The following is a 115,343-nucleotide window of genomic DNA, read 5'->3' as shown; positions in this document are numbered from 1 at the left end:
TTAAGAAAGCCGCCAAGTTCAACTCTGGTTTTGCCACCACTGAGTACCTGGCCTCTGCGCTGATTGATATGAAGTTCCACACTGCCGATCCTGAGGGTATCGACCCAGATAAGTTTGAGCGTGAAACTCTGGACAAGCTGGGCATGCCGAACGAGCTGGTCATGCGCCACCGCACCCCGCACTTTGGCCATATCTTCTCTGGTGAAGGTTATGCAGCCAGCTACTACGGTTACATGTGGGCCGACGTGCTGACTTCCGACGCCTCTGAGGCCTTCTCCGAGTCTAAAGGTGGCTTCTACGACAAAGAAGTAGCGGCCAAGCTGGTGAAACACCTGTTTGCACCGCGTAATGCTGTAGACCCCGCAGATGCTTACCGTGCTTTCCGTGGTCGTGATGCCAATATCGAAGCGCTGATGCGCGATCGTGGCTTCCCGATCCCGGAGAAGAAAGGGAGCACCGTTGCTTCTAAGAACTGATCGTTTAGTTTAACCATTAGTTCGAAAAGGCCGCATCGACTGATGCGGCCTTTTTTTATCCAGTAATATTTTGAATTAGTATCATTACCTATAGTAAGAGTATTTAATTGTACCTTTACCGGTGTACCGATGGCTTCAGGCTGGGTGGATTGAAGGAGAGTAGGGGGGATAAGGCGGTTTATAAGTGCTGCTGCAGCATTTTTACTAATGACTTAAATTTTTAATTTTTTCATGATCGCTAAAAATATAAGTTAATCCAGTATGGGGGTCTATATATCCCTGCTTAGGTTCTATGTGTTGAAGAAAAGCGCTTGTTTTGGTGAGGCTTAATAGGATATGGCGTGGGTTGTTTGGGTCGCCCTCAAGATGGTAGTTTTCAATTTTGCAGCAGACTCCAAAAGTTTCCTTAAGGTATTCGAATGATAATCGCCACTTGTCAATTGGATATTCATGTGCTGGAAAGTTAAAGGGCACACTGACAAACGCCCGACCTGAAACCTTGAGAATTCGCAATAGTTCGTTAATCACTCTCCAATAATGCTCAGTATGCTCAAGAAGCTCGGCGCAGATAATATAATCAACGGATTCCGCTTCATAAATATCTTTTAGGTTTTCTGCATTGGCGACGATATTGAATCCATAGTCTTCGATATCGACAAGGTCATACCTTGTGTTTATGGCCTGTAAGTGCTTAAAGAGCTTATTGGTAACAGCTACACCCAGTGTTTCGCCTTGCCCTGAGCCCAATAGAACCACGTGAGAGCTTGCTGGTATCTTATTCCACTCCCGATTTAAGAAATAATTTCTAATAGCTGGAACGCCAAAATAATCGTAGTCTACTTCAGTGTCTTCATCGGATTTGATCCAAGGGACAGAGATCTCCTTAAATTGGCCCTTCTCTAAGGAGAAGATGGAATTTTTATTGTCCTGGGATTTTAACTTAAAATGAAACTTTTTAAGTAATTCAAAGATCCTGGTGTTGGTTTTAGTGCGCCTTACTAGAATTTCCACTTCCTTAGAATATTTGAACCACTTTTTTAGCAATTCATTTAGAATCTTTCCTTCAAAATCGCCAAAACTGATCATACTGCAAGAAATGGTGCCATTGTTGACAATGGATGCTGGCCCATTAGTGATTACTGTAAATGCAGCCTGTATCCCAAGGGATTCTCCTCCATCTTTAACAGAAACAGAATAAACCCTCCCTCCAGATTCGACTATTGCTTGTATATAAGCGATTGACTCCTCAATTGAGGATAGTTGTCGTGGGTTAAAGTTTAATCGATTTGTTCTAAAGAACAGCTCAGCAATTCTGGAAAATTCTTCTTCATTGGTTGGGGAGCCAATTTGTATTGAGCGATTTCTTGAGTATAGAAAGTCTTTGTCAGATTTATCAAAGTGAGCTCTGGCATCAAAAAAATTGAGTGCGTGACGATACTTTTTGTATCGGTCTTTGATGCTCCTTTCGGTGGAGATGGGATTTTTAAGGTATGGGTTCTCTTGAAGTAAATGCCATTTTTTGAAATCCAGCACATATAGGTCTGGAAATATAGCCTGCGCATCACTTCTTTCCAGTGGGTTATCATCTATAAAGACTGTATGGGAGGCCTTAAGAGAGAGCTGTTGAAATAGCGCGTGTATATTGTCTGTTTTAAGTTGCCAGTTGGCAATAACGGTCAAAAAAATTTCTTTATTGATATTCAGTCTTTGAAATGCCGCCTGCACATCACTCCTATCGTTTTTACTTATTCCGATGATGACAACACCCTTTCTGTAGAGATCGACAAGATAATGATAGTAATCAGAATTAAGGCGAGGTATTTCTTTTTCTGCAACGGAGCCCTGCCAAAGAGTCCCATCAAAGTCTGTAATTAAATTCTTTATTTCGGCGGATTCGATTTTTTTCATGTGCCAAGCTCTACAAAGAAAAGTAGGCATGTCGACTAATAGGTTAGCGCCATAGGGCAAGTATTGTTTTGGGCGCTGCCTTGTTGCTGATTATGGGGTGGAGTTTCACGATTAAAAGCGATTTCCTCCTTTTTATGTGTAGTTTCGATAAGCAATCAAGCTTAGCATATTTTATATAGATTGCTTTTTATAAGTCTAAAAAGCCGACTGCATAATCAGTTCCAGGTGATCTCGGTTGCTTAGAGGGTAATCTTAAATTGGAAGCTAGTTAATGGAATATGGGTGATCAAATACCATCTTTGAAGCGTTGACCCAGGCCGATATCAACGGTGTTTTGTTAGGCTGTGATCTCCCTATCGAAGTGTTATTTCTTGAAGGTAGCTCCCGATCTAGAAAAAAGATAAGCAGCTTTGCCTCTGGGAATTGACTCTTTTCCTATTGGTAGCTACTGGGCTCTGATTGTTCGCAAGGCGTTAATAGCAGTTGATTATTTATAGGGCCCTTTCCATTTGTTGTCCTGCTTGTAGAGGTGGCCACATGAGAGCAGGTTCTAAAAGCGTGCTTGTAGCAAGTCCTGTCCACTCGCTCGTTTCCCAGTCCCAGCCCCAACCCCAACCCAGCTAGGTCTTTCGCAAGCGGCTGTTGATATTGGGGTGATACTCTAAGTGATTTAAATATTAGATATCAAAATATTACACCCCTAAAAATTTATTTGCTGCCAGTCGTTACCAATTTTCTCCATCGGGGCTTTTTTGGTTAAAAAACATACCAACTTTATATTTCTAAGGGTTTTGTATAGAATTCCGTCCAAAATTTATACTTATGATCCCATTTTCCTCTATCTGGGCCTTCCTGTGATAGTTAGAACAGTGTGAGTCTGTTTATTTCAAAGATCATATTTCCGAAAAAATAATTACAGCACTAAGCAAATGGGTATGGTTGCCAAAGGAGTTGTCAGCCTCTGCTTAGGGCACTGGGTAAGCATAATTCGAAGTCAATTAAGGAGATTTCTGTGTTTGAGAAAAGCAAGCTGCACAGCGCGGTGCTGGCTGCAGGAGCGGCGGTATTGGCCCACCAACCGGTATTTGCTGAGTCCAGGCAAATCGAGGAAGTAACTGTTACGGCGACCAAGCGTGCTGAAAGCGCGCAGGATATCCCGGTAACCGTGCAGGCTCTGGGCGAAGAAAGCTTGAAGGACCTGAATGTCTCTAACTTTGATGACTATATTCGCTTTATGCCCAATGTGACTGCCGGGGGGCGTGGGCCTGGGCAATCTTCTATTTACATTCGCGGTATGGCGACCGAAACCATTGCCACCCAGCTGTCTCAAGCCAACGGAACCGCACCCAATGTTGCGCTCTATCTGGATGAGTCGCCGGTGAGCATTGGTGGCAGGAATTTGGATGTCTATGTCACCGATATTGAGCGTGTTGAAGTTTTGAAAGGCCCGCAGGGCACCCTGTTTGGGGCCAGCTCCCAAGCGGGTACCGTGCGTTTGATCACCAATAAACCGCAGCTGGATGAGTTCGATCTCAGCATAGAAGCGGGGTTGGCGACCACTAAGGATGGGGAGCTGTCCGATAGTTTGGAAACCATGATCAACCTGCCTTTGATTGAGGATAAGCTGGCTGTGCGCGTAGCGGCCTATCAATCCAATGAAGGCGGTTATATCGATAATGTGGCCGGTACTTACACTCCCGATGCCTCAGTTAATCCAGCTTGGGAGGGGCTGCCGGTTGTGAGCGCTTCCAGTGAAGCGCTGGTAGAGGAAGACTTTAACGATTCCAGTTACAAAGGGGTTCGCTTAGGGGTGAACTATGTGATCAGTGATGACTGGTCGCTGCTGGTGCAGCACACTCATCAAGATCTGGAAGCTGATGGGGTGTTTGACCATGACCCGGAAGAAGTTGGCGATCTGGAAGTAAACCGATTCTACGACGATACCCTGGAAGACAGCTTTGATCTGACTAGTTGGACTCTTGAAGGGCGCCTGGCGGCTTTGGATATTGTGTATACCGGTGCCTACCTTGATCGCGAGGTGGAGCAGTCTATGGACTACACCGGCTACAACGATGTGGGTAACTATGCGGCTTACTACACCTGTAATTATGTGGATACTTGCTACGATCCCACAAAAGGCTATGTGGGCTTCATGGAAAATACCCGCACCAGTCACGAGCTGCGTCTGTCTACGCCGCAGGAATACGCTCTGCGCCTTACGGTAGGTGCTTTTTATGAGGATATCGAAATCCTCGACCGGGGCAATTTTGATTATCAGTCCATTTTGGAATTGGGCTTCCCGCAAAACTATCCGCGCGGTTGGTCTCCGGACTCCACTGATCCGGTGAAATCCACTGCGATCGACCCGAACGCTCGCCCGGAAGGTGTAGCTTTCTTTAACGATATTACCCGCAGGGAAGAGCAGCTAGCCTTCTTCGGTGAGCTCACCTATGACATCACCGACCAGCTCAGTGCCACAGTTGGTCTGCGTCACTACGATATCGATGTGGAGCTGCTGGGCTCCGCGAACTCCTCGTTTGGCAATGCAGGCGGTATTGATCTGGATATGTATGGCGATAACCTGGACTCCAAGTGGCAGGAGACCGGTATTGATGTCCCCATGAATGAGAGTGATGTCATTACCAAATTCACCCTCAGCTATAGACCTACAGATAATGTAATGCTCTATGCAACCTACTCGGAGGGTTTCCGCCCGCCCGCTTACAATCGTGGCGGCGGCAATGGCAATGAGACGACAGTAGTACCCTATACCATCAGTACCGATACCGTAGATAACTACGAAGCGGGCTGGAAAACGACTCTCTTGGATCAGAGCCTTCAATTTAACGGTAGCGCTTATTTCGTAGAGTGGAGAGATATTCAAACTGCGGTATTTGATCCCGATGTCTACTTCCTGTTCTATCTCGACAATGCCCTGGATGCGGAAATCCGCGGGCTTGAGATGGATGTGACCTGGCTGCCAACTGATAACCTCCAGCTCATCGGCGCCATGTCTTACAACGATACCGAAATTACCGATGTGCCAGGCAGTGCGGTTAACGTGGCTCCGGAAGGCAGTGAGCTGGCTCTGTCTCCACCTCTGCAGATGAATTTGCGTGCTCGTTACGAGTGGGATCTGGCCAGCTTCGGTGCTTACTGGCAGGCGGGCGTTTCTTATAGCGATGAAGCCTGGAGTTCTATTGTGATCGATCCGAACGACCGCTTTAAACAGGACTCTTACACGACTGTAGATGCGTCATTGGGTCTGCGCGAAGAACATTGGGGTGCAGAGCTCTATGTCGAGAACCTCACCGATGAGCGCGCGGAATTGTTTATCAATACCCTGGATAATTCCAAACGTATCACCACTAATCGCCCGCGTACTGTGGGTTTGCGCGTGTCGTATGACTTCTGAGGGATTGTAAGTCTCTTTAGTGATTAGCCCGATAGCGGGGCGGCTAGATTCCGCTCCGCTGTCGTGGATAAATTATTGGTGAAGTTGCATCAATGCCATTTCATAAATCCTGTTGAGTTCCCCAGCTACGTTGGTGGTCGGAGTAGTGGTAGGCTTTTAGCCTTAGGACTTACGCTGAGTGTAGCGGCTAGTATTTTTACGGCTTAGAGAGAAAAATCTTTTGTCATCGCAGTCTAATTCTTCGCAACCCAAAACTTCTCCGTTACAGAGTGGCCAAACCGAACTCAGTCAAAAAATCCGTAACGCTCTGAAGCAGAAAAGTTTCTCTGCCGCGGCGTCCATGGCAAAAGAGTTGGTGGGGCAATACCCCAACGACATTGAGGGTTACTACCTACTGGCGGTTAGCCTAAGGTATTCGGGTGAGATTGACGGCGCCCTGGCGACCCTTGGGCAATTGTTGGAGCGAGATGGTAGTCATGCTCGAGCGTATCAGGAATGCGGCCATAACTTTTCGGCGCAGGAAAATTTTGCCGAACAGGTACGCGCTTACCGGCGCGCCCTGGAGTTAAACCCGGCACTGTATGCCAGCTGGAAAGGGTTGGCGCTCGGCTTGCGCGCCCAAGGCAAGGAGGCCGATGCCTTACAGGCCTTACAGCAGTTCCAACGATTGCAGAACCTGCCGCCTACACTACTGAGCGCCGCGAGCCTGATGTATGAGAAAAAACTTCATAAGGCCGAACAGCTTTGCCGGAGTTTTTTACAGAAAAACAAGCACCATCCGGAAGCTATGCGCTTGCTGGCGTTGATCGGCGCTGAATTGGGGGTGCTAGATGATGCCGACTTCTTACTTGAAAGCTGCCTGGAGCTGCACCCTGATTTTCACCAGGCGCGCTTCGACTATATCGGTGTGCTGCGCAAGCGGCAGAAGTTTGCTGCGGCGCTGGAACAGGCCCGCCACTTGCGAGCAGGCCAAGGGGGTCGCCAGAGCGATATTCTTTTCGCTACACAAAGCGCCATGGTGGGTGATTATAAGACTGCCTTAGAAATTTATGATCGTGTGGTAGCCGAGGCTCCAGATCTGCACGGGGTGCATTTGCAGCGAGGGCACACTTTAAAAACCGTGGGGGAAGCAGGGCAGGCCATCGAGGCCTATCGGGATGCCTATCGGGCCAAGCCGGACTATGGTGATGCCTATTGGAGTCTGGCCAATATGAAAACCTACCGCTTTACCGATGCCGAAATCGACAGTATGCGGGAGCTGCAGGGCTTGCCAGATATAGCGCGAGACGATCGCTACCACCTCTGTTTTGCATTGGGCAAAGCCCTGGAGGATCGCGCCGATTATTCTGGTTCTTTCTACTGGTATGAACAGGGTAATGCACTCAAGCAACAGGAGTGTCAGTACAGCATCGAACAAAACCGCAGGGATACCGACTTACAAATTGCTCACTGCAACTCCGAGCTTTTTGCCAGGAATGCTTCCTCTGGCTGTGATGCTCCTGACCCCATTTTTATTGTGGGACTGCCCCGAGCAGGATCGACGCTGCTGGAGCAGATTCTCGCCTCGCATCCCCAAGTGGATGGCACTTTTGAATTGCACAATATTATGGCTGCAGTTCAACGCCTAAAGGGGCGTGGTCAAGCTGGCGAGCAGGTACGCTACCCCGCAGTCCTGCATGAATTAAGTGCGGTTCAGCTGAGGCAGATTGGTCAGCGCTATCTGGAAGAGGCCGTTATTCATCGCGGCCAAGCCCCACTGTTTATCGACAAGATGCCGAATAATTTTCGTCATATTGGCTTGATTCAGTTGATTCTGCCGAAAGCAAAAATAATCGATGCCCGTCGCCATCCCATGGCTTGTTGTTTCAGTGGCTTTAAGCAGCTATTTGCGGAAGGGCAGGAGTTCACCTATGGCCTGGAGCAAGTGGGTGAGCACTATCGGGATTATGTGCGCCTGATGGATCACTGGGGCAGGGTGCTACCGGGCAAGGTGCTTCGTGTGCACTATGAATCGGTCGTTGAAGATCTGGAAGGGCAGGTGCGGCGACTCCTGAATTTTTGTGGACTGCCATTTGCCGAAGAGTGCCTGCAGTTTCATCGTACGGATCGCGCCGTTCGTACTCCAAGCGCTGAGCAGGTGCGCCAGCCCATTTACCGCAGTGGCACTGAGCAGTGGAAGCACTTTGAAGCGGACTTGGAACCATTGCGCAAGGTTCTATCTGGCGAGCTGGAACGTTACGGAAAATGGTGAGTGGGAGCTGGGGTTCCCGGTGTACCATCTATTAGCGCCCTTGATGGGTTGACCAGCTTTTCGCTATTTCTTTTTCATATTCCTTCTATCTTACGACAGAATTTGTTGGTGAGCTGATTTCATCAGGTGTGCTTTTTTCGGCCGAGTGGGAAAGTCAAGTGGGGACAGGCCCTTAGGATGGATATCCTAAGGCTCACATAACTTGTCTGCATTTCTGGTTGTGTAATCGTTAAAATCCCCCGAGATTCTGTCGAAATCCTCGTCTCTATTTATAGCCATTATTTCTTTTTAATGGTATTTCTCTCCCAAGGGTTTGGGTTTTCATGTAAACATTTTCCTTGATGGTGCTTGTGAGCATCTGTCAATGCACTTTGAAATAATTTCTTGCAAAAGCAATCTCCGTATTGGCGTTTAGCTTGGCCTTGGAATAGTTAACTGCTTTCGTACCATCTTTTTGGGGTCTAGGTTAATTCCGAATGAATGAGTTCAAGTCAAATTGAATTGTCTGAAATATGGCCCTGTTATTACTGGTTTTGTCTTGCGGGAATGTTTCGTTTCTTGTAAGTGAAATACTCCAGTAATAATCAATTCATAATGAAAAAAAATTCTTCTATTACAGATAATTTTTAAGCCTTCTTTGCTTGATTTTCTATCGACCCAAAAACTTAAAGTCTGTATTCTTGCCGGCGTCGACGTGGTCCATGGAATTTTTTGATTTAGATCAAGTGAGTACGTCGTCTTTCAAAACCTTGAACACCAGATTAGGTTATAAATCCGTAAATTTTCAGAGAAGGAACATGAAAATGAAAAAATTAACCGGTGCAGTGCTGGGGGTTTCCACAAGTTTGGCCTTGATGAGTCAATCGGCCCTGGCTTCAAGTCAGCTAGAGAATCCTAGTATTCCGAGCTTCACTGCAAGTGAATTTGCGCAACTGGAAGAGCAATTCACAGCAAAAAGAATGATGGTCGATGGCAAACTCTATCAGTTAACTGGTGACATGCTGGAGCTGGTTCAACAGGGATCTGAGCAAGTTGGTATCATGTCAGCCTTTGAGCTATCAGCAAATAAATGGCCTGAAGGTATTGTCTACTATGATTTCTATGGGGATGTAACGGCAGAAAACCGCCTACGCTTCCTAGAAGCGACCAAGGTTTGGGAAGAAGTTGCAGACTTAAAGTTTGTGCAACGCACGGATCAAGCTAATTATATCTATGTGCGTAATGGCAGCGAAAACCGCTCTATGGTTGGAATGTCCGGTGGTGGTCAGTTTTTCAGTATGAACAACTGGGATAAGAAGTATATTATTGTTCACGAACTGGGCCACGCAATTGGCATGAGGCATGAACAACAGCGTTCGGATCGGGATCAATATGTGATGATCCTTGAAGAAAATATAAAGCCTGCATATATCTACAACTTTGATATTCGTCAATCACACAATTACAGTGAATATGACTTCCTGTCTGTGATGCACTATCCCTCCAGGGCATATAGCGTTAATGGGGATGCAACGATTGTCCCAAAGAAAGGCTATGAGCAATATGATGGCCTTGTGGGGCAACGTTTCGACCTCGGAGCTGGTGATCAGGTGGGGGCGGCTTCCCACTACGGCGCAGTGAATATCAATATTCCTGATCCGGCATTTAAGTCTTATCTGCTCGCTTATTTTGATAGCGATAAAGACGGTGAAATTAGCAGTTTAGAGGCTGCAAAAGTTGAGAAAATCCAGACTCCTGGGAATGGTGAAATTCAGTCGCTGCAGGGTATCCATCTATTTCGATATCTAAAACATCTAACCGCGGTCAATGAAAACCTGACGGAAATTCCAGGGCTGCCCAAGCGCTTGGAATCCTTAAATTTTTCGGGCAACTATTTGGACGCGGCAAAATTTGAATGGGTATTGGATAAGCCCTTCCTGAAAGATGTGGATGTTACCAATAATCTATTGGATGTTTACTCCTGTGAAATGTTCGCCCTAATTAATGGTGTGATGAAAGGTGGCAATATCCAATACAGTCCGGTTAAAGGTGGTGGCACATTTATTTGTGATGAGGAGGCGGAGCGAACGCTAATTTCGGGTAAACCTAGGGTCGATTTAAGGGCTAAAGGTGAAAAGCTATTCCATATCGATGTCCCTGAAAATGCTCAAAAGTTGACTGTTCAAACAGAAGAGTCGGGAACGGGCGGCGAGATGAATGTTTATGTCGCTTACAACCGTCAGCCCAGTACCACAGATTTTGATTTCAGTTCAGAAAATGCCGGTAACATCGAAAATATACAGATTGCTTCGCCAGAGCAAGGCCGCTGGTATGTACTGTTATCACCGGTCGAGCGTTCTTTTGAAGGTGTCGATTTGACTGCGACTCTGGATTTGGGTGGAGAGCCAGCTAATGAGCTTGTTAATCAACAGCAGATTGCCGGATTGGCTGCGGCTACTGGAGAAGCATTGCATTTTACCCTGACCGTTCCAGAAAATGCTTCTGATCTAAAGTTTGTAATGACTGGCGGCACTGGCGATGCGGATCTTTACGTGCGCTTTGGAGAGAAACCAACAGAATCTGTCTATGATTATCGTCCCTATTTAGGTGGTAATGAAGAGGTCGTCTCAATCGCCAATCCGAAAGCGGGCGTATGGCACGTTATGCTGTTGGGCTATACGGATTTTGAAGATGTTTCTTTAGTGGGCTCTTTCACGGAGTCTACATCTGAGTTCCTATTAACAGGAGAGACAATCGCAGATTTGGATGGTAAGGCGGGTGAGATGCTCACTTTTAAGGTGCAGGTCCCAGAGGGCGCAGCTAAGCTTTCCATTGCGACTGGGCCATCATTTATTGGTTCTCTCGGTGATGCCGACTTGTATATCAAGTATGGCGAACAAGTCTCGGCAACCAATGCGGATTATTACTCTGAAAACTGGAGCAGCCATGAATCTATTGATGTGAATGCGCCTCAAGCAGGTATCTGGCATGTGGCTGTTTATGGTTACACTGACTTTGAAAATCTCTGGTTAAGTGTTGATTACTAACACCTAGCAGGTAGTTAGTTTATGGGTAATGGAGTGCTTCAATTTAAAATAACTCCATTGCCCGTTTTCAATTTTTTTGAATGCTGCTTTACTTTGAGTTCACTTTGAGTTATTAAAAACTTGCCGTGCAAACACTCAAGTCTGACTACACTTAAGTCGGTTAAGCGAGAGAAAGACAAAGCTTATCTCTTACTTCCATAAGGGCAAAACCTAAAAGGTTGAGACCTTTCCAGGTGTTCGGATCTTGTGCTTTAGGACTGTCTTGCGCCAAGCCAATTCCCCAAATTTTATCGACAGGGCTGGCCTCTATTAAGACCCTGTTCTCTGTATTGAGCAGGAATTCCTTTAGTTCAATATTTTGGGAGAACTTGGCAAGGTTGGCATTAACCACTATATCGAATCGCTTTTTCTCCCAGATCTTCTGGTTAAAACCAACAACCTGCCGACCTATGCTCTTCGCCTCGCCCGGATTGGATGAAGCCAAAACTTTCTTACATGCGTTGCTATCCCCAAATAGTTTGGCCTTGTGATACATCATGTAGTGTTCGGCTGTAATAAAATGATTTCCTTCTTCTTCGAATTTGGAATCGTACCATTGGCTAAAGCAGCTCTTAGAGACTTGCTTACCTTTTTCTTGATGCCCCCAAAAGAAGAGGTATTTGACCTTGTTTCCTTTGTTTACGAAGTCGATTAGTTGATCTCTTGACTTAATATTCATTTTATCTTTAGCTTCTGACTTTTGGATTTCACTTACCAGGTTGTAAGTGCAGTGAGTTGGCCAGTTAACTACAGTGACTCACCTTTTACTGGAATATTGTATGCAACCTGGGGTTTGATGGGTCCCAGATTGCATACTTATTAATAGAGCTTTAAAAAAGCACCGAGCGATTTATAAAGAGATAATAGTGGCAAGCCAATTATAAATTTCGCTGATAAACCTTTTCTCCCTCAACCCAAGTCTGCAAAACTTGTACCTGCCAGATCTCTTGTGGATCTATTTCAAAAATATTCTTATCAATCAGGATAAAATCGGCAAATTTACCGGGTTGTAGATTGCCGATTACTTTCTCCTGATGGCTGGCGTAGGCAGCGTCCAGGGTAAATGCGCGCAGAGCCTGTTCTAAAGTCATTGCTTCTTCGGTGCGCCAGCCTTTGCTGGGATTGCCCTGGCGATCGCGACGGGTCACTGCGGCGTGAAGGCCAAACAGGGGATTGGCGGGTTCAACCGGGAAGTCGGAGCCGGCGGCTATTGGTGTGCCCTGGTTGAGAAGTGTTTGCCAGGCGTAGGCGCCGATCAGGCGTTTATCACCAAGGCGGTCACCCGCCATATTTTTGTCGCTAGTGGCGTGGGTGGGCTGCATGGAGGCTATTAGATGGAGTTGGGCAAAGCGAGGGATATCCTTTGCTTCAATGACCTGCGCATGCTCTACGCGGTGACGATATTCTTGCTGGCTTTTCTTTTTATTCAAGGTTTCAAGATGATCGAGCACTATATGGTTGGCTCTATCGCCAATCGCATGTACGTTCACCTGGAAATTATTATCAGTTGCCAGCTTGAGTAGAGATAGCATTTTGCTCTCTGGATAGAGCAGTAGACCATTTTCCTGAGGGCGGTCGTGATAGGGTTCCAGCAACGCCGCGCCACGGCTACCCAGGGCGCCATCGGCAGATAATTTAATGCTGCGCATATAGAGTCGCGCTTCGGGGTTGCCGATATGGCCAGCTTTCAGCAACTTGGCATAGTTGTGGCTATCGACTGACAGCATCGGGTACACCCGCATCGGGATGGCATTTTCCTCGGCCAACTCCCGATAGGCTTTGAGAGTTTGCTCCTTGATACCCGCATCGTGCACACTGGTCAGCCCCAAAGAAAGCGTTGTAGCAAAGGCATTCTGTAGGGATTTTTTCTCTTGGGTCAGAGTGGGAGAGGGGACTGCCTTTTGTAACAGGCTCATGGCATTGTCAATTAAGATTCCTGTAGGCTCGCCCTTGCTATCGCGCAGAATGTCACCGCCCTCGGGGGCCTGGGTACTCTTGTCGATACCGGCAAGAAGTAGAGCCTTCGAGTTGGCCCAGCCTGCGTGGCCGTCAACCCGGCGCAACCAGATGGGGTGATCGATCTCCAGGGCATCCAGTTGCTTCCGGCTGGGGAATTGCTTGCCGGGCCAGGTAACCTGGTTCCAGCCGCGCCCGAGCAGCCATTGGCCTGGTTCCAGCCTCTCAGCATGGCGCTTTATCGCCGCGAGGGAACCTTCCAGAGACTGGTCGCGCAGATCCAGTAACTCATTGAGTTGCCCCAGGCCTAACATATGTCCGTGAGCATCAATCAGGCCGGGTAGCAGAGTCTTGCCTTTGGCATCCACTCTCTCGGCATCGGGATACTTTTTATCCAGTTCGGCAATATTGCCAGTTCCCAGCACCTTGCCCTGGTCGAAGGCCATGGCAGAGAACTGAATAAGCGCTTTATCCGTAGTTTGATAGCCTGAGAAGTTGTGGATGAGTGTTACTGCCTGAGAGCTGATAGAAGTGGCGGTGAGTAGTGTCACCGCCAGAGCTTGGGCTAGACGCATGGTGGAGTGCCTTGTTGTTCTCGTCGTCGACCATTCTATGGTGGCTTCATACCCCCTGAAAAGTAGATTAAAAGATTGCTGGTTTAATGAGTGCAGGAGTAGGGGGCTGTTTACTGATCGGGCTCTATACGAAGTAAATGGCCCTGGGGTCCATCGGTGATGATATAGAGATTGCCATCTGCTCCGATTTCAGCATCGCGAACCCGCTCACCGATAACAATTCTTCTCTCAACATTCAGCGGATCCCCTTGCGGATTGATTACCCGCAGGTCTTGGGTGACCAAGCCAGCGGAAAGGAGGTGTCCACGCCACTGTGGAAATTCTGTGCCGGTATAAACTGTGAGACCGCCGGGGGCATGGGTATCAATCCAGGCAAGGAAAGGAGAGGTAAATTCTGGGCTGGCAATTTTGAAAGAGATGTTGGACCCATCTCGATAATCCCTACCAAAGGTTACTCTGGGCCAGCCGTAGTTAGCCCCTTTTTGGACTTGGTTTAATTCGTCTCCAGCTGCAGGACCATGCTCTGAGGACCAGATAACCTGGCTTTCAGGATCGATAGCAAGCCCCTGAGGATTGCGGTGGCCAAAACTCCAAATCTCTGGGAGAGCGCCTTTGGTATTTACAAAGGGGTTGTCATCAGGTACTGAACCATCAGATTTAATACGGATTATTGAGCCAAAGTGTGTTTGTAGATTTTGACCCTGCTCACGGGCAAAGACGTCGAGAAAATCCTGTGGGGGATTACCGCCGTCCCCAATACTGGCCAGCAGGGTACCGTCAGGGAGAAAGGCAAATCTCGAACCAAAATGCGCGCTATTCTTTTTACCTTGAGCTGCCTTGAATATCTCTTGAAAGTCAACCAGCTGGCCACTTTGCCATTTTCCTCTGCCAATAGTTAGGCGGTTACTTTCGGTATTGCCACTAGCGTAACTGAAATACAGTAGCTGGTCTCTGTTAAAGTTCGGGCTGGCAATTACATCCAGAAGCCCTCCCTGTCCCTCAAAGAAAACCTGCGCTGGAAAATCTATCGCCTCGGAAAGGGTATTGTTGGTTATAGTGCGTAGCTTACCATCTCGTTGAGTGATGATTAGAGAGCCGTCAGGGAGCAAGGTTATACCCCATGGGTATGGAATAGGGCCTGCGACCTTACTAATCTTAATTTTGTCGATTACGGGGATCGCGCCCCGGGATAGAAAAGTATCAGCGAGGCTTGTAGCAGGGATGACTGCGCAAATGAACGCTAATAATATTGTATAAAAAGAGATCCTTCTCACTTTGGGTGATCCTTGAGGTAGGTGGGTGTGCCTAACAGTATAACAGTAGGGTTATTGACAACAACGTCGCTTTTCCAAGTGCAATAGGCACTCTCCACGTTTTATACAGAGTCTCTTTCTTAGTGGTGTCTGAGCCATCTTGATAGGTTTGATAATCAAGTCGGCTAATAAATTAGTTAGGTTTTAAGTAGGCTAATAAGCCCTCACAGCCCGTTAGGGGCATTAATTGCTGAGATAGAAATTACGAGTTGATCGACTCTCTATATTTTAGGTTTCAAGTAAAACTATTTTAATACTCTGGTTTTAGAGGCAGCTATTGAGTTTTGCGGTTGCTTTTATATTCGCCACCTGTCTTACTCCAATTCCGAACCTTTTGGCAACTGCGGATCGAGATTCGCCATTATACAGAGCGCATAAGATCTCACGATTGCGAGCCTGAATATCAATTTGTCGTGAAGTAGGCAGGGTTAGATAGGTGCCGCCATAAGAGTTACTAAGGGTTTGCAGTGATTGGATGGGCAGTATATCAACCAGCTTGCTCCTAGCTGGATATTTAGGGATGTAAACATCCTGCCCCCCAAAAGATGTAACCAGAATATACATATCAGCGTAACCAATCAGCTCGATAAGTTCCTGCATCAGATCCGGTAGTTTCTTATGATCAATCTCAACATTGTGATTGCGATTTTTGTTACCTTGCTGCATATCATCGTCCCTGTAAGATAAAGCATGCAGCGAGAGTACGATTAACGATATCATTTGGCGTAGAGTGAAACGTTTCCCAGTGCGTTAAGCTATGGGTTTGTGATCTTTTTTGTGATGGGGTTAGCGAATTTTTCGCTGTGTGGGGAGGTGTTGACACACTAGAAGGTAACGCTTGGTAGCATACTCCTATAAAAATCCTGAAAAGTTAAGGAGTAAATCCTGCAGATGATTTTTTGATGGCTGGTAGGTGATTGGCTGTGTAATAGTATTTTTTAAGGACTGCCTCCAGTAGGGGTTCGCTAGGGGGTATGGGAAATATTATTCATGTGTGTAACACTGTTTATTAATTTGGTTGATTTTATAGGTTAATCGGTGATGTATGTCGATCAAGATTAATGATTGATACGTTTGAGTCTTTATTAATAGTTTTCTTTCGGGAATTTTAATTGGTGGGAGGTCGTTAGTAAGCACGATCCTGATGAAAGAGCCGCAATGGTAGGTGGCTTAGATGTAATTATTCATCGAATAGAATATGTTCGCCTCTCATGATAATTCTTTTGCAGGCCCAGTTTTTATTTTTTCTTAACTGAGATGCAAGCTGACTTTGGATTAGGGCGTGGTCATGGCGTTCGACATATTCTGCTGGGGCTTGCCCTGATTGCTGTGCTCCTACGCTGTAACAAAGGGCAGCAAATTGTGAGTAAAATAGGCCTGGATTTCTCCCATTCTAGGAAAAGTTGTAGCAATTCTATCATCGATGGTGGAGGTGGTAGGAGAGTCTCTGTTAGGGTTGAGTGCAGATTTAACTGCCGCGATTAAATCATACTTCAATGCGTTTCTTTATTCATTTTTAGCTTCAAGTTTTGTTTCGAATATAGTATTGGCAAAGCTGACTGCATGGTTGATAACGTCTTCATTTTTGCACTTAAACACTATTTAATCAGCGTTTTTTCATAGGTGATAATGAGATTCCCTCACCAATGGCTTCAATTGGATAGCCCTCATCATCAATGCAAATGGCAGCATGTTCCTATTCTCAGTCAACAATTTTTGTATCGGACCAAAATTTTACACTGGCCGTAATGGCTTGGCCTATTTGGATTATATTTCCAATTTCCAGTTTGGATGCGCAGTTTTTAAAAACCATGTCGCCTCTTTCGAGTTCCGCTATATCGTTGTTTGAGTTAGAGATAAGGATCGGTATTTTTTTATTCCTTGGTAGGTAGTTGAGGTTGTATTTTTCATTTGATATCTGTTTGTATATATAGAGAAAATCTTCCTGGGTGAATTTTTAAGTGGTTAACTTGTGGTTATTTGGTTTGGTGTAGATGTTTGCCTTCTAAGGGAGGGGGTGGTGACTGTGTGTTAAAAAAATGGGTGGTCATTTCCCCTTGGGATTTGGTGACTGCATTTTTTAAGGGTGAGAGTTAAAATTTTTATTAAAAATAAAAGCCTCTTTTTATGTGTGTTATTGGTGGGAGGCGTGGTTTATATGTGGGTTGAGAAAAATTTGCGCTAAATTTATTTGATTAATTAATATGTGGGAAGGTTGCCACCTCTTGTAGTAAAATTTTACAGGACTTCGTCGCTTCGATGTATAGAGTGAAAATATAGTCTTTATGAACTGGTTAGAACGCTACTTGCGAGATTGGTAGATTGAGATGGGGGGTATGGAGTTATATTTTGAGACTCATGTCGTAAAACGGTTATTAGTTGATTGAGGGGGTGCGATGCGTAGACGCACCCGTATATTGCTATTGAATTTTCTAAATGCAGTGTTTTCAACACAATTAGGTTTTTGAAAGGGAAATTTTTGATCTGGATATTCCAGAAGTGCAAGCATGGACAGAGAAATTTTACAGCACGGACCCAGTGACTACCGGGTAAGTAAAGCAGCGCTCAACGAACAATGATTCGAGAATGTATCAATCATCAAGTAGTTGAAGATCCTCGTTAGGAGAAGATACATCTGAGAGTGTGTGTAACAGCCCCTCTGGGAACTTCCAACATACCACCCGCTATGCGGGTGATATGTTGATTGCTGACCTTTAGTCGCCGGTAGGGCAATACTTACTCTATTGTACATCGGGTCGTCTATATAAGGTATCCTCTGGCTCCAGCAGTTTATCTTTATCTGAGCGTTTAGCTGCATTGGGAGCAAAAAACAGCTCTGCACAAACCCATATTGCCCCAATGCCTGGCAGGGCAACGATCAACATACGGCGGGGTAATCCAGAGCTTCGGAGACGTTTACTGCATACGGTCACAGAAGCCCAAATTAAGCTTAACTGTACAGGCACACTGATGACCGCCATAAATATTTCTGCAGTTTTCCAAATGCCATCGCTGAAATTAAAGTTGCTATACTCTAGAATTAGACCGGTAATAAACTGGACACAAAGCACTGGTATTACAAAAAGCAGCCAGAACTGTCGTCGTGTAACGATCCCATCCAAATCAAAATAAAAATCCAGGTAGTTTTGTTTCCTCATGAGCCTTTCCTCATCAGATTGTCAGAGTTTATATGGTGTATCTGAGAATTGTTCATGCCCATCAGGAATTAATTCCTTATTTTTCAAAAGGTCCTTAAGCTGAGATCGATAACTGGCTTCCTGTTGAAATATCTTTCGCACATACTGACGGGTTTCTGTGCCACGGCAATAACCATATTTAGCCATTGGACTGTTGTAGTACTCCGCTTTTTGTAGAAGAACAATATAATCTTCAACGCCTTTACTGATGGAGGTTGAAAACCATTGGTCGGGATTCGCTCCATCTTGTAGTGCTAACCGGCGGGCGTCCAGTACATGTCCGGCACCAGCGTTATAGGAGGCAAAGGTAAAAGCCATGGCCTCTCGTTTGGGTAAATTTTTCCAGCGTCGATATTGCTTCTGGTTGTATTTGGAGCCACCCCGGATATTTTGTGTTGGGTTAAAGCTATCCTTTACTCCCACTTCCTTGGCGGTTTCCGGCATTAATTGCATTAGACCTTGCGCTCCCGCAAGGGATACGGCATTGGGTCTAAAGTTAGATTCTGTCGAGGTTTGCGCGGCAAGCCAGACCCAATCGAACGGTTCGCTAGCATAGCGCTTGAAGAGCCTGTCCCAGGGGCTCAGTGTACCTTTGGGGAGGGCATAGCCTCGTACGTTATCTACCCCCTGTGTTTTTAACAGGCTCAGGTATGCTCTGACTATCGTTTGGGCTTCTTCACTTTCCAGCCATTGATTGAGATTGTTAACAAGGGAGGTATCGTGATCCTTGGTTAGTGCAAAGGCTACCCAGCGGTTTTCCCCAAACACTAGCGAGGTATCTAGGTTATCGTTGTAACCATTACTTCCATTAACAATATGTTCGTCGGCGATAGTAAAATCTATTTCCCCCATGCTCACAGAATCAATCAACTCAAGAACCGATACTTTATTATCTGCGGCATCAATGCTTATGGCTGCCGTATTCTCTGGGTGGCTGGGGAATCTCAAGGGGATTTTTTGTAATAAAGCTTTGTCTTTAACTTCTTCAATATAGGCGCTATCTAGGTGGATGGTTAGAGTTTTTCCTTTTAGTTCCTTGAACTGTGTTAAAGCATTTTCTTTTCGTTGTACCAATACTTCCCTTGTTTCAAACAGTGCATGGCTAAAAGTGACTTGTTCCCATCGTCTGTTAGTATATGTTAGGTCTGAAGCTGCTATATCTGCCTTTTTCTCTCTTGCCATAGTCAGACTTTCGTTGATAGAAGCCGCTCTCTTGAACTCTACATCTACCCCCAAATTTTCCGCATAGGCTTGCAGTAAATCGCATTCTAATCCTGCCAGTTGATCGCGGTGATAGAAGCATCCCACTCCATCCATTCGTGTGGCTACAGTTAATATCCCCACTTCCTTAATGCTTTTGAGTCGATTTTTGGGAACCTTGCATGCATAAATAATGGTTCCAATAAGGGCTATTACTGAGAGAGTGAAAAACCAGCTATTGCTCGATCGGTTCATGATTGCTCCTTGACTGAATGTTAATCATGAAGCCTATTGATGTCTCTCTAAGTCAAAATGAGGAAATAATTCCTGATTAACTGGTTTTAAATCGCTGTTTAGAGTGATCGGGCTACATACCTAGCAACACTCTAAGAGAAGGAAAAAACATGTCTGATGAAACTGATAGCAACTTGGAAGGAATTGATCCCTCGCCTTACCGGGATCGCCTTGACCCCAAAGTATCTGATGAAACCACTTCAAGTACTGCAAAAAGCCTAAATCTAGATGGATTGCGCGATCTGTCCGCACTTTCCAAATTACAGGTACGTGAATTTACTCATACCAGTTCTACTCAGATGCAGGCCACATCCAATGCCATGACACAAATGGCTGCGGCTGGGGCTACTGCGGTAAATGCTATTTTGGGTAATGGTAGTAAAGGGGAGGGGCAGAAAGATACTGCACAGCTATCTAATCGCTGATGGAGAGAAATTTCCCGATTATTAGTGATTCGGATTCTCCATACAGTGATAGAGCCCAATAACTGGGTGACTTAATAAACTGATTGAAAGGAAAAAATTATGTCTGATGAAACCAATACTGTAGACGGTATTCAACCTTCTCCTTACCGCGACCGTGTTGATCCCAAAGTGTCTGACCAGACTACCAGTTCTTCAGCGCAAAGTCTGAATTTGGATGGTCTGCGCGACTTGTCTGCGCTTTCCAAGCTGCAGGTTCGTGAGTTCACTCACACCGGTGCAACACAAATGCAAGCAACTTCCAATGCCATGACTCAAATGGCGGCGGCAGGTGCTAAGGCTGTCAATTACATCATGGATGGCGGTAAGTAAGGTCTTAGACCTTAAAGGGGTAGCGATTTATCGCTACCCCTTAATATAAAGGAGCAAGTTATGAAAGATACTTTCCGAGATCGCCTGGACACTAAAGTGGCTGATCAGGTGGCAACTTCTTCTGCACTAAGCCTTCATTTGGATGGCCTACGTGACTTGTCTGCGCTATCTAAACTTCAGGTGCGTGAATTTACCCATACCGGCGCAACTCAAATGCAGGCAACAGCCAATTCCATCTTGCAAATGTCGGCGGTTGGGGCGCGCACATTTAGAGATACCTTCTAATTTACTGTCTGAGAGGATGAACAGATGGCGAAGGATGATGATACACCAACTCTCAGGGAGCTTTCCGCAGGAAAGGGGAGGCTGATTGATGTGATGTCTAGTGCCTACTTGCAGCGTTCTATTAATAGTGCTGTGGAAACGACACTACAAGATCAAGTCAATGCACGAAATCAGCGTATGTTGTTGATGACGAAGCAGCTAAACAAAATAGTTGATTTGTAATTTTATGAAAGACGAGGGGGGGGCGGCAAAAGAAGGGAAGCGTATGTCTTCCTCTTTTTTGGTTCAAAATGCAGCCGATCATGTAAGGGATACAGCCTTGCAAACCTCTACAGTTGTTGGAAAAGCTTTTCAGAAATGGTTGACCCAACCATTTAACCTCATCTTTCTACTTATAATTATCGTTGCACATATTCAGTTGATTGTGGCCGTTATTCAAAGTTTCTTGATGCTGTTGCTTTCAATGTTTATGCGTTAAGGATTTCAACTTATGTCTAACAGTAAACCTACAAGTAAAAGTTACCTCCCTCCAGATTTTGAAGACCAGCTGGATAAGCTGATTAGCAGCCAAGGGACTGATGTTGACCTGGGTAAAGAACTGCAGCAGTCAATCATAGCTATCTGCCAGGAGGTTAATAATGCATTGACAAAATCCTTCTCGGATATATCAACTACTGGTTTTGAACTGGATGACGAAACAAAGGGGCAAGGTGAGGATAATGAGCAACCAGACTAAAAATACTTTTCAGCCGGATGTTAGTAATATTTCCAAGCAAATTGTTAGAAATGCGGTGGAGCTTCAAGGAATCCATATTTTACAGGGAAAATCTGACTCCTTAAGGGATGAAAGGCTTAGCAACATCATGTTAAAGAATAGTGTGATGATGAAGTGGCTACAGAATCCATCCAATACTAGCTACAAGGAAGTATTGAGTGGTATCGGTGTTAATTCACTTAAGGACGATGTCAAAGAAGCCTATCAGTATGCTCTTGAGATGGTTAATCAGAAAGGTGAAAAAAAATAACATAAAGCTCAGGCTGACCTCTAGTGACTAAAGGTCAATAATTTCATGGGCTTTCCTGGGTAGACCGGGGAGAAAAAAATACAGCAAGGAGTTTGCTGCAATGCAAAGAGATTACGCTTTTGCCGTTTTTATCGGCCGTTTCCAGCCATTTCATTCTGGCCATTTGACGGTGATTTAAGGTCGCTCACAAGAAACCAAATTTTTATGTATTGAGATAATTCTAGTTCTCTAGAAAAAATCTTCAGAAATTTAGATGGGCGACGATTGGTTGGATAGAGGGCTTGGTTAATCTGTTTTTCTACACCGCTCTTTAGCGGCTTCTCCAATGCTTGATCTATTCACCATGAAATAAATGTATATGTAATCAAGCTAGGGATTAAGATACAAAGTAAATGCCATGAGTATACAAAAAGGAGGAACATAAAAACAAAAAACCTTTCTAGTTAGCCCTAGAATTCTGCTAGCTATGTCAATGTAGCTTATTGAACACTCTATAATTTTTTAAGATAGGAATTAATGATGCCAGTAACACAACTTAGCCAATTACCCCATGCTCGCGCAATTTGGAGTGCAATAGATCAGTACAATATTTATGTGGTCGCCACAATGAGCGATTCGTTCGCACAAATAGAGGACACTGGAGCCGACTTTCAAATGCCACCTCCGATACTTATGTATCATGAAGGAGACATGTGTGCACTTCTTATAATGGGAGAAAGGCATGGCGCACAATCTCAGGATATAAGAACAGCTGCAAAAAATACTGCAACTGCAATTTTAAATATTCCCGATATGATGGTAGCTGTTGAAGAACCTATTGAAGTTAATGATAGACTCTATTCCAATGCTGGAGCTCAGAAACAATTATCATTAATTGGTGATCAAAACCTACTTACATACGACCCCTCTTTGAGAGGTGCAATTAGCGCCGAGCTTGCTGATCAAGGCTATCGTCTAAATACTGATGCTCAGCCCTACCGTTTTTCTGCAGAACAAGGAAGGCGTTATGATCCTAGATATGGACAAAATGGAAATGCGCCAAAGATAAACACCCAAATGGCCACTTCTTTAAGCACCTATGCTAACACGGGAGCACTCATAGTTTATCCTGTTGGACCCGACCATCTAAGGTTTGGGCCCGATGCCTACGTCAGAAATGAGAATGAAACTTTACAAGGTCAACTCCTAAAACAAAATTGGACGGTACTTGAAATTTCAGAACCTCCTCGTGGCGGTAACGGTAACGGTAACGGTAACGGTAACGCTCAAAATTGACAGATAAATAAACATATCAAATCACCATACCACCCGCATAGCGGGTGGTATGGTGAAATGTATTAGTTCAGACCAAATCTGACACATCCTCTTGAAAGAGAGGGGTTTACCGGTTTAGATGAAGATGCTCTGTCAGGTCAAATTCAGTTTACGAGCCTCTCCTTCCAGATACTTTTACCCTCTTCAAGGGTTGCTATCGGTGTGCGACCCCAACACTTTTTACCCTGAGGAGTTCGATCATTATTGTAATATACGAGCCATTCGTCCAGATCCTTTTGTAGCTCTTTTATTGATCCATAGATCTTTCGTCGCAACGATGGTTGTTAGAACTCTTGTAATATAGTTTTATGGAAGTGCTCACGATGGCCAGTACCAAACGATCCGCGAACAGCAATTAGGGGAATGTGTGAATCAACTTTGCCCGGTATTTCGCGATGGCAAGCTGTTGATCGATCAGGACTTTGAGGCCGTCCGCTTACTGGCAGAAATACCCACTCAGGAGGGGATGCTGGCAATAGCTGTCTGAGCCCTTCTTATCACATAGCGTCAAGAGCCGGCTTATGCCGGCTTTACCATTCATTGGCGACTGATAGCCCAACCTTATAGAGATCTTCTGCCAAGGTGTGAATTTCTTCCGACAAAGAAATTTGCCGGGTCCATTGCTCAGGTATTCCAGAAACTCCGTAGTAAGCTCCGGCTATTTGTCCGCATATGGCCGCCGTTGTATCGGCATCGTTGCCAATATTGGCGGCCAAAAGAATAGCTTCCCGAAAACTATTGGTATTGAAAAAACACCAAAGCGCTGATATCAGGGATTCAATCACGTAACCACTTCCGGTCAACTCTTCATAGCGCTGGTCTAGAAATTGCCCACTGGCAATGTTTTTTACCTTTTCGGTAGTTGGAGTTTGTTCGATAGAACTTAGAAGGTTGCTTCTTTCGATGCCATTAAATGTGGAAAGTATAAGGTTGCAGAACAGTTTACAGCTTTCGATGCACTCGTCCGAGCCATGAGTGGTTCTGGAACTTTCCCCTGCAAAATAAATAGCGTCTGAAACTGTTGAAGAAAAAAATATGGGAATTGGCGCTAAGCGCATGAGTGATCCATTACCTGAGGAGCGAGTAGATGTTGAACCACTAAAAGGATCACCTGTTTGCAGGTATCGATTTAGAGCGGATGAAACTGTTGCACCAATATCGAAACACTCACCCGTAGAGCTCATATACCCATACTGGTACCAGTTACAGTAACGATTCATCTGATCAGTTGCACTGAAGCCTTTTTTCTGGAGTAAACTGTGCCCCAGGCAGAGCGCCATGGAAGTATCATCGGTCCATTGTCCTTTTTCTAACCCAAATGGACCTCCACCTTCCATATCCGAAAGAGGGGTGAAATCCCCCTTGCGTTTAAACTCCAGCGTGGTGCCCACGGCATCACCGCAAGCGAGTCCGACTAAACAGCCTTTTACTTTGTCTATTGTTTCAATATTCACCTGCAAAATCCTTCTTAAATCTGCTTGAGTGTGATTATTAAATTAAATCAGTGGCCATAGGGCAGGGTTATTGCTCTAGATTCCGCACAAACGTATATTTCCCAGAGCCGGCACGCAAACTGTACAGCGCGGCTGGACGACCTCGCTCAGTGCGTTTTTCACCGGTATCTACCAGAAGTTCCGCCTGCTCAATTCTTCTGCGGAATGACTTTTTCTGTAGAGGCTTGCCAATAATGACTTCGTGCACTTGTTGAAGCTCGGGCAGGGTGAATTTCCTTGGCAGTGCGTAGGCGGGGATAATGCTGTATAGAGCCTTTTGAATAAGGCGTTCATGTGCCTTATTGATAATTTTGAGATGGTCAAAGGCCAAGTGCATTTTCTTGACTTTCTCGATAGGAAGCCAGGCGACATCGGAGATCATTTCTAATTTGCTTTCACAGGCCTGGTGAGCGATCAGAGCCGTGTAACAGATGGTTACAGACCAGCCCCGCTTATCTCTGCAGGCGCCACCAAAGGTGCCTAGCTGCTCAACATAAGGAGGGAAAACCCCGGTTTTCTCCTTGAGCTTTCGGGTGACCGTATCCTCTAGGGTCTTATCTTCGCTCTCGGAAATAAAACCGCCCGGTAGCGCCCATTTCCCTTTCTCGGGATGATTGGAGCGTTCCACCAGCAATACTTTGAGTTGTCCATCTTGATAAGTAAACAAGACGGCATCTACGGTAACTAGAGGGGCTTCAAAGCTACCCTTGTTATAGGCGGCGAGGAATTCTTTCTCGTTCATTAGTTTACTAAGTGTCAGTTGGTCACTTATGGTAGCTGCCTAGCCCTGTGTACTCAAGGGGTTGGAGGAGTAAAAAAATTTTCTTGGAGCCTGAATAGAGCAAAATGAGAGGGGCGCTATGTCACGCTGGCTGATGATTACTGGGTTGATTCTTCTGGTAGTAGGTGTAGCACTGCACTTTGCCCCCTGGCTATTTAATTGGTTTGGTCGGTTGCCGGGGGATATTCGTATTGAATCTGGGCGCACGCGTTTTTATTTTCCCATTGTCTCGATGATTATTGTTAGTCTGATATTAAGCCTCTTAATTAACTTATTTCACAGATAAATAATGTATTGATGCAAGAGAATAAAAAAGGCCGCATGGGGGCGGCCGCAAGGGACTTATAGGAGAGTATGAGAAGAGGAGCGTGCGTTCTCCGCTAATCAAAAAAAGGTCATCCTTGACCTGTGTGATTAGGCCCCTGAAATTGCGCAAAAGCGCAGAGTGACTTGTATTTCAGGGGCTTTGCTGGCCGTGACCAGCGACGACGCTTCCTTGCGCCGCATCAACCCGGCGTCCACTATCTCGCCTGGTTAATAATCAAAATATGAACTTTAAAAGTCGTACTTGAGTGATGCAGAGAAAGTACGGCCCGGAGCAGAGTTTACGTAGATATCGCTGCCTTCATCCCAGCCAGCGACATTCTGGTAGGGCACATACTCTTTGTCGAATAGATTGTTGACGGCGAGGTTGAGCGATACCTGCTCCATCAACTGATAGCCCAGCGTCCAGTCTACAGAGCCATAATTTGGAGTCTTTACTTCGCCTTCATTGACGCGTTCCATGCGGTCCGCCCAGCGCACCAGCACTTGGCTGGAAAGTTGCGCGCTTGTGTAGCTGGCACCGACTACACCGGAAAGTGGGCTGATACTGGTGAGGTATTCGCCGGTAGTATCGTTTTCACCACGTTGATAGCTGGCATTAGCAAATAGCTCGAATGCAGGTGACAGATACCAGTTCGCGCTCAGTTCAACCCCTTTGATCGTTACAGAGTCGATATTCTGGTATTGGTATTGCTCAAATACGTGAGAGAAACTGCCATCGTTGTTAAAGAAAGTTTCGCTGTCAATGAGTGCTGTTTCGAGGAAGTCATCGTACTCGGTATAGAAGGCGGCAGCGCTGAAGGCGATTGGGCCCAGGTGTCCACGCAGGCCGAGCTCAAAAGTATCGCTGGTTTCAGGGGACAGGTCGTCCGCTGGCAATACTTCATAAGCATAGGTAGAAGTGGGTTGCAGGTAATGCTCGATATAGGCCAGATCATAGGCCGGTACTTTGAATCCCTGACCATACTGTGCGAAGGCAGACAAGCGGGAGTTGATTTTGTATAAGGCACCCAGGTTGAAGGAGAAGTTGCTCTCTTCAATCGTGGCAAAGGCTGTGCCGTCAGCTTTCTCTGCGCCATCGGGATCCATTTCGTACCAGTCGTAGCGTACCCCTGGGGTTACAACCAGCCGGCCATTGGCAAAAGTCATTTCATCGTTCAGGAATAAGCCCGCGCGGGAGACGGTATTTTCCGGGAATTTTTCGGTGGCCACATCCAGGGTGGAACTGCCTTCCACCTCACGGTACTGATGCACGGTACGGCGGCTTTCGGTTTTTTCCAGATCGAGGCCATATCCCAGGGTGTGAGTCTCGTTCAGGGCTTTGCTGGCATTGGAGAGGAAGCCAATAGTCTCTTGGCTATAAAGGCCAGTTTCCCACATGTCACGAATTTCAAGAACTCCGAACATCGGGGCATTGATGTCCAGCTGGCCATACTGCTCGTCTTGCTGTTCGGATTCGTTTTTATACAGGCTGATATTTAACTGGTCATAGACTGCACTAGGGGTCTCGCTGTGGTAACGCAGTTGGTAAGCGCGGACCTCTTTGTCGGAGTTCGATTCTTCCTTGACGATGCTGTAGCCGTAATCGGCCAGTCCACGGAAGTAGTGGAGCAGGCCATCGGCGCTGTTGCCGGTGCTTTCCTGATTCCAGTGATCGATGCTGAAACTGACAAAGTCCTCGCCGCCCAAGTTGTACTTGGCCTTGTAGAGCAGACTCTTGGATTCAATATCGAAGGGGTCCTGGTTCTCGTCGAAATTTTGTTGCTCTTCGCCATCGCGGAAGGTGGTATGCAGCAGTTGTTCAAAGTTGCCGGTGCGAAGAGCCAGGGTAGGGGAGATGTGTGATTGATTGGTAATACCGGTGTATCCGGTTTTTATCGCACCGCCGAATTGCTCTCCATCCTCCAGGTAGTCGCTGGCATCTTTGGTGGTGAATACCACGATGCCGGCCAGTGCGTCAGAACCGTATAAAGAAGACGCAGCGCCCTTGGCCACCTCTACCTGTTTCAAGGTATCTATTTCAATAAAGCCGCGGCCCACGATGTCATTTTTACCATTGGCTCCATAGCCTTCGTTAACCCGCATACCGTCTTTGATAATCAGTACCCGATCGCCACCCATGCCGCGTACCAGGATATTTTGTGCGCTGCCGGCGGCACCGGTAACTTCCACTCCGGGCTCGTATTGGAACAGCTGGTTCATATCGTTCAGCTGCAGCTGTTCGATTTCATCATTGGTGACAACAGAAACGCTTCCTGCGACATCTTTCAGCGGTTTTTCCGCGCGGCCACTGACAACGATCAGTTCCAGGTCGCTGCTGGCAGCCGAACTTGAGGTTCCGGCTTGCAGGTTAGTGGCGGAGGCCAAGCCCAGTAAGGCCGCTGCGAGAGGGCGAAGTTTCATGGTGTTGTCCTTGGGGTGAATTTTGTACTTCAGCTTTGTCTGTTAGCTGGAGGTGAGATAAATCAGCTCGGCTATCAGCTGGAGCGGATTATATGGATGATTTTCTTAATGTAAAGCTAAATGCGAATCAATATCAATTAGATTAAATTTGACGTTAGTGAGGAGTTCCGCTAGTTTCCGCGGCCATTGATACAGAGCGAAAGTGCTGGGCTGAGGAGGCTTGCAATGAATATTTCGATAATTGAGAACCTGATGGCGGATGTGGCCGACTTGTTTATGGCCCCGGTTTTATTGGCGATTCTGGTTCTTTTTGTTTACTCGTTGTACGCAACGGGGCGCTTTCTCTCCCTATGGATGCTGCGCCGCCGCAATGCTGGTGCCTACAGCTTGGCCTTAAAGCAAGGTCGGAAAGAGGGCCTGCCCGGCTATCAGGTGCACAATTATTACGTGCGACATCCTTTGGCATGTGATGACGAGCTGGAAGTATTTGCGCTGAAGAAACTGGAAATGTTGCGCATGGCCACTCGCATCGCGCCCATGCTGGGCTTGATCGCCACCATGATTCCTATGGGGCCGGCGTTGCGTGCCCTGGCCGATGGCAATATCCAGGGGATTAGTGAAAACCTGATTATCGCTTTTGCCGCTGTGATCTGGGGCCTCGCAATTTCCACCCTGACTTTCTGGCCTGCCTCGGTAAAGAAGCGTTGGTTTGCCGCTGAGCTAATTAACATTCGGAAATTGAAGGAGGTTGCCTGATGCGCTTCCTGGATGAAGATGAAGAGCTCAACCCGATTTTGAGTGCTGTTAACTTGATTGATGTCTTTCTGGTAATTATCGCCGCGCTGCTCATCGCTATTGCTCAAAACCCATTAAACGTTTTTTCCAATGAAAAGGTCACGGTGATCAAGAATGCTGGCGAGCCCAATATGGAAGTCATCGTAAAAGATGGGGAAGAAATTAAGCAGTACAAATCCACTGGCGAAATTGGCTCGGGAGAGGGCACTCGCGCTGGTGTTGCTTACCAGATGGCCGATGGCAGTCTGGTCTATGTGCCGGAAGGAAAAGAAGAGTCCGCTGAAGACCAGGCAGCGGGAGGGAAATAGCGATGTTGAAAAAGGTTTGCATGCAGTTAGCATGCTTGGTGCTAGTAGCCTTCACTACGGTGATGGTGCAGGCCAGCGATAAACCCAAAGTTTTGCTGATGATGTCCAGCCATACCGCGAAAGCCAAAGGAGCGCTGTTATCTGATTTGGCTGCGGACCAGCCGTTTACCCTGGAGATATTTAACAGCAAAGGGAAGAGTGAAGAACAGATAGCAGAGACCTGGGGATCTTCCAGCCTGGTGTTGCTTGACGGTATCAATCCGGCACTCTCCCAATTTATGTTTGGGAAATACCAGCCGCTGCTAACCCAGTACCCCAATGTACCAGTGGTTGCTTTGGGTGATGCCGATAACGCCTCCATGAACCAGGGGCTGACTTCTGAACAGCATCAATCCATCGCTGCGTATTTCAATAATGCTGGGCGACAAAACTACCAGCATTTGATGCAGTTCCTCTCCGTCAAAGTCTTTGGCCTCTCTGCGCAGTCTGTAGCCGATCCTATTATTGTGCCAAAAGTGGGCTTTTATCATCCGCGCCTGCCGAATCTGGTGACTGCCAGTGAAGAGGCGTTTTTTAATTGGCTGCAGGCATCTAAAGACCAGCCAGTTATTGCGGTAGCTATTCATCGCTCAGTGGTGGATTACGAGCAGCAGCAGGTGGTGGATGCAATCTTAGCTGGACTGGAAGAGAAAGGCGCTAAAGCCTTTGCTTTTTTCTTTGAAGGAGAAGATCTGCCGCTTTCCTATCCGGATTTACTGCAAGACGAAGCGGGACAAACGCGTATTGACCTGATGATCAATTACCGCTCTCTCCATTATGTGAGTAAGCGTCGCGCAGAGTTCGAGAAGCTGGGTGTCCCGGTGATTCACGCCCTGAATTATACTGAGGGCAGTGAAGAGGATTACCTTGCGGATAATAGTGGGGTTTCTCCTTCATTAACCCCATTCTTCCTGGTAATGCCCGAAGATACCGGTAGTATCGATCCGGTAATTATCGCTGCAAGTGAAGGTGGCAATAAGGTTGTGATGGCAGACCAGCTTGATGCGCTAGTGGAGCGCGCGTGGGGCCATGCCTCACTTGGTTACAAGAAAAATAGCCAGAAAAAGGTGGCTACCTTTATCTGGAACTACCCTCCCGGTGAGAAGAATATTGGTGCGGCCTTTCTCGATGTACCTTCTTCTATTGAGTCTATCGCCAAAGTCATGGCCGAGCGTGGCTATCAAATAAAGCAGCAGGACTCTAAGACCCTAATCGATTGGGCTGGCCAATTGCTGCGTCCTTATTATCGCCGTGAAGACAGCGCTGCACTGATTGATAAAGGTTTGGCTGACTGGATGCCACTTTCCACCTACGTCAATTGGTTTAATCGTTTGCCGGCTTCTGTGCGCGATCCCATTGTGGATCGCTGGGGCAATCCGGAAGATAACGCCATGTTGGCAGTTCATAACGGTGAGCGGGCGTTCGTAATCCCACGTATGACATTGGGTAACCTGATTGTGCTGCCACAGGGGGTGCGCGCGGAGAATGCCAAAGATCACGCCTCCCTCTATCACGATATGAAAACGCCGGTAAACCATGCCTACCTGGCGGTTTATCTCTACGCGCGCAAAACTTTCGGGGCTGATGCCTATATTCACTTGGGAACACATGGTTCCCAGGAGTGGCTAACCGGTAAGGAGCGTGGACTCTCTGTGTACGACGCCCCAAATTTGGCTCTGGGTAATATCCCGGTATTTTATCCCTACATTATTGATAATGTAGGCGAGGCTATGCAGGCCAAGCGTCGCGGACGTGCGACGATGATCAGCCATTTAACACCGGGCTTCGCTAAAGCGGGTCTTTATGCCGAAGTGGCCGAACTCTCTGAGTTGATTGGTAATTACTTGATTCTGGAAGAAGGGCAAACCCGGCTGAATACCCAGGAGCGCATTATCGCCCTGGCGGACAAGCTGAATATGCTCAAGGATTTAGAAATCAGCGCTGAAACCTTGCAGGCTGATTTCGATGGCCAGCTCAATCGTCTTCAGGACCACTTGGCCCAACTGGCTGAGATGAGCCAGCCACTGGGTATCCATCGTTTTGGTCAGCTGCCCAAGTCAGAGCATCTCACCAGTACCATGTTGCAAATGCTGGGTGAAAACTTTATCTCCGCCGCTGGCCAATATGAGAGCGACCAGGGCCTGGGTTTACCGCAGGATCAGGTGCTGGATGAGCGCAATGTAGTCGCCTTGGAAGCACAGCCGGGTTATCAGCTGTTAAATGCCTACCTGGCTGGCCGCAAGTTGCCAGAACTTTCTGAAGAGCTGCAAAATTACCTGCAGCAGGGCCGGGAGTATGCCGATAACTTTGCCGGTATCGCTGAGCTGCAAAACCTGATGCTGGCGCTCGATGGTGAGTACATTCCGGTGAGCTATGGGGGTGACCCTATTCGCAACCCGCAGGCGGTGCCTACCGGTCGCAACCTGATTGGATTCAACCCGGCTAAGGTGCCTTCCAAGGAAGCCTATGCAGCCGGCGTTCAATTGATGGAGCAGACCATTGCCGACTATCGGGAAAAACACGGTCGCTTCCCGGACAAGCTGGCATTCTCCCTTTGGTCCCTGGAGACCATGCGCCACCAAGGTGCGCTGGAAGCGCAAATACTGTATGCGCTGGGCCTCAAGCCCAAATGGAATCAGCAGGGTAATGTTACCGGAACTGAAGTGATTCCCTATTCTGAATTAAAGCGCCCTCGTATTGATGTGGTGATCTCTGCTACCGGCCTCTATCGCGACGCTTTCCCTAATGTGATGCTGTGGCTGGCGGAAGCCATCGATAAAGTGGCGCAGATGAAGGAAGAGAACAACTTTGTCTATCGTCACAGCCAGGCCTTATTCCAGCAACTAAAGGAAGAAGGCAGTTCCGAAGAGGATGCGCGCTATCTTTCCTCTGTGCGCATTTTCTCCAATGAAAGTGGCAATTATGGTACGGGCCTGAATGGTGCCAGCCTGGCTTCCGACAGCTGGGAGACAGACGATAAACTGGCCGATCTGTATATGCGCCGCATGGGCTTTGCCTATGGCAAGGATGAATCCCGCTGGAGCGAAGACCAGCGCAATGTTGCACTCTATGGCAAGGTACTTTCCGGCACCGATGGGGTGATTTTCTCACGCTCCACCAACCTCTACGCCATGATGACCAACGATGATCCCTTCCAGTATTTTGGTGGTATGGGACTTGCGGTGCGCAATCTAGACGGCAAGACACCGGAGATGTATGTCTCCAACTTGCGCCGTAAGGACAAAATTAAAACCCAGACCTTAGGAGAGTTTGTCAATCAGGAAATGCGCAGCCGTTATTTCCACCCCCGCTGGATTGAGGCAATGCAGGAATCCGGCTATGCCGGCGCAACGGCAATCCTGGATCGCGTGAACAATATGTGGGGCTGGGAAGTGATGACCCCAGAAACTATCCGCGATGACCAATGGCAGGAGATGTTTGAGGTCTACGTGGATGATAAATACCAAATGGATATGCGTGAGTTCTTTGAGACGCACAATGCGGAAGCTCTGGCGCAAATGCTGGAGCGCATGCTGGAAGCAGTGCGCAAGGGCTACTGGCCTGCAGATGCCGAAACGCTTAAGAAAATGGTGGAGACCTACACCGAACTTGCCAATCAGCACGATATCGCAACAGACAATGAGAAGTTTACTGACTTTATTGGCGAGCAAGCGCTTGGTTTTGGTCTTGCCCCGCTTGTAGGCAGCCAGGCAGTGGAGAATGTTACCGCTAGTGCTCCTGCGTCTCAGCAAGTTAGTGGGCAGAAACTAGAACAAGTAAAAGAGCCCGCAGCTCAGGACAAACCCCAGGACTTCTTGTGGTTATTATTGTTGGCAATTGTTATCAGTGGATTTACTAGCGTATTTTTTGAGCGCTTTTTTGAGGGGGGAGGACAGCGAGTGACCCATGCTTAGGCATAAGACATTTCCCTTGGCTATAAAAGCCAACCCTAAAGTCACTTTTTGAACAGTTAAGGCCAGCAATTCTCACTCTTATTGCTGGCCTTTTTTCTTTGTCGGCAAAAAAATTATGAGCTAATGTTGTTGTCATTTTTCGGGAACCTGTCGATATCTTTTCTTAACCAGCAGGGAAAGTCGGAAAATGCTTGTAGGCTATCCATACAGAGATGTTATTTTTGTGAAATATTTCTGAAAAATTAATTGCGTGGAAATTAGCATTAAGCGTCTCAGCATAGTGGTCAATGTTAGGAAAGGTTAAGTCTCGATTTTGGTGCAATTCATTAACTAATCACCACCATTGGGAGCTTTCCTTGGCTTAACATAAGTATTTTGCAGTGAGAAGCTAATGAGAAAAATAATTCCACTGATTGCCCTCCTCTGTGCGGGAGGGTATTTCTTCTGGGCAAAGAGTCAAACAGATAGCCCACAACCTGTTACTGAAAAATCAGTCCCCCCTCCCTCCAAGAAAATTGTTCCAAATGAAACTAAATCTACAGTAGAGCTAGTAGAGGTGTCTTCTGCCGATGAGCAAGAGGTGAACCCTGATAGTGCCTTGATGTGGGCAGAATCGGATGTCGCAAGGCAGGTTTTACATGAGTCCGGACGCTTGCCGCTCGATTTAAATGGAGAGACATATCTTGAGATCGATGTAGAAGCTCTAAAGACGTTATCTCTTGGAGACTATGTTGATATAGAAATGCCTGGAGTGAAGGGAAGCTACGATGCTCAAGTGGATAAAGTTCAGGAGCACGCAAGCGGTAATAAAAGTGTACAAATGAATTTGCCTGGTTATGGCAGTGTGTATTTTGTAAATTTCACAATTGGTAAAAACTCGGTATATGGCAACTTAACATTGCCTTCAGGCTCATATTCCCTAGAAGCGCAGGGAAATTATGCCTGGGTGGCTTCGAAAAAAGATTTAACCAGGAGTCATGTTGAAGAGGAGGTAAACCCTAATCTTTCTTCAGTTAAGTAGATGTTATAACTTTTCAGCTCAATGAATTGAGCTGATAGGCAGTACAGGGAGTGCTGCTTGAGGTACCTGAAAGATACCAGAAGATTAATAGTAATTTTCTCAGGCGGCAGTCAGGAACGGAGCTTCTCAATGTCGAGTTAGGGTATTTGAGTTTTTTGTGGAAGGTGTAATTTGCTTACAAATGTAACCGGTTTCATCTGTATCTATGAAAAACTTGGGGAAAGCAACTTAAAAATAAAAGGAACTATCATGAATTTGAAAAACACTTTGGCTGCTGCTATTGCAGCTTTGACTTTTTCGGGTGCCGCAATAGCAGACACGGTAAAAGTCGCAGTCTGGTACACAGATCCAGCTGCTCAGCTTACAGGAGATATCTCTACCAGAGTGGATAGTTTGATTAGCACAGCTAATCGTATCTATGAGAATAATGATCTAGATATCCAGCTTGAGCTTGTTGATTCACGCCAATATTCATCGTCCGATCTCTTGGTGACAGGTGATAATCTTGCGGAGTTTTCTGGAGCCACATATTTGGATGTTGATATTACTCCAACCTGGGAGGAGTGGTTCGACTATGGCTATGCCCAGCAGCAGCGTGATCTGTATGAAGCTGACATGGTTATTTTACTGGGTAAAGCGAATCGTGTAGTTACCGAAGAGGGAACTTACTTAACCTGTGGCGTTGGATACGTAGGGACTGGTAGTAATGGCGTGATGGATCTTGGCTCAAATAGGCTTGCATATAGCATTACCGCTGTGGATTGCGGGGCGACTGACCTGACATTTGTTCATGAACTCGGTCATAACATGGGACTGAATCATTCCCGCAGACAAGGCGATACCAGTGGCGGTGTTTATTACTATGGCTTAGGTTATGGTGTAGATAATAGCTTTTCTACAATCATGGGTTATCCTCAGTCATTTGGCGATGCAGAGAGGCTCGATACATTCTCTAATCCAGACAAAATCTGTAACGGATCTCCCTGTGGTATCAGAAATAATGCTGATGCACAAAGAGCCTTGGGGCCGATTGTTGACGATATAGCAGGTTACAATTAACCCTAATCTTCCTCTCTTTCTTTCTCGATCATTTATTTGACGACTGACACCATTGTATTTGGGAGGACTTTGTCCTCCCATTTTTAAGCGCATTTATTGGTTGTCTTATCATGGGAATAATTTTCATTATTTTGTTTGGGTGATTGCTTCGTTTTTGGTAATGGCCTGATGGCGAATAAAGGATGTTTGTTGAGGATTTCTTAATGTTTTTCTCGCGTGAGAGATATTGTTGAAAAGTAGTTGGAGTCCTTGTCATCATTCTTTTCCTAAGACTGGTTGGCTGTTTTAAACATTGGGTGAAGAAGGGTTATTCTGGCTAGAGGTTGGGGGTAGGTTAATTGCTTCTGTTCTGATAGTTGGCTTTTAAGTATTATTTCAATGAATAAAGTTTTAAGTGATGAGCTGTGAAGAAGCTGATATTTCCTGTTCTTGTGATTTTATTATAGGCCGGATACTAATTCGGGGGGGGGAGGGCAGTCTAGTAATGAAAGGCAAGCCACAAACATTATAAGATTACTACAATTATGGCTTACCCTCACACTTTTAATACCGCAACTTGCAATAGCAGCGTTCATTAATACTTCTTTCAGGTCATTAGTGACCCTTACACTTTGCTGCCAATAATGTCGCGCTACTCTGTTAAGCATACCGCTGAATGACTCTGGATAAAGTTGAGTCCCTCTCCGTAGCCCCCAAGCACCTTTATGGCTTTTCAATGGATGTTGTACCGGCACCATCGAGTGCGCACGATGTTTCGGAAAATCTATCGGTCCACTAGGCAGAGCTAAGTAAATCCTAGTGTGAGGTTTTAGCCCCTACAGTTATATGATTCCGATGCCGGAAGTCAACTTTGCAGTTGCAATATAAAAAGTGCAAAAATTAACCTGTACATACCTGTCTTTGTTGATTAAGTACTTCCCTTTCAGAGCAAAAGTAAAAGATTATCAGGTGAGTCTTTTGATCTTGTTACTACCACTAAGATGCAAACTATAGAAGGACTGTTCAAGTTGCAGTCAGCCCTTTTGACAGTTTTGTGAAAAAATTTTGAAAATTTATTGCGAGGAAGTCGGTGTAAAGCGTCTCAAGAGTAGAGGGAATGTTAAGAAGGGTTAAGTCTTAACGTAATCAAGTGCTCAATTTTGAAGCACTGAACTGAGCTCATAAGCTTGCAGTGAAAAAATTTACCCAGAAGAAAGATAATGGTAAGACAAGTTTCCGATTTTGCCTCCTTATGTAGTTGCATTCATTCTTTGTGTGCAGGTGGGGCTAAGTGGCGTAGTCTGTGTCACAGAATAAGAAAACCTGCAGCCTCTAATCTAAAAATAGTTCCAGTTGAAACCATTCTCCCTAAAGCCAATTTATCAGACATATGTCTCCTTCAGAGCGTGAACCCCGCTGTTTCTGAGAAACTTTTTCACCAAATGCCAATAATTTTGTTGCAGTTGCTTTGCCTGGCTTTTACATCAATCCGTTTTTTTTCATCTCCTCCAGCTGATTTTCTAAAGCGGGCCCTCCATTTGTTTTCTTGCTCAAGAAGAATTTCAGTGCGGCAGTTGATTGGTGTTGATGAGCGTACGGTTGAGGGATGGCCGCGAGTAAGGGGCAGCTAGTGTTATTGGGCACAGATACTTTCTCAAACTTGTGGCAGGTTTTTGTCGTGAAGGCCAGCAGAGGTGTGCATGAAAACCAAAATGACGCATAAAGATAAAAAATCCAGGTGCTCTTTGGAGGTGCAGTTTGTCGCGCCTAGATTTTTTGAGCGTGTCAAAAATTGGATTGATACAAGTAAGCCATGCATTTCTTGATGTTCCGAGAGAGTTCTGAAAGAAAAGTAAGGAGCTCTCAGTGCCTTTGACTGAATTTTTGTAAATGAGATGTTGTCGGATAATTCACAGTTTGAAGTTTTATGCAGGGCATCAATCGTTTATCACAAGTGGTTCTCATTGTTGGCATGATTTCTGTCACGATAATTTTTAGATGTTTGATGTTGTAAGGCCACAGCTGAGATGTGATTGTTTTCAACCTGTGAAAGGTAGGGTGACTATAAATGAGAGGTGGCTCAAAAATTACTCAATCTTTTCTGGTGTTGAGGCGTCACCACCTGATAAATTTTTTATGTGTTTTTCGGAATGCCTTCCCAGTTCTTGTCCTTTGGTGTCGAAATTAAAAATTTTGAAAATATTTTTGAACTTTCGGTCGCGCTAGATGACTTACGGCTGTCCCTCTAGAGGGTGTTGCTATTCAGGGGCATATATTGGAAAAATTTTTTGGTTTTTACTTTCTTCTGTGAAGTGCTTTCCAAATAAATTTTGAGGTGTTGGTACTATAGAGCGTCCTTCATGGGGCGGCTTCGCTGTCTCAGCTCTTACCTCAATTTTATTTGGTGCAAGGGATCATAAAACTGTTTTTGTGCCTTTTTTTAAGGCGTTTATAGATGAATAATTATTTGGGGTATGAGCCATGAAGAAGCTGGCATTTCCTGTATTAGTTCTTGCTTTAGGTGCAGGTTATTTTTTCTGGTTGAAAAATCAGCCTGCACCCGAGAGTCAATCTGCCAAGTTACCTGAGCCCAAAATGGTGGTAGACAGAGTTCCGGTTGAGGCTGCTTCCTCAGGAGTTGCTGAGGAAGTTGCTACTGCTGAAGAAGAACTTGATGAATCTGGACGCCCTCTGTGGTCAGAATCCGAGTTGGCAAAAGAGTTTCTGCATGAGAATGATCGCCTACCTGTGGACCTCAAAGGCGAGACATATTTAGAGATCGATGTAGAAATGCTAAGAAGCCTAGAGGTTGGGGATTATATCGATATTGATTTACCCGGTATTGAAGGCAGTTATGATGCCCAGGTAGGCGAAGTTGAGCAGCATGCCAGTGGCAATAAAAGTTTGCAGGTGAATTTCTTGGGGCAGGCCCGCTTACATGGAGCAACTTTTACCATCGGTAAAAATTCTGTCTATGCTCAGCTCAATACTCCTGCTGGATCCTACTCGTTGGAAGCTCAAGATGGATATGCATGGATTGCCCCCAATGGTGCACTGATATCCAATCATGTTGAGAAGCATGATAAGGACATGTCATCTGAGGCCGAACGTAAAAAAACCTGGAATGATAATGACGTTCCTCTAAATGATTTTGAGTAGAAAGAATTGATTGGGGGGTAATCTTCCAAATCGATAATCAAGCTAAGGAGAGCTGATGTAAATCCTGCGGATACCAGAAGTTTATCTTCACAGGCGGTTAAAAAATTCAGGACGATCTTTTAGTCGAGTCAGGGTATTAATAGCGTATAGCTAACATACTATCAGGCAATCAATGAATTTATTGATTGTAAAAAGTAGCTTATACACTACTTATAATAAAAGGAGTCTATAATGAGTTTAAAGAAAAGCCTGGCGGCAGCTGTTGCCGCACTGACAGTTTCTGGCGCTGCAAGTGCTAAAACCGTTGATATCGCTATTATGTACACCGATCCAGCTGCACAGCACACTGGTGACATTTCTGCGAAAATCGACAACTACATCAGCTATGCCAACAATTCCTTCAAAAGGAATGGTATTGATATTCAGCTGAACCTGGTTGATAGCTGGAAAGCTTCCAGCTCTGATTTCCGCGTTAATGAGGAAACTCTGGACCTGATCACTTTCCACAGCTCTGTGAACAGCTGGCGCTCTTCCAAGAAAGCCGACATGGTGGTTTTCTTAACTAAAGCAGAAGAGGTTGTTCAAAACGGCAGCACCTACATTACTTGTGGTATTGCCTGGGTTGGCCAAGGTAGCAACGGCACCATGTACAACAGCGCTAAAGAGCGTGCTTACAGCGTGACCGGTGTTGACTGTGGTTATAACACCTTCGTGCATGAGCTGGGCCACAACATGGGTCTGACTCACTCCACCAAGCAGGGTGACACTTCCGGTGGCGTTTACTCCTATGGTATGGGTCACGGTGTAGACAACAAGTTCTCCACCATTATGGCTTACCCCTGGATGTACGGCTCCAATGTAACTCAGTACGATTGGTTCTCCGATCCCGATTGGAATGAGTGTGGCGGCATGGCTTGTGGTGAGCGTTCTGGCGGTAAAGATATCTCTAACGCTTATAAAGCTCTTGGCCCAATCGTTGATGATATTGCTGGTTACTATTAATAACCCGCTTTATCTTTGCGAGAAAAGCAGTAGGCTGGCTATTTGTATATATTAGCCTCAGCTTGCACCTCTAGTCATCGACTAGAAGAAAGCCAGGGTTTTCTCTGGCTTTCATATTCCGCTATTTAAAAAGCGCAAAGATAATTGGCAAAGCCTTGTGATTAAGGGCAGAAGATATCTTTGAGCTTATTTAAAAAAGCGAATGCTGAGTGGATAACGCCAGAATATCCCATCGTTTGCTCGAATAGCACCGATAAGGATAAAGATTACATTGATTAAGGCTAGGGCTAACAACCCTAAGAGACCGACGCCTAAGATAATGAGAATAGTGCTTACGATGGAGTAGATAAATAAGCTGATCATCCAATTGAAAATCATCTTGCCATGGCGATCAACTTCAATGACCTGATCTTTAGTGGTTGCCCACATAATGACAGGTAATACAAATCCCGCTCCAGGGATAATTATCCAGGCCAGTTGGCTCAGGTGTAAAAGCATTAGAAAGGTATTTCTTTCTAGTCCCCATGGTTTGTAGTTATCCATTACTGCATACTCTTGTTAATTAATTGCTGAAAAAACCCGCTTCACTGAGTGGATCATAGCTACTTGCTTGCCTTGACGGCAAGATACCTCGCGCTTGTATTTCTTTATTGCTTATTCTCCCATTCCCCGTTTCTAGATCTCAGTGTTCTGACACCAGGCGACCGGCCAGGCCAAGGAATAACATACCCAATAAGCCGTCGAAGTGTCGACTGAATGCTGATTGATTACTCAGTGTCTGCCTCAGCTTGCTAAAAGAGAAGGCAATTATTGTGTTTGCAGTGAGTGCAGTGGTGCTGAGGAGAAAACCTAGTAGCAGTATTTGCTGGGTGATTGGCTGGGCAGGACTGGTAAATTGCGGTAAGAATAAACTGAAAAATACTAAAGCCTTTGGGTTTATTAAGTTGTTGATCAGCCCTCTGCTGATGAGTTGTGAGGCGCTAAGAGACTCAGTGAATGCTTGGCTTTGAGTGCCCCCTAAATTAGAGCGCCACTGGCGTATTAAGTGAATCCCCAGCCATGCCAGATACAGTGCTCCTAGTGCCTTTACCGCAAGGGCAACAACAGGAATAGTCTCCATGATGTGCCCAAGACCAAAGGCCACAAGGAACGTTTGCGCTAGCCCTGCCAGAAACACACCCATGCTGAGCAAAAAACCAGCGATAAAGCCCCGGGCTGTCGAGTAGGTGGATATTAAGAGTAGGTCTGGTCCAGGAGAGATTGCCAGCAGGACAGATGCGCCAAGGAATGTCATTAAAATTGGAGTTTCGGGCATTAAATTGACTCCAGAGAAATTTTCTGGGGCGCCATTATATCTGTAATGTCCACAACCTCCCCTCTAGATAGATATCATGCGATTTCACCAGAGTCACCTCCTGGAGTCCCAGGCTCTTTTGCTCATAAGCTCTCTAAGTTGGTTAATTGGTGGACGATATCAGCATCCGTAGTGTGATTTCGCGCAATATCAGTAGCTCGTGGTTTGTACTAATTGACTGGGATGATGCTTAAAGGGGGCTCTTCTATGCTCTAAAGAAGTCCGTTGGTGGGTAAGTGGGTAAGTGGGTAAGTGGGTAAGTGGGTAAGTGGGTAAGTGGTTGAGTGGGTGAGTGAAGGATGAAGGTTCTGATTGTTGGGGCGGGGACAACGGGCCTCACCGCCGCTTGTGCATTATCGTTTCAAGGTATTGATTGCCAGATCATTGAGCGCCGCAGTCAGCCTTCTCAGCTCTCTCGTGCTGTTGGAATCTTCCCTTCTACTATTGAGCTATTGAGTAGTATTGGCGTTTCCATGGATTTATTCTCTGAGGCGGTGCCGATGCGGGGGCTTCAATATCAGAGAAATGGGCGGCGCCTGTTGTTTCTCGACTTTTCCTCTAAGGAATTTCAGGGGAAGGCCGGACTTTTTCTTCCCCAGAATAGAACAGAAGCGATTTTGGCGGGTGTGCTAAGGGAGCGGGGGGTTGATATTCAGTACGGTTTGCAATTAACCAATATTGTTAGTCAAAACGCCGCGGCAATAGTGGAATATTCTAATCATGATAAGGAGACTTTCGACTGGGTGATTGGTGCTGATGGCGTTCACTCTCTGGTCCGCCAGAAAATGAAAATAAGGTATCCTGGACAGGATTTACCAGAAAAGTGGTCGATTGCCGATGTAGAGGTCAACGGGCACATGCCTCCCAGCCTGGTCACGGTTAACTTGCAAGAACCGGGCAACAATCTGAGTATTGTTTTACCACTAGGCCAGGGACATGTCAGGGTGGTTTCTTCCAAAGAGGATGCGCTTTCTGCCCTTCCTCAACCTCTCGATATCAAAAAAATATATAGCCAGGGCAGCTTCCAGATATCCGTCAGGCAGGCGGAAACCTATTGTAAAAATAGAGTCCTACTCGCCGGAGATGCGGCCCATTGCCATTCACCGGTGGGTGGCAAGGGAATGAACCTGGGAATTTCCGATGCAGTAGCCGCAGCCAGTGCAATTATTCGAGGGGAATTTAAGCAATACGCCTGTGAGCGTCACAAAATAGCTAAACAGGTAATAAGGAAAACTGAATTTGCCCGAAAGGTAGTGACTTCTAACAACTTACTGATGAAGTGTGGGCTGTGGATTCTGGCTAAAACTATCGGTGTTGTGCCCGCAGTGCGCCGCGCTTATGTCCGTCATTTAACAGAAATTTAATCACAAAGACTTCTGAGATACTGGATTACTACTGATGGGGCAGAGTCAGTCATCCAGGATTTTGTTTAGTCCATAGGTGTCCTTTCCATATACCTGAAAAGTACTTACTGTGGGTAATGTGTACTCTATTGGCCCTTCAAGGCTTGGATAGCTATCTTTGCCATGTGGAGCGACTTTTACATGGTTAGCGGTACAGCGCCCTACAAAAGAGAAACGTTCATCGTGGCTGGAAGTGTTGGGGTAGGAGGCATGCATATTTAGAGATGAAAAAATCAGGCACTCACCGGCTTTCATTTCCAGGTCTTTGACTTCAAATTGGTCAAAAAAGTTATCCCCCAAAAGTTTTTCTGCGCTGAATAAAATAACGGCGCTTTTATAGAAAAGTCTTCCATACAGAGCAATTTTTCCTATTTTATAGAGGTAGGAGGGGGAGAACGGTAGAAGCGAAAAGAAGAAAAGTTCATTTTCCGGGATAAATTCATAGAGGTAATTGATTCTGGCATCTTTGAAAGATCCGGGCAAAATGCGAAGGCAGCCATTCTCTTTAGTGGTATCGCTCAAGGCTACCCAAGCATTCAGCTGAATCAATGCGGGAGATGTTTCTTGCGTGGGTTGTAATTTCGCATATTTGCCTGCTTCGCGAAATGTTGCATTTTGGTGCCAGGCAGTGCCTTCTGCCCCTGGCATTTTATCGAAAAATTGTGTGCGCCAGCAGAGAATTTCATCACCGAGCAGGCTCGCTAAGCGTTCCGCAATTTGAGGTTTTCGCAAAAGCTCTCTAAACGGTTTGAGCCGCAGGGCTTGATATAGGCCCGCATACTCGATAGTCCAACGGTTGTATTTTTTCTCTATTTCTCGAATTCTGTTGCCTAAGTAGGATACACCGCCGAAGCCATTTTGGTACTCCCGAATAGCAAGCTCTTTTAGCGCGCCTGCCTCTTCACTGGAAATTACCCTAAAGGGGGGTAAGTAACCCTTTTTTGAGAAGAACTTGCGGTCTTGCGCACTCAGGAAATACTTGCTGTCTTGTTGGGTGGCCGATGGGGTAGGGAGGTCGATCGTTAAGTTTTTTAGTTGATCGAGCTTGGCAAAAAGCTGCTGTCGCTCTCTTTTCTTCCATGGAAGAATACATAGTTTGTATAAACCTATAGCTGCTATCAGCCCAATGACTTTTATCCGCTGCGTCCAGCGAATGGGAAACTGAGCCAGCTCATGGAGGGTGCCAGCCTCCTTGTGCATCTCCGCCAGGGTGTGGTTTTTTGGCATTCTAGCCTACCGCTCATGAATGACTTCCACTGGTCCGTGATCGTCACAGTGATCACCATGGACATGGTGCAGGCGTCCATCCACCAGGTAATCGAAATGGTCGCCGTGGGGGATACGTTCGTGTCCGCAGTGTTCTCCGTGAACATGGGTAGCGTGAGTGCTGGCGGTGATGGGGTTGCAGTCATCGGGGTTCTTGTTGCTCACTTCCAGTACATGTTCATCGTAGTGACCCCTATGGGGATGATGTAGGTGGCCATTATGCACGTAACACACATGGTCTCTGTGTCGGATGGCGGCATGTCCACAATGGGGGCCGTGTTTATGGGAGTGGTTGTCAGCGTGTTGACAGGAAGAGCTGGTCATATTGGTTCCTCAATTGATGGCAATAGCCCCTACCAAGCATCCCTGGTTTGGGGTCAGGAGCATCCCACCCAACCTTTGTAGCCTATTCAAACTGTAGAAACGCCCTTGCCCCTTTCAAAGCAATTAATAACTTTCCCCGCCTAAGTTACGGCGTGTAGACCCTGGGGGAGGATATCTGGCAGAAGCCTACTTATTTAGCCAATGTGACTAAAACTCAAAAATAGCCACAAAATGGCACTGAAAGTGTATTGCAATCGATTGCAATGCTAATTTATAGTGAACGAAATGTGTCGTCTCACAGGACAGGTGCCCACGCAAAATGCAAACGATTGCATTTTGCGTGGGCACCAGGCACTCCATAAATCCAATAAGAATGACGATGAGAGGGGAGTTTAATGAAGAAGAAACCTCTAGTGCTGGCCATTTCCTTTGGTGCTATGCAGCTGGGCTTCTTGAGTCATGCCGTTGCCCAGGGTTCTATTTCACCGGGGGCCTCTGAAGACAGAGTGATGGAAGAGGTGATTACCACGGGAACCCCAGGCGGCGCAGGCATAAGAAAATTAGATGCGAGCTTTTCAATCACAACCCTGAGTGACGATGAAATCGGTAAAGCTTCCCCATCTAGCACTGCAGATTTGCTGAAGTCTATCCCTGGTCTTTGGGTTGAAAGCTCTGGCGGCGTATCTGGTGCAAACATTGATGTACGGGGATTTCCGGGCGGCAGCGACGCTCCGTTTGTGACGGTCTCTATGAATGGCTTGCCACTTTACCCGGCACCGACTCTTTCTTTCATGGAAAACTCCTCTCTATTCCGTGTAGATGAAACGATCCAGCGCGTAGAAGGCCTGCGCGGTGGCCCTAATCCGGTCTACTCTAACGGCCAGCCGGGCCTCACGACCAATTTCATTTTGAAAGAGGGGACCGAAGAGACCGAGGGTCGCTTTAAATACACCACTTCGGACTATGATCTTCAAAGGACTGATGCCCTTCTGACCGGGAAGCTCAGCGAAGATGTGTACTACATGGTGGGTGGGTATGTGAGTTCCTCTCCCGGTATTCGCGATGCCGGTTTTGATGCGGAAGAAGGTCACCAGTTCACCTTGCACCTGACTAAAGAGATGGATAACGGCAAAGCCGGTTTCTACGTACGAGATACTAAAGATACTGGCACCTGGTATCTGCCAAATGCTTCCTTCCTGGCAACGGACTACACCCAAGTGGGTCCCAGCAATCGCAAGGTTTCAGTACCCATTTCCCAGGCTGACGGAAATGGTGGCTCTGAAACCCGCTGGGAAACTTTTGATATGGGAGAAGGCCGTGGTTGGGACGGTAGCGTAGCTGGCGCTTATCTGGAATTGGATCTCGGCAATGGCTGGAGCCTTACTGAGCGTTTTGGTTTGACCAGCGGTAATGCCGATACTTTGGGCTTTGTCCCCAATGGTCGTCCAGTATTACCCAGTGAGTTGCGATACGACGATGCTTCAAGCGTGACTTCGGCTACTACCGTGTCTGGGGCTGAGGTCAGTAGCGATACTTTGTTACAGCAATTTGGTGCTTGGGTAGTACGAAAAGATATTGAGGCAACGACCAACGATATCAGCCTAGCCAAAGAGTGGGATGACTTTAAGGTGACTGCAGGCTATTACACTTCTAGTTGGGAAGTTGATGAGTGGTGGAGCCTTGGAAACCAATCGTACTATGTGCTTGGTCATGATGGTGAGCAGGTTGCTGGCGATATATCTTGTGATGATGAAGAGCTCGACCCAGTTCTCTGCTGGAGCTACGACCTTGAAGCGGTAGGTGATGCCCGCGAAAACGCATTCTACATTGCTGGTGAATTCTACTTAGGCGATTTCACGTTTGATTTGGGCGTTCGCTCTGCAAATCGCCAAACTAACTATTCAGTAGATGATGGTTCGCGTGATGGTATTTTTACTACCTATAAGGCCGATGAAGAGGGTACTGCCTTTACAGCTGCAGTAGATTGGGCCTTCGCTGAGAATATGGGAACTTTCTTCCGTGTAAACTCAGGCTTCAAATTTGCGGACTTTGATAATTATCGCGAGTTTGGCGAGAGCTTCCGCGCAGGTTCCGATCTGATTATCGATATCGACCAATATGAGCTGGGCTACAAGCTGCAGGATCAAGACTACTCGCTGTTTGCCACCCTTTTCTACAATGAAACCCAGGGAATGCCGGATTGCATTATTGGCAGCACTACTTGTGCCCGTCTGGAAACAGAGGCTCTGGGTCTTGAGTTGGATGGTAAGGCCCACTGGGGTGACTTCACTTTGGGCCTGAATGCAACTTTGCAGAAGCCAGAAATCACCAATGGTGACTTTAAAGGCAATCAAGTGATGCGCCAGCCCGAGTACCAAGTACGCCTAAGCCAGAACTACGATTTCACGATCAACAATATTGATATGGCGGTGTTTGGTGGAGTAAGCCGAGTGGGTGATCGTTTCAATGACAGTAAAAACTCGGTGACATTGCCGGGTTATACCAAAGTAGATTTTGGTGCAGTGGCTTACCTGAACGATGTTACCGTTCAGCTTGCACTGGATAACCTCACCGATGAGGAGGGCATTACCGAGGGAGACCCACGGGATCCTCAGGCAACTAATGTTCGTTATATCCTGCCGCGAAACATCAAGTTAAGTATCGCCTACGATTTCTAGTTCGACTCAAGCCTCTCCCATAGGCTTTCTGAGCTTTGCCGCACACTATTTTGTGCGGCTTTTTTATGCCTGCCTTCTTACCACTTGTCTCTAAAGCGCCCGACTTGGTCAAATTTGCAGCATTATTAAGATTGATTATTGTCCCTAGCAATTAACGAGACTTTTATAAAGTCAACATTATAGTGATTTCCCCAGGAAAGTTTTTCTGGGATAGTGCCAGGAGATGTTGCAAGCTAAATTGGTAAGTTGTAAGAATTATTCTTTCGAGAGGTATATTGTTCTGTTAAATGTAGAGTATTGAGAACTGCTTCTGCGTCGGGTAAATAGTGTAATTTGATTCGGGCGAATGAGGGGCAGGGGTTACTGGTTTAACAATGATTAGGGTGTCGATAATTACGGTAGATCTAATATTAACTATAGGTTCCAAGGATGACTATGAAAATTTACAGCGCATTTTTGCTCAGTATCCTTTGTTGCTCAGTTTGGGCGCAAGATGAGCATAAATATGAGTTTGTTACCATTGGTGGGAATACCATATCCTATCTTTGTAAAGAGGAAGGTGAGGGTAAAAAAGTCGTATTGATGGTTTCAGGTATGGGTTTAGATGCGCATAGTACCTATAAAAATACCTTCCATAAATTCTCTTCTGATGATTTTATGCTCTGTATCTACGACCGGCCTGGAGCTGGAAAAAGTGCACATGCCGTTCCAAAAGTTAGATCGATGGATGCGCTTTCTGCTGAGCTTGAGGCGTTCGTGGAGTTTAAAAAATGGGATTCCGTAGTTCTTGTGGCCCATTCATTTGGTGGTTTAGTGGCAAGGGCATTTGCAAGTGAAAACCCGAGTAGGGTTTCTGCCCTTCTGTTTGTGGATGCAGCCCATGAATCCTGGTATGGAAACCTGAAGTCTTCTTTATCCAAGGAGGGCTGGGCAACAATGCAGTGGATAATGGAATGGGAAAAGGAAAAGCATTCCTTCGAAGATTTCGAAGAGTCTGCATCAAAGCCAGAGCGTTATGAGTTAAAGAGAGATATTCCAATCACGGTAATGAGTAGAGGGTTGCCACATAACGCAATCCGCCAGACTAAAATGAGTTACGCAGATGTAGATGCTTACAACAGGACTTGGAATCAATCGCAAGTTGAACTCACCAAGATTAGCGACAACGCCAAGCATGTAATTATGAAATACTCCTCGCATCTGTACGATGAAACCGATCCGTGGATTGTACTTGAAGAGCTGGATCAACTTTTATCTAAAGTTGAATAGCTTTTTGGTAAGCTATTCAAGATAATTAACTCCTAGATGTATACTGATTTTGACTTGACCTGGCAGAGTAAGGCTTGTAAGCGGTCTTTGCCAGATCAAGTCAGAACTATCAAATTCGTGTATCTAGGCTACCTTGATACAATTGGATAGACGTAAAAATTACTTTTGCAGGCAGATTGTAAGAACATCCTAGATGTTCTCCATAAATTTCTGTGCCTTATAATGATCCCCAGCTAGTGTATTTTCTTCCGCCTTTCTTCCAAGCATCACTTGGTTTATTAAAGTTTCAAGACGTAATTTAAGTCAATTCAATGCTCTTTACGTCTTGAGCTCGAGTAGAGGTATTTTGGTGCTCTATTCGGCCCTCTGGCCCCTCTGAATTGATCAATTGCACGTCAATTATTTTTGAGTATGGAGCTAGGCTTCTTCGTGTAAAATAAAAAAAATAAGTTTAATCATAATGTTAGATTACACTTCTATAGCTACTGCACAGTATTTGCTGTGTAGATTAAAGTTCCAGTTTAATAAGAGGATTGCATGTCTACAGATCTTATCGATGCAAGCGTCTCACCAACAGGGCAGTTCGATATTTTATCCAAGTATGAAATTAATCGACTTAGTAATGAAAGCCGTGGTTCTCAATATCAGACCTTCCGGAACTGCTCTCTAGCGGTTCTTAATAGCGGCGCTAATATGGATGATGGTAAGGAGCTTTTAGAAACCTATTCCAATTTTGATATCTCTGTTGTCCCAACAGAGCGCAGTATAAAACTTCAGCTGAAAAGTGCTCCTGCTAGTGCTTTTGTGGATGGAAAAATTATTAACGGCATAGCTGAGCATTTGTTCGCGGTGCTCAGGGATATAATTTATGTGAATAGTGAAATCACTGGTAGCCCACTGCATGATTTAACCTCTTCCCAGGGAATCACCGATGCAGTGTTTCATATTATGCGTAATGCCGGCACCTTTGATCGGGTGCGTGGCCCCAGATTAGTGGTGTGTTGGGGCGGGCACTCTATCTTATCTGAGGAGTACGATTATACCAAGCAAGTTGGTTATGAATTGGCCTTGCGACATCTGGATATTTGTACTGGCTGTGGTCCAGGTGCCATGAAGGGGCCAATGAAAGGTGCCACTATCGGCCATGCCAAGCAGCGCGATCGACATGGTCAGTATCTTGGCGTTACTGAGCCCGGCATCATCGCTGCAGAAGCGCCAAATGCAATTGTGAACCAGTTGGTTATTTTGCCTGATATTGAAAAGCGGTTAGAGGCTTTTGTGCGCGCAGGTCATGGAATCGTGGTTTTTCCTGGAGGCGCAGGCACTGCGGAAGAAATCATCTATCTCTTGGGAATACTCCTTCACGAAGAGAATAAGGATCAACCTTTTCCTGTGATTTTTACTGGACCTCCTAGTGCTACAGAGTATTTTGTACGTATTGATGAGTTTATTGCTTCCACTTTGGGTAAAGAAGCGCGGTCAAGATATCAAATCATCATTGATAACCCTCAGGAAGTGGCTAAACAAATGGCTGCGGGCATACAGGAGGTCAAGTCCTATCGTAAGGAAATAGGCGATGCCTATTATTTCAACTGGAAGCTGAAGGTAGCCAATGAATTTCAGCAACCATTTTCACCAACCCATGAGAGCATGCTGAATCTTGCCCTACATAAAAACCAGAAGCCCTACCTATTAGCCGCTAACCTAAGGCGCGCATTCTCCGGAGTTGTCTCGGGCAATGTAAAAGACGAAGGTATCCGTATGGTGGAAAAACATGGCCCGTATGAATTGCGTGGCGACCCAGGCATAATGCACAGTATTGACGTTATGCTGGAGTCCTTTGTTAAGCAGCAAAGAATGAAATTACCCGGCAAGGAATATATTCCTTGTTATAAGGTACTCTCTAAATAGAAAAAATAAATTTAAGAATAATTTATTTTGCGTGAAGGGGGCTTAGCGTTCCCTGAGGTGGCCGCTTTCGTTAAGGAAAGGCTGGGTATGTACTTTAACGGTATCGGCTCATCTGCGGTTAATAATGCGGTCTATGAGCTGACAACCAAGGCTATATCAATAATTTATGGCGTATGAAATTAAAGTTAAAGGTAAAGAAAAATACTATTTGAATTAGCTCATCTTTACCCTGGGTTGATTATTGAGTTTCAAAAGGAGTGACTCCTCACGGGGGCGCAATGTGCAATACTTTTATCGCAGGGGTAGTTAAAATATCGTTAAAGAGTCTTTTTTCAGAGATTGCGAAAAACCAAAGAAACTGATATTGGTAATATTGCAAGCTATTGATAGTGTGTTAACGATTTAATTTATTTTTTAAAGTTTGGCAAGGAATAATGATGAAGGACCATAGCTATTACAATAATATCTGCAAAAACAAGTTTCCCGGGCTTCTCGGTATTGAGCTTGTTAAGGTTGCAGAGGGGGAGGTGAAGGCAGAAATGGGGGTTGCCGAGTCTCACCTGGCACCAAATGGCTATTTGCATGCTGGTAGTGTCGTTTCTTTAGCCGATACGGCTTGTGGTATTGGCTGCTTGGCAGACCTGCCAGAGAAGGCCTCTGGTTTTACCACAATTGAACTCAAATCCAATCATCTGGGGACGGTACGTGATGGCGTTGTTTCATGTACTGCAACACCTGTTCATAAGGGGCGAACCACTCAGGTTTGGGATGCTACCGTGGTTTGTAAGGATACGGGGAAAAAACTAGCCATATTTCGTTGCACCCAATTGATCTTATATCCATGAATGCTAATGGTGCTTTTCTCCTAATTTGAGCAATTGTACCGATTTGTAAAGAACACTGTCTGGAAGTTATATTCATCGCTTACCAAAATAGGGTGGTTTATCAAAATCACCCGCCCCTTTTGCCTATAAAATATAACTAGCTGGTGCTTTCTGATGGTGCGTCATTTATTACTTGCCCTGTTTTTAATTCTTTCAGCTTCCCCAGCTCTTGCACAGGACCAGCCAGGTAACCAGATGGGTAGTTGGCGATCAGTGAGCTTTAAAAGTGAACCTTTGTTGAATTTACATCTCTTTATCTATGAGCTGGCAAGAGATGAGCATTTTTATACTGCTTTTAAAAAGGAGAGTGGCATCTCCGATAGTGAACTATATCTTTTTGATGCTGCTGTTAGGGATTATATAAAGCACGGGGCTGCTCGAAATGTTCATATCATTAGGTCCAATGAAGAAATAGCAGATTTAACAGCGATGATTTTAAGTGATGATGCTGTCGGTGCTAAACCAGATAGTAATACCTTGTATGATCATGTGCAGGCGCTTTCAACGTTTTATGATAAGAATCTTTGGGGGCAGCATAGAAAGAGTAATCTTGAATGGTATCAAAGCTTAGAGGAAAAGCTGAATATCTATGGGGATAGCATTTCTGACAGGCTCGAAGGTTTATTTGGTGAAAAATTGGTCGTTAAAAAACATACAGTAAATGTTGTCTATAAACCTGGGATGCGACAGGGTGCCACCACCTCAGGGCGAAGCTTTCAGTCTATTATCAATAGTACTTATCCAGATTATGCGGATTGGTTTGCATTGGAAATGTTTTTTCATGAAATCTCTCATGCTAATGCGGTGAGGAGGGAGAGTAAGCTACAAAAGATCATCGCTAAAGAGTTTAATTCATTGGGGCTCGGTGACAAGAAAGGTATATGGCATCCGATTCAGTTTTATACCGTTGGACAGGTCATCAAGAGTGAGATATCTGAAGATGTTAAAAATTACATCCCCTATGCGGAAATGAAAGGACTCTATGTTGGCTCCTGGGATTATCAATCTATCCTTGATCAATATTGGATGCCTTACTTGGATGGAGAGGTATCCATGGAGCAAGCGATAAGAAACATCGCTTTAGCGCTATCTGAACAAGATGGTTGATTGAATAGATATGTTGGGTATATTAATTAATATAGCGTTAACTTTTATTATTAGTTGGGCCCTAATTTGGGCTTTCTTTATGTGGGGGCTAGGGGTTAATAACTTTGCCAAGCTACACGGTAAATTTTTAGGCTGGCTGGGCCACTGTAGTTGGATCCTTCTGATGGCGGCTCACTTTTACGCGATCTTTGCTCTATGGATGGATTTGTTTTCTGCCTCTATATTGCTCACCGTCTTGTTCTTCGGGCACTTGTTGGTTGGGCTTATTTTTGCGCGAAATGTAAGCGCTCGTTAACTGCAAAGAAAAAGCTTATGTAAAGCGGATGTTTCGTAGGATAAGTATTGTGGGACGATCTTTATCCGTTTTTATGAAAAGCTAAAAACGGATAAAGCTGAATAGAAAACTGATTAAAAAAATGAATAGAAAGCTTAATAGATAGTGCCGGGTTGTGAGGCAGTAAGCACACTAAAAGGCCATTAACTACCACAGCATGTGGCTTGCCTAAGTAATCCTAACTTACGGCCGCTGCTCTAATCGCTGAGAGAAAGAAGTCCCTGGGGTCGAATTCTCCCAGGCTATTCACAATATAGTCGGCGTTTCTTAGAGAATTCTCATGGCCTACGCCGATAGCAGTCATGCCCTGTGCTGCTTTAATGGCAGCGACTCCGGCAGCAGCATCCTCAAAGGCAACACAGAATTCAGGTTCAACTTGTAGACCTTGCGCAGCTGCGAGGAAAATATCCGGGCAGGGTTTAGGTGCGGACTGCTCTGGATCGGCAATTGTTGAGAAGTAATGTGATATCTCCAATGCTTGTAAAACGGCCTGCGCATTCTTACTGGCTGAGGCCAGGGCAATGGGAATTTGTTTCTCGTTTAACCAGACGAGAAGCTCTCCGGCACCGGGCAGTAGATCTTTTGGAGATAAGCTGCGAATCAGCTTCTGATAATAACTATTCTTTCTGCTAGCTAGGTCGATCTTTTCCTTTTCACTAAACTGATCGCTCTCTTCCCCAAGAATCACTTCCAATGAGGCCATGCGCTCCAGTCCCTTAAGCCTTTCACCGGTATCTTCAGCCCATGGGCGTTTGAGTTCTTGGGCCAGTTGGTGCCAGGCTTTCAGGTGCAGTCGTGCGGTATCTGCGAGTACACCATCCAGGTCAAAAATTGCAGCACGATAGATCACTGTGTTACCTCCACTGGCGGTGCTATCGCAAATGTTTGGGTTTCGCCTACTGCGAGAAATACGGGTTCATGAATGTGATGAAGGTTGATGGGCTCGCCAGTTATCAGGGTATAGCTGGCATTACTGCAATTGATGTCCACTTCCAGGGTGCGACCACGGAATTGCAGACGGAAGCGATAACCTTCCATACCCTCGGGTACAAACGGGGCGAAGCGCAATTCGGTACCATGCAGGCGCATACCGGCAAAGCCCTGGACCATGCACATCCAGGTGCCGCCCATACAGGCGGTATGGATACCGTGCTGGGTATTATTGTGGTGATTGTCCAGGTCCATTCGTGCTACTTGCTGGAAGTAGTCGAGCGCTTTTTCTGGGTATCCCACCTCGCTGGCAATAATGCTGTGGATGCAGGCGGATAGGGTGGAATCGTGTGTAGTGAGCGGTTCGTAAAAGTCGAAGTCGCGGCGTTTTTGTTCGATGGAAAACTCGGAACTTTCGAGCAATAGTCCCAAGACTACATCTGCCTGCTTGCAAACCTGATGTCGATAAATTACCAGTGGATGGTAGTGCAGTAGCAGGGGGTAATGATTTGCCGGTGTCTGCTCAAAGTCCCACACTGGCTTGTCGAGGAAGCCATCATCCTGCGGGTGAATACCTTGGGATTGGTCGTAGGGGAGGTACATGGCCTTTGCGGCTTTTGCCCAAAGCATGGGCTCCTGTGGGCCCAGTTGTATACGTTGGGCCAAGGCCAGGCACGCTTCTGAATCAAAGGATTGCAACCACTGGTATACCTCTGCAGCATACTCCAAATGCGCACGGGCCATCAGGTTGGTATAGAAGTTATTATCTACCAACGCGGTATATTCATCCGGGCCAGTGACTTCATTAATACAAAATTGGTTGTTGCGGCGAGGATTGAAGTGGCCGATTTCCATCCATAGGCGGGCTCCCTCAATAACCAGCTCCGCCCCTTTTTCCCTCAGAAACTCCGTATCACCAGTGACTCGGCTATAGTGGCGCACTGCATAGGCGATATCCGCATTGATATGAAACTGGGCGGTGCCGGCAGGGTAGTATGCAGAGCACTCCTCCCCGCCAATGGTGCGCCAGGGAAAGAGTGCGCCTTTACTGATCGCCAGCTCTCGGGCACGGGCACGGGCGGCATCCAGAATCGAGTGACGATATTCCAGCAGGTGGCGGGCCATATTGGGCTGGGTGTAGAGAAAAAACGGCAATACATAGATTTCTGTATCCCAGAAATAATGGCCATCGTAACCATCTCCCGAGAGCCCTTTGGCAGCGATATTCGTGCGTCCATCCCTGCCAAGGGATTGGAATAGGTGGAAAAGATTAAATCGAATACCTTGCTGTAGGCTGTCGTTGCCAAACACCTGGATATCGGATTCTTGCCAGAATTTATCCATCTCGATACGTTGGGCCTTGGCATATTCGGCAAAACTTTTATTGGCGCTGAGTTCAAGGTATTTGCGCAATGGTCCAGCTTCAATCGGCTCAGCACTTTGCTCTGCGAAGTAGGCAAGGTATTTGGTCAAGTACAGGGGCTTGCCCCGCTGGGCATTGCAGCGATATTCGGTGGCTACCCGGTTTTCATGGCGTAGATTGGTCACGGTGTGACCCGCACTAGCCTGCAAGCGGTGTATGGCTGCGCAGCGAATCTCATAGCCGCTACTTCTGACTGAGAGCGGTAGTGCCAAGTAGTCACCATCAGCGACGTTATCCAGCCATTGGATATCCTCCTGATTGATGGGAGAGGCCAAGCGTGGATCGTCGCTGTGCTTGGCTTGATCGAGATTGCCATCCAGCCCCGTCAGCAGGCGTATTTCCCCATCAAAATCCAGTGGAGTGACTTCAACATGGATGAGCACTAGGTGTTTTTCAGTTAGGCAGACTTGGCGCTGGGTTTTGAGCCTGAGGGTTTTTCCAAGAGGTGAACGCCAGGTGAGGCTGCGCGTAAGGGTTGCGCTGGCCATATCCAAGTGACGCTCATACTCGAGTAGTGCACCCTCCGCGATGCTGAAACGCTCCCCATCAATCCAGATTTGAATACCCTTGCCGTCCGGTACCGTTAGCATGCGCTGATTATTGCGGGCGTAGCCGTAAGCAGCCTCGCCGTAGCGAATAGGTTCGCTGGCATAAACCCCATTGAGGTAACAGCCATCAGAAAAGGGCTCGGGATCAAAGCCTTCCTCAAAGGTGCCGCGCAGGCCAATAAAGCCATTGCCCAGGGAGAATAGGGTGGCGTTAAGAGGGTAGTCATCCGCTTGAAACTCTCTTTCCAGCAGGCCCCAGGGGTGAATTTTAAGCTTATGTTGTTGTTCTTTCTTCATACCACTTACATAGAAACTGATGGTTAGGCGCTTTGCCGAAGTGATTAGCGCTTCGGGCAATTGCCTGCAGTCTATCGCTTGTACACATTGAAATGCAATCGATTGCAATGCAGGGGTAAAAAAATCTCCTTGTACGGTAACTATGTGCTATTTGTGAGTGGAAATATTCTTTAACTTATTGATAATAAAGAATATATTAGCATTTTCATTATCTAATAACACGCCAGTCTGACCGGCGATCGCTGAATGGTCTCTGTTTGGCAGCTTGAAATTTTGCAAACGATTGCAATTCTTTTGTGGTAAGTCATACTGCTGAGTTCTGGGGGCGTGAAAATTTGCAGTCATCAACCCACACTGAAAGATCAAAAAATGTACAATAACAGGCTGGTACGGCTGTACGCCTGAGCCATAGACCGATAAAGATTTCCTTATGAACAATCAGCGCATACTGCTTTCCCTATTCGCCATTTACTTTGTGTTCGCCATTCTCTTGAACAGTGTCGGCACTGTGATACTGCAGGTGATTAATACTTACGGCGTGAGTAAATCTGCAGCCAGTGTATTGGAGGGTTTTAAGGATATCCCTATCGGCATCGTTTCTTTTCTGGTGGCTTCGCAACTGCCGCGTTTCGGATTTAAGCGGGCCATGCTGATGGGGCTCGCTATTGTTACCGGGGCTTGTATTGCCATGCCCCTATTGCCAGGTTTCTGGACAGCAAAACTACTGTTCCTTTCCGTGGGAGTCGCCTTTGCCTTGGTGAAGGTCGCGGTTTATTCAACTGTGGGCCTGTTAACCCATGGTCCAAATGAACATGCGAGTATGGTGAATACCCTGGAGGGGGTATTTATGGTGGGGGTTCTTAGTGGGTATTGGCTGTTTAGTGCCTTTATCGACTCTGCCAATCCAGGTTCCACAGCTTGGCTGAGTGTCTATTGGGTGCTGGCTGCGATTTGTCTGTTTGCCTTTATTTTATTGTCGCTGACAAAAATGGATGAGTCGGGTACCCGGGTTGAGGGCACCAGTCCACGGCAGGACTTCTGGGCAATGATAAAACTGATGGCCAAGCCCCTGGTTTACATATATGTCATTTCCGTTTTTATCTATGTGTTGATCGAACAGGGTATCGGCAGCTGGCTGCCCACGTTTAACAATGAAATTTTGAAGCTACCAGCGGCGATGAGTGTCCAGGCTGCCAGTATTTTTGCTGCAGGGCTCGCCTTGGGCCGTTTGGGGGCAGGGGCTATAATGCGGCGTTTACACTGGTATCCGGTGTTGAATGTCTGTCTGCTGGCAATGGCACTACTGGTGGTGCTGACTCTGCCGCTATCCAGTGATGTGCAGGCCAACCCAGATATCAACTGGTTCAATGCGCCGATTGCGGCCTTTATTCTGCCACTGATTGGCCTGTTTATGGCGCCCATTTATCCGGCAATCAACTCGGTGATGCTGAGCTCACTACCGACCCATCAGCACTCGGCAATGACCGGCTTGCTGGTGATTTTTTCTGCGCTGGGGGGCACCACGGGTTCCCTGATTACCGGTTCGGTTTTTGAAGCCTTTGATGGCCAGGTGGCCTTTTACCTATCATTGGTGCCGATCTCGGTAATTCTGATCAGCCTGTACTTTTTCCGCCGTGCGGTGGAGGGTGGGACAGTTGAAAATTCTGCCAGGCTTGCTGTATGAGTTGGCAGCGGCAGTTTTACAAACTCTTGTAGCACGCCTAAGATGGCGTATTTCCCGCGAATAAGGTGAAGTACGCATGCCTAAGGATTCCTCCTCTCCCGTCTCCATGTCCGATATTGCACGGCTGGCGGGAGTTTCTGAATCCACTGTTTCTCGCGCGCTGAATAACAACCCGCTGATCAATGAAAAGACCCGGGAGCGTATTCAGCAGATTGCGCGCAGTATGAATTACAAAATCAACGAGAGTGCACGCAATCTGCGTTTAAAGCGCAGCCATACCATTTCTGTGGTGATCAATACCGGTAGCGCCGGGGGCCAAACCTTTTCCGACCCCTTTATGTTGGACATGATTGGTGCGATTGCCGATCGCCTGGCCGAGCACCGTTACGATCTACTGTTCTCCAACCGCATCGCTACAAGTGACGATTGGCATGCCTATTTAATGGGGTCTCGCCGCGCCGATGGGGTAATCGTGATTGGTCAGGGTATCGATGACAGCCCACTGCGTGAACTACAGCGCCAGGGCGATCCATTAGTGGTATGGGGAGGGACTGCCAAGCCAGGTCTCGATTACTGTATCGTAAGTAGTGACAACCAGATGGGAGGGTGTCAGGCTACCGAACATCTGCTCAAGCAGGGTCGCCGTAAAATCCTCTTTTTGGGTGATACTGCACACCCTGAGATTAACGGGCGCTACGAGGGCTACAATGCCGCCCTTGCTGAAGTAGGGCTTGATAATAGTGCGCGCCAAATCAAAGTTTCTTTCTCCAGTGAAAGCGGCTACCAGTTCATTGCAGACTTACTTAAAGCAGAAGGTTTGACCTTCGATGCGATCTTCGCAGCAAGTGATAGCATCGCTATGGGCGCCATTAAGGCCTTGCAGAGCCAGGGTTACAAAGTACCCGATGATGTGGCGGTGGTTGGATTTGATGATATCCCAATAGCCCCGTTCTTTACGCCTCCATTAACGACTGTGCGTCAGAATATCCAGCGCGGCGGTGAGCTGCTGGTGGATAAGATGATGCAGTTAATCGGTGATAAAACAGCAGAGCCTGAAGTGCTACCGACAGAACTGGTAGTACGTTCGTCCTGTGGCGCCAACCCTGGCTATCAACCGATCCAGGAATATAATCAGCAATAGCTCTTTTGCAGCTCCCTGGCGGAGCTGCTTTCTCTTCTCTGGGGTTTCACCCAGCCTCTCCAGGCGCGTCAATCTTCCATCAAGCCCACTGCTCTACCACCTAATAGGCCAAACTGTCTGGGTTATTTCCTATAGTCCCGATGACAGAGAGCCTTCGGTAGAACTCAATGGCAGATACCAACTACCCCTTGGCCAGAGAGCGGCTTTTGGCACTGGCTGCCCTGAGTTTCGCTGTCTTTTTGGTGGCGAACGATTTAACCATTTTTCCTGCTGCCATTACCACCATTGAACAAGAATTCGATACCGATATTACAACTGCCCAGTGGGTGATTAACGGATACATTCTGGTCTTTGGCGTTTTGGTTATCTCTGGTGGGCGACTGGCAGATATTTATGGGCGTCGCCGTATTTTTTTGACTGGCGCCGGAATTTTTGTTTTTTTCTCAATACTCGCCGCCCTATCCATCGACATACAAATGCTGTTGGTGGCACGGGCTCTAATGGGGGTCGGTGGAGCTCTAATATGGCCGGCGATACTGGGAATGATCTATGAGTTAGTTCCAAAAGAGAACCCAGGAATTGCCGGTGGCTTGATTATGGGGGTCTGTGGAATCTCGGATTCTATAGCGCCGATGTTTGGGGGCCTCTTGGCCGAATTTGCAAGTTGGCGATGGATATTTCTAATGGATGCTGCAGTTGCAACTCTTGTTGGGTTTCTCTGCTGGAAATGGGTTGTTAATGATAAGCCAGACAAGATTGAAGAGCATATTGACTATTTGGGGGTGATAACACTTTCCCTGTTTCTATTTAGCTTGTTACTAGCTCTGGATCTTGCTGTAGACCATGGTTTTAAAAGCCCCATTAATGTTTGCTTGTTTATTGTATCTCTACTTTTTCTAGGAGCTTTTATTGTTGTTGAGCGTAATACTGGCAGGGATGCATTAATTCCCGAGGATGTTGTGAATAACAGCCGGTTCTTCGTGGCGGGTATAGTGACCTTACTACTCTCTATAGTATTTTTTTCAGCACTTTTATATATCCCGCAGTTTCTCATTAGAGTGCGCAGTTATTCTCCTACATTTGCAGGCATGGGGCTCATGCCAATGATGATGGCCTATGGCCTGGTCTCCTATATATCAGGGAAACTCTATAAAAAGGTAGGTGCAAAGGTAATTATATCAATAGGTTCGGTCTGTATATGTATCGGTATGTTTATGTTGTCTCACATTGATGAAAATACCAGTTTTCAAGAGATACTCCCTGGGCTTCTAGTGATTGGTAGTGGTATAGGATTTTTCTTCTCAGCAGTGACTACTGCCGCGATTACTATTGTTGCCCCTGCCAGAGCGGGCTTAGCTGGCGGTATTATTTATATGTTCCAGATTGCTGGTGGTGCACTAGGTTTGGGCATGAATACTACTGTTGTTGCCATGGCCCCAGACCTTATTACGGGCATAGATCGGGCCTTCACCATTAATGCTTACCTAGCTTTAGTCGGCCTTGTGATATCGGTTTTATTTGTTGAGGGGAAGTCTCTCAAAGAGGATTTTGATGAAGAAAGCACCTTTTAGAGGCTTTGGTTTCGGATATTAAATTATATTTCTAAATTTTTGCAATGCTGTCTACTGGGTGGTTTTTAATTGGAATCTACTCGCGGCTGGATCTATTTTCTATTTGAGGCTTCGTATTTAATTATTTCCAGTAAAACTCGATACATGTTGTATAGTTTAATTTCATTGTGTACCTTGCAGAAGTAACAACTTCAGGTGCGGTATGTGCTGTTATTGCAGGATTGCTAGAAATTTATAATTTCAGAAAACGGCTATCCGTAAAACAATACTATGTCTATAGCTGGATATTTGTGTGGGTATCTGGCCCCTGCTTTAAAAATCTGAAAAAATTTATAGGCTCCTATTACGTATATTTTTTCAATCTGAAATAAATTTATGGTAATTATTTCTAGTCGGTTGATCGGGTGTCCATAATTGTTGCATTAAAATTTAAGACAATTTGTGGTTTATCAGTAAATACTCCATCTACACCCTGTGAGGCGAGTAATGCTAAGTCATCAGGGTTATTTACTGTGAAAATATAGTTCTTTAAACCTCGATATTTTGCATCATTGATCAAATCTTTATGGAAAAAATCCAAAGCGGTATGCAGTGAATAAGCTTTCAGAGGGGCTGTGCTTGCAGCTAAGTCAAGAGGGACTCCAACCAGTATTACACCACGGCGAACTTCTGGTAGTAGGCGCAGGCATTCAAACAATTGAAATTGATCAAATGAAGATACTATATATTGATCAAAAGTAGCCCCGCCATCTGTAACGAATGCACGAATCTCTTTCGCTAATAGCGTCGCACAATTAGGACCTTTGATCTCTATATTTAACTGAGCCTTGTCACCTATTAAGTTTAAGACTTCTTGTAGAGTTGGAATCTTACTACCGCAGGGAAGAGGTATAGCTCTAAGAGTCTCTGGTTTCATATCTGTAATAATTGTATTCCCTGGTTGCAAACGGCCTAGGCGCCTATCATGAGTGACAAGAAGTTGACCACCAACATTCCATAAATCAATTTCTACTCCTCCTACCTTCAACTCCAATGCCTCGCTTATTGCCTGTAGGGTGTTTTCGCTATAAAAGCGTTGGTATCCTCGATGAGCAAAACAGAAGAGGGTGTCTAAAACCATTTTCAGAAAGTCCAAGCTACTTATATAAAGTAATGATTAATAAGATGTATTCTAGAATATTATAGTGTTGCTGATGCTAATCGATAGTAGTTTATAAGTATTGATGGATGAAGCTTGTAATAGGTAATGTGCCTCTTTAGTAGATTTGAGTTGATGTAGATAGGTTGCCGTTATGGCTTGAATTGAAAATCCTTTTTAGGGTGCCTTTTAATAAGGGTGTGAAATTTCACGAAATTTATTATGGCGTAATTTATAACTGTAAAATCTTAAGATAAATTTCAAAGAGTGATACTTGGAGGATTTAATGGGGTGGATGTGCTATTCACTTCTATGATTAATGGAATAGATATTATAAGTGTGGAATTGCAATGTCGCGAATATTGGTTGCAGGTGGCGCCGGTTTCTTGGGCGCTCATTTATGTGAAAAATTATTAGAAGGGGGGCATGATGTTTTCTGTGCTGACAACTTGCAAACAGGGGTAAAGTGCAATATTAAACATCTATTACCGCAACCATATTTTAATTTCATTCAACATGATATAACAAGCGCATTAGATGTTGATGTTGATGAGATTTATAATCTCGCTTGCCCGGCATCACCTGTTCATTACCAAGTTGACCCAGTACAGACGCTAAAGATTAATATCAATGGCGCTATCAATATGCTTGATCTATCCAAAAGAAATAACGCCAAAATACTTCAGGCTTCTTCGAGCGAAGTTTATGGAGACCCTGAAGTGCATCCTCAGTCTGAGCAGTACTGTGGTAAGGTAGACCCGGTTTGCATGCGTTCATGTTACATTGAAGGGAAGCGGTGCGTTGAAACATTGTTTTTCAGTTATTTCCGGCAGTATGGATTGAAAATTAAAGTTGGTAGAATTTTTAATACATACGGACCAAGAATGCACCCAGATGATGGGCGAGTAATTAGTAATTTTATCGTTCAGGCACTTAAGGGTGATGATATAACCATATATGGTACGGGCCAACAAACACGGAGCTTTTGCTATGTTGATGACTTAGTTGAAGGGTTAATTCGCTTGATGAGGACGCCGGTAAACATAACGGGCCCAATTAATCTGGGCAACCCATATGAGATTACTATTAGTCAGCTGGCTCAGCATATACTTTCATTAACAGGATCATCTTCAAGATTGGTCTACTTACCGTTACCTAGAGATGATCCTCGTCAGCGTAAACCAGTTATTGATCGGGCAAGATCTTTGCTTAATTGGGAGCCCAAAGTGAATCTAGATGATGGACTTAAGAAAACTATCATTTACTTTGAAAAGCTTCTTTGTAAAGGCGGAGGTTCCGGGGTATTGAATAATTAGCTTCAAAGCTCAGAGGAGTTGATTTAAAAAATGATCGTGGCTATCTGCTAAAGTGTAATCTTCATGATTGTTTCACTCAAAATATATCTACTTCTGAATCATTTGATTTTGAGATGTAGATCAATATGTATTACCTTCCTGTTGGTTCATTTTGATGGAAATAAAATGCTTTAGCATTTTCACAAAGAACCATGTTGGCCCCTGCTTCATCCAGTGTATTTTTGATCAATGTTACATCCTCATCTCTAAAAGGACGCGGTGCTCTAGTGGAAGGTAAATCAGAGCCAAACATCAGGGAACTAGGGTTTGCCTTGTAAAAATCAGCAATGGCGATAGCCGGATCGAAATCAAGTCGTCCAAAGCCAGTAGCTTTAACCTTTACCCCTTTCTCTGCGAGTGACAGTAACAATCTAAGGCCACTTTTACTCAGTCCAAGGTGATCAATCGAGACGCGGGGGAGGGCAAGTAGGGTGGGTGCGAGAGGTTCAAGCTCAGTTGAATCAACATAAAGCTCGACATGCCAACCGGCTAATTCATAGATTCTTTGAGCAAAATTCTTGATTTTTGCTACATCCTCAGAGCCACCACGCTTTAGGTTGAATCTTACGGCCCGGACACCACAGGTGTTTAATGACAGGATAGTCTCGTCATCGGTGTCGGCTAGTATCTGTATCACTCCGACGAAATTTTTGCCAAGCTTAGCCAGTGCATCTCTAAGGTAGGTAGTATCTTGTTTCTGGAAGGATCCGGAAATAACGGCGCCACCGGCTAAGTCATAACTTTTAAGTCGGGATAAATAGTCGCTAGTAGTGAAAAACTCAGGAGTGAATCCATTATTTGGGTAAAGCGGAAATCCAGGGCTAATGATATGGAAGTGACTATCAAAAATCTTAACTTTAGCTATTGACATAATATTTTACACACAGGAAGTAGAGAAAAATTTGTCGCTTAGATTTTTGCAAAAAAATCAGTGCTAAATATTGAAGTAGACCAAACTTTAAACATTTTAGGTCCCATTAAATATTTAAGCTATAGAATTAAGCCTCAGGAAGAATACAATGACGGAAACGAGGACTCCCCTGACAAAAAACCAGTTTCTTGGCTTGTTAGCACTTAGTCTGGCGGTATTCCTTATTGCGAATGATTTCACCGCCTTCTCTGTAGCGATACCAGCTATGGAAAAAGAGTTTAACTCTGATATCACAACAGCCCAATGGGTTATAAATGGCTATACCCTGGTTTTTGGTGTTCTTATTATCTCTGGTGGGCGCCTGGCAGATATGTTTGGGCGACGTCGTATTTTCTTTATAGGCACTGCAATATTTGTGTTCTTCTCTTTGCTTGGTGGCCTAGCTGTAGATATGTGGATGCTGTTGATATCAAGGGCATTAATGGGAATTGGTGGCGCCCTGATGTGGCCAGCCATCCTCGGGATGATTTATGGACTAATGCCTGAGGATCGCTCTGGATTGGCGGGCGGTTTAATTATGACAGTCTGTGGTGCATCAAATGCCATAGGGCCAATGCTAGGGGGAGTGTTGACCGACTTAGCTAGCTGGCGCTGGATCTTTTTTATCAATATCCCCATCGCAGCTTTGGCTTGTTTGGTCTGCTGGAAAGTAATCGCCGATGACAGTCCAGAAAAAGTTGATGAAAAAATAGATTACGCTGGCGTAACGACACTATCTGTATCCTTATTTGGTCTGCTTGTTGCCTTGGATTTGGCGGTAGATCTTGGCTTTAAGAGCCCCTGGATTGTCACATTATTCGCAGTATTTTTGGTGTTCTTGGGGCTTTTTATTATTGTGGAGCGCAATGCGGGTAAGAACGCCCTAATCCCAGAAGATGTAGCCACAAATAACAAATTCTTTGCGGCGGGTATGGCAACCTTACTGCTCTCTGTGGTTTTCTTTGCTGCCCTACTGTATATCCCCCAGTTTCTCACCAAGGTTAGGGGTTACTCGGCCGCGTTTTCCGGTATAGGCCTGTTACCAATGATGGCTGTATTTGGCATTGTTTCCTATATCTCGGGTAGTCTATATGAGAAGTTGGGAGCTAAGGTAATCGTTTCAGCCGGTACCATATGCATGTGCGCCGGTATGTTTATGCTCTCACACCTGACTACAAATACCACCTATCCGGTGCTTATACCTGGCTTAATGATTCTGGGGGCGGGGGTCGGACTTTTTTATTCAACCATAACCACTGCGGCAATAACGGTTGTAGATCCCTCCAGAGCAAGCCTGGCCGGGGCAATACTTTATATGTATCAAATAGCAGGTGGTGCCATAGGACTGGGTATGAATACAACCATCGTTGCTATGGCTCCGGATCTGCCTTCCGGCATAGATAGGGCCTTTACTGTGAATGCCTACCTGGCTTTGGCGGGATTAGTAGTATGTATATTATTTGTGACAGGTAAAGATGTGAAGGTCGATTATGAGGAGGAGGGCATTCTATAAATGAGCTTTGGAAGTAACTCTAAGCATTACTCTTTCTCACCTTGACGAATGCCAGGCAAAGCAGATGGAAAGTGGTTTTAGATGAAGTAATTCGAAATCTGAAATTAATAAGGTGTTTAGAGAAAAGTTGTTGGTGTTATTATGTCTAGACTTTTCTAATTTTTAGATTGTAGTTCGAATTTTTTTAGTGAAATACACACATTTTTTGTGGTCTACAATCAGTTGAATATATACATGCCTTTTCAAAAAAGTGATGACGCTTATGCTATTTCTTAATTTTTTGAGAGTGACATTTCAGCGTTTAGGGTAAATCAATGAACTACTCCTTCATCCAAAAACTTTCAGCAGAACTCATCGGTACCTTCATTCTAGCGACAGCGGTATTGACCTCTTTAACACCAAGTAATCCTTTTCCTATAGCGACGCCGATTGCCGCTGGACTGGCGTTGGGACTCTGTGTCTATATCATAGGGGGGATTTCTGGTTGCCATGTCAACCCTGCCATCTCTTTTTCCATGCTTATCTCTAAGAAGTTAAGCTTTAAGGATTTTATCGGCTACGTAATCGTTCAGGTCTGTGGGGGAATTCTGGCGCTACTAATGGTGACCATTTATGTTCCTTTAGGGCAAGAGGGATGGTTGGTATCCCATAAGGCATCAATATTTAGTGGTATAGGGGAGGGGCTGGGAACGGCATTTTTCAGCTTTGGCGTTATGGCTACAGCCCATAACAAGGATATTGGAAAAGCCACTTCGGGGATTGTTGTCGGCAGCTCATTGTTATTGGGGTTGATTGTATCCCATAATGCTTCATACGGCATTTTAAACCCTGCCGTGGCTTTGGCCACAAAAGCATGGAGTTGGGATTATTTATTAATGCCTTTTGTGGGTGCTAGTGTGGGGGCTTTGGTTAGCTATCTACTATTCAGACCTCGCGGTCACCTACAGGAAAGTTAAGATCGTTAAGCACAGTTATTCCATGCAAGAAAGAATCTAATAATTGGGAGTAGGTTCGTTCTTACTTTATATGCTCTCTTGATTCTCTGCGTAAATTGTTTTTTTCCTTTGAAAGACATTGTAAAAATTTAGATGGGCTTGGTAAGAAAAAGTATCACTCCTGTTTTGATATTCCTTGATCCAGTTAACGAGCATATTAAGATTGGAATCCTGAGCTTCTTTGGATTCATACTTATGTGGTTCCCAAGGCCTACTCCTGGCATTTTCAATACATTGGTCAACACTAAGATCCATAAATATAATTTCGGTCGCCTGATCACTAAGAAGCTCTAGCAAATCGGTATAACAGCCCTCAATTACCCAGCTTTTATGTATTTTAAGAAAAGCCTCAATCTTAACTCTTGACTTTTCCAGAGGCATTCTTTCTGGAGTTGAGGTTGGCAACCATGCCAAGGTGTCTAAATCTAGGTGAGCTAGCCCTCCTTTCTTTGAAAGTTTCTTTGCTAGAGTCGATTTGCCTGAGCCTGAATTTCCAAAAATTAATATCTTATCCAACTAAGTAACCTTTTATAAATTATAAGGAATGGGAATGTAGGGTGTATTGATTAACATTATTAGTGTAGTAGCGGCAGTAACAGTAGGCTCGCAAGCCCGCAAGCTTAGAAAGCCCAATTGTAGTTTTATGCTGTTTTTGTACTGAAATTAACCTGCTCACATATAATGTGAAATAAGTTATAGATCAAAATTAGCCTACAATACCTTTAGCCATATCTAAGTGTTGATGCTGTGGATTGTATCTTATTCCATTGTTAGGTGAAAAACCATAGTGTTCAGCTAAGGCGGTTACCAGTACATAGGTATAAAAATCACCGATGGAAGTATCCCCATTAAATTTGCCCGCTGCCTTTAAGATTTCTTGCTTGTTTTCAGCGAGTTGCCTCCCTGTTTTTTGGAAATTTCTAATATCTCTGACATCACTATACATCCAGGCAACAATGATTGAGTTGCCCACACTCGTTGGTACAAATAGGCCTACTATATTTGAGGCGACAGCCAAAAAATCACGCCGGATCATTTTGTAATACTCGCTCCAAGAGGCATCAACTGAAGCTAGATTTTTTCTCATGCCTATGAGTGCAAGATAAGTTGCAATAACGCCATTAATTTTCGACGTAATATCCTGCATAGATGAGACTAAACATATATTTGAAACCTCAAGATTTTCTTCTCTATCTTTTATAAGGGCGTTGTTCTTTGAGATTTTTTTGTTTATATCATTTGTTAGATGAGTTGTAGAGCAGCGCCTTTGATAGTCGACTGCAGCCAACCTAAAATTGGTTCGTATTTGGTCTAGTCGTTCGATTTCACTGGCTGGCACTTTCGATGTTAAGTATTCTCTAAGGAAGGAGTGGATAGCTAAGATACAGCTAACTTCACTATTCAGATTGCTCCAGTAAACCTGCCCCTTGGCGGAACGATCACGACCCGCAGCATAATTGTTGGCAACATCTTTTCTAATGATTTTATCCCAGGCATCATAGCCGGTAGAGCAAAATTTAATCATCTCTTGTATTTTTATATCATTAAAAATATCTGCACCCATGTTAAATCCTTTCATGAAGTGGGGTAGTTAAAGTATTGAGTGAATGTTACTTAAATGTGAAATCTGCTACAGAAGGTGGGGTTATGATTCTGATGCCAAGAGTAAGACAATGCTTAGGATCACATTAATGATGTGAATAAAGGTCATACCGGGTTCCCTGTAATTCAGTCCCACCAATAAACGCTAGTAACATTAACATATTTTCCCCAAACCTAAATTACTTGTTGGCACACTAGAACCGTACGGTGTAAATATTGTATCTCTTAACCTGAGAGAGGAGAATCTGGGCAGCCCTAAGTAAAATATATGCCCTTTAGGGGGGGGGGGAGATGGTACTTATGTGCTGGATTAGGGGTGGTTTGTTTTTTATACGGTCGTACCAAAAATGGTAGCTTTTGTCACAGAGTATAGGATTAAGAACACACTGTGTTACAGCCTCAATGTGAATATGTCTCTGCATGAAGGAAACCGGTCATCCTAGGGGCGTGGCTAACAGAGGAAGCTCACCTCAACTACAAGGTTGGTCTGATGTATCTAGTAGATTGTCTATGAATTTTGAATCCAATCAATAGATGCTTAACCATCTTAAAAGGTTCTATTGCAGGTTACTTAGTAGACATCAGTCTTCATGGAAGCAGAGGCTTCCTTTTTCCAAGCAACTATTTAGACGTCCGAAATACTCGTTGAGCCACTTGAATCATCTTTCTGTCGAAAGCAAATATAAATATCAGAGATTTCACGACGTTCTTCTGATCCACTATCCCATAACAAAGGGTTGGAGTGTGTAGCTGTCTGTCATGGCCACAAGCTTCACAATAGTGGGGGCCTCACATTCTGGAATCAAGATCTGAGATGCGCGTCACATAATTGCCTGTTGAACATACAGGTGCCCTTTGAGGGGGCCAGCAGGCACCCAATATCACAGCCTTCCGTAGAGATCAGACCAAGAGTGAAGGGTTAAGTAGCCATGCCCAGAGGTGTCTTCTTATCTGGGGGGATGATTTTGAGCTGAGAACTTTACCTGATCACCATATTTCCTATTCAGACTTAGAGTGGTTATCGGAAGAGGGGTACACATAGAAAGTATTTCATAAAGTAGAATGAACGGGTGATTGGAAATTTATCAGGGGTGTACTGGCTTGAGAAGTAGACTAATAAATGCGGCACCAACACTCAGGGAGTTTGCAAATAGTATCCAGAGAAACGCCTTACTTTTGAATCTAAACTCTGGTAAAAACCACCTTTTATAAACGCCCCCCTCTAGTAGGCCATTCACCAAGCACCCCATAAAGAAGTTTGCTATCCATGTGACAGGATTAAAAGTACCTAGCCAAATGCCCAATACATCACTGAACCAGGGAATAACTCCCAGGCAATACCTGCTAAGGGAATCAAGATTATACCAGCTATAGAAGATAGGGCGTTGGCCAATACAACAGCAATTATAGATTTTCTCACTGATAGTAAAAACAGCCATTTGATGATAATAAACTCGATGATTAGCCCAATTCCTATCGCCCACCTAGAAATAAGCCTTGTTTCTAGGTACAAAGCAGGCCACACAACATTTGCAAAAGCGGTCACAGGCAAGAAACCCGCTCCAACAATTAGAGGTCTATACACGGTAACCCTTAATACGAAGTCAATAAATGGAATTGATAAATCCAAATTATTAAGAAAATTTTTTAGGCTTTGATATTACATCAATCTTGTTGCCCTTGATAGTCGAAACCAGTGACTGCCTGTAATCTGTGAGAGATTCTGATGCATGGAGTTAACATGATTTGGGTTGAATAATTAGAAGGCCTTTCTCTCATGTAAGGCTTCTCTAAATATGAGGCTTTGCTCCAAATGGTGTTTAAAATTCTGAAAAGTAAAAAAGGGTAGGGTGATGAGTTGGTTGATCTTGTTAGATCATTTAACCTGTCGCTTTGAAGTTTTAAAAAGGTGATTTGTCTCGATTTTAACTACACAAAAAGACCAAATATTATTTCGATGGATATAATTAATTCTTGTGCCAGCTGCCCCCAGAAGCTAACGTTTGCTGGAGGTGTTTTTAATCAGGTATTATGTTTTTTGCACTTCCGGGTAACTTTATATATGCCCAGAATTTGTCTATAAATATCAGATCCCAGCTCCGCATAGGAGGAAGCAAGTGCTAAAGCGTTCATTCATATTAGTATTGTGTTTGTCCATGTTCGTCGGGGTATCAATCATATTGGCCCTAGAAAAATCAAAGCCTTTTGTTTTCACCGCCATCCCTGATCAGGATACCACCCGTTTACAAAAACGTTTTGATAAGTTCGCGGCATATCTATCGGATACGCTTGGTGTCGAGGTCAAATACCTACCAGTAAAATCTTATAGTGATGCAGTCACCGCATTTGAAAAAAATGAAGTGCAACTGGCTTGGTTTGGTGGCCTTTCAGGGGTGCAGGCAAGGCTTGCAGAGCCTGGCGCACAGGCCATTGCCCAAGGTGAAGAAGATGCGGATTTTTCAACTTATTTCATTGCCAGCACTACTACCGGGTTAACACTATCACAAGAATTTCCAAAGGATATTGAAGGCATGACATTTACTTTTGGATCTAAAGATTCCACTTCAGGACGTCTAATGCCAGAATTCTTTATTCGCTCAGCCTTTGGCAGGTCTCCTGGAGAAGTTTTCCGGCGGGTTGGCTTTAGTGGCGATCACTCCTCAACCTTAGATCTTGTGCAATCAAGTAAATATCAGGTGGGCGCAGTGAACTATAAAGTATGGGAGAGCGAAAAGAAGGCCGGTAAGGTAGATGAGAGCAAAGTGCAGATCATTTGGAAAACCCCGGGCTACCCAAATTATAATTGGACGATTCGTGGAGATGTTGATGAGACCTGGGGCGAAGGATTCCAAGATAAGGTGCAGCAAGCGCTTTTGAACATGCACGACCCAAAGCTTCTTGCCTCATTCCCTCGTAAGCGTTTCATTAAGGCAGACAACGCTATGTATCAGCCGATTTTGGATACGGCTCGTGAGATTGGTCTTTTGAAAAATTAGAAAAATATAATCTTTAATTTGCGACCTGCTGTTATTTTAAAAATATATTTTAAATCCATCGATAACCACCCTAAATGGATGTAGCTAGCTTTGTCTTTTGTTTAGGTTTTAACATTAATTTCTCAGTGTTCATCTTACTAGTGGCTGATCAATTAGCGCCTCTTCATAATTTGTGACAGATAACATGTGAGCATCAAGATGCAAAAAATTTAGCCTATCAACCTGGTTCAAGTAATAATATTGATACTTATCATCTATATAATTTTTGTGGTTTCTAATACAACTTGTCCAAACGTCTACTGTACGATCTGCTCCTTCTGTCATCAGGCGAATTACTTCCGATTACCTGTCGATACTTATTACTAACATGTAAGTATATCTATATCTATAGAACCTTTAGCTATATACCCGAAAAAGGTTGGCGCCTCAACTACCGTGAACATGGAAGTTCAGTGAATTCAGTAAGTGAGGTACATCATGGGTAAGAAGAAAGCTGCAAAGACTCCAGCCAAAAAAGCCAAGCTTGCTCCAAATCAGCCAGTCAATGGCGGTAATTGGTCTGATAAGAAGCATGGCAAACCTTCAGATAGCAACCGAGGTGCAGCGCCTCAGAGGCCAGGGGCTTAATCTAAAAATTCTACCGAAAGCATATTCGGCTGGGTTTTTTGTACGTTTGAAAGCTCCAGCCGATAATCTGAGGTCTATTCTTCTCTTTTATCTCTTGCATTCAACCTATTGAAAATAGTATGAGCCGATGATTCAAAACCTTGCGCTTCAGTATTGGAGGTCCTTGTCTTTTTTCATCATTCATAACATTCACTACCTTCCAATATAAACTGGAAAGAGCTTAGGTTTTATGCTGATTTATCACACAGTTTTCTAGTATGGCTCTGGCATACCGATTTTTTAATAGGTTAATAGTCCACAAGGTAGGACTTTGATTCGTGCTATCGTATTTACCATTATCGAAGCACTCCTCTTCGGAGTGTGTCTATTCGGGGCAGCTGGAAAATTCTTATGGCCCATGGCGTGGGCTGTTCTGGGAATTTACTTTCTGCTCAAGGTAGTAGGCTTGGCATTTCTCGATCCTAATCTTATCAGAGAACGAGTGGCTCCCGGTTCGGGTATCGATCGAATCGATGTAGTACTGGCAAGCCTTGGTTGCCTAGCCTTGTACCCAGCTACGTTCATCGTAGCTGGCCTCGATGCAGTTCGCTTCGGGCCCGCAGTACCCATATCGCAACCGGTTCAGATCTTTGCGTTTTTCATTTATACATTGGGTTATGGTTTCGCCTATTGGGCTATTCACTCTAATCCATTTTTCTCTTCTGTTGTTCGTATTCAGGAGGATCGTGGTCATTCTGTAATTTCTTCAGGCCCTTATGCCCTGATTCGACATCCTGGCTACGCTGGTGTACTGGTTGCCCACCTGTTCCTTCCACTCGCACTTGATTCTGTTTGGGCCTTGGTGCCAACGGCATTAGGCGTACTGATTTTTGTTGCGCGAACAGTACGGGAAGATCAAACACTGCAAGAGCATCTCGTAGGTTATCGAGAATACCAGGGCCGGATTCGTTGGCGCCTGTTACCGTACATTTGGTAGTTTGATAGGATCTTTTTAGCTATGATAATTGGGGTTTTCGGTATTTACGTCTAGTATGCTCAGAATATGTGGGATGGAGCTACACAACCGGGCCTCTTAAAGAAGGATGGAACCACAGATAGTAAAGTTTTTCTCATAGCTTCATACTTGTCTCGGTCAATTTTTTGGTTTTTCCTGGGTTATTGATAGTTTAAATTTTGATTTTATCATCGACTTTAGTCATCAATTTCTCCCGTTACGAAATCAAGTTTAGGGCTTCTAAAGCGCATAGATATCCATGCACTAAATAATTTAGTATAGAATGAGACATTGTGTGTTTTCAGGTTTGGAATATCATTTGTTAGCACAACACCTTCGCGGCGACTATGTGTCATGGTGCGGACCTCACTTGTTGGCTTCGCTTTTTCAGGCCATAAAAGAGCGTAAATGTTCAACCAATGCCCACCTTTAAATTCTAAAAACATTGGTGTGTTACAGCAGCTCGCTATTACTCTTTGAGTTTTTGAGCTCTTTGTTAAATAGTAAGACTTTATATTTTCAAGACTGCCGTGAAATGCAATTTTATCTTTCCTATATAAAACAAACTTTGTTGCACCATTTTTATCAAGAATATTAGGGGCACCTTCTCGCTTTTGAAGAAATTCACCGCCGTTCTGGCAATCTGTGCACAAGCACTCCGCACAGATGATTGAATTGCCTGCTGTTGTCATTGATACAGAGCCACATTGACACTTTAACTCTCTACTTATCTCTACCATATTGTTGTACTCTCTTAAAATTCGCCAAATGCCTACTGCACGGGCCAGAGGGGAAAAGCATCGAAAGTCCAGGAAATTTAAAGCATTTGCGATTGTGCCGGCACTCCTCATAAGCTGGTTGATTCATGAACCTTGCCATCTAATGTAACAGCGTAATCAAGACTTTTACCGCTAACCTGAATATCTAATGTTTTTCCACTATATGTAATACTTTGATTTTCAATTTTACTAGCCGAAATTATATACACCCAGCTATCAGCTAGCTCAGTACATCTAATGGGCATAAACATAATACTATTAATTTCAACGATTTCTGAGTTTTCAATGCTAATGTGACGTATTACTAGTTCAACTGCCTGATCTATACCTAAAGGAATGGTGTCACCAGGTTTCCAGTTTTTAATATCAGCGTATTCTTTATATTCCAGATAAATTGCACGCTTAACCCCTTCGTTGTCAGTCGAAGATATTACGTGCCTCTTATTGCAACTTTCTGCATCAACTCCAAGAGGGGTTAATAATAGAATGGCAAATAGCCTAATCATGATGTTTTTAAGATGCAGTGGTAACCGGCTACCAGCGGCGAAAGTTGTGCTTAGGCGGTTCGGCGTCGAAGGCGCGAAGTTCACCATCTTGTTATTCATTTTCTTGCTCCAAAATCAGATAACTTGCCTTGGACTCACTGAATCCCAGCTTCTTGTAGAACTCGGTCGCGTCGACCGTTGTCAATATAAACCGTTTAATTCGCCTCAACTGATTCGATTCGATGATGGCTTTCATAACTTTTGTTTCAGTATCGCAATCCTTTTTGACGAATTGATAATTTTTTCACCTTGGGCAACTAACCTTCCTAACAGGGTCAGCCTGATCGTTTAGCGCGTGAAGCACGATAAGTAGGCTATCCAGACTCGTCCCGAGGGGACTGGGTGAGCCTACTTAGCCTCGTTAAATTTAATGTACGCGCTCCTTATTGAGGCCTTTTACAATATATGATTTACTAAACTCATATTGCCATTTATTAACTGTGTTTTCGTCAAGCGTAGCTGTCTTTTCAGCGTATGACAGCCGATGAAGGCCATCCATACCCATATAAATTCTTGTTATTTCAGACTGCATTTTATGGCCCATACAGTCTGGGAAGGAAGCTTGATATGTGATTGTATATTCTTCTTTGCTCAATATTTCGAATTCGGTTCCAGGGCATTGCTCCTGTCTCTTTTGTTGGAAGGCGTGTACATATTCACTCAGGGTGCGTTTTTCACCTTCAAGGAACTCGATTGAAACTAACTTAGACCAATCATTTATTGATCCACCCTTAGGAATAAACTCCCTTATGTAGCCATTTCCTGTGCCGAAATCCTTTTGGAAACCAACCTCCCAACTATCTGGGTCTATTTCTGTATGGAGTCCCTCGAGAGGAATACTGGCACACGCAGTAATAAATAGTGCTGAAAGAGTAAAAACTAGAAGCTGTTTCATAACTTGAAATCGGTTATTCTCACGCAATTACTTAAAAAAAGTCCAGCAATAGTGAGCCGATTCCAGTCAGAGTTAACCAATGATCAATGGAAATTGATCGAACCTTGTCTTCCTGAGTTAAAACGAGGAAAGGGAGGCCCAAAACCCATTGATAATCGAGCTTGTTTTGAAGGCATCCTGTGGGTTTTGCGTTCTGGAGCTCGATGGAAAGATCTTCCTTCACACTATCCATCACCGAGTACATGCTGGAGAAGGCTTCAGTTTTGGGAAGAGCAAGGAGCTTGGCTACATGCATGGAGAAGATTCCTGGAGCTATTGGATCAACAGTCTTTGCTTAACTGGGAGGAAGTCTTTTCTGATGGTAGCTTTGCACCAGCAAAAAAGGGGGCTTCGAAGTCGGGAAAACCAAGCGGGGCAAGGGTTCAAAGTGGATGGTGGTGGTCGATGGCGAAGGTATTCCACTGGGAGGCACCATTACTTCGGCCTCACCAGCAGAAGTAAAGTTATTACATCCATTGCTTGATGTTACGTATAAAAATACAAAGATTCATCGCTTAGTTTATGATAAAGCGGCGGACTCTGATCCTCTTAGAGATAGTCTGTTGAGTCGTGGAATCGACCTTATCTGTCCACACAGGATAAATAGGAAAAAAGCCTCAAGGCAGGATGGTAGAAAGCTCAGAAGGTATACTCGCCGTTGGAAAGTTGAGCGGACTTTTGCGTGGTTGGGAAATTACCGCCGTTTGGTTGTTAGATGGGAGCGATATTTGTCCACTTATCGTGCTTTTTTCTATATTGCATGCATGTTAATTACGTTAAAGAAGTTATGAAACAGCTTCTAAGTATTTCAAAGTAATCTCCCGATTTTAAATGTAATGTCTTTAATGATCCGCGCTGCGGTTTGACGTCGGGTGTATTTTATTGTTAGAGCGTCCTTGAGAAAAAATAATTAAAAATATCGTTATTACGACTATGAGTGGCCCTAATCCGAATATCAATTTAGTTCTAAAATGTTCGGAGTGACCCATAGACCCTGTGGGTGGTGAGAGTTCATAAGGAGAAGAAACTAGAACAGATATAGCTACACCGATTAGTATGCCAAGCCAGATGTGAATTGGAATTGTACTTAACGATAAGCTACGATATGAAAAAACCAGTCGCCACAATGAATATAAAGCATACCCTGGAAGCAATAGAAGGCTGGATATATGTAGTAATGCAGGTGTTAGAACACCTTTATTTCCTTGAAAGAAACCTAAAATAGAAATTGCCATACCCGTCAAATACATCAATGTAGTTGGGATCATCAAAATAAGAACCTCAATAACTACCAAAATCAAACATAGAGTACGAACAAATCCACACATATCTTAAGTCTAACGTTTGCTCATTCGCCGCCGGAATTGAGCCGCTTTGTCCTAGCGTAGCGCATAGCATAAAGCGTGCGGAGTGTAGGCGGTCGGATACGGCAACTTGTTTTAAATTTCTGTGATGCTAACTAAAAAATTGAAGTAATAGCCTCAATCACACCTGTAACCGCACTAATCAAACCTTCTACGAAGGTTTCCAAAACACCTGTTAAAATTTCAGCGATGCCAACGCCAGGCTCAGCAATAAGGGCTGGTAATACAAGACCAGCTAATGAGGATACAGCAATAGCTGAAGAGGCTAATTCAACCCCATAGATTAGGCTGTAACAAATAACGCCAACTATAGATAATGAGCAAATAGATTGAATAAACTGTACAGATTTCGATTTTTCTTTTGATTCATTACTCATTACTTAATCCTATTTGTAAAAGTAGCCAACCAGAGCGGCCGAAGCAGAGCGTAGGCCGTCCATCCCAGCCAATGGCTGGGCGATCCTGCCTGCCCTAGTTATAGCTGGCGCGCACTGAACGACCTACTTGCTCTCTGCCAGCCAACTTTGGCTGGCCACTGCCCGATAAATTTACAGGGGAAAATACCATACTTTCCCCAGAAATTAACTATCTGACTGGCACTCCACGATGGCGCAGCTGGCTTGCAGGGCTTGCTGACTTAAAACGAAGGCACTTGAACGAAACTGCGGTACCAGCTGGTTGAAAAAATTCTTTGGAGAAGTGTGCTCAGGTGGGGATTGTGGCTTGCAGCAACTACAAAATATCTAAAAAATGACCGCCACAATAAACGCCACGCTCAGCTGCGGCTAACTTTGGGCGCTTTATGCGCAAAAATAGGAGCGAAGCGGCCGCGCATAAAGTACGCAAAGTTAGACGTCGGCCTGCAACGCATTGTTAGCACGGGGCGCCCCGTTGGGCACCGATCTCTTTAAATATGCTGAAGAATTCCGAAAGCTCTCCGTCTTCAGCTAGCCCGGCATGGCTGGCTTGAGAAGAAATACGAAATTCCGATTTAGGTAATTTTTCTGCCAAGTCACGAATGCTCTCAATAGGAGCATTTTCATCTTCTTCACCGTGGTGGATATACACGATTGGTGAGCTCTGAAAATCGATAGACTCCCATGAACCAAGCAAAACTTTAAAATCTGACCACGCGCCATGGGCTAAATCTTGCGAAAGCCCCAATGAGGTTAGGTACTCCATTATGGAGCTATAGCTGTTACTTCTATACAACTTCAAAAGCTGTAACGTAGGTGGTGATTTTACTTTTTCTACAAAAATATCTGGAGTACCCATAGATGCTAAAAGATAGCAAGAGGAAACGACATTGGAATTTGTAGTAGAAAAATGAATTGCGAATGGACCACCTCCGCTCCCACCAATAACATGACACCTATTGATGTCTTGACTGTTTAAATACGATGCGGTTCTTTCTGAACATTGAGCGAAAGAAGGGTAAAGGTCCAAATCATCGTACCATGGACGGGTGGGGCAAATTAGGCGGACACCGAATCTACTCGCGAGGTCAGAAAACTCCTGGCCAGAATCACCTTTTTGTGGTGTTCCCATAAAGAATACGACTGGCACACCCTCGGGATCACCGAATTCATGGACTTTCACATTTCCTCCTTGAGAGTGCTAACGAGGCTGTAGAAAAACACTTTTAGAAAAAGTCGTCTCTCCTCAGATCCCTCCAATTAAAATTTAGACCTAAATTTAGCTATATCACCAAATTTCTTTCATTGTATTAAATTTAGGCGTCTTGATGCCCTTAATTTATACTCAATCAGTGGATGCTGCCATATCTCATCAACTTTTCAATGTTATGTACCAAGCAGAACATCTGCCATTGTCCCTGAACCTTACTTTTTCCTCGTAGCGAGAAGCGATTCAATCGTTTGTTGGTACCAATGTTCCCAAACACTGGCTCGACAACAGACATTCGATGCCCATAAATGGTCTTGCCCTCATTACTATCAACCCGCTTTTTCATCCAGTCGGTGGCTGTCCGTCCGTTTGTCCAAGTAAGGGATACTTGCCTTCCATGTCCTTTTCGAGAGTCTGCAGAATCTGGGTTTCGCATACATTGATTTTTAAGACTGCATTCCCTGCAGTCAGTGAGGCGCCCTTCGAATGATAGCTTTTTCTTACCTTCACTAACATGATCTTCTTTTAACAAGAGCATGGATTTTCCTGCCGGACAGATGCAGGTTTTCTTTTTCTTGTTGAATGTAAATTCACTAGCAGAGAAAGTCTGCTCAGCACTAGCTCTACCTTTTTGATTACGCTTGCCATATTTGACTTTTTGCTTAACAAAAGCTTTATCACGTGAACGGAATTTATTGTCAGGTATGTAGGCATTAATGCCTTTTTCTCGCAGGTAGCTGTAATTAGCATCGTTGGAGAATCCAGTATCAGCAGTAATGATAACCTGCTTGATCAAGATGTCTTCTTCTATTCCTATATTCTTATAATGGCAACTGATGCCATTGAGAATAGGCTTCAGTGTATGATGTTCTTACCCCTCACCAAAGGTCTGTGCTTCAACAACTATCTGATGTTTCCTATCAACTGCGGCAACACCGTTATAGCCCTGGATGGTTCCTTTGCTGGTAGTCATTTTGGCTGATTCATTATCCGTGATATTACTTTTTACCTCTTTAGGGTTTTTTCCTTGCCCCATCCTGGAGGAGTGATTCTTTAAGAACTGATCAATTTTATCAAAGTGTTTCTGCAGAGTATCAGCCGCTTTAGCTACCGCTTGCTTTCGCTCTTTTTCTTTAGGTTTCCTGCCATCAAGCCTCTTGTACTCTTTGAGGCAATGTTTGATCTTCTTGCGAATTTTTTCCTGCTTCTGCTCTAGCTCTTTAAAAGTCCCTGAATGTTCTTTGCTGGCATTGGATGGCATCTTGCATCCATTTATTGCAAATAGTTCGTTGCCAAGCAGCCCCTGCTGATCGCAGATCAGTAGCACTTGCTCAAATACTGACTCAATCGCATCAGGATGACTACTTACGAAACTCGCAATACTAGTAAAATGCGGAACGGTATCGCATGAAAGAGCTTTGAAGAGGATATTGTTCTCACATTGCCATTGAATTTCACGACTTGAAGTAATGCCTTTTGAGTAAGCAAACAATATGATTTTCAATAGGATAGCTAGATCATAGGCGGTATCATTTTGATATTTTTTATGGAACGCAGAGAGGTCGATATGGTCATCAATCAAATGATGAAGTGTAAACTCAAAGGTTTCAGGCTGTAGTTGTTCTTCGAAATTGATGACGACCATCGCATCTTGGTTGTAATCGTAACGTTTGAAATTGGGCATATGGATAATCTCTACATCAAGACCTCCATTTTAACAAAAAAGTTAACTTTTAAGAGTTTTTCTACAGCCTGAACGCCCTGTTAAGGTGTGAGCAACGCAATACAAAAGCCGCCGCATACTACCTCAATCCCTTAAACCAAGGTATGGTGAAAATATCACGCGTTGCGAATCACTCTTGAGCAGTTTGTTAGTTTTATTGCTGGCGACTCAATAATAGGCTTGCTCCAGACATAGCCAAAAAAGTTGCGCAACCTCTATTGAAGCGCTTTGCCATCTCCGGCTTCGTGAACCACTGCCTTAAATAGAGTCCAAATATGGCATAAATCGATATTGCACCCATTTCTAAAATTAGGAATGTAGCCCCCAAAGCGAAGAGCTGCTCCTTTATGCTAGCCGAAACATCGACGAATTGTGGCAGAAAAGCAGTAAAGATTAAGATAGCCTTTGGATTGCCAGCGGCTAACAAAAATTCTTGTTTGGCTAAACCTAGTCGGTTGCGTGTGTTTTCTAATTCAGAGACAGGACTTGCTTCCGAACACCAAAGATTATAGGCAATCCACAACAAGTAAGCTGCGCCCACAATTTTAATCGTTAGAAATAGAGTCTCAGAAGCATAGAGTATGACAGCTAAACCTGAAGTAGCCAAAGCAATCATTACAGCGAATGCAGCAATACGACCAAGACCAGCAATGAAAGCGGATTTAAAACCGTAACAACGAGCATTGTTCATGGACAATAGATTGTTTGGACCAGGAGTCATATTGAGCGCAAAACACGCAGGTATAAAGAACAACAACTTCCAGATTTCCACAATATTTCCTCCATAAAACTAACACCGCTGGCACAGGCGCGCGAAGCGCGTCCAGGCCACGAAGTGGCCGGTGTGCCCAGCCTTGTTAACTAATCCTGTCAATTTTACTTTTGTCTTTGATTATTCCAAGCTGAAGCAGTTCTAGGGCAATATTCTTTAATTTATTGCTTTCCTCGCTAGTGTGCTTCCCCTTAGATACCAGTTCGCAGTAAGAAGTTTGAAGCCTTTTTATTTCTTGGTCTTTCTTTCTGCAATCTATGCACCTTGTACAATGTGCATCAACGTAAAAGTGTAATTCCTCAAACCAATATTTTTGTTCTTTCGCAAAGAAGATAAACGGCCTTTTACAGACCTCGCATTGCTCCTCAATATCTACATACATCTTACGTGGATATATAGCGTAATCTTGTTTATCAATATTTGCGAGAATAGCCGTTTCAGGAAAAAACTTTACGTTCCCATATCGCCAATGAGACCTTTCGATCTCTTCGGACGAAAAGCTATTTTCGGATGGTATGGGACTTTTTCCATATCTTGGATGATCTACGTAGTTCCTTGTGTTTGAGTTGTTACTCATATCTCTGCTCAGTTAACGCCTCAAACAAAGGCGCATTTATGCGTCCTTTTGCTTTGACTTGTTAGTGTACCAGCGCTGGACTTGAAAAATTGCCAAGCTTGCGACAATTGCGCTGAAAACCACTGCTGCTGGATCAAAGGAAAAGATATACAGAAAGAGCGAGAGAGAAGAAACCCCACATACTAACGAAAAAACCGTATATCCTTTGCCGATCTTGCTATGACTCTTTGAGTAGGTAAACCGGACTAAGGCAGCGAAGCCAATCAAGCCCAGATACGCACAAACTGCAATTAGTAGTACAGAAGTGTCCTTTTGATCAAAAGCCATCAAGTGAAGCGTTGAAAGTGCTATTCCCTGGAAAAGTAGAGTGCAAATGGGGATAGCCAGTAACCCAACCAATACTTTAGAGATAATTGTCACCTTGGTCACCATTTCACACTAACGCCGCTAGCAAGGGCAGCCGAAGCAACGCGTAGGCTGTCCAGCCCAGCTCCGAAGGGGTTGGGCGAGCTTGTCTAGCCTGGTTATGTGTTGATGCTCAAAATACACGAGTACCCTCGGGTATGCGATTTTTAATGTTATTTTCTTCTTCTGTTAAGCAGTGGCACGTATCGCCACCAATACCATAACGCCCGCTTGGGGTATAACGAAAATCAGGGAACTCTTTTTCGAGGCAGATATTCTCGCACTTAATCCGACCTTTGCTTACGTCAGAGAATATAAGAAATAAACCAATGGCAATTATAGGAAGAAATACCCACTTGAAGATCTTTAACTCGAATGATGTTGGCTCCTTGTCTGGTAGACGTTCGTACAATTCTAATTTCCTATAGACACATAACGCCCAAAGCACGGGTGCGCAGCATCCCGTGCCTTTGCTTGTTCAGCTTGGCCTCTAGCTCGTAAATTCTTCATACCTAAAAATATTATTTTTAACTGGGTCGTATGCTAACAACACGCAATTAATTTTAATCCCCATTTTTCTTAGGAGCTTAACAAAACTATCTATTTCTTTTTGAGGGGTTTTCATACCAAAAACCACCTCTACAATCTCAGTTTCACAAGCTTCCCAGGCTATCTTATTTCCCGCATATTCCTTATTGGTAACCAGGCGCCACTCCCTCTCGTAAGCCCAATCTTGTATTTTTGTATGTAGAAAAGCCCTCGCTGTTTCATCTGTCACGAGACCACCCGGCTCATGAAACATCTTCTGGAGGTGTATGGCTGGATTTTTGTATTGCACTGGTAGAGCTTTTTCACTTCCACCTTCTATCTGAAGCCCATCTCTTTTATAGCCCACACATATCCCCGAGTGAGATTTAGCGTAGTGGGACCACATTAAAAATGAATTCCATTCACTGCTAAAACAAAGCACACCGAACGCTTCTGCCACTGAACTAAAGACATCTCTTAACTTGCCGAGAAATGCACTACCGTCTCCTTTCTCCTGAAAGTCTCTTGTCATTCCATCGATATCATCTTCGCGAAAGACTCCTCTTTTACTAGCGCTAAATGCTCGAAGGAAATGCGTGTACTCGTCAGCTGACATCGAATCACTGTCTATATAAGCCCAGCAATCAAAAGGATCATTGAACTTCTTCGGATCTGACACATAAAACGACCTCGCCTCCAGCGTATCAATATAAGCCTTCTCTAAAGGCATATATTGATAAAGGATTGGCACTTCTTCTAATCCAGGCAAACCTTGGCCGTAGTGCCACCCATATTTTTCTATGTCTTTCTTATTCAATCCTTCTACCTTGAAAATTCGCTACGAAGCAATTTGAAACTGAACAGCGTATTCAAAAGCAGCTGCATTATATCCCCATTCATATATCCCAACACCATAAGCCACAGGCCTGGCGAAAAAAACCAGAAAATTCAGTCTTTTAGACATAATTAGTACAAACGTCAGAATGTGGATATGAGAAGCTGCTTTTGATCTTGGAGAAATCGAGCAAAAAGTGCCGTAGCTGTGCTATTTTCAAGCACTTTTACCATTTAAAAAGTTACATTTTTGGATTTGGTTAAATAGAGTGGAGCTGTGAGCGCTGGGGCGCTGGGGAAGGGAGCGGTAGGTGGTTGTGATTTTAAAGAAAAAAAGAGCGGGCAAAGCCCGCTCTTTCTGGTTTTAAGGTCTACTGCACCAAACTAAACAGTTGCGTATTACCACCAGTGGCAACGGTATTAATGGTTTTGGTTTTTTCTGTGGCAAAGCGGAACAGGTAGTGGGGCCCGCCGGCTTTGAAGCCGGTGCCGGAGAGGCCTTGGCCGCCGAAGGGGTTTACACCTACTACTGCGCCGACCATATCGCGGTTTACGTAGCAGTTGCCTACGTTCACACGCTTGAATACTGCGTCGGCGCGGCCTTCGATGCGGGAGTGCAGGCCGAAGGTGAGGCCGTAGCCGGTGGCGTTGATGCGGCGGATCACGTCTTCCAGTTCTTCGGCTTTAAAGCGCACTACGTGCAGGAAGGGGCCGAAGACTTCGCGCTTAAGCAGGGAGAAATCTTCAATTTCTACCACTTGCGGGCCGAAGAAGGTGCCTGTGTTGGGTTTCTTGTTTTCATCGAAGGCGAATAGCGGCTTGGCTTCTTTGGCCATACGCTCGCGATGAGTTTCCAGCGTGCCCAGGGCTTTTTCGTCGATCACGGGGCCGATATCGGTTTCCAGTTTACTGGGGTCGCCGAGGGTGAGTTCCTCGCATGCGCCTTTGAGCATATTGAGCAGGTTATCTGCAATCACGTCCTGCACACACAAAATACGCAGGGCGGAGCAGCGTTGGCCGGCACTCAGGAAGGCGGATTGAATCACATCATCGACTACCTGCTCGGGCAGGGCAGTGGAGTCCACGACCATCACGTTCTGGCCGCCGGTTTCGGCGATCAGCGGTACGATCGGGCCCTCTTTGGCCGCCAGCTGTTGGTTGATCAGGCGCGCGGTTTCGGTGGAGCCGGTAAAGGCTACGCCGCCCAAACGCGGATCTTCGATCAGCAGTTTACCTACGGCGGCGCCGGTGCCGGTAATCAGGTGCAGTACCTTGGGGGGAACGCCGGCGTCGAGCATGATACGCACGGCGTGGGCGGCGATGATCGGGGTTTGCTCGGCGGGCTTGGCCAGTACCGCGTTACCGGCGGCAAGGGCGGCGACCACTTGGCCGGTAAAGATGGCCAGGGGGAAGTTCCAGGGGCTAATGGCTACAAATACACCGCGGCCGCCCAGGAACAGTTGGTTTTTTTCGCCGGTGGGGCCGGGCAGCTCGGTGGGCTCACTGAAGTGCTGGCGCGCGGCATTGGCGTAGTAGCGGCAGAAGTCTACGGCTTCGCGCACTTCACTGATGCCGTCGTTTAAAGTGCGGCCCGCTTCCAGGCAAATAATGGCTGCCAGTTCGTTGATTTTCTTTTCATAGAAGTCGGCAATGCGATCGAGAATCGCCGCGCGGCTGTTGCCACCCTGGCGGTCCCAGTCGATCTGCGCTTCGGTGGCGGAGGCGTAGGCTCGCTCAATCAAGTGTTTGTCGGTATTGGCGGTGTGGCCGATCACCTCGCCGCTGGCCGGGTTGTAGACCGGCTCCTCCGCCTTGCCCATGACACCGTCGACAATAGGGCCGCCGAGGAAGTGTTTGCCCTGTTGTTTTTGTAGCTCTTCCAATAAGGGTTCTACAGCCAGTGGATCGGTCAGTTCGATGCCGTGTGAATTTTTCCGTGGCAGGGCCTCTGCGCCCATATAAATATTCTCCGGTACAGGAATTTGCGGGTGGCGGAGGGGGTTGCAGGCTTCACTTAAATCGAGGGTATCCTGCACCAGTGCTTCGATGGGTGTGTTCTCATCCATAAAGCGGTTGACGAAAGAGCTGTTGGCGCCGTTTTCCAACAGGCGACGCACCAGATAGGGCAGCAGGTCGCGGTGGGCGCCCACGGGGGCGTAAACCCGCACGGGCACGCGCTTGCCGTGCACGGCTTCGATCTGTGCATAGAGCAGGTGACCCATGCCGTGCAGGCGTTGGAATTCAAAATTGGTGCGCTCGCCGGCCATCTCCAAAATCAGGCCCACGGTATAGGCGTTGTGGGTGGCGAACTGCGGGTAGATCGCTTCTTCCGCGTCCAGCAGTTTTTTGGCACACACCTGGTAGGAAAGGTCGGTGTGGCATTTGCGGGTGTACACCGGGTAATCGCTCAGGCCCATTTGCTGGGCGTGCTTGATTTCGCTATCCCAATAGGCGCCTTTAACCAGGCGCACCATGAGTTTGCGGCCGGTGTCGCGCCCCAGCGCAATCAGCCAGTCGGCCACATGGGGTGCGCGCTTCTGGTAGGCCTGTAAAACAAAGCCGAGGCCCTGCCAGTCTTTCAGTTCCGGGTCGCGGGCCAGGGCTTCAAAAATATCCAGGGAAATGTCCAGGCGCTCGGCTTCTTCCGCGTCGATATTTAGGCCCATATCGTATTTGGCGGCGGCCTCACACAGGCGTTTTACCTGGGGCAGCAGTTCGCCCATGACGCGCTCGCGCTGCAGTACGCTGTAGCGGGGGTGCAGGGCGGAGAGCTTGATAGAGATACCGTTGGCCTCGACAACATCGCGCTTGCTGTTGTCTTTGCCGATGGCTTCGATGGCCATCATATAAGCGTCGTAATAGCGCTGGGCGTCGGCCATGGTGCGCGCACCTTCGCCGAGCATATCGAAGGAGAAGCGGGTGCCGGGCAGGTTTTCCTTGGGGCCGCGCTTCAGGGCTTCTTCAATAGTGCGGCCCAATACATATTGGCCGCCCATAATTTTCATGGCCTGCATCATGGAGGTGCGCACCATGGGCTCGCCGATGCGGCTGATCAGGCGCTTCATCCAGTGAGAGGGACGCTCGGTGATATCCGGGTCCAGCTCGACCACGCTGCCGGTGAGCATCAGCCCCCAGGTGGAGGCGTTTACAAAGAGGGAATCCGACTGGCCACGATGGCTGGACCAGTTGCCGGAATGCACTTTCTCGGCAATCAGTTTGTCGGCAGTATCAGCATCGGGAACCCTGAGGAGGGATTCCGCCAAGCACATCAGTGCCACGCCTTCTTTATTGGAAAGGCCGAACTGCTGCAGGAAGGCATCGAGCGTACCGCGCTTGCTGCGCTGCTGGCGCGAGTGGCGCACCAGCTCGCGCGAGGTGTTCAGAATTTTCTTGCGCAGGGCGTCACTGGGGCGGGGGGCGGCCAGGAGCTCGCTAACACATTGGTTTTCGTCGGCGTGCAAATACTCGTGAGCCCGCTCTCGGGCATTCTGGAGATCTCCGGCGAAGTTTGTCGACATATCGTCTCCCAAGCTCTATATCTAGGGTCAGAATAAAAGACCGGATTATGTGCGAAAGTGCTTAGAATTAATCGCCATTTTGGCGACGGTTGTGGTTAAATATCACGCCTAAATGCGTGATTGCCAGTAGGGTATTTTGTAATGTCTCGACAGTTGGAAGATCTGGATCGTATCGATCGCCAAATACTGCGGATTCTTCAACGGCATGGCCGCCTGCCAAACGTGGAGTTGGCGCGCCGTGTGAACCTCAGTCCCACTCCTTGCCTGGAGCGTGTGAAGCGCCTCGAACGGGAAGGTTTTATTCGCGATTATGTGGCGCTGCTGGACCCGCTCAAAGTCCATGCCGGTTTGGTGGTTTATATTCAGGTGACTCTGAACAACACCGCTACCGAGGCCCTGGAGGCCTTTAACCAGCATGTGGCAGGCCTTGAGGAAGTGCAGGAATGTCATATGGTGGCCGGCGGCTTTGACTATCTTGTGAAGATTCGCATTAAGGATATGCTGGGTTACCGCCGTTTTCTCGGTGAGAAGCTGGCTTCGGTACCGGGTGTGCGTGAGACCCATACCTATGTGGTGATGGAGGAAGTAAAAACCGATACCGCCGTTGCGGTGCCCGACCCAGAGCCCAAAAGCAAAACAACCAGGCGCTAGGCCTGGCGTTTGAGCGGTCAGGGATGGCCGAAACGCTCGCCACTTGGCAGATAAAAAACAGATAAGGTTGCCGAGCCGGTGGAAGAATGACCACTTATTATGTGTCCTACCGGTACAAGTCCGATCTGGACTACACACCTAATTACTTCCCAGCACCGTAAACCTTCCTATTGATTGCAGATTTCCCTGGGGAAAATGGCGAATTGGCAATCATTGTCGGCCAGGATTTTATTATCCTCGTCATAATGTATGCGCGGCGCCTGTGCCGCCCGATCCAACCGCGATAACTATAAAGTAGGTACTGTATGGATTTCTCATTGAGCGAAGAGCAGCAGATGATTCAGGATGCTGCGCGACAGTTTGCCGAGAGTGAATTGAAGCCCATCGCCGCAGAGCTCGATAAAACCGGCAACCGCGAGTTACTACTGAGCCAATTAAAAGCCCTGGCTGAACTGGGCTTTATGGGGATCAATATCGATCCCAACTACGGCGGAACCGGTGCCGGCACCGTAGCTTTCAGCCTGGCCATTACCGAACTTGCGCGCGGTTGCGGTTCCACGGCCACGACTACTTCAGTCACCAATATGGTGGCCGAAGTCATCCAGGCGGTTGGCAATGAAGAGCAGCGGCAAAAGTATCTGCCCAAGATCTGCAGCGGTGAATATGCCGCGGGTTCTTTCTGCCTGACAGAGCCGGGTTCTGGTTCCGATGCTGCAGCCATGCGCACCCGCGCTGTTAAGGATGGTGACGATTACGTGCTTAACGGCAGCAAACTGTTTATCAGCAGTGCTGAATTTGCCGGCATTTTTGTCGTTTGGGCGGTGACGGATTCCGAGGCGGCCAAAGGCAAGGGTATTAGCTGCTTCCTGGTGGAGGCCGGTACACCGGGCCTGATTATTGGCAAGGCTGAGGAGAAGATGGGGCAAAAAGCCTCCGTAACCAACGAAGTCTCCTTCGATAACTGTCGAATCCCGGCCGCCAATCTGTTGGGTGAAGAGAATCGTGGCTTCCGCATTGCCGCCGGCGAGCTGGCGGGCGGGCGCATTGGTATCGGCTCACTGGCGTTGGGCATCGGTCTGGAGGCTCTGGATTGCGCTCGCAGTTATATGCACGAGCGCGAGCAATTTGGCAAGAAGCTGGCCCAGTTCCAAGGTTTGCAGTGGCAGTTGGCCGATAAATATACCGAGTTGGAAGGCGCGCGTTTGCTGCTGTTACAAGCTGCTTGGCAGAAAGATGCCGGCCAGGCTTTTGGCCCGGCGGCCTCAATGGGCAAACTGTTTGCCAGCGAAAAAGCCAATGAGGCCTGCTACTTGGCGCTGCAGATTCACGGCGGAGTAGGCTACACCCGTGAGTACCCGCTGGAGCGAATGAGCCGTGATGTGCGTATCACTACTATTTACGAGGGCACCAGTGAAATACAGCGCCTGATTATCGCCCGTCACCTGCTGGATGTACGTTGATGGCATTTGGCTATTGGTGGCTTGCAGCAGAAGGCCTTGTTGATAGTCGCCGATTCATCCCGGGTTTCTAAAATCCCATCCGCTATTGTCCGATCATTGTCCTAATCAGGTTGTGCTAGCCAGCTCCGCTTTTCTTAGCGGGGCTGGCCGCATGCACATATTCTCTACCTGCCTATAATCCCTCCTACGCTTTACAGGAAAGTTTTTCCTCCGCTTCAGGTTTAGCCATTTTCTATCTGTCGGCAGGTTCACTGCAGGGTTTGGAGAGGCTCAAGGTTGGGTGAGAAAAATGAAAAAATACCAGGACATTTTTTTCGGGTTCGTCGCTCTCATCGTATTTTTGGCTTCATCCATACCCTATTCATTGTCAGCACAAGAGCCAAAGCCTGCCAGTGTGATTACCAAAAAGAAAAATCATGCCGTACTAAAAGAACTGCCATTTGCCAATCGCCAGGATTTCGCCGATGTAAAGCGTGGTTTTATTGCGCCTTTGCCCAATAACGGCATTATCAACAATAAAAAAGGGAATCCGGTGTGGAACCTGGAGGCCTTCCAGTTCGCCAATGATCAGCAAGCCCCCGATACCGCTAACCCCAGCCTCTGGCGACAGCTTCAATTAATTTCCCAGGGCGGTCTCTATGAGGTGATACCGAGAATTTACCAGGTGCGCAGTGCGGACCTTTCAAATATCACTTTTATTGAAGGGGATAGTGGGGTCATTGTGATGGACCCTTTAATCTCTGCGGAGACGGCAAAAGCCGCATTGGATTTATATCGCAAGCATCGGGGGAATAAACCGATAGTGGCGGTGATCTACACCCATAGCCATGTCGATCATTACGGCGGTGTGCGCGGAGTAGTGAATGAAGAGGAGGTTAAAGCTGGTAGGGTGAAAGTGATCGCGCCCAAAGATTTTTTAATTGAGGCGGTGAGTGAAAATGTGTTTGCCGGTAATCATATGGCGCGACGCGCCAGTTTTATGTATGGCAACCTGCTGCCCAAAGACCCGAAGGGCACTCTGGGAGCGGGTTTGGGATTGGAGACATCCACGGGTACCGTCACTCTGATTGAGCCCACGGATACGATCAGTAAAACCGGTGAGACCAAAAAAATCGATGGCCTTACCTTTGAATTTTTGATGGCGCCTGGTTCCGAGGCGCCTGCGGAAATGCACTTCTATATTCCCGAGCTAAAGGCGCTTACCGCCGCCGAGAACGCCACCCATACACTTCATAACCTTTACACATTGCGTGGCGCCAAGGTGCGCAATGCGCGGGCATGGTCCCGCTATCTCAATGAGACATTACAGCGCTGGGGAGGGCAGGTGGAGGTACTGTTTGCTCCACATCACTGGCCCACCTGGGGGCAGGAGAATGTAATCAACCATTTGAAAAAGCAGCGCGATTTATATAAGTACCTCAATGACCAGACTCTGCGTCTGGCCAATCACGGCTACAACATGGTCCAGACCGCCGAGTTGATGAAGCTGCCCCCAGAGCTTTCCCAATACTGGGCCAATCGTGGCTATTACGGCAGTGTCAATCACGATACTCGCGCGGTATGGAATTATTACCTTGGGTTTTTTGATGGAAACCCTGCGCGTCTCTACCCGATGCCTCCCACTGCTGCCGGGAAAAAATATGTTCAATATATGGGTGGTGCGGCCAATATTATAAAGCAAGCCAAGAGGGACTATGAAGCTGGAGAGTACCGTTGGGTGGCTGAAGTGCTCGACAAGCTGGTTTCTGCCGAGCCCAATAATCGTGCAGCACGTGATTTATTGGCTAACGCATTAGAGCAGATGGGTTACCAGCAGGAAAATGGCACCTGGAGAAACTTTTTTTTAAGTGGTGCCAAGGAGTTACGCCACGGGATAGAGCGGTTCCCAGTTCCATTGACAGCCAGCGCCGACACTATTCGCAGTATGCCCACTGTGCTGATCTTTGATTACTTGGGAATTCGATTGAATGGTCCCAAGGCAACGGGTAAGCAAATTGCCATCAATATCACTTTGCCGGATGTTGAAGAAAAATACTCTCTAGTACTGGAAAATGCGGTGCTTAACTATGGAGCTCCGGTAGAGAAACCCCAAAGCACCGTCACGATTAATCGCATTGATCTCAACGATATTATCCTTGGGACATCGACAATTCAGGAAAAAATGGATAGTAACGCATTGAAAATTGATGGCGATAGAGACCAGTTGAGAGTGCTGCTTTCCCTAATGGATAAGTTCGATTTCTGGTGGAATTTGGTTACTCCAGAGCCGATGAATAAGGCTTCTGAGGATTAACTCTGAGGCTCCTCCTCTTGTTGAATGTCAGTGTTGGGAGGGCTTGGGGTGTCATTGCATTTGCAATTTAATGGATTCAATCCGGAGTATTTATGAAAGGGAGTACCTTGGAGGAAATGCTTGAGGGGATTGGTACTCTTGAGGAGACTGCGAGCTTTGAGGTGTCTTTGGGTCAGAATATAAAGATTCTATGCATGATGGCTTTGGCCATAGGTTACCGTTTTCTGATTGCTCCCTGGAAAATTAAGACTCGTGCACAATTCCATGCGGAAATGGAAAAACTTAAGCAGTTACCAATGCGGGTCCCCTCTGAAAAAACGATACCAGCAGAGGAGGGTGACTCTTTCCTAAAGAAGGATTCTCTGGCGTTCTTTAAAAAGAATGGATATCTACCGCCTTTCAAAGTCTTGACTGCAGAAGAGGCTGAAAACCTCCAAGAAATGGTGCTCAAGGAATATGATGATGGCTTTCACGGGGTGAGTTTTTATGGAGATAAAATCAGAGAGATAGAAATAAGGCATGGCAAGTGGCCGATTGAAGATGCAGGAACTTATCAAGCTCTCCGTTTAAAATCCTTTAGGGATTTATTGCGTAAGCCGCAAATTGCGCATCGATTGGCGAGTTTGCTGGGGGATGAGGTTATCTGCTGGCGGTCGCAGTTTTTTTATAAGAAACCGGGAACAGAAGCCACTGTGTGGCACCAGAATGCCACCTTTAGGGAAACAGGGAAAGATGCCAAACTTGAGCCCACTAAAGATACTCCACCAGCACTCATACAGCTCAATGCGTGGGTGGCATTAACTGATTCCACCAAGGAAAATGGATGCTTACGCCTTTTGCCGGGTTCATTTACGGATGCAAGAATTCATTATTTGTACGATTTTGCACAAAATCACCGTGGCCTTTACTTTTCCATGCTTCCTTTCTCTCTATCAGACCTTTACAAATATACAAAGATTGGTCTCTATGGCTCTATAGTTGGAAAGAGTGCCCTAATATTCCTGACAGCAATTAAGTTGTTGGGTGAGGAATTTTTAGAGAGGTTTGAGGTTCTTGATGTAGAGATGAAAGCGGGAGAGTGTTTGATATTCTCTGCTTTGAATATGCATGCTTCCTATCCAAATACCTCAAAAGATCGTTTTAGATTCTCTTTCCTAGGTCGCTGCACCTCTAGTGATGTGCGCGTGGTGCCTTCAGGGTGGGATACATTCGCTAGTGCTGAGGGTCCTGTCGAATTTGAGTTGCCAGAAGTCCATACTTTTATGGTTTATGGGAGTGATTCATATGGATTCAATAAGGTGTTAGCAGAATAAGATGGTCTAACCCTTTCGTTCTTGTAAATTTAGGTGTTGGCAATGATGGAAAAAAGTACCTTGCAGGAAATGTTAAAAGGATTTGGCTCTCTAAAGGAAGTTGCTGAGGAGTTCCAAATTACTGCGGGTCAATCTCTCCGAATATGGGGGATGATGGGGTTGGTTATACTTTATAAGGTGTTCATTCTGCCATGCCAAAAGAATAAGAAGAAACAGTTGTTTGATGATTTGGAGTCACTGAAAAATCTAACCTTGACTATTTCGCGCAATGTGCAGTCGAAGTCAAATAGGGATGGCTATTTTCTCAGCAATGAAGATTTGGATTTCTTTGAGGAAAAAGGATATCTGCCACCATTTCAGGTTCTCTCAGAGCATGAGGCGGAGCAACTAAAGGAGGAGCTTCAAAAAGAATTTTCCTGTGATTTTCATGGAGAGATTTATTTAAGTGAAAAGATTGAGGATATTGAGAAAAGACATGGCCAGTGGCAGATAGAGGGCGCCGGGCTTTACCAGGCGTTACGAATAAAATCACTCAGAGACTTATTTCGCAGGCCACAAATAGCTGAGCGTCTTGCAAGTATACTGGGTGATGAGGTTATGTGTTGGCGAAGCCAGATGTTTCATAAGTTCCCCGGTGCAGGGGGGACAATATGGCACCAAAATGCCACTTTCCGTGAGAGTGGTAAGTATGCCAAATTACAACCCACCCAGAAAATGGACCCCGCTATCATCCAGTTGAATGCCTGGGTAGCACTCACAGACTGCACGGAAGAAAATGGGTGTTTGCGCTTATTGCCGGGATCAATGACAGATTCCCGAATGGATTATCTTTATAGCTATTCTCAAGATAATAAGCTGTTTTATTTGTCTCTGCAGCCCTTTTCTTTTTCATATATGTATACGTTAATCAAGATTGCACTCTACGGAACTATTTTTATCAAGAGTGTATTATTATTTCGCACAGCCGTTGAACTGCTGGGTGAGGACTATTTTGATAAGTTTGACGTTGTCGATGTCCATATGAAAGCTGGTGAATGCTTAATATTCTCCTCCTTAAATATGCATGCCTCTTATCCAAATACCACTAAAGAGGATTCACGTTTTTCTGCAGTAGCACGCTGTACACCAAATCATGTGAAGGTTGCGCCTTCCGGTGTCGATATATACTCAACCGCGGAGGGTTTGGTCGAGTACAAACTCCCTGATGTTCCCAATTTTCAAGTGTATGGAAAAGATACTTACGGCTACAATAAGATAATCGATGATTAAGGTTGTAGGCTATCTTCTAGCTCTAACTCAATATAGGCCTCGCTAATATTTCTAATACTCCTGAAATGTTATAAGCCCCAGCTGCTTCTTTGTTGTTTCTGCGCAAGCTGGGGTAATAAACATCCAGCTTGTCCCTCTAATGAGTAGCCATATCTTCTGTTTTATTGACTGTTGATACTTGTACTGTTTGTTCTTCAGGAAGTTGTTTTGTGTGAAAGGTGAGAATTCCATCCTCGATTGGTGCATGAAGAAGTATTTTAGTGTCCTGTTCATAGTTATTCAGCAGGCGCCAAGGGTACTTTTTACCTTGACGTGGCAATACATGATTGCCCCTTTTCACATAACCAGAATTCAGGCTACTCATGACTGAGTTGTTTTCACTACAGCCTTCGGTATCCTCAGCCAAACAGATATCATATTCATGTTTGTCCATGTAATTAAGCAGGCGGCAGATGTAGCGAGCCGAGATATCTGCCTTGAGAGTCCAAGGGGCGTTGGTATAGCCAAAAACCCACGACATATTGGGGACACCCTCTAATAGTACGGCTTTGTAAGTGAGTTTTTCATTGATAGGAACTCTCTCTCCATTTACGCAGAGTTGCATGCCTCCAAGCACTTGTAAATTCAGCCCGGTTGCTGTGATGATGATATCGGCATCGAGTCTCTGACCGGATTGCAGCTCAATATAGGTCTTCCCAATGGTTTTAATTTTTCCAGTATCCACAGACGCTTTGCCCGCGTGTATTGCCTTAAAAAAATCATCATCGGGTACCGCACAAACCCGCTGATCCCAGGGGTTGTAGTCCGGTGTGAAATGGCGCATATCATAGTTCTTGGGTAGGCTCTTGCGCACACCCTTTAAGAATAAGTTGCGCATAAATCGGGGCCAGCGTTTAGAGGCTTTAAAAAGCCAGCGCTGTATTTTTACATTGCGCCAACGGGCGAACTTAAAGACCCAGGATTTTGGCAGAAACTTTAGAAGCTTTGCGGAGAGTTTGTCGAATGCGGGTACAGAAATAACGTAGCTGGGGGAGCGCTGTAACATGGTCACATGTTCGGCCCGGTCAGCCAGGGCAGGCACCAGGGTCACCGCAGTGGCACCGCTGCCAATAACAACAATTTTCTTATCCTGGTAATCCAGAAGCTCCGGCCAGTGCTGAGGGTGTATGTAGTTTCCTTGGAATTGCTCTGCTCCAGGAATCTTAGGAAGGTATCCGCGGTGGTGATCGTAATACCCGGTGCATGAGATTAAGAATTTGCCACTGTAGCGGCGGGGCTCCCCGCTGACTGTATCACTGCCCTCCAGAATCCAAAGACCCTTCTGGCTATCCCAGTTGGCTCTGAAGAGCTCGACATTGAAGTGAATATCTTTGCTGATTGCATATTCTTCTGCGGTGTCATTCAGATATTGGCGAATGGCGGGGCCATCCGCTAGCACTTTAAGCCCTGGCCATGGGCGGAAGTCAAAGCCGAAACTGAACATGTCAGAATCCGAGCGGATGCCTGGGTAGCGGAATAAATCCCAGGTGCCGCCAATTTGAGAGCGGCGCTCGAGGATGGCAATTTTCTTGGAGGGACATTCGCGGCGAAGGTGGCAGGCGGCCCCGATACCGGAAAGGCCAGCACCGATGATCAACACATCAAAATGAAGCGGTTGCAAAGTCATCATCCTTTTCGAATCTTTAGGCACAATAGACTGCGTAGATGCGGGGCCTTTTTATTGTTACATTGCGACAAAAAATTATCTTGAGGCGTCAGCAGACGCTCTGGGGGAGCAGTGGGTAGTGTGATACGAGCCAGTGTGCTTACGGGGTATTCTGAGCTGACAAGGGAGCTGGGGGGAGATGCCGGTGCACTTCTCGCTGAGTTTAATATTCCTGCAGATATAGTCGCTTCTGAAAGTCGCCTGCTTCCTCATGTAGATGTGGCTCGCTTGCTGGAAATTACCGCCGAGCGGTTAGAGTGTGGCGATTTTGCACTTCGCCTCGCTGCGCGACAGGGGGTTGACCGGTTGGGGGGCATTGCAGTGATAGCCTGCAATTCCACCTCTGCCAGAGAAGCCATTGAGGCGGTCGGCCGGTTTATGTCCCTGCACAGCCCGGCTACTCACTTACGTATTGAATCCGCAGGCGCTGGGACCTTTGCTAGGACTATTGATGGGACTATTGATGGGACCTTTGATCGCTTGGTGTTTGATCAGCTCGATCCGGCCCTGTGCCGTTTCCGGCAGATCCACGAGCAAACCCTGGGCAATGCCTTGATGATGTTGCGAATGCTGATGGGTGCTAATACGGCACCACTGAGGGTCTTGCTGCCTCATGGGGCTCAGAGTGCGCCTGCTGATTACCAGGAATATTTCTCCTGTCCTGTCGAATTCCTATCTGGTTATTGCGCCCTGGAGTTCCCTGCGGAGCAGTTGGACACTCCCCTCGCTTCCGCTGATCCGATCACCAAGCGCTTGGCCACCAGTTATCTGGAGCAACAGTGTGTTTCCGCAGCGGCCTCACTGGGCACACAAGTTCGAGAGCTGGTGCGGCAATTACTGCCCACTGGACAGTATCAGGTGGGGGTTGTAGCCGCCCAGTTAAGCCTGCACCCGCGCACCCTGCAAAGACGCCTGGCGTTGGAAGGATTGCGTTTTGACTCTCTTTTGGACTTGGTGCGCAGAGAGCTGGCTGCGGAGTATCTGTCCAATACCGGCCTGGCTCTGGGGCAGATCACTGGGTTGCTGGGATATGCTGAGCAGAGCACTTTTCAGCGGGCTTGTCGGCGTTGGTTTTCGGATACTCCCCGCAACTACCGGCGTAGGCTGGCTCTCGCCAATCAATAGTCTGTGGGTTCGACTTCTCCGGGACGCCAGGTTTTCTCCAGCCAGGGGCCCAGTGGCCCATAGAGGCGCAAAATGACAAAGAAGCCCTTGCCCGGCACCGTCTCAAGCCAGTTGTGTTCGAAATCTTTGGGCGGCTGGGGGCCAAAGTAGATATCGTAAGAGCCGTCGGAGTTTTGCATGATGCCCTTACTCTGGCTGCTCACAGAGGGGAATTTCTGGCTTGTTTTCAGTTGTGAGCGGGTCTGGCTGTCGTAGATGTTCACGGCCCAAAAAGCGTTGACCGGGACATCCGGCGGTAAGTGCAGCTTGTACTTCTTGCCGCCATCGAAAGGTTCCTTGTTTTCATCCACGAAGGCGATGGCATAGTCGGAGCCCTTACCGGGCTCAATGGCGGTCATCGCCGGGCTCACCCCGGTATAGGGGTAGAAGTAGCTGACCCGGGCATCACTATTGATTGTCTCGCCATCGGGGCCGTTGAAGAAAATATTCTTGCCGGGGAATGCCATAACCCAGGCACTGTCGGTTCCCGGATAGATCTTGACGTCTGCTAGGGACTTATCGGTGCGGGGATACCAAACAATAGAGCGTGCGATGCCATTCCCAATCGCCACGGCGTCGGTAAGGATTTTGGTCATGCGTTCATCCGGGCTGAAAGCCTTGCCCTTTTCAATGCCGATAGAGGCAAACAGGCCGCGTGTTTCCGGGTTCAGCATGCCGATCCATTCGTATTGAATGACTTCGTTCAGGTGTTTATAGAATCTGTAGTTGTTGGGGTGGATGGTGTTGAAGGCCTTACCCGAGGCGCTGATAAACACCATCCGGGGCGGGTTTCCTTTCTTGGAGAGAGGGTAGATCCTGAGGTGGTCTTTCACATTTTGGGCCGCGGCTTCAAGGGGCTGGTCACCCGGTGAGCGCATAAACACCCAGACACGATAGGAGCGTGGGTAGACCGGGAAGTAGCCAAAGGGCAGATTGCCTTTGTAATCCGGTGGGAGAACCAGGTACTTGCCACCTCGCCCCTTATCCGGCCCAGAGCGCCCGATATCCTCCACGTAGCGGAACCAGGCATCGTTAAAGGCACCTGTTACCCCGGGTGGAGAGTGCAGCACCGTAGGGCCATCGCGCTTCAGATCCAGAAAGGCGAGGGTATAGATGGTCGAGGTGTTTCCTGTCAGAAATAAAGATTCAGAATTCATCAGCTGATCAAAGATCAAAACTTCATTTGCCGCTTTGGCACCCAGTTCGCGGCCGCCTTTCATCAGCCCGTGTACCGAGGCGCCCTGGATTCCCTTCAAAAAGCTATCGACCGCACGCATGTGATCCAGGTAGTCGTAGAGTTTTTCTGCTGTCTCTGGGTAGGGAGCGCCGTCGCGAAATTTAAGCACACCGATACTGCTTTCTATTTCATCCGGTGTATTGATGGATTCCACAGCTTCCTTACTCACGTCCGCTCTCAGGCTAGGATGAATTAGCGTAAAGAGGATTGATAGCGTGAGAAAAATCATCCGCGAGGTTGTGTTGGATTTATGCGGCTGTTGCGTAAGCGGCAATGGCCAACTGTTCAATCTCAATTCCTCTTTAATGGCTTCGGCTGGAGACACAGCGGGGGTCGTAAAATATTTTTGTTGCTGTCCCAGGCATCGTTTATTAGATCCGTCACTCGTGGAGTGCCTATATCACTCTTATTCGCTTTTTCTGCTGATGTTAATTCCACATTTGTAAATAAGCTGCAAAAACATCATCGTTTTTAACCGCTATATCGAGTTACCAATTAAGGCCGAAGCAGGTTGATAGCTATTGACACTGTAGTTGGTCGTAGTTGTTTCATTTGAAACTTTTTGCGCCAGTCTATTTAAAGTGCCAAATAAGCCCGCCACTTGCCTCTCAGGCCAAAAATAGATGCTGGTCTAATTATATAAGCCGCTTCTTTTGAAACCCCTGGATGGCCGATATTTTCACCAACTTTTGACGCAAGCTAGGACATTTTAAAAGCGAGAATTCAATGCCCGTAAATCCTATGAGAGGAGAATTGCCTCCTATCCGAATAAAAAAACAGGGGTGAAGTGAGGAAGTTGATGTCGAAGGGCGCTCGAAGGAAAGATTTTTTTACGGCCTTAGGTGTAATAAAGGATCAATCGAAAAGGTTTATTATGTCACTCTGGGAGGGCTGTGATTGGAGTGTACATCGGTTGAGAACTGCTAGGTGGTTTTGAAATAAATTACATGAATAGTGAAAATAATTCGCGCATCAATACTCGATTTGCTGTAGCGGCATCCGTGCTGAAAATTGGTTCTCACCAAATATCTCTCAATAAAATTATTTTCCTGTTGAATGTCTTGTTCAATAGTAATCAAAAGTCAACATGAAAAAAATTTAGGAAATAATGACTTTCCTGAACTGCGAGTGCCGGAATGAAAACTCCATCACAGGAATTTAAGATAATGCTTGTCATTATGGAGAGCTCACTTTATAAAATGATCGTGCCATGTAGGTGACTTCAGTTTCTTTTAATGGGGGAGGATTGAAGTCACAGAAAAAGTTTTAGAAAAAAAATTTGGACTAATAATGTTCTCGCTTGCCGACCTGTTCGACAGGGTTGTTACTGGTTTCTGGTGTGGAAGCCTTGAAAATCTGACTGGGGAAAAATTAACGGCGCAATGTTGTGAAAGTGCATTGTCTCTTTTGCAGCAGGCCGATATTCAGTTGGCCCATGGGGACAGAGTTGTTATTAGGGCACAGAACGATATTTTTACTGTGGCGACAATGTTGGCCGCCTGGCATCTAGGCTTGGTGGTAGTTCCGGTCAAGGGCGATGCAACACAATCCGCGATAAATTCTATTGCCTCTGACTGCAATGCCAAGGGAATAGTGGATGGTGAAGAAATCGTTCCATTGGAAACTTACCGGCCGCAGCAACAGTTATTTGAGCTTTGTACTCCCGCCAGGGTTACAGGTGTCGACCTGGCCCTGATTATCTATACCTCGGGCAGTACCGGTAAGCCAAAGGGCATCATGCTCACTCACCAGAATGTGCTTACCTCTTTGGAATCTCTCTCCCAGTACCTTCGCCTGGCTGGCGAGGATCGTATTCTGTGCCTATCACCGCTGTCGTTTGATTACGGCCTGTATCAAGTATTGTTTGCACTCTATAAGGATTGCTCAACAATTCTTTACGATAAAACATTCAATCCTCTGCAGGCTTTGAAAGTAATATCTGAACTGAAAATTTCAGTGTTACCCATTGTTCCGGCAATGGGCGCCGCGCTGGCGAAACTTTTGGCACTGGTAAAACCTGATCTTTCTGCACTGCGCGCTATTACCAATACCGGTGGTCACTTGCCGGAGTATGTAATTCGTACTTGGAAAGAGTATCGTCCTTCGCTTGATGTTTTCTCAATGTATGGTTTGACCGAGTGCAAAAGAGCCCTGTACCTGGAGCCGGAGCTTTGGGAGCAAAAAATGGGTTCTGTAGGGAAGCCTATTCCTGGGTTGGACGCTCGCATCTTTCTGCTCGACGCCCAGACGAATACCTACAGGGAAGCTCAAACCAATGAAGTTGGTGAGCTCTTCGTGCGCGGCTCAGGGGTTATGCAAGCTTACTATGATCCCAGTGCTCAGGGGGGAGCGCAAATTGTTAACGGTCTTTACCGGGATGATAACTGGCTCGCTACCGGTGATTTGTTCAGTCGGGATGATGAGGGCTTTTATTACTTTAAGGGTCGCTCCAAAGACCTGATTAAACAAGCAGGCTTTTGTCTGTTCCCCAAAGACCTGGAGATTGTGATAGACGCTTGTCCATTGGTGCACCTCAGTGTGGTTATTGGTTCTACAGACAAATTTCAAAATGAAATAGCAGTCTGTGTGCTCGAACTACAAGAAAACACACCTGAGAATCAGCAGCAGTTTAAAGTGTGGCTAAAAGAGAATCTGGATGCTGATTACACACCCAGGGAAGTAAGATTTGTCGAGTCAATTGATTTGACGGCAAATGGCAAAATTGACAAAAAGAAACTGGAGCGAGAGCTTCAATCCTGAATCCTCTCAGCTGGAAACGCTGAGATTTCTCGGTCGGTAGGCATTTTATAAGACGTTAGAAAATAACGGATAGACCAGTAAGTCGTAAATACGGCTGAAATATTTGTGCCCTATAAGAATGATTTAAAATTTCTCCAGGTGATATCATGAAAGCTTCCTTGGAAAAGCTCGTTGCCCAGTTCAGTCAACAAAAGCAACACTTTTCAACACCGTGCTATGTCTATTCCCTAAAAGATATTGCCGATAACTATCGAAAACTAAAAGATCGCCTGGGAACCTCTCTTATTTATTCTCTGAAGGCGAATAGCTGCCTTGATCTCATTGTACGCAGTGGTCATGTCTTCGAAGATGGTATCGAGATCGCCTCTGTCGGTGAGCTAAATCTTCTGCCAAGGGGGGAAAGTCCCCGCTATATCAATAATCCATCCGCAGATAAAAGCTTTATTAGAGCGGCAATTGCCAGCAAGTGTACTCTGGTCGTAGATAACCTATCCCAGCTGGAAATTATTCGAGAGTTTCAAGGGAAGCGCCCGATCAATCCGTTGATACTTCGCTTGAATCCCAGCACTTTGGATCAGTTTGATAAAGCACAGGCGGTGACGAAGAAAGACCATTTTGGTTTCGGATGGAGTGATGTTGAGACCGCTTTGGCTTTCTGTAAAGAACATGACCTAAAAATTGGTGGATTTCATGTTTTCCGGGGATCTTACAATTTTGCCAAGCTCGCCTACAGCACCGCGCAAGCTGCATTGCAAATAGTTGAGAAGTTTGAGCGTGAACTCGGCTATGCGATTACATTAGTGAATCTTGGGGGTGGTTTTGACCTGAACTGGGAAAGTGTCGATTTTAACTTTGAACAGTACAGAGAGCTGCTTGGTGAGTTTCCCTCTCACATTAAAATTACCCACGAGAGTGGCCGTGCTATCGTTGCCAGCGCAGGGTACTTCGTCACTCAGGTTCGCTATGTAAAATCAATAGAAGGGCAGCAGTACGGTATCTGTGATGGCGGCATGGCCCAGAATTTTCTTTTGGCAAAAACGGAAAGCACTTTTAAGCGTTTCAGTCAGCCACTGATATTACGTGAAGGTAAAGTGCTGGAACTTGAGAGTAAAACTGAAGGCTGCTTATTGGTAGGTACTTCCTGTAATAAGGAAGACGTGATCGGTGAGATAAAAAGTGCAGCCATACAGCCTGGCGACCTGGCCATCTTCAGTAATTGCGGTGCTTACAATGCGAGCTATACCGTTGCTCCCTTCCTGAGCTTACCTTCTGCCAAGTCTTATCTCATGGAGTAACTTATGGAAATTCAATCTATTGCCGGCAGCTTCGTTGTCACCCAACTTTCATCTGTTTCTCCAGTGCCTGCTTCACTGCAAGACCTTCTTGAGAAGGCGTGCATGCGCTTGTTTGATGCTTCGATGATCATTGAAGACCCATTGACAGCGCTTGCTCCCCTACGGGAGCCATCTGTCAAACAGCCTTTGGAGCAATTTGAACAAACCTTTGTCATTGATCAAATTATTGACAGGGTACGAGACGAGGGGCTTGCTGATCATTTCCATGAAATGATCGGCCTGTTTGGCTCCATTATGATGAGCCTGACCGCTACTGAAGAGCAGCTGGCTCAGGTAAATAGCTGGGTGGAGCAGGGTATTTTTGGCCACTTCCTGATGACCGACCCGGGTGGCCCAAGCCTACAAAGCTGGAAAACTGAACTGCAGGATACCGATGGTGCCCTGCGACTCAATGTCAATAAAATTCATGGCATAGAAGCGCAAAAGCTGGGGTTTGCCATGGTTGTTGCCAAACAAGCCGCACGCCCATTTCCAATTACATTGATGTTGCCGCCTGAACTCTGCTCTGAGTTGAAGCAGTCATCAATAGGTGAGGCTTTTTTGGATGGCAAGCTACAACTGGGTAATTGTCGTGGCAGTGTCCCAGTGACTAAAGAAATGCTGCTCAGTAAGGGCGGCCTGGGTAGTGTCAATCGCTTCCTTACATTGGTACGTCCTCGTTTTGTAAAATCCCTGATGCACTTTGTACTCTGGTTGAAAGATCAGGGTGAAGTCGAGCTGTCAGTTGCAGACCAAGAGAGTATCGAGTACCTAATTTATCTGTGCAACGAGCAAACCTCGGCCACTATCTTTTCTATGCACAGTGTGAATAGGGTTTTGGCAACAAAATTTGCCAGTAACGAATTACTTTTACATCTTGTGTCGTCAGGTAAAGTAAAAAGTAAGGCCCGCCAGCGGGATCTGTTGGCATTTACCAAGATGGAAGGCAGTTCTTACCGCTGTTTCTTTGAGATTTACAGTAAATCGAAAGGGCATCGGCTATGAGTTTGTACCTGAAGTCGGCAGCCTTTACTCCCATTGAAAATATTACTTTCGCAACGAGCGGAGGCTTGCAAGAAGCCTTCGCACGAATCGGAGAGATTATTTCGGATCAGAGTAGGCGGGTTCTAGAAGCTGTTTCATCAGAAGCTAGGGCTGAGGTTGAGCGGCACTTTCTCTGTTCAACCATGATCGAACTTCCCTTCACTACTGGGGCTGTTAGCACGGACGACTTAAGTCCCCCTGAACAGCAACGGGGTATACCTGTCACCAGCTTTGTGAATACATATGAGTGTGCCTCCTGGGGCTACAGCCTGCGTTATTACTTACGGCAAAATCCCACCGCACGCTATGTAATAGTCAGTATTCTGGATGCCAATGTGCTGGATCTGAGCTTTTGGCAGAGCAATGAAAACTGGGGCAAGAGTGGCTTTGGTCTATGTACTCTGCTGTTGGAAGTTGAATCCTTTAACAGAGAAGATATCACGGCAGGCTGTGCCGTTACCTATAACACTACACCAGAGTTTGCAACAATTGTTAGGAAAATGGCCAGCAATGGAAAGGATCTGACCTTGTCTTTGCCATTCTTCCCGGAAAATATACGACAGATATTTACCCGGCTACTGAATGGCTTCCAACAGCTGCCCGATCTTCACGACAGGTGGGGTCATTGTTTCGGCAGTGACCCCTGGCTAAATATTATTAGCCATGGTGTAGCTGGTAGATTTCAAGCGCGTGAGAAATTATTGGCATGCTCTATTGCTTTGAATGGTTACTACTGTACGGCTGAAGTTAGTGTTGATCAGGACAGCACCTTTTACCTGGCGGAGTCGGTATGAGTAAAGTGATAGAACTTTCCAGCAGGTTGCTACGAAATCCCTATCCGCAAAACCCTAAACTTTGCGCTGCCCAGACATTGCCTTTGCAGGGGGAATCTGACTTTTTGGCAATTTCTCTGTTACCGGTAGGTAATATTCCTGTGCTATTAAGTTTTTCGGAACATTACCAGTTGTTGGTAGAGCTATTGGAATGTGTGGATCACTCTGGTGTTGAGATAGAGACGATCTTGTTGCGAATGCAGATGCCGGCGGGTGGCAGAATGCCGAAACTGTTTCTGCAGGAGCGGGTCTTGATGTTGCAGGACGTTCAAACAGAAGAATTAATCCTGCAAAAAGCGGGTAAACCATATTTGGTGGTAGAAGATACCTTAGTGCGCCATCCACTGGAGTCAGGCAGAAATAATATTTGCATCCGGATTTGTACTGCCGAAGATAGTGACAATTTGATCGCTATGATTTCAGAAAAATTGCTAAACCTGGGCTTTGATAACGTTGAGCAAATAGTCAGGGAAAGGACCGTATAAAATGTATATCAGAAGCCTATGGGTAGATCATCAGGGGGAAACAGAGCAACTATTGCACTCCCTGAATGAATACCTTTCAGGATTAACTCATCTTCCAGGGCTTGTATACATCGTTTCTGCAGGCGAAGCCAATGTGTTGTTAGAGCGTCCGGTTATAGAATTTCTGGCTCGGCTAGAAGAGGCTGGGCACAATATTCAATTTGTCGGTAGTGCCTGCACCAGCTTTCATGCGGCACTATTAAGCTATTCCAAGCGGCAAGAAGAAGATGCCCTGATCATTAATTTAGAACTGGGCAAAGAGCGACAACAGGAGTGCTTGGACGCCTTGGGTATAGGTGTAAAGGCCGGGCAAGATGGTCTGGATGTAATCACTGGTGTGGCGGCTTGCTGCTTGAGCAAGCATTATCATGCAGAGAGTGTATGCCAGATTTCCAGTTGTGATATTTTATCTCAAGCGCCAACGCTGAGTGGGGCTCATGAGTTGGTACAAAGTCTCAAGAAAATATTGACTACCGATTTCAGTCATTCCTGCCGCATAGTGTCTTTTGATATTCAATCCCGCTGGGCCAAAGGTTTACTAAAAGGTTTCTCCCGTGAGGAAAAATCTCAATGGCTGCCCAGTAGTGAGCTTGATGGGCAGCATTATCTCAGTATAAAACCCATTGTTGAGATCAATAAATATTGCCTGGAAAGTGAGGTGGAAAATCTCTGGGTTATCACTTTGGGTGGTGGCGGTCGTGCTGGCTGCCTCCGAGTGCATAAAACACCGCGAACCGATGGGCAGTTACTTTCCCGGTTGGTCCATACTGAGACTCTTTCACTGGAAGAGGCTTACGCAAACTTTACGGCGGCACAAAATATCGATGATGCGCACTGTCAGGACTATCTGCCTCATGTGCGCGGAGCCATGATTTATCCCCAGAAAAAATATCGGGGAAGGCACAATCAAATATTTCACTGGGTGCTGGGTTCCGGCAGCTGGCGGTCACTCTTGGAAAATCAAGGAGCCAAACATGGGTAGAAATATCTATAAGTCCGACTTGCGGGAATTTAAGTTTCTTATTGAAGACCAGTTCTATCAGACCAAGGCGCTTTTTGAGCATCCACTCTACAAAGATTGCTCTGTAGAGGTTCTGGAGGATGTCCTTCAGCGCGCTAAAAAATTTGCCACTGAGGTGTTGGGTCCGGGCTATCAGGAAGCCGATGAGCAAAGTTGCCACTTGGTTGATGGCAAGGTGCAGTTACCTTCCTCTTTTTCAGAGATGTGGAGCCGTTTCAAAGAGGAGTGGGGTGATTTATCCTCTGCCAGCGGTGCACAGCGTACCGATCTGCCGCCTTTTATTATGCAGATGCTCCTGGAAATGTTTATGGGGGCCAACCCCAGTTTTATGACTTATGGCGGTTTCTGCCTGCCTTCTTCCACCCTAGTGGAGAAATATGGTACTGAGCTTCAAAAGGCCCTTTTTAAAGATAAACTGGCCACATCCGAGTGGACTTCCTGTCTTTGTTTAACCGAACCACAGGCTGGCAGTGATGTCTCCCTGGTGGAAACCAAGGCCTCCCAACAAGAAGATGGCACTTATCTGCTAACCGGTGAAAAGTATCTGATTAGTGCCGGTATGCACGACCTTACAGGTAATACCCTGTATTTTGTGATGGGTAGGGGGGAGAAGAGTGGATCGGGCACCTATGGTTTGTCTTGCTTTATCGTACCCAAATTCTGGGTTGAAGAAGATGGAAGCCTTGGAGAGTTCAACCATGTCGAATGTATCTCTCTGGCTGACAAAATGGGCTTTAAAGGCTGTGCCAATACCCACTTGACTTTCGGCAAGAATGGTCAATGTCGTGCCTATTTGCTGGGTAATCGGGAAAATGTTGGCTTGTTGCAGTTCCTTACTTTGATGAACCAAGCACGGATTAGCACCGGAGTTTATGCTCTGGGTATGGCTTCATCGGCTTACTACAACGCACTTGCATATGCCAGTAAGCGTATACAGGGTAAACGTTTTCACGAGAGCTTTAGTGCTACGGCGAGCAGGGTCAATATTGTTGAGCATGTGGATGTTCAACGTATGCTGCTGGAGATGAAGTCAAAAGTTGAGGGTTGTAGGGCATTGATAGCCAAGCTAACTCTCTCTGAAAGCCTACTGAAGACGTTTGAAGGGGATGAAGCCAAGAAATCCGAAGTCGCCCATCACCAGGGCCTGGTAAACCTGCTGACTCCAGTGGTGAAAGCCTATATCAGTGATCAAGCCTGGCGGATTTGTGAGCTGGCTATCCAAACTTGTGGTGGACAAGGCTACCTAAAAGAATTGGGTATTGAGCAGTATGCTCGGGATATCAAGGTACTCGCGATTTGGGAGGGAACCAACTATATCCAGAGTCAGGACCTTATTCGCGATAAGCTGGGATTGGGCAACTCCAGCAAGCTGTTCCAAATTTATAAAAATGAATTTGAAGCATTTATGGATAGAGCAGCGGATTTCTCAAAATTCAAAGCGGAGTTCAGTCGCCTGCAAGAGTCCTTTACACATCTTGAGACTGTCTTGAAAGCAGTGCATGTCTGGGTCAGGACTAAAGAGATGTTCAAGATCCCGGCTTATAGCACTCGTATCCTGCACATGATGGGGGATATAACCCTTGCCTGGCTGTTATTAGAGGCCGCTTGCAGTGCCTCCAGCAGGTTGAGCAATGAGGAGGATGAAAAAGCCTTCCTTGAATCGAAGATTACTAGCGCTAAGTTCTTCATCAGAAATGAGTTGCCCAGAACCAAGATGGTGATGGAGATTATTCAGGATCACGACTCATTTTGTCAGGTGGATGCCCCGGTATGGGATTCTCTTCTCGCTGAGGTGGAATCTGTGTGATGAGTACTATCGGACAAATACAAAAAGAATATGACGTTGTCATTATCGGCGGCGGCTGGGCCGGGTTAACGCTGGCGAGACAAATAAGGCGGGGTAGCCAAGACACTTCAATCTTGGTCGTAGAGGCGAACGATGGCTTTCGGGCAAAAGTCGGTGAAGCAACCGTTGAAATGACCGGCCATTACTTTATGAACCAGTTGGGCTTGGTTAATTACCTCTATAGAAATCACCTTCCGAAAAATGGTTTGCGTTTTTTCTTTGATAAGCCGGATCACAGCTTGTCTCTGACAGAGATGAGTGAGCACGGAACTACCAGTATACCGCCTCACCCAGCCTTCCAGCTGGATCGGGCTCGCCTGGAGGCGGATCTGGTTGAGATGAACCGGGAAGATGGCATTGAAGTGCTGATGGGTGTGAAGGCCAAGGCCCTCAGTATAGAGTCCGCGGATGAGCGGCATTCTGTGCAGTTGTCTGCAGAAGAGTGCGACGCTGAGGTCACTGCCCGTTGGCTGGTGGATTGCAGCGGACGAAACCGTTTTACCAAAAAACACAAGAAATTAACCCGCCAGGAAAATGTGCCGGAGAACTTCTCTGCCTGGGGGCGCTTCAAGAACATCCAGGATATTGACTCCATGGGAGACGAAGCCTGGAGAAAGCGTGCTTTTGGCCGTTTCTTATCCACCAATCACTTTTCTGGTGATGGATATTGGGTGTGGATTATTCCCCTAAGTGGTGGCTACACCAGTGTCGGCATCGTTGGTGAGAAAGATAAGTTTGCAAAACCGCCGACTAAGCGTGAAAGCTTCCTGGATTTCCTGAAGAATTATCAGGCAATTTCAGAGTTGTTGGATGGCGCTGAGCTGGTGGATTTTGAAGCTTGGGGGCAGCTTGCCTATCGTGCGGAGGAGTTTATTTTCCCCGACCGTTGGGCAACTTCTGGCTTTGCCTCTATGTTTCTTGATCCACTGTTTAGTGGTGGAGGCGATATGATCGCACTATTTAACGATCATATCTGCAAATATATCCTGATGGATCTCGCAGAGTCTGATAGAGACAAGGCTCAACAAGTACTGGATCAGCAATTACCCATCGCAAATCAGACCGTAAAAGAGTTTTATCAAGGTCTCTATGCCCATGTGGCCAATGTTTATCCGGTTATTGATTCTGCTGAACTCTGTTCGCCCCTGCTGGCCTATAACACCTCAGCTTATTTCCTGGAAATTGTTTGGGATTATATGTCCGGCAATTACCTGGATCAGGAATATTGGCAGCGCAAGAGTTACCTGCGCAGGGGTTATCTGGCGCTGGAACTCATACTGCAGAAGCAGTTGATAGATACCGCAAAAGTACTCAAATCTGAAGGCCGTTATTACCGAAGAAATGATGAAGGCTTTTTTGAGTCTGGAGCGGATCACTACAAGTATTTTGTATACCTTATGGGTACTGCTGGTCGGGACGGATGGCGTATCGATTTAAGGGTCAAGCTTTGGGTAGAAATATTTCTCAAGGTGATTGAGGCAAAATTGGATTTACCCATGCTCGCTAACAAAATGGTAGTTCAGCAGAGTATTTTGCTGCCGGATTTGCTTGAAAAATCTAATTTGAATCTCGCCGACAAGGATTGGCTCCTGGAGAAAATTTCGGTCAAATTTTCAGAATTGCTTTCTGAGGAAGCTGAATGTCCCATTCAGGTTAAAGTATCTGAAGACTCTTTCCATACTAGCATGCTGGAAATTATAGATTTATCGGGAGAGTTAACAGTAGATGAGTTTGAGAAGCTCACTAAGAAGGCAAAATCACTCTGGGGGCAGACCCAAGAGTATATTGCTATGCCAAGTATGGTACCGGTTTTCCTGGCGTTTGCGCGTAGCCAACCCGATAGCATAATGGATTCTGTAATTGACCAGAGAAAAGCGCTGCAAATGGGTCAACAAGCTTCTGAAAGTCGTGTAGTGGAGGCGGTGTGATTCAAGAGTTTTTTAAAGCGCGGGATGGGAAAAATCTGGCTTTCCGCTGGTTGCCTGCAGAAGACACAGAGACTGCGCTCATTTGTATGCATGGTAGTACCTTTAGCAGTCAATGGTATTTAATGTTTGGGCGTATGTTGCACAAGCAGGGGATGACCATCTGTTTGCCAGACTGGCGTGGGCACGGCAAAAGTGAAGGTCGGCCCGGGGATCTGGATTACCCGGATCAATTACAAGACGATCTACACGATTTAATAACACACCTCAAGCAGAGGGGAGTTCGACGTTTTGTGCTCGGTGGACACAGTGCTGGCTCTCTTGCCTCTTTGCGATACCTTGGAATTTATGGCACCAAGGACATAGCGGGTTTTTTCGCTATAGCCCCGCCATTGACTCAAGCGGAAGAGACAAGAAAGTATGATATTGCCACTTCAGGGCTTGAGTATTTTATCCGTTATTTTCGTAAAAGGCGGCACTCAAGGCCTATGGCTGGTCCTGAACAGCAAAACTTGCCGACTATAAACCTTTGGAAATACTGGCTGGCGATGCTCTTTCCCGTTTTCAGGCGAATGCCCGTGCTGAGTTTCCCTCCAGTTGGGTCGGCTGCTGGGAATCAGGGTAGGGTACTTGAATGTAGTTACAACTTGCTCAGTGCTTACACCATCAAGAGATATACTGATCTGTTCGCGAGTATTGATATTCCCTGTCATATTACTGTGGGGGAGCATGATGAAGTGGTCGATGCGAATATCCTCTATACGGTGATGAACTGGTATATCTCGCCACAGGTAGACTCCTGCCTAACTGAGATTCCCAATGCTACTCATATGTCGGCTATCTCTGCCTCGGCCAAACCTCTTTCCGGCTGGCTGGACAGGGTGGTAGAGCGCCAACTGGAGGTGGCCCTGTGAAACAAATGGCTTATGATATTCCCGGTATAAAGCCGGTGTCTCTTGCAGTTGGTGCTGAGCTTTCTTTATTGGACTTTTACCCGGCTGAGTATAACAAGTTACACAACACTTCGAAGAATGATAACGAAGGAATTATCCAGAGAAGTGATCGTAATTGTTTTCATATTCGCCTGGGGAAATCATTTAATTTACCTCTGTATCAATTTCTCTTTAATGAGCAATGGTTTATTGGTGCAAAATTGCCCTCCTTTTTGGCAGTTGGAGCCGATAGAGTCGATCCTCACTATTTGATTGAGCTGGAATATTTCGGTTTTCCCTCTGATAGAAAGTGTCTGTTGGAAGATGTCAGGATGATTTTTCCTGGCGATGAGGTCTCTGTTACTGCAGAAGCATTAATTTGGCTGGACGATACACTGCCTGAACAACCTGGCTTGACATCTTCTTTGGTAAAACCTCTAAGTGAAGGTGAAACCCTATTCAATTTGCTACCCAAAGTCGCTACAAGCCTATTCTCCCCTTTCGATCATGTATTCTTTGCTCAGGTATTTGAGAAGGTTGAAACTTGTCAAGAGTCTGTATGCGAAATCCTTCGGGAAAGCCTACCCAAAAACTTTGGTTTTGATCGGCATAGGGCTGACATTTTTAATGCAGCTCATAAATCCAGAAAGGTAGAAGGAATCGATCTAAGAGGTTATATCCGAAAGATTGGAGATCAGCTTGAATCGAGCTGGGAGGCCTCGGATAAAGTACTGAATAGGAATGCCTATATGGCTGAGCGGTTTTATCATCCGTATATCCTATTTCAGTTGAGTATTTTAGCTGCTGAGGCAGGTAAAGAAATTAGGGTTGTCGATGCCAAAAACGGGAGAAAAGAAGAAACGGCAGATCCGGTTTTTACTATGGATGACAATCCCATAGTTAATGTTTATGAGTCTTTTCAGAGGGTATTTTTTTATGGAAACCGGTGGCTTGCCCGGATCTGGTTTTTTATACCCCCTATGATTAGCGCCAAGATTATTAAACGGCAACAGAAATATTCTGAGGGAGAGCAGCATATATGTATATATGCTGTGACTCTGGATTATTTGTTGCGATTCTATCCTTTGAAAGTTGGTAATGTTACTGGAGATTAGGTATGTCTACAGCAGTCGTAGAGAGCAAAGTACAGGAACTCTGTGAGCAGATCGCTCTTATGCTGAATGTTGATTCCGTTGATGCGGATACCCCTATTGCTGAGTTGGGTGTGGATTCTCTCAATATCGTAGAAGTGATATTGATTTGTGAGCAACTTTATCCTGGGGTAATGAGTCCAGAGAATCTGGTTTTTGATGAGCACACCACCCTAAGGGAAATGGATACACAGTTGCTCGAAAATTCAGCTGAGATGTAAGTCTATTTTAGGGAGTAGTCCATGTTTAAGAAAATGCTAACAATATTAATAAGCAGTCTTCTGATTGGTAACATTGTTGCCTGGTTTTCAGGGGCTGCTCCCATCGATTTTAAAAAGATTGAATATAGCAAAGCAGAAATCGAACAATTGGAGTTTTTGACTGCTGAGCTGAGTCAGGATCAATCCGATTCTGAATTAATGCTGCAGTTAGGACAGATGTACAGCTATCACAATGAGATAAATAGAGCGGATGAGTTGTTGGGTGCCGCTTACCAACAGGATCCCAATAATATGCTGATCAAAGCGACTTACTTCTCCAATGAGGGTAAGTTGGCCGGCGCTATGTTTGACCCGGCCATGGGGCTCTACAAACTTTTTCGCCTACGTCAGGCGATGAGTCAGGTGGATGAAGCGGCCTTACAAGCCAGTTCTGACTTTAATGTGCGCCTGGTTCGGTTGCTGACTTTTTCTTTTGTCGGTGAAGTTAGCGGCCACTTTGATCGTGTTTTTGAAGATGAAGACTGGTTTATCCCTTTGATTGAAAAAGATACCGATGCTTTTCCCACCGAGGTCAGGCAGCTCGTGTATCTTGCCTTGGCGAATGCCTATAGAGTGAAAGGTCAGGATAATCGTGAAGAACTCAATATCGCCTTGGACTATTTCCAGAAGGCAGAAAGTCTGGCTGAATGTCCGAATACCATGCAGGATGCCTGTAAGCAGTTGAGTCAAATGGTTGTTACTTTAGGCGAAGCTTGATGCTGGTTGAACTAGTCAACGTATCTAAACGTTATGCAATGGGTGATATCTGGGTAGATGCTCTTAAAGATATCACCCTCTCCCTGGAGAAAGGCGAGTTTCTTGCTGTGAAGGGGCCGAGTGGTAGTGGCAAGAGTACACTACTTAATATTTTATCGGCTCTCGATCAGTGTGATTCCGGCACGGTTCAGGTTGGAGGCGTCAATATCGGTAATTTGGGTGAGCACAAACGCTCAAAATTCCGTAACCGGCACATCGGCATTGTGTTTCAGTCTTTCAACCTGATACCGGTTTTAACAGCCTTGGAAAATGTAATGTATCCATTGACTCTCAGGGGTGTGAAAGATGCAAAGCCAAGGGCTCTACAGGCACTGAAAGATGTTGGACTTGAAAAACAGACCGGCCAGAGGCCAACACAACTGTCCGGTGGTCAGATGCAGCGGGTGGCTATAGCCAGGGCGATTGTTACAAGACCTGATATCGTATTGGCCGATGAGCCCACCGCAAATCTTGATTCGAAAACCTCTGAAACGATTATGGCGTTGATACAGAAGTTAAATAAAGAGCAGGGAATTACTTTCGTTATTTCCACTCACGATGATTATGTCACCAGCTTGGCGTCTCGAATTATTACTATTTTAGATGGTGAGTTGGTAAGCGATAGCTTCAATGATCAGTTACTGGCTAATCGGTATGAAAAGGCCAATAGTGCAAGATTGGAGACTGAGGTATGAAATTTCTTGCCCCACAGGCCGCTCTGAGAATATTTACTGCGATTCTTATACTGCTTGGCAGCCTTTCGAAGGCACTTGCTAATGAGTTTACGCCTCCTTCCGAGATCCCATCTTCCAATATCGAAAGGGCTCGTTTGGTTGAGGCGTTAAATGAAGACTCCACGCTCGAGCAAATGAAAGTTGCCTATTTGGCTGAACTAGCATTATTGACCTCCTCCAGCGATACGCGGGTTGAGCAAGTTGAATCCCTGGAAGAAAAAATGGCCCAATTAAAGCGCTCTTTAGATAATGATCCAGAATTGAGTGCCGCCCTGGGTTCGACGATTTCCTTTCGATCCAGTTTCTATATCGATCAACTGGCAAAGCTGTCCTTATTTTCAAGACGGGGAAATCGCATGATGGATAGAGCTGTAAAACAAGCGCCCTTTAACTTAGGTGCGAGACTGCAGCGGGGCATCAGTTGCGCGAATATGCCGGCCTTCCTAAAGCGCGCACGTTATGCGGTGGAAGATCTGGAGCTGGTACAACAGCAAATTGGTGGTAAATACGGTGAAGAGTTTCAAGCATTCGTCGAGTTCTATCTTGCCCAGGCTTATGAGCGTAATGATCAGACAGATGAAGCCAAAGAACTCTGGGGAAAACTGACAGGTTCTGAAACGGATTGGGCGCAGAAATCCCGCCAAGCCCTGGAGAAACTGTAGCTATGATCTTGGGTTGGAAGGTAGCGCTGTTAAATATTCTAAGAAATGGTCGACGCAGCTTGATTACCCTGGCTGCGGTTATTTTCGGCTGTACCAGCCTGATTGTGTTCGGCGGTTTCGTGCAATCGATGTATGACGGCATGCGAGAAAGTATGATCCGCTCGCAATTGGGTCATATTCAGATCTATGCAGAGGGCTACAACCAGTATGGCAAAGCTGAACCAGAGAAGTACCTGATTCCCTCCGGCAAGCTGGAGCAGATTACCCAGGTGATCGAAGAGCAGACCCAGGCATTGGTTGTTGCCCCGCGGCTGAATTTCAATGGCCTCCTTAGTGATGGAAAGCAATCTATTGCGATAACGGGCATTGGTGTCGATGCAGAAAAAGAAGTACTGCTTTCCTCCGCAATCCATATCGTTGAAGGTGAAGACCTGTTTCCTGAGGATGTAGCTGCTGCACACCTGGGTGAGGGGTTGTTCAACTCCCTGGACGCTCAGGTAGGGGATTATCTAACCCTGCTTGCGAGCACTCAGGACGGCGCGATAAATGCCGTAGATATTCAGATAGCTGGAGTTGTGACCACCGGAGTGAAGGAGCTGGATGATCGCTTACTTAGGATTAATTTGCCTCTTGCCCAGGAATTGCTTTACACCTCGGATTTAACCCGATTGGTGGTCTTGCTTGAAGAAACAGAAATGACTGATGCGGCTGTGGTTACCTTGCGCAAGGTGTTTCGGGAGCAGGATCTGGGACTGGAATTGAGAAGCTGGTGGGATCTGGCTTCTTATTATCACCAAGTTGTAGGTCTATTTAATGGTGTGTTCGGTTTTATCACCGTTATTGTCCTGGTGATTGTAGCATTAAGTATTTCCAATACCATGCTGATGGCAGTGATGGAGCGTACCCGAGAGATTGGGACAATTCGGGCCATGGGCGGCACGCCGACTCAGGTGGTTGGATTGATTCTTTTGGAGTCGGTATTTTTAGGTATTATTGGCAGCCTCTTAGGTCTGCTTTTCGGGATTCTAGCGGCAAAAGGTATCACCTATGCCGAGTGGATGATGCCTCGTCCACCGGGTAGTACTCAGGATTACCCCATAAGGGTATTTGTGGTTACTGAGATTCTGATAAAGACCTTTTTTCTGGGGTTTTTAATCTCTCTGATTTCCAGTGTTTATCCAGCGGTAAAGGCTTCCAGAATACCGGTGGTTAATGCGCTGCGATTTACTTGATAGCGATGCAAATAGTTTATAGGCATTGGGTGTAGTGATGAAAAAAGGCCGCTTTAGTTTTATTGTTGGGCTGTTGTTGACTCTCAGCGTATCTGCAAGAGCCGAAGTAACAGCGGAATCACTGGTCAATCGATTGGATGAAGTGAGGGGCTACAAGGATCAGGGCTTTGTCTTTGATATCACTAATATCAGTTATAAAAAAGATAAAGAACCTCGAACCAATACTCTCAGCGTTAAAGTATTCAATGATAAGTCTTTGATCCGCTTTGAGTCTCCCGCCCGTGAGAAGGGCCGGGCTATGCTGAAAGAAGATGCCAATATGTGGCTTTATATTCCCGGCACCCGCCGAGTTATCCGCATAGCACCCTCCCAGCGTCTGATTGGAGAAACCAGCAATGGGGACGTTGTAGGTACTAATTTTTCCAGGGATTACCGTGCAGAAATTATCGGAGAGGAGACACTTGAGGGGCAGGACTACTGGTTGTTGGAGTTAATCTCCACCGCTTCCGGTGTAGCCTATGCCAAAGTAAAAGTGTGGATGGAAAAATCGGAAGGTAACCAGCCCTTCAAGAGCGAATTCTACTCCAGGTCAGACCGCCTTCTAAAAACCGCTTTCTACAAAGAATTCAAAAACTATGATGGAGCGCTTAAGTTACATAAGCTTCTTCTGGTTGATGGCCTAATGCAGGATAACTATACCTGGATGAAATTTGATGATTACCGTCTTGAAGAGCTAGACCAGGCTATCTTCCAAAAGGCATCCCTGGGTAAATTGAATTAATAGAAAGAGACATCATGGCGACTCTTAGTCTGGCTCGGCATAAATTGGTTATTTTTTTAGGTCTCGCCTCAGTGGCTCCCCTGGCTATCGCACAGGAGTATGAAGATCCATTCTCTAATGATTCTTCTGAGGCTTCTCAGTCGGAAGAGATTGTCAGCAACAGCTTAGAAAATACCATTTCCTGGGATTTTGATGCCTCAGCTATTGCCTACCAACAGCAGAACAGTGTGCGGAAAGACCAATATTTCAACCCTGGAAGCCTGGTATTTAGCGAAAGGGAATCCATGTTGGCATTGGACTTAAGTAGCGGGTTTTCGACAGGGTCCTATCTTTCAGCTTATACCCGCCTAGCTCTTGTGCAGGATTACCAGGTGGATGAGACTGGTGACTCTGCAGATGAGTTTAATGCGTATCTATTGGAGGGGTATTTATCCTCGTATACTCCTAGTCGACGTTTCGGCATCAATATTGGCCGTATAAAACCCCAATGGAGCAATGGTTACAATTGGTCGCCTGCCAACTTACTCAAGCCTGTTTATGACCGCCCAAATCTGGATACGGACGACCTGACCCAACAACAGGGCTGGGATATGGCGCACCTGGATTTTCGTTACGGTGATTGGAATGCGGGTATTTATTTTGCCGAAGTAGAGGATAACCTGGATCGAAACCTGGACCGTCCTTTTGCTGAAAATGATTACCAGTATGCATTGGTCCTCAATCGGGAGGGAGATTTAGATACCAGCTTAGTATTGCACCAACTGGAGGGGGGAGATCTCAATGCAGCCCTGGGTTTTAGCGCGCTGGCACGAGATAATATTACCCTGCGATTTGAGGGGGCTTGGGAGCAACAGCGAGAACTGCCGTTGGCCAGTGATATCTCCTATGTAGAGTTACAGAATCGTGGTTACCTGAAAGCCGTTTTAGGTGCCCAGGTGAGCCTAGATGGTGGTTGGGATATTACGGCGGAATATCTTTACAATGAACACGGCTATGAGGCCGAAGAGTGGGATCAGGTAATAGATCAAGTAGATCTGGCTAAACAGGGATTACAATCCTCTGAGGCATTTGCTGCTTTTAATTTTCTAATTGACAGTTACGGCTTATTAAAGGTGGGGCAGCTGCGACAGGAATACTTGTTCTTTATGTGGGGCAATACCCGGGTTGAACGTAAGTTCCAGTACCGACAGAGCATTCAATATAATATCGATGATCAGAGTCAGTACCACAACTTGGAGTTTATCCAAAACTG

At 45.9% G+C, this 115,343-nt stretch carries 92 protein-coding genes and 3 pseudogenes (2 of these 95 only partly in view); 60 read left to right on the top strand and 35 right to left on the bottom strand.

Features of this window, described 5'->3' with window-relative positions:
- On the top strand, positions 1 to 476 hold the end of the coding sequence (locus ACJJID_RS09680; RefSeq protein WP_444922548.1) for a M3 family metallopeptidase. The gene continues 1,741 nt to the left of window position 1, outside the view; 476 of the gene's 2,217 nt are visible here — the last part of the coding sequence; its start codon lies beyond the left edge, outside the window; its stop codon occupies positions 474 to 476.
- 204 nt (positions 477 to 680) lie between these two features.
- On the opposite strand, the gene ACJJID_RS09675 is transcribed toward ACJJID_RS09680, so the two are convergent.
- On the bottom strand, positions 681 to 2,384 hold the full coding sequence (locus ACJJID_RS09675; RefSeq protein WP_444922547.1) for an HAD-IIIC family phosphatase: 1,704 nt from the start codon (positions 2,382 to 2,384) through the stop codon (positions 681 to 683).
- Positions 2,385 to 3,396: 1,012 nt separating this feature from the next.
- Here ACJJID_RS09675 and ACJJID_RS09670 point away from each other — a divergent pair.
- The 3 genes from ACJJID_RS09670 (at position 3,397) to ACJJID_RS09660 (ending at position 11,076) form a co-directional block, all read left to right on the top strand.
- Entirely contained in the window at positions 3,397 to 5,799 is a 2,403-nt protein-coding gene (locus tag ACJJID_RS09670; RefSeq protein WP_444922546.1) for a TonB-dependent receptor, read from the top strand.
- A gap of 340 nt (positions 5,800 to 6,139) precedes the next feature.
- Positions 6,140 to 8,050, top strand: coding sequence for a sulfotransferase (locus ACJJID_RS09665; protein WP_444922545.1), 1,911 nt, complete (start codon positions 6,140 to 6,142; stop codon positions 8,048 to 8,050).
- 803 nt (positions 8,051 to 8,853) lie between these two features.
- On the top strand, positions 8,854 to 11,076 hold the full coding sequence (locus ACJJID_RS09660; RefSeq protein ID WP_444922544.1) for a pre-peptidase C-terminal domain-containing protein: 2,223 nt from the start codon (positions 8,854 to 8,856) through the stop codon (positions 11,074 to 11,076).
- 160 nt (positions 11,077 to 11,236) lie between these two features.
- Here the strand turns inward: ACJJID_RS09660 and ACJJID_RS09655 are convergent, their stop codons facing one another.
- The 6 genes from ACJJID_RS09655 to ACJJID_RS09630 form a co-directional block, all read right to left on the bottom strand.
- Positions 11,237 to 11,794 (bottom strand): NADAR family protein, encoded by a 558-nt coding sequence (locus ACJJID_RS09655; RefSeq protein ID WP_444922543.1) that lies wholly within the window; start codon positions 11,792 to 11,794, stop codon positions 11,237 to 11,239.
- Between the two features lie 199 nt (positions 11,795 to 11,993).
- Positions 11,994 to 13,646: an amidohydrolase gene (locus ACJJID_RS09650; RefSeq protein ID WP_444922542.1), complete on the bottom strand. Its 1,653-nt coding sequence runs from the start codon at positions 13,644 to 13,646 to the stop codon at positions 11,994 to 11,996.
- A gap of 110 nt (positions 13,647 to 13,756) precedes the next feature.
- The gene (locus tag ACJJID_RS09645) at positions 13,757 to 14,920 is read right to left on the bottom strand and encodes a PQQ-dependent sugar dehydrogenase (protein ID WP_444922541.1); all 1,164 of its coding nucleotides are present in this window, start codon (positions 14,918 to 14,920) and stop codon (positions 13,757 to 13,759) included.
- A 303-nt stretch (positions 14,921 to 15,223) separates the two neighbouring features.
- Complete coding sequence (locus ACJJID_RS09640) at positions 15,224 to 15,625, bottom strand: hypothetical protein (RefSeq protein WP_444922540.1); 402 nt, start codon at positions 15,623 to 15,625, stop codon at positions 15,224 to 15,226.
- A 2,075-nt stretch (positions 15,626 to 17,700) separates the two neighbouring features.
- Entirely contained in the window at positions 17,701 to 18,117 is a 417-nt protein-coding gene (locus ACJJID_RS09635) for a DUF805 domain-containing protein (RefSeq protein WP_444922539.1), read from the bottom strand.
- Positions 18,118 to 18,138: 21 nt separating this feature from the next.
- The gene (locus ACJJID_RS09630) at positions 18,139 to 19,611 is read right to left on the bottom strand and encodes a transglycosylase SLT domain-containing protein (protein WP_444922538.1); all 1,473 of its coding nucleotides are present in this window, start codon (positions 19,609 to 19,611) and stop codon (positions 18,139 to 18,141) included.
- A 149-nt stretch (positions 19,612 to 19,760) separates the two neighbouring features.
- On the opposite strand from ACJJID_RS09630, the gene ACJJID_RS09625 reads away from it, so the two are divergent.
- From ACJJID_RS09625 to ACJJID_RS09590, 8 genes are all read left to right on the top strand, one after another.
- Positions 19,761 to 20,075 (top strand): hypothetical protein, encoded by a 315-nt coding sequence (locus tag ACJJID_RS09625; protein WP_444922537.1) that lies wholly within the window; start codon positions 19,761 to 19,763, stop codon positions 20,073 to 20,075.
- Positions 20,076 to 20,174: 99 nt separating this feature from the next.
- On the top strand, positions 20,175 to 20,444 hold the full coding sequence (locus tag ACJJID_RS09620) for a hypothetical protein (RefSeq protein WP_152453976.1): 270 nt from the start codon (positions 20,175 to 20,177) through the stop codon (positions 20,442 to 20,444).
- A gap of 60 nt (positions 20,445 to 20,504) precedes the next feature.
- Complete coding sequence (locus ACJJID_RS09615; RefSeq protein WP_444922536.1) at positions 20,505 to 20,729, top strand: hypothetical protein; 225 nt, start codon at positions 20,505 to 20,507, stop codon at positions 20,727 to 20,729.
- Between the two features lie 24 nt (positions 20,730 to 20,753).
- On the top strand, positions 20,754 to 20,951 hold the full coding sequence (locus ACJJID_RS09610) for a hypothetical protein (RefSeq protein ID WP_152453974.1): 198 nt from the start codon (positions 20,754 to 20,756) through the stop codon (positions 20,949 to 20,951).
- Between the two features lie 4 nt (positions 20,952 to 20,955).
- Positions 20,956 to 21,207, top strand: coding sequence for a hypothetical protein (locus ACJJID_RS09605; protein ID WP_444922535.1), 252 nt, complete (start codon positions 20,956 to 20,958; stop codon positions 21,205 to 21,207).
- A gap of 12 nt (positions 21,208 to 21,219) precedes the next feature.
- Positions 21,220 to 21,465, top strand: coding sequence for a hypothetical protein (locus ACJJID_RS09600; protein ID WP_444922534.1), 246 nt, complete (start codon positions 21,220 to 21,222; stop codon positions 21,463 to 21,465).
- Complete coding sequence (locus ACJJID_RS09595; RefSeq protein WP_444922533.1) at positions 21,449 to 21,754, top strand: hypothetical protein; 306 nt, start codon at positions 21,449 to 21,451, stop codon at positions 21,752 to 21,754. The genes ACJJID_RS09600 and ACJJID_RS09595 overlap by 17 nt, the downstream gene beginning before the upstream one ends.
- A 516-nt stretch (positions 21,755 to 22,270) precedes the next feature.
- Positions 22,271 to 23,029, top strand: coding sequence for a hypothetical protein (locus ACJJID_RS09590; protein WP_444922532.1), 759 nt, complete (start codon positions 22,271 to 22,273; stop codon positions 23,027 to 23,029).
- A gap of 143 nt (positions 23,030 to 23,172) precedes the next feature.
- On the opposite strand, the pseudogene ACJJID_RS09585 reads toward ACJJID_RS09590, so the two are convergent.
- From ACJJID_RS09585 to ACJJID_RS09575, 3 genes and pseudogenes are all read right to left on the bottom strand, one after another.
- Positions 23,173 to 23,388, bottom strand: a pseudogene (locus tag ACJJID_RS09585) (IS481 family transposase); the annotation flags it as partial.
- Positions 23,389 to 23,598: 210 nt separating this feature from the next.
- The gene (locus ACJJID_RS09580; RefSeq protein WP_253868597.1) at positions 23,599 to 24,522 is read right to left on the bottom strand and encodes an ADP-ribosylglycohydrolase family protein; all 924 of its coding nucleotides are present in this window, start codon (positions 24,520 to 24,522) and stop codon (positions 23,599 to 23,601) included.
- Positions 24,523 to 24,589: 67 nt separating this feature from the next.
- Positions 24,590 to 25,303, bottom strand: coding sequence for an NUDIX hydrolase (locus ACJJID_RS09575; protein WP_444922531.1), 714 nt, complete (start codon positions 25,301 to 25,303; stop codon positions 24,590 to 24,592).
- Between the two features lie 118 nt (positions 25,304 to 25,421).
- On the opposite strand from ACJJID_RS09575, the gene ACJJID_RS09570 reads away from it, so the two are divergent.
- The gene (locus ACJJID_RS09570) at positions 25,422 to 25,628 is read left to right on the top strand and encodes a DUF2905 domain-containing protein (RefSeq protein ID WP_444922530.1); all 207 of its coding nucleotides are present in this window, start codon (positions 25,422 to 25,424) and stop codon (positions 25,626 to 25,628) included.
- Between the two features lie 269 nt (positions 25,629 to 25,897).
- On the opposite strand, the gene ACJJID_RS09565 is transcribed toward ACJJID_RS09570, so the two are convergent.
- Positions 25,898 to 28,069, bottom strand: a complete 2,172-nt coding sequence (locus tag ACJJID_RS09565) for a TonB-dependent hemoglobin/transferrin/lactoferrin family receptor (RefSeq protein WP_444922529.1) — start codon at positions 28,067 to 28,069, stop codon at positions 25,898 to 25,900.
- Between the two features lie 225 nt (positions 28,070 to 28,294).
- Between ACJJID_RS09565 and ACJJID_RS09560 the strand changes: the two genes are divergently transcribed.
- From ACJJID_RS09560 to ACJJID_RS09530, 7 genes are all read left to right on the top strand, one after another.
- On the top strand, positions 28,295 to 28,825 hold the full coding sequence (locus ACJJID_RS09560) for a MotA/TolQ/ExbB proton channel family protein (protein WP_226648689.1): 531 nt from the start codon (positions 28,295 to 28,297) through the stop codon (positions 28,823 to 28,825).
- Positions 28,825 to 29,172: a DUF2149 domain-containing protein gene (locus ACJJID_RS09555; RefSeq protein ID WP_444922528.1), complete on the top strand. Its 348-nt coding sequence runs from the start codon at positions 28,825 to 28,827 to the stop codon at positions 29,170 to 29,172. Before ACJJID_RS09560 ends, ACJJID_RS09555 begins: the two co-directional genes overlap by 1 nt.
- A 2-nt stretch (positions 29,173 to 29,174) precedes the next feature.
- Positions 29,175 to 33,125 carry a cobaltochelatase subunit CobN gene (cobN, locus tag ACJJID_RS09550; protein WP_444922527.1) on the top strand — a complete coding sequence of 1,317 codons (3,951 nt, stop codon included), beginning with the start codon at positions 29,175 to 29,177 and terminating at the stop codon, positions 33,123 to 33,125.
- Between the two features lie 391 nt (positions 33,126 to 33,516).
- Positions 33,517 to 34,146, top strand: coding sequence for a hypothetical protein (locus ACJJID_RS09545; protein WP_444922526.1), 630 nt, complete (start codon positions 33,517 to 33,519; stop codon positions 34,144 to 34,146).
- A 171-nt stretch (positions 34,147 to 34,317) separates the two neighbouring features.
- Positions 34,318 to 35,205: a zinc-dependent metalloprotease family protein gene (locus ACJJID_RS09540; protein WP_444922525.1), complete on the top strand. Its 888-nt coding sequence runs from the start codon at positions 34,318 to 34,320 to the stop codon at positions 35,203 to 35,205.
- Positions 35,206 to 37,665: 2,460 nt separating this feature from the next.
- Positions 37,666 to 38,343, top strand: coding sequence for a hypothetical protein (locus ACJJID_RS09535; RefSeq protein ID WP_444922524.1), 678 nt, complete (start codon positions 37,666 to 37,668; stop codon positions 38,341 to 38,343).
- 231 nt (positions 38,344 to 38,574) lie between these two features.
- The gene (locus ACJJID_RS09530; RefSeq protein ID WP_444922523.1) at positions 38,575 to 39,345 is read left to right on the top strand and encodes a reprolysin-like metallopeptidase; all 771 of its coding nucleotides are present in this window, start codon (positions 38,575 to 38,577) and stop codon (positions 39,343 to 39,345) included.
- Between the two features lie 186 nt (positions 39,346 to 39,531).
- Here ACJJID_RS09530 and ACJJID_RS09525 read toward each other — a convergent pair whose 3' ends face one another.
- Entirely contained in the window at positions 39,532 to 39,888 is a 357-nt protein-coding gene (locus tag ACJJID_RS09525; RefSeq protein WP_152453960.1) for a DUF4870 domain-containing protein, read from the bottom strand.
- Positions 39,889 to 40,027: 139 nt separating this feature from the next.
- Positions 40,028 to 40,660, bottom strand: a complete 633-nt coding sequence (locus tag ACJJID_RS09520; protein ID WP_444922522.1) for a LysE family translocator — start codon at positions 40,658 to 40,660, stop codon at positions 40,028 to 40,030.
- 338 nt (positions 40,661 to 40,998) lie between these two features.
- On the opposite strand from ACJJID_RS09520, the gene ACJJID_RS09515 reads away from it, so the two are divergent.
- A complete protein-coding gene (locus ACJJID_RS09515) occupies positions 40,999 to 42,063 on the top strand; it encodes an FAD-dependent oxidoreductase (RefSeq protein ID WP_444922521.1) in 1,065 nt (354 codons plus the stop codon).
- 45 nt (positions 42,064 to 42,108) lie between these two features.
- Here ACJJID_RS09515 and ACJJID_RS09510 read toward each other — a convergent pair whose 3' ends face one another.
- Together ACJJID_RS09510 and ACJJID_RS09505 are read right to left on the bottom strand one after the other, a co-directional pair.
- Positions 42,109 to 43,329, bottom strand: coding sequence for a phytanoyl-CoA dioxygenase family protein (locus tag ACJJID_RS09510; protein WP_444922520.1), 1,221 nt, complete (start codon positions 43,327 to 43,329; stop codon positions 42,109 to 42,111).
- 6 nt (positions 43,330 to 43,335) lie between these two features.
- Positions 43,336 to 43,593 (bottom strand): hypothetical protein, encoded by a 258-nt coding sequence (locus tag ACJJID_RS09505; RefSeq protein WP_444922519.1) that lies wholly within the window; start codon positions 43,591 to 43,593, stop codon positions 43,336 to 43,338.
- Here ACJJID_RS09505 and ACJJID_RS09500 point away from each other — a divergent pair.
- The 6 genes from ACJJID_RS09500 (at position 43,588) to ACJJID_RS09475 (ending at position 51,541) form a co-directional block, all read left to right on the top strand.
- On the top strand, positions 43,588 to 43,773 hold the full coding sequence (locus tag ACJJID_RS09500; RefSeq protein ID WP_444922518.1) for a hypothetical protein: 186 nt from the start codon (positions 43,588 to 43,590) through the stop codon (positions 43,771 to 43,773). The genes ACJJID_RS09505 and ACJJID_RS09500 overlap by 6 nt on opposite strands.
- A 314-nt stretch (positions 43,774 to 44,087) precedes the next feature.
- Positions 44,088 to 46,370: a TonB-dependent receptor gene (locus ACJJID_RS09495; RefSeq protein WP_444922517.1), complete on the top strand. Its 2,283-nt coding sequence runs from the start codon at positions 44,088 to 44,090 to the stop codon at positions 46,368 to 46,370.
- Between the two features lie 435 nt (positions 46,371 to 46,805).
- The gene (locus ACJJID_RS09490; protein WP_444922516.1) at positions 46,806 to 47,639 is read left to right on the top strand and encodes an alpha/beta hydrolase; all 834 of its coding nucleotides are present in this window, start codon (positions 46,806 to 46,808) and stop codon (positions 47,637 to 47,639) included.
- 537 nt (positions 47,640 to 48,176) lie between these two features.
- Positions 48,177 to 49,550 carry a nucleotide 5'-monophosphate nucleosidase PpnN gene (ppnN, locus tag ACJJID_RS09485; RefSeq protein ID WP_444922515.1) on the top strand — a complete coding sequence of 458 codons (1,374 nt, stop codon included), beginning with the start codon at positions 48,177 to 48,179 and terminating at the stop codon, positions 49,548 to 49,550.
- 434 nt (positions 49,551 to 49,984) lie between these two features.
- The gene (locus ACJJID_RS09480) at positions 49,985 to 50,395 is read left to right on the top strand and encodes a PaaI family thioesterase (RefSeq protein WP_444922514.1); all 411 of its coding nucleotides are present in this window, start codon (positions 49,985 to 49,987) and stop codon (positions 50,393 to 50,395) included.
- A 153-nt stretch (positions 50,396 to 50,548) separates the two neighbouring features.
- The gene (locus ACJJID_RS09475) at positions 50,549 to 51,541 is read left to right on the top strand and encodes a hypothetical protein (RefSeq protein WP_444922513.1); all 993 of its coding nucleotides are present in this window, start codon (positions 50,549 to 50,551) and stop codon (positions 51,539 to 51,541) included.
- 512 nt (positions 51,542 to 52,053) lie between these two features.
- Here ACJJID_RS09475 and pgmB read toward each other — a convergent pair.
- On the bottom strand, positions 52,054 to 52,725 hold the full coding sequence (gene pgmB / locus ACJJID_RS09470) for a beta-phosphoglucomutase (RefSeq protein ID WP_444922512.1): 672 nt from the start codon (positions 52,723 to 52,725) through the stop codon (positions 52,054 to 52,056).
- Positions 52,722 to 55,073 (bottom strand): glycoside hydrolase family 65 protein, encoded by a 2,352-nt coding sequence (locus ACJJID_RS09465; protein WP_444922511.1) that lies wholly within the window; start codon positions 55,071 to 55,073, stop codon positions 52,722 to 52,724. The genes pgmB and ACJJID_RS09465 overlap by 4 nt, the downstream gene beginning before the upstream one ends.
- 430 nt (positions 55,074 to 55,503) lie before the next feature.
- Here ACJJID_RS09465 and ACJJID_RS09460 point away from each other — a divergent pair, with 430 nt between their 5' ends.
- From ACJJID_RS09460 to ACJJID_RS09450, 3 genes are all read left to right on the top strand, one after another.
- Positions 55,504 to 56,757 carry an MFS transporter gene (locus ACJJID_RS09460; RefSeq protein ID WP_444922510.1) on the top strand — a complete coding sequence of 418 codons (1,254 nt, stop codon included), beginning with the start codon at positions 55,504 to 55,506 and terminating at the stop codon, positions 56,755 to 56,757.
- Positions 56,758 to 56,833: 76 nt separating this feature from the next.
- Positions 56,834 to 57,898 (top strand): LacI family DNA-binding transcriptional regulator, encoded by a 1,065-nt coding sequence (locus ACJJID_RS09455; protein ID WP_444922509.1) that lies wholly within the window; start codon positions 56,834 to 56,836, stop codon positions 57,896 to 57,898.
- Positions 57,899 to 58,065: 167 nt separating this feature from the next.
- Positions 58,066 to 59,469: an MFS transporter gene (locus ACJJID_RS09450; protein WP_444922508.1), complete on the top strand. Its 1,404-nt coding sequence runs from the start codon at positions 58,066 to 58,068 to the stop codon at positions 59,467 to 59,469.
- 388 nt (positions 59,470 to 59,857) lie between these two features.
- On the opposite strand, the gene ACJJID_RS09445 is transcribed toward ACJJID_RS09450, so the two are convergent.
- The gene (locus ACJJID_RS09445; RefSeq protein ID WP_444922507.1) at positions 59,858 to 60,589 is read right to left on the bottom strand and encodes a glycerophosphodiester phosphodiesterase; all 732 of its coding nucleotides are present in this window, start codon (positions 60,587 to 60,589) and stop codon (positions 59,858 to 59,860) included.
- 368 nt (positions 60,590 to 60,957) lie between these two features.
- Here ACJJID_RS09445 and ACJJID_RS09440 point away from each other — a divergent pair, with 368 nt between their 5' ends.
- Complete coding sequence (locus tag ACJJID_RS09440) at positions 60,958 to 61,923, top strand: UDP-glucuronic acid decarboxylase family protein (RefSeq protein WP_444922506.1); 966 nt, start codon at positions 60,958 to 60,960, stop codon at positions 61,921 to 61,923.
- A 130-nt stretch (positions 61,924 to 62,053) separates the two neighbouring features.
- Here ACJJID_RS09440 and ACJJID_RS09435 read toward each other — a convergent pair whose 3' ends face one another.
- Entirely contained in the window at positions 62,054 to 62,833 is a 780-nt protein-coding gene (locus tag ACJJID_RS09435) for an amidohydrolase family protein (protein WP_444922505.1), read from the bottom strand.
- A gap of 148 nt (positions 62,834 to 62,981) precedes the next feature.
- Between ACJJID_RS09435 and ACJJID_RS09430 the strand changes: the two genes are divergently transcribed.
- Entirely contained in the window at positions 62,982 to 64,385 is a 1,404-nt protein-coding gene (locus ACJJID_RS09430) for an MFS transporter (RefSeq protein WP_444922504.1), read from the top strand.
- A 314-nt stretch (positions 64,386 to 64,699) separates the two neighbouring features.
- A complete protein-coding gene (locus tag ACJJID_RS09425; protein WP_444922503.1) occupies positions 64,700 to 65,341 on the top strand; it encodes an MIP/aquaporin family protein in 642 nt (213 codons plus the stop codon).
- 66 nt (positions 65,342 to 65,407) lie between these two features.
- On the opposite strand, the gene ACJJID_RS09420 is transcribed toward ACJJID_RS09425, so the two are convergent.
- Positions 65,408 to 65,896: an AAA family ATPase gene (locus ACJJID_RS09420; RefSeq protein ID WP_444922502.1), complete on the bottom strand. Its 489-nt coding sequence runs from the start codon at positions 65,894 to 65,896 to the stop codon at positions 65,408 to 65,410.
- A 190-nt stretch (positions 65,897 to 66,086) separates the two neighbouring features.
- The gene (locus ACJJID_RS09415) at positions 66,087 to 66,944 is read right to left on the bottom strand and encodes a hypothetical protein (protein ID WP_444922501.1); all 858 of its coding nucleotides are present in this window, start codon (positions 66,942 to 66,944) and stop codon (positions 66,087 to 66,089) included.
- Positions 66,945 to 69,099: 2,155 nt separating this feature from the next.
- Between ACJJID_RS09415 and ACJJID_RS09410 the strand changes: the two genes are divergently transcribed.
- Together ACJJID_RS09410 and ACJJID_RS09405 are read left to right on the top strand one after the other, a co-directional pair.
- A complete protein-coding gene (locus ACJJID_RS09410; RefSeq protein WP_444922500.1) occupies positions 69,100 to 69,978 on the top strand; it encodes a putative selenate ABC transporter substrate-binding protein in 879 nt (292 codons plus the stop codon).
- A gap of 937 nt (positions 69,979 to 70,915) precedes the next feature.
- On the top strand, positions 70,916 to 71,581 hold the full coding sequence (locus ACJJID_RS09405; protein ID WP_444922499.1) for a methyltransferase family protein: 666 nt from the start codon (positions 70,916 to 70,918) through the stop codon (positions 71,579 to 71,581).
- A gap of 215 nt (positions 71,582 to 71,796) precedes the next feature.
- Here the strand turns inward: ACJJID_RS09405 and ACJJID_RS09400 are convergent, their stop codons facing one another.
- The 3 genes from ACJJID_RS09400 to ACJJID_RS09390 all read right to left on the bottom strand — a co-directional run bounded on the left by ACJJID_RS09400 (position 71,797) and on the right by ACJJID_RS09390 (position 73,818).
- On the bottom strand, positions 71,797 to 72,339 hold the full coding sequence (locus ACJJID_RS09400; RefSeq protein WP_444922498.1) for a GFA family protein: 543 nt from the start codon (positions 72,337 to 72,339) through the stop codon (positions 71,797 to 71,799).
- A 107-nt stretch (positions 72,340 to 72,446) separates the two neighbouring features.
- Positions 72,447 to 72,983 (bottom strand): hypothetical protein, encoded by a 537-nt coding sequence (locus ACJJID_RS09395; protein WP_444922497.1) that lies wholly within the window; start codon positions 72,981 to 72,983, stop codon positions 72,447 to 72,449.
- Positions 72,984 to 73,290: 307 nt separating this feature from the next.
- A complete protein-coding gene (locus tag ACJJID_RS09390) occupies positions 73,291 to 73,818 on the bottom strand; it encodes a hypothetical protein (RefSeq protein ID WP_444922496.1) in 528 nt (175 codons plus the stop codon).
- A 51-nt stretch (positions 73,819 to 73,869) separates the two neighbouring features.
- On the opposite strand from ACJJID_RS09390, the gene ACJJID_RS09385 reads away from it, so the two are divergent.
- Positions 73,870 to 74,319 (top strand): transposase, encoded by a 450-nt coding sequence (locus ACJJID_RS09385; protein WP_444922596.1) that lies wholly within the window; start codon positions 73,870 to 73,872, stop codon positions 74,317 to 74,319.
- Positions 74,220 to 74,648: pseudogene (locus ACJJID_RS09380) on the top strand (IS5 family transposase); the annotation flags it as partial. The gene ACJJID_RS09385 and the pseudogene ACJJID_RS09380, both read left to right, overlap by 100 nt.
- A gap of 668 nt (positions 74,649 to 75,316) precedes the next feature.
- Here the strand turns inward: ACJJID_RS09380 and ACJJID_RS09375 are convergent.
- The 9 genes and pseudogenes from ACJJID_RS09375 to putA all read right to left on the bottom strand — a co-directional run bounded on the left by ACJJID_RS09375 (position 75,317) and on the right by putA (position 85,204).
- A complete protein-coding gene (locus ACJJID_RS09375) occupies positions 75,317 to 75,598 on the bottom strand; it encodes a hypothetical protein (RefSeq protein ID WP_444922495.1) in 282 nt (93 codons plus the stop codon).
- Positions 75,599 to 76,094: 496 nt separating this feature from the next.
- Positions 76,095 to 76,820 (bottom strand): alpha/beta fold hydrolase, encoded by a 726-nt coding sequence (locus ACJJID_RS09370; protein WP_444922494.1) that lies wholly within the window; start codon positions 76,818 to 76,820, stop codon positions 76,095 to 76,097.
- Positions 76,821 to 76,986: 166 nt separating this feature from the next.
- Positions 76,987 to 78,531 (bottom strand): annotated as a pseudogene (locus ACJJID_RS09365) (transposase).
- 193 nt (positions 78,532 to 78,724) lie between these two features.
- Entirely contained in the window at positions 78,725 to 79,342 is a 618-nt protein-coding gene (locus ACJJID_RS09360) for a LysE family translocator (protein WP_444922493.1), read from the bottom strand.
- 85 nt (positions 79,343 to 79,427) lie between these two features.
- The gene (locus ACJJID_RS09355) at positions 79,428 to 79,919 is read right to left on the bottom strand and encodes a zinc-ribbon domain-containing protein (protein ID WP_444922492.1); all 492 of its coding nucleotides are present in this window, start codon (positions 79,917 to 79,919) and stop codon (positions 79,428 to 79,430) included.
- A 36-nt stretch (positions 79,920 to 79,955) separates the two neighbouring features.
- Positions 79,956 to 80,339: a hypothetical protein gene (locus ACJJID_RS09350; protein ID WP_444922491.1), complete on the bottom strand. Its 384-nt coding sequence runs from the start codon at positions 80,337 to 80,339 to the stop codon at positions 79,956 to 79,958.
- 118 nt (positions 80,340 to 80,457) lie between these two features.
- Entirely contained in the window at positions 80,458 to 80,736 is a 279-nt protein-coding gene (locus ACJJID_RS09345; protein WP_444922490.1) for a hypothetical protein, read from the bottom strand.
- A 78-nt stretch (positions 80,737 to 80,814) separates the two neighbouring features.
- Positions 80,815 to 81,669: a DUF2971 domain-containing protein gene (locus tag ACJJID_RS09340; RefSeq protein ID WP_444922489.1), complete on the bottom strand. Its 855-nt coding sequence runs from the start codon at positions 81,667 to 81,669 to the stop codon at positions 80,815 to 80,817.
- A gap of 388 nt (positions 81,670 to 82,057) precedes the next feature.
- The gene (gene putA / locus ACJJID_RS09335; protein WP_444922488.1) at positions 82,058 to 85,204 is read right to left on the bottom strand and encodes a bifunctional proline dehydrogenase/L-glutamate gamma-semialdehyde dehydrogenase PutA; all 3,147 of its coding nucleotides are present in this window, start codon (positions 85,202 to 85,204) and stop codon (positions 82,058 to 82,060) included.
- A 141-nt stretch (positions 85,205 to 85,345) separates the two neighbouring features.
- On the opposite strand from putA, the gene ACJJID_RS09330 reads away from it, so the two are divergent.
- The 5 genes from ACJJID_RS09330 to ACJJID_RS09310 all read left to right on the top strand — a co-directional run bounded on the left by ACJJID_RS09330 (position 85,346) and on the right by ACJJID_RS09310 (position 92,190).
- The gene (locus ACJJID_RS09330) at positions 85,346 to 85,855 is read left to right on the top strand and encodes an Lrp/AsnC ligand binding domain-containing protein (protein ID WP_152453935.1); all 510 of its coding nucleotides are present in this window, start codon (positions 85,346 to 85,348) and stop codon (positions 85,853 to 85,855) included.
- Between the two features lie 305 nt (positions 85,856 to 86,160).
- A complete protein-coding gene (locus ACJJID_RS09325) occupies positions 86,161 to 87,315 on the top strand; it encodes an acyl-CoA dehydrogenase family protein (protein ID WP_444922487.1) in 1,155 nt (384 codons plus the stop codon).
- A 289-nt stretch (positions 87,316 to 87,604) separates the two neighbouring features.
- A complete protein-coding gene (locus ACJJID_RS09320; protein ID WP_444922486.1) occupies positions 87,605 to 89,608 on the top strand; it encodes an alkyl/aryl-sulfatase in 2,004 nt (667 codons plus the stop codon).
- A gap of 92 nt (positions 89,609 to 89,700) precedes the next feature.
- Positions 89,701 to 90,921 carry a phytanoyl-CoA dioxygenase family protein gene (locus ACJJID_RS09315; protein WP_444922485.1) on the top strand — a complete coding sequence of 407 codons (1,221 nt, stop codon included), beginning with the start codon at positions 89,701 to 89,703 and terminating at the stop codon, positions 90,919 to 90,921.
- 42 nt (positions 90,922 to 90,963) lie between these two features.
- The gene (locus ACJJID_RS09310; protein WP_444922484.1) at positions 90,964 to 92,190 is read left to right on the top strand and encodes a phytanoyl-CoA dioxygenase family protein; all 1,227 of its coding nucleotides are present in this window, start codon (positions 90,964 to 90,966) and stop codon (positions 92,188 to 92,190) included.
- Between the two features lie 136 nt (positions 92,191 to 92,326).
- Here ACJJID_RS09310 and ACJJID_RS09305 read toward each other — a convergent pair whose 3' ends face one another.
- Positions 92,327 to 93,856, bottom strand: coding sequence for a flavin-containing monooxygenase (locus tag ACJJID_RS09305; RefSeq protein ID WP_444922624.1), 1,530 nt, complete (start codon positions 93,854 to 93,856; stop codon positions 92,327 to 92,329).
- Between the two features lie 120 nt (positions 93,857 to 93,976).
- Between ACJJID_RS09305 and ACJJID_RS09300 the strand changes: the two genes are divergently transcribed.
- Positions 93,977 to 95,020 carry an AraC family transcriptional regulator ligand-binding domain-containing protein gene (locus ACJJID_RS09300; protein WP_444922483.1) on the top strand — a complete coding sequence of 348 codons (1,044 nt, stop codon included), beginning with the start codon at positions 93,977 to 93,979 and terminating at the stop codon, positions 95,018 to 95,020.
- Here ACJJID_RS09300 and ACJJID_RS09295 read toward each other — a convergent pair.
- A complete protein-coding gene (locus ACJJID_RS09295; RefSeq protein WP_444922482.1) occupies positions 95,014 to 96,465 on the bottom strand; it encodes a DUF1254 domain-containing protein in 1,452 nt (483 codons plus the stop codon). The genes ACJJID_RS09300 and ACJJID_RS09295 overlap by 7 nt on opposite strands.
- A 1,121-nt stretch (positions 96,466 to 97,586) precedes the next feature.
- Here ACJJID_RS09295 and ACJJID_RS09290 point away from each other — a divergent pair.
- The 17 genes from ACJJID_RS09290 to ACJJID_RS09210 all read left to right on the top strand — a co-directional run.
- Positions 97,587 to 99,056, top strand: a complete 1,470-nt coding sequence (locus tag ACJJID_RS09290) for a class I adenylate-forming enzyme family protein (RefSeq protein WP_444922481.1) — start codon at positions 97,587 to 97,589, stop codon at positions 99,054 to 99,056.
- A 146-nt stretch (positions 99,057 to 99,202) separates the two neighbouring features.
- Positions 99,203 to 100,351 carry a PLP-dependent decarboxylase gene (locus tag ACJJID_RS09285; RefSeq protein WP_444922480.1) on the top strand — a complete coding sequence of 383 codons (1,149 nt, stop codon included), beginning with the start codon at positions 99,203 to 99,205 and terminating at the stop codon, positions 100,349 to 100,351.
- A gap of 3 nt (positions 100,352 to 100,354) precedes the next feature.
- Positions 100,355 to 101,395 carry a hypothetical protein gene (locus ACJJID_RS09280; protein WP_444922479.1) on the top strand — a complete coding sequence of 347 codons (1,041 nt, stop codon included), beginning with the start codon at positions 100,355 to 100,357 and terminating at the stop codon, positions 101,393 to 101,395.
- On the top strand, positions 101,392 to 102,228 hold the full coding sequence (locus tag ACJJID_RS09275) for a hypothetical protein (protein ID WP_444922478.1): 837 nt from the start codon (positions 101,392 to 101,394) through the stop codon (positions 102,226 to 102,228). Before ACJJID_RS09280 ends, ACJJID_RS09275 begins: the two co-directional genes overlap by 4 nt.
- Positions 102,225 to 102,752 carry a hypothetical protein gene (locus ACJJID_RS09270; RefSeq protein WP_444922477.1) on the top strand — a complete coding sequence of 176 codons (528 nt, stop codon included), beginning with the start codon at positions 102,225 to 102,227 and terminating at the stop codon, positions 102,750 to 102,752. Before ACJJID_RS09275 ends, ACJJID_RS09270 begins: the two co-directional genes overlap by 4 nt.
- A gap of 1 nt (position 102,753) precedes the next feature.
- Entirely contained in the window at positions 102,754 to 103,773 is a 1,020-nt protein-coding gene (locus ACJJID_RS09265) for a hypothetical protein (RefSeq protein WP_444922476.1), read from the top strand.
- Positions 103,766 to 105,619 (top strand): acyl-CoA dehydrogenase, encoded by a 1,854-nt coding sequence (locus ACJJID_RS09260; RefSeq protein WP_444922475.1) that lies wholly within the window; start codon positions 103,766 to 103,768, stop codon positions 105,617 to 105,619. The genes ACJJID_RS09265 and ACJJID_RS09260 overlap by 8 nt, the downstream gene beginning before the upstream one ends.
- Positions 105,619 to 107,586, top strand: a complete 1,968-nt coding sequence (locus ACJJID_RS09255) for an NAD(P)/FAD-dependent oxidoreductase (RefSeq protein WP_444922474.1) — start codon at positions 105,619 to 105,621, stop codon at positions 107,584 to 107,586. Before ACJJID_RS09260 ends, ACJJID_RS09255 begins: the two co-directional genes overlap by 1 nt.
- Positions 107,583 to 108,497, top strand: coding sequence for an alpha/beta hydrolase (locus ACJJID_RS09250; RefSeq protein WP_444922473.1), 915 nt, complete (start codon positions 107,583 to 107,585; stop codon positions 108,495 to 108,497). The genes ACJJID_RS09255 and ACJJID_RS09250 overlap by 4 nt, the downstream gene beginning before the upstream one ends.
- A complete protein-coding gene (locus ACJJID_RS09245; RefSeq protein ID WP_444922472.1) occupies positions 108,494 to 109,630 on the top strand; it encodes a hypothetical protein in 1,137 nt (378 codons plus the stop codon). The genes ACJJID_RS09250 and ACJJID_RS09245 overlap by 4 nt, the downstream gene beginning before the upstream one ends.
- A 2-nt stretch (positions 109,631 to 109,632) precedes the next feature.
- Positions 109,633 to 109,887 (top strand): acyl carrier protein, encoded by a 255-nt coding sequence (locus tag ACJJID_RS09240; RefSeq protein WP_152453918.1) that lies wholly within the window; start codon positions 109,633 to 109,635, stop codon positions 109,885 to 109,887.
- Positions 109,888 to 109,908: 21 nt separating this feature from the next.
- Positions 109,909 to 110,643 (top strand): hypothetical protein, encoded by a 735-nt coding sequence (locus ACJJID_RS09235; protein WP_444922471.1) that lies wholly within the window; start codon positions 109,909 to 109,911, stop codon positions 110,641 to 110,643.
- Positions 110,643 to 111,377 (top strand): ABC transporter ATP-binding protein, encoded by a 735-nt coding sequence (locus ACJJID_RS09230; RefSeq protein ID WP_444922470.1) that lies wholly within the window; start codon positions 110,643 to 110,645, stop codon positions 111,375 to 111,377. The genes ACJJID_RS09235 and ACJJID_RS09230 overlap by 1 nt, the downstream gene beginning before the upstream one ends.
- Complete coding sequence (locus ACJJID_RS09225) at positions 111,374 to 112,078, top strand: hypothetical protein (RefSeq protein WP_444922469.1); 705 nt, start codon at positions 111,374 to 111,376, stop codon at positions 112,076 to 112,078. The genes ACJJID_RS09230 and ACJJID_RS09225 overlap by 4 nt, the downstream gene beginning before the upstream one ends.
- A gap of 2 nt (positions 112,079 to 112,080) precedes the next feature.
- Complete coding sequence (locus tag ACJJID_RS09220; protein WP_444922468.1) at positions 112,081 to 113,310, top strand: ABC transporter permease; 1,230 nt, start codon at positions 112,081 to 112,083, stop codon at positions 113,308 to 113,310.
- Positions 113,311 to 113,347: 37 nt separating this feature from the next.
- Complete coding sequence (locus ACJJID_RS09215) at positions 113,348 to 114,091, top strand: outer membrane lipoprotein-sorting protein (RefSeq protein ID WP_444922467.1); 744 nt, start codon at positions 113,348 to 113,350, stop codon at positions 114,089 to 114,091.
- A gap of 14 nt (positions 114,092 to 114,105) precedes the next feature.
- Positions 114,106 to 115,343: the 5' portion of a hypothetical protein gene (locus ACJJID_RS09210; protein WP_444922466.1), read on the top strand. The gene runs 118 nt beyond the window's last position; only the first 1,238 of its 1,356 coding nucleotides appear in the window; the start codon lies at positions 114,106 to 114,108; the stop codon falls past the right edge of the window.

This window comes from Microbulbifer sp. CnH-101-G (genome assembly GCF_052466775.1).
This window is presented reverse-complemented; position numbering and strand designations above follow the sequence as displayed.

Coding starts and splice junctions, on each gene's coding strand:
- ACJJID_RS09260 (WP_444922475.1), top strand. CDS start 103,766: ATGGGTAGAAATATCTATAAGTCCGACTTGCGGGAATTTAAGTTTCTT.
- putA (WP_444922488.1), bottom strand. CDS start 85,204: ATGTCGACAAACTTCGCCGGAGATCTCCAGAATGCCCGAGAGCGGGCT.
- ACJJID_RS09390 (WP_444922496.1), bottom strand. CDS start 73,818: ATGAAACAGCTTCTAGTTTTTACTCTTTCAGCACTATTTATTACTGCG.
- ACJJID_RS09570 (WP_444922530.1), top strand. CDS start 25,422: ATGTCACGCTGGCTGATGATTACTGGGTTGATTCTTCTGGTAGTAGGT.
- ACJJID_RS09665 (WP_444922545.1), top strand. CDS start 6,140: ATGGCAAAAGAGTTGGTGGGGCAATACCCCAACGACATTGAGGGTTAC.
- ACJJID_RS09545 (WP_444922526.1), top strand. CDS start 33,517: ATGAGAAAAATAATTCCACTGATTGCCCTCCTCTGTGCGGGAGGGTAT.
- ACJJID_RS09220 (WP_444922468.1), top strand. CDS start 112,081: ATGATCTTGGGTTGGAAGGTAGCGCTGTTAAATATTCTAAGAAATGGT.
- ACJJID_RS09285 (WP_444922480.1), top strand. CDS start 99,203: ATGAAAGCTTCCTTGGAAAAGCTCGTTGCCCAGTTCAGTCAACAAAAG.
- ACJJID_RS09240 (WP_152453918.1), top strand. CDS start 109,633: ATGTCTACAGCAGTCGTAGAGAGCAAAGTACAGGAACTCTGTGAGCAG.
- ACJJID_RS09640 (WP_444922540.1), bottom strand. CDS start 15,625: ATGCAGCAAGGTAACAAAAATCGCAATCACAATGTTGAGATTGATCAT.
- ACJJID_RS09435 (WP_444922505.1), bottom strand. CDS start 62,833: ATGTCAATAGCTAAAGTTAAGATTTTTGATAGTCACTTCCATATCATT.
- ACJJID_RS09515 (WP_444922521.1), top strand. CDS start 40,999: ATGAAGGTTCTGATTGTTGGGGCGGGGACAACGGGCCTCACCGCCGCT.
- ACJJID_RS09290 (WP_444922481.1), top strand. CDS start 97,587: ATGTTCTCGCTTGCCGACCTGTTCGACAGGGTTGTTACTGGTTTCTGG.
- ACJJID_RS09445 (WP_444922507.1), bottom strand. CDS start 60,589: ATGGTTTTAGACACCCTCTTCTGTTTTGCTCATCGAGGATACCAACGC.
- ACJJID_RS09450 (WP_444922508.1), top strand. CDS start 58,066: ATGGCAGATACCAACTACCCCTTGGCCAGAGAGCGGCTTTTGGCACTG.
- ACJJID_RS09275 (WP_444922478.1), top strand. CDS start 101,392: ATGAGTTTGTACCTGAAGTCGGCAGCCTTTACTCCCATTGAAAATATT.
- ACJJID_RS09375 (WP_444922495.1), bottom strand. CDS start 75,598: ATGAGTAATGAATCAAAAGAAAAATCGAAATCTGTACAGTTTATTCAA.
- ppnN (WP_444922515.1), top strand. CDS start 48,177: ATGTCTACAGATCTTATCGATGCAAGCGTCTCACCAACAGGGCAGTTC.
- ACJJID_RS09520 (WP_444922522.1), bottom strand. CDS start 40,660: ATGCCCGAAACTCCAATTTTAATGACATTCCTTGGCGCATCTGTCCTG.
- ACJJID_RS09555 (WP_444922528.1), top strand. CDS start 28,825: ATGCGCTTCCTGGATGAAGATGAAGAGCTCAACCCGATTTTGAGTGCT.
- ACJJID_RS09590 (WP_444922532.1), top strand. CDS start 22,271: ATGATGCCAGTAACACAACTTAGCCAATTACCCCATGCTCGCGCAATT.
- ACJJID_RS09355 (WP_444922492.1), bottom strand. CDS start 79,919: ATGAGTAACAACTCAAACACAAGGAACTACGTAGATCATCCAAGATAT.
- ACJJID_RS09225 (WP_444922469.1), top strand. CDS start 111,374: ATGAAATTTCTTGCCCCACAGGCCGCTCTGAGAATATTTACTGCGATT.
- ACJJID_RS09595 (WP_444922533.1), top strand. CDS start 21,449: ATGAGCAACCAGACTAAAAATACTTTTCAGCCGGATGTTAGTAATATT.
- ACJJID_RS09560 (WP_226648689.1), top strand. CDS start 28,295: ATGAATATTTCGATAATTGAGAACCTGATGGCGGATGTGGCCGACTTG.
- ACJJID_RS09325 (WP_444922487.1), top strand. CDS start 86,161: ATGGATTTCTCATTGAGCGAAGAGCAGCAGATGATTCAGGATGCTGCG.
- ACJJID_RS09480 (WP_444922514.1), top strand. CDS start 49,985: ATGATGAAGGACCATAGCTATTACAATAATATCTGCAAAAACAAGTTT.
- ACJJID_RS09565 (WP_444922529.1), bottom strand. CDS start 28,069: ATGAAACTTCGCCCTCTCGCAGCGGCCTTACTGGGCTTGGCCTCCGCC.
- ACJJID_RS09310 (WP_444922484.1), top strand. CDS start 90,964: ATGATGGAAAAAAGTACCTTGCAGGAAATGTTAAAAGGATTTGGCTCT.
- ACJJID_RS09320 (WP_444922486.1), top strand. CDS start 87,605: ATGAAAAAATACCAGGACATTTTTTTCGGGTTCGTCGCTCTCATCGTA.
- ACJJID_RS09400 (WP_444922498.1), bottom strand. CDS start 72,339: ATGGTAGAGATAAGTAGAGAGTTAAAGTGTCAATGTGGCTCTGTATCA.
- ACJJID_RS09575 (WP_444922531.1), bottom strand. CDS start 25,303: ATGAACGAGAAAGAATTCCTCGCCGCCTATAACAAGGGTAGCTTTGAA.
- ACJJID_RS09215 (WP_444922467.1), top strand. CDS start 113,348: ATGAAAAAAGGCCGCTTTAGTTTTATTGTTGGGCTGTTGTTGACTCTC.
- ACJJID_RS09430 (WP_444922504.1), top strand. CDS start 62,982: ATGACGGAAACGAGGACTCCCCTGACAAAAAACCAGTTTCTTGGCTTG.
- ACJJID_RS09255 (WP_444922474.1), top strand. CDS start 105,619: ATGAGTACTATCGGACAAATACAAAAAGAATATGACGTTGTCATTATC.
- ACJJID_RS09615 (WP_444922536.1), top strand. CDS start 20,505: ATGAAAGATACTTTCCGAGATCGCCTGGACACTAAAGTGGCTGATCAG.
- ACJJID_RS09535 (WP_444922524.1), top strand. CDS start 37,666: ATGAAGAAGCTGGCATTTCCTGTATTAGTTCTTGCTTTAGGTGCAGGT.
- ACJJID_RS09475 (WP_444922513.1), top strand. CDS start 50,549: ATGGTGCGTCATTTATTACTTGCCCTGTTTTTAATTCTTTCAGCTTCC.
- ACJJID_RS09465 (WP_444922511.1), bottom strand. CDS start 55,073: ATGAAGAAAGAACAACAACATAAGCTTAAAATTCACCCCTGGGGCCTG.
- ACJJID_RS09280 (WP_444922479.1), top strand. CDS start 100,355: ATGGAAATTCAATCTATTGCCGGCAGCTTCGTTGTCACCCAACTTTCA.
- ACJJID_RS09630 (WP_444922538.1), bottom strand. CDS start 19,611: ATGAACCGATCGAGCAATAGCTGGTTTTTCACTCTCTCAGTAATAGCC.
- ACJJID_RS09455 (WP_444922509.1), top strand. CDS start 56,834: ATGCCTAAGGATTCCTCCTCTCCCGTCTCCATGTCCGATATTGCACGG.
- ACJJID_RS09675 (WP_444922547.1), bottom strand. CDS start 2,384: ATGAAAAAAATCGAATCCGCCGAAATAAAGAATTTAATTACAGACTTT.
- cobN (WP_444922527.1), top strand. CDS start 29,175: ATGTTGAAAAAGGTTTGCATGCAGTTAGCATGCTTGGTGCTAGTAGCC.
- ACJJID_RS09635 (WP_444922539.1), bottom strand. CDS start 18,117: ATGAGGAAACAAAACTACCTGGATTTTTATTTTGATTTGGATGGGATC.
- ACJJID_RS09230 (WP_444922470.1), top strand. CDS start 110,643: ATGCTGGTTGAACTAGTCAACGTATCTAAACGTTATGCAATGGGTGAT.
- ACJJID_RS09265 (WP_444922476.1), top strand. CDS start 102,754: ATGTATATCAGAAGCCTATGGGTAGATCATCAGGGGGAAACAGAGCAA.
- ACJJID_RS09270 (WP_444922477.1), top strand. CDS start 102,225: ATGAGTAAAGTGATAGAACTTTCCAGCAGGTTGCTACGAAATCCCTAT.
- ACJJID_RS09425 (WP_444922503.1), top strand. CDS start 64,700: ATGAACTACTCCTTCATCCAAAAACTTTCAGCAGAACTCATCGGTACC.
- ACJJID_RS09495 (WP_444922517.1), top strand. CDS start 44,088: ATGAAGAAGAAACCTCTAGTGCTGGCCATTTCCTTTGGTGCTATGCAG.
- ACJJID_RS09530 (WP_444922523.1), top strand. CDS start 38,575: ATGAGTTTAAAGAAAAGCCTGGCGGCAGCTGTTGCCGCACTGACAGTT.
- ACJJID_RS09500 (WP_444922518.1), top strand. CDS start 43,588: ATGCACGTAACACACATGGTCTCTGTGTCGGATGGCGGCATGTCCACA.
- ACJJID_RS09305 (WP_444922624.1), bottom strand. CDS start 93,856: ATGACTTTGCAACCGCTTCATTTTGATGTGTTGATCATCGGTGCTGGC.
- ACJJID_RS09525 (WP_152453960.1), bottom strand. CDS start 39,888: ATGGATAACTACAAACCATGGGGACTAGAAAGAAATACCTTTCTAATG.
- ACJJID_RS09605 (WP_444922535.1), top strand. CDS start 20,956: ATGAAAGACGAGGGGGGGGCGGCAAAAGAAGGGAAGCGTATGTCTTCC.
- ACJJID_RS09395 (WP_444922497.1), bottom strand. CDS start 72,983: ATGAATAACAAGATGGTGAACTTCGCGCCTTCGACGCCGAACCGCCTA.
- ACJJID_RS09235 (WP_444922471.1), top strand. CDS start 109,909: ATGTTTAAGAAAATGCTAACAATATTAATAAGCAGTCTTCTGATTGGT.
- ACJJID_RS09600 (WP_444922534.1), top strand. CDS start 21,220: ATGTCTAACAGTAAACCTACAAGTAAAAGTTACCTCCCTCCAGATTTT.
- ACJJID_RS09330 (WP_152453935.1), top strand. CDS start 85,346: ATGTCTCGACAGTTGGAAGATCTGGATCGTATCGATCGCCAAATACTG.
- ACJJID_RS09440 (WP_444922506.1), top strand. CDS start 60,958: ATGTCGCGAATATTGGTTGCAGGTGGCGCCGGTTTCTTGGGCGCTCAT.
- ACJJID_RS09650 (WP_444922542.1), bottom strand. CDS start 13,646: ATGCGTCTAGCCCAAGCTCTGGCGGTGACACTACTCACCGCCACTTCT.
- ACJJID_RS09315 (WP_444922485.1), top strand. CDS start 89,701: ATGAAAGGGAGTACCTTGGAGGAAATGCTTGAGGGGATTGGTACTCTT.
- ACJJID_RS09625 (WP_444922537.1), top strand. CDS start 19,761: ATGTCTGATGAAACTGATAGCAACTTGGAAGGAATTGATCCCTCGCCT.
- ACJJID_RS09610 (WP_152453974.1), top strand. CDS start 20,754: ATGGCGAAGGATGATGATACACCAACTCTCAGGGAGCTTTCCGCAGGA.
- ACJJID_RS09655 (WP_444922543.1), bottom strand. CDS start 11,794: ATGAATATTAAGTCAAGAGATCAACTAATCGACTTCGTAAACAAAGGA.
- ACJJID_RS09490 (WP_444922516.1), top strand. CDS start 46,806: ATGAAAATTTACAGCGCATTTTTGCTCAGTATCCTTTGTTGCTCAGTT.
- ACJJID_RS09460 (WP_444922510.1), top strand. CDS start 55,504: ATGAACAATCAGCGCATACTGCTTTCCCTATTCGCCATTTACTTTGTG.
- ACJJID_RS09510 (WP_444922520.1), bottom strand. CDS start 43,329: ATGCCAAAAAACCACACCCTGGCGGAGATGCACAAGGAGGCTGGCACC.
- ACJJID_RS09620 (WP_152453976.1), top strand. CDS start 20,175: ATGTCTGATGAAACCAATACTGTAGACGGTATTCAACCTTCTCCTTAC.
- ACJJID_RS09660 (WP_444922544.1), top strand. CDS start 8,854: ATGAAAAAATTAACCGGTGCAGTGCTGGGGGTTTCCACAAGTTTGGCC.
- ACJJID_RS09415 (WP_444922501.1), bottom strand. CDS start 66,944: ATGGGTGCAGATATTTTTAATGATATAAAAATACAAGAGATGATTAAA.